The sequence below is a fragment of the Microbacterium sp. RU1D genome, assembly GCF_900156435.1.
GTDB lineage: Bacteria > Actinomycetota > Actinomycetes > Actinomycetales > Microbacteriaceae > Microbacterium.
The window spans coordinates 451728-563520 of record NZ_FTPQ01000003.1 but is presented as its reverse complement, the minus strand read 5'-3'; the positions used below and the strand labels follow the sequence as shown (position 1 = coordinate 563520).

Genomic DNA, 111793 nt, shown 5'->3' with positions numbered 1-111793 from the left:
CCCGAAGTTGGCCGTCCCCACGAACGGCGCCCGACCGGTGATGAAGGTGCCCGTCGTGAAGTTCGTCGTGCTCATGAACACGCCGTACCCGAGCGGGAAGAGGAAGAAGACGACGAAGAAGACCGTGGCGGGCGCGAGGAAGCCCCACAGCTCGCCGCGTCGGCGCGCGGCCAGAGAACGCCGGAACCGGCCGGGGGAGGCGTCCCCCGGCCGGCCGGTCGTCGTCGTGGCCGTCGTCACTGGCCGCCGGCCTGCTCCAGCGCGGCCTGGGCCGTCTGTCCGCCGACGGTCGCCGCCTGGATGGCGTCGACGTACTGCTGCTGCAGCGTGTTCCATTCGGTGCCCAGCTGCGCGGAGTTGTATGCGCCGTCGACGGCGTCCACGAAGGGAGCCGCGGCCGGCACCTGCTCGACGAAGGCGTCCTGCGCGCTCTGGAGCGCCGGGATGTACCCGCCCTGGACGGCCGTGTCGATCTGGTTCTCCTCCGAAGCGCGGCACTTCACCAACTCCGCGGCGGCCGCTTCCTTCTTCGCATCCGCGTTGGCCGCGACGCCGTAGGCGTAGCCGAGCAGATTGACCTGCGGCGTTTCGCCGCTCGTGGCGGTGGGGAAGGGGAAGGTGCCGTACTCGAACGGGATCGAGGTGTCGACGAGGTTCCACGGGCCGGACACCGTCAGCGCCGCGGCGCCCGACGTCCACTGGTCGATCGACTCCCAGCCCCAGTTCACGAACTCGGAGGAGAGCGAGCCGTCGTCGACGAGCTTCTTGTAGAGGTCGACCGCCTCGACCGCGCCGGTGCCGGTCGGCTCGGCGGGGTCGCCGCCCGCGGAGAGGAGGAACGGCAGGAAGTACACCGGCGTTGAGCCGTCGCCGCCGATGCCGGGCAGGACGATGCCCTTCTGCGTGTCGGTGGTCAGCGACTTCGCCAGCGCCTCCAGGTCGGCGAAGGTCTTCGGCGCGGTCTCGGGGACGCCGGCCGCGGCGAACGCGGCCTTGTTGTAGAAGATCGCGTAGTCCTCGACCTGAACGGGCAGGCCGTAGAGCGTTCCGTCGTAGCGGCCGAGGTCGGCAGCGCTGTCGGCGAGGCCGTCGGTCGAGACGTCGTACGAGCCCAGGTCGGCGAGCACGCCCTGCGAGGCCAACTGCGGCAGCTGCGTGTCGGTCGAGAGCAGGGCGACGTCGGGGAGGGCTCTGGCGCCCGCGGCCTGGAGGAGCTTGGTGGTGTAGTCGCCCGACTGGGTCTGGACGTCGACCGTGATGCCCAGGTCGGCCGCGCACGACTCGAAGTACTGCTTCTGCAGCCCCTGGTAGGGCTCGAAGTCGATGTTGTTCCACACGGTCAGCGAGACGCCCTCGAAGCCGTCGCCGGACGAGGTGGCCGTCTGGCCGCCGGAGCAGGCGGTGAGGGCGAGGGCGGCGGCGATGCCCACCGCGGGCAGCGCGACGCGTCGCAGCCGCTGAGACGAAGAAGCCATGCTGTGTCCGTTCCCGACGACGCCGACGGCGCCGATCGACCTGTGCTGTGAGGACGCGGGTCGGGGCCGCCCACGTCATCCCTCACTCTGGGCTCTGAACGTGACGAACAGACAACAGGCGTGTCACGTGATGTAACACCACGCCGTGTCGCCGGACGCGACGGGGCAGGGTGAGAGCATGGCATCCCCTTCCTCGCCCGTCGTCCGCCGCGTCCTCGTGGACACCGACACCGGTCTCGACGACGCGCACTCCCTGATGTACCTGCTGGCCCAGCCCGACGTCGAGATCGAGGCGATCACGACCATCTACGGCAACACGCCCGTGGAGGACTCCGCGCGCAACGTCCGAACGGTGCTGCGGCTCGCCGGACGCGAGGACATCCCGCTGCACCTCGGCGAGGCGGCGCCGATCGAGGGAGCTGCGTCGATCGCCGACTTCGTGCACGGCACCGACGGACTCGGCGACCGCTTCGACCGTGCCGAGCTGCGCGTCGAGGACGAGAGCGCGGTGGATGCCATCGTGCGCATCGCCGCGGAGAACCCCGGCGAGGTCGATCTGCACCCGCTCGGACCGCTCACCAACATCGCCCGCGCGCTCGAGCGCGATCCCGACCTGTTCCTCAAGTACCGCTCGGTCGTGATCATGGGCGGGGCGGGCCCGTACCCGGCTCCGGGCGGGGCGACCCTGACCGACGCCAACACGGCGAACGACCGTCGCGCGGCCGAGATCGTGTTCGGCGCACGCAACAGCGGCAATGTCGTGATGGTCGGCGTCAACGTCACCGCCCAGGCGATCCTCGACGAGCACGTCCTCGCGGTGCTGCGGGGGACCGGCACGCCGTGGGCGACGTTCGCCGGCGAGGTGCTAGACGCCTACAACGACTTCTACCAGTACAAGTGGGGCCGCCGGATCTCGTCGGCCCACGATGGTCTCGCCACCGTCGTGCTGCACCGGCCCGAGATCGTCACCGGCTGGATCGAGGGACCGGTGGACTACACCCCCTACGCGGACTCGCTCGCGACCCGCATCGCGCTGACGAACGACGGACTGCCGCTGGCGTGGGGCACCCCGGAGGGGCCGACGATCCGGGCGGTCACCTCGTTCGACAAGACGGAGTTCCTGCGCCGCTTCGTGCAGGCGCTGTCGACGGGCCCGGCGCCTCGGGGCTGATTCGGCGCCCGGCCCGCCTCTCCCTTTCGGGCGGCCCTCAGACCGGCGCGGTCGTCCCCTCGTAGGCGGGGGCGGCCGCCCAGCGGACGCGTCCGCCGACGACGGTGAGGGAGGCTTCGGCGGGCCCTGTCTCCACAAGTTCGGCGAGGACGTCGCGGGGAGTCGCGCTCGCCGCGGGGAAGACCGCCAGATCGGCGCGCGCGCCCGGACGCAGCGCGCCGGTGTCGTCGAGGCCCAAGGCATGCGCGCCCCCGGCGGTCGCGGCGGCGAAGAGACGCTCGTGCAGGTCGCCGTCGGCATAGCCCTGGGCGCGGGCGATGTCGTGCAGCGCCGCGACGTCGTGCCAGGGCGAGAGGCTCGGCGAGGACGAGAGCGAGTCCGTGCCCACCGCGATCGCATTGCCCTCGCGCAGGTAGGCCGCGACCGGCGGCGGTTCCAGGCCGATCACGCCGTTGGACCGCGGGCACAGCGCCACGCTTACGCCGCGCGCGCGCAGCAGCGCCCGGTCGTCGGCATCCACGTAGATGCCGTGCGCGAGGTGCGTGGACGGGGTCAGGGCGCCGAGACCGTCGAGGTAGCGGATGACGCCCGTGCCGACGCCCCCGTCGGACAGGAGCGCGAACTCGCCGCGACCGTTGGCGCGCCACCTCTCGGCGAGGTCGCCCGTGCCGGTGCGCACGTAGGCGTCCTCCCAGGCGGACTCGGCGGCGTGGATGTGCTGACGGACGCCGAGGTCTCGCGCGAGACGCGACAAGTCGCGGATGACTCCGGTGTCGAGGGAGTACACGGCGTGGGGCGAGAGGCCGGTCGCGGGGACCGAGGGCAGAGCGGCGAGCTGAGCGCGGACGCGCTGCTCCCCGCCGTCGGCCCAGGTGCGGTCGGTGTAGCCGAGTACCTCCCAGAACGCGATGCCGTAGAGCCCCGCATCGTGCACGGCGCTTCCGGCTGCGGCATCCGTGACGATCTCCGCGACGGCCGTGGTGCCCGAGCGCAGCGCGAGAGCTGCTCCCGCGGCGGCCGAGGCGCTCCAGTCGCGGGGGAGGGGGTACAGCGCCATGAACGCGCTCATCCAGGCTTCGAAGCCGCTGTGCTGCGCGGTGCCCACCTCGGCCATGTCGCTGTACTGCAGGTGGGTGTGGGCGTTCACGAGCCCGGGGGTGAGGACTCCGCGGTGCTCGTGGACGACGGTCGCCGCCGGGTCGAGCCCGGACAGGACGGTGTCGGCCGGCCCAACGGCGGTGATCAGGCCGTCGGCGACGGCGACCGCGCCATCGGCGAGGGCCTCCCGGCCGGCCGACAGCACGACGGGGGCGCGGTGGACGACGACGCTCACTCGTCGGCCTCCTCGGTGTTCCAGGCGGCGAGGAAGGCCCGCTGGGCCGCCGAGGGGACGTCGAGCGCACCGCCGAAGGAGGCGAGGGCGATCGCCGCGACCTCGTCGTCGGCGGCCCGTGGGAGCTCGTGAACGCCCGGGGCGAGGTCGCGTTCGGTGAGCAGGTGCGCGACCGAGGCGAGCTGGACGCCGAATGACAGGTCCATGATCTCGACGGGGTTGCCCTCCGCGGCGCTGACGTTGAGGCAGTTGCCGTCGTCGAGCACGCGCACCTCGGTGCCGCTCGGCATCCGCAGGACCGACACGGCCCCGTCGCGCGAGACCTCGACCGCGCCGGCGGCCTGGGCTGCGTCGAGCGCGATCTCCTGCCCGACGCCCCCGCCGACGGCGACGATCGCCCCGTGGGGGAGGGCGTCGAGGTGGGCGACGTCGATCGTGTGCCGGATGCCGGTGGCCGAGATGACGACGTCGGCGGCGCGGACGGCCTCGGCGAGCGGACGCACCTCGTAACCGGCGAAGGCGGCCTGGAGCGCCGCGACCGCGTCGGTCTCGGTGACGACGACGCGCGCGCCGAGCGCCGCGCAGTGCTGCGCGATACCGGTCCCGACGCGACCGAAACCCACCACGACGACGGTCGCGCCGCGCAGGGATCGATCGGCCACGTCGGCGACGGCGAAGACCACCGACTGGCCCGTACCGTGCATGTTGTCGAACAGCGACTTGGAACGGGCATCGTTCGCGGCGACGACCGGGATGCGCAGGGCGCCGTCGGCTTCCATCCGGCGCAGCGGACGCACTCCGGAGGTGGTCTGCTCCGTCGCGCCGTACATCTCGGCCACCACGTCGGGACGCGCGAGGTGGGCGAGGCGGATCGTGGAGGCGCCGTCGTCGACGATCACCTGAGGTCGATGCGCGAGGAGGGCCAGCGCGTTGTCGCGGTCCTCGACGCGATCGGCCGCTTCGCGGGCGTAGACGGGGATGCCCGCGTGCGCGAGGGCCGCTGCGACCGCGTCGTCGGTGTTGCGCCCCGCGGAGGTGACGACCACCTCGGCCCCGGCCTCGGCGAGCACGAGGGCGACGGTCGCGGTCTTCGGCTCGAGCACGTCGGAGACCCCGACTCTGATGCCGTCGACCGTCCCCTCCCGGCGGAGTCGCGCGCCGAGCTCCGCGGTGACCGGCATGTGGGCCCGCGCCCAGTCGATGCGGTCGAGCCCCGCGCGCCATAGCCCCGCATCGGCGATGCGGCCGCTCACGGGGTCACCGCCTCGGCGAAGACGCCGCGCGCGTCGTCGGGTCCGCCGTCGACGATCAGAGCGGCCACGAGCGCGTCGAGCAGACGGCGCTGCGCGCTCGTCGGCGCCTCGGTGTCGGTGGGCAGCGGGGAGGGCATCTCCACGAGCGATCCTTTCGCGATCGAGCGCACGTGCGGGCGCGGGGACGGAGCGTCCGCGGCATCCACGGGGCGGGGCGAGGCGTCGGCGACCAGGCCCTCGAGCGCGGTGGCGACGAGCCCATCGTGGCCGAGGCCCGTCAAGAGCGTGGCGTGGACGAGTGCGCGGGGGGCGTCGGTCCGCTCGACCCGCAGCCCGTCGAGGACCGCCTCGAGGCGTTCGACGGGGTCGTCCGTGGCGCGAACGACCCCCGCTCCGAGGCGGCGCAGCAGCGCGGTCAGCGCGCCGGCGAGCGGCCCGTCGCCGACGACGCGCACGGTGCTCCCCGCGAGTGTCAGATTCGTGCGCGCCGAGAGGGCCCGCACCACCTGCTCGGCGCGGAGTCGGCTGTACAGGATGCCGAACACCCGCGACGCGAGCGGATCGGGCGCCCCCGGATCGTGCACGACGTCGGCGCCCAGCTCGGCGGCGATCGCCGCGCGCCAGGTCGGGGCGAGGGCGGGGAGAGCTCCACCGTAGGGGAGGGCCCGGGCATCGAGCGTGCGGGCGCCGAGCAGGCGTCTCGTCAGGGGGAGGGCGTCGACGAGCGGGGAGGCGGGGGTGGGCTGTGAGGACGACACGGCACGAACGTAGGGCGCGAAGGCGGCGCGGCGCCAATCCGGGACGCGGCCTCCCTAAGATGGCGCTCGTGACGTTCTCCCTCCCCCCGGAGTCGTTCCGGACGCTGCGGCCGGAACCGCGCTCGCGCGCGGCACGGCCCTGGGACGTCGCGCTCACGGTCGTGCTCCTCGTGCTGCTGCCCCTGCTGGCATTGGCCGCGACGTACGCGGGGGTGCTGCTGGCCTTCGCCGCCGACGCGTGCGGGTCGCAGACGTGCGACACGGGTCTGATGAACCTCGGGTACTGGATCGCCGTCATCGCGCCGTGGGTGATCCTCGCGATCGGCGTGGTCGTCGCGATCGTCCGTCTCGTGCGTCATCGTCTGGCGTTCTGGGTGCCCCTCGTCGCGATCGTGTCGATGGTCGCCGCGTGGTTCGTCGCCGCGGCTTTCGTCGGCGCCGGGGTCTCGGCATCCTGAACCGCTCGGGGGCAACCCCCAGGAACGGCGCCTGACCGGGCCGTAGCCTGACTCGTGGGCGCCCGCACGGGCGGCCGATCACCGAGCGCGAAGGCACCCGATGACCGACGTCACCCTCTCCCTCTCCCCGCTGCGCGCCGGTTCCGGCTCGACGGAGGGCCAGTCCTGGCTCACCTCGCTCGCCGACTGGACCGTGTCGCTCATGGAGGTCATCGGGCCGGTGGGCGCCGGTGTCGCGATCGCCCTCGAGAACCTGTTCCCGCCTCTGCCCAGCGAGGTCGTGCTGCCGATGGCCGGGCTCACCGCCAGTCGCGGCTCGTTCACGCTCTTCGAGGCGCTGCTGTGGACGACGCTCGGCTCGATCGTCGGAGCCTTCGCGCTCTACGGACTCGGCCGCTGGCTCGGCGCCGCGCGCCTGCGCGCCTTCGCCGCGAAGATGCCGCTGCTGCACCCCGAAGACGTCGACCGCACGGTCGCGTGGTTCGAGCGGCACGGGGGCAAGGCCGTGTTCTTCGGGCGCATGATCCCGATCTTCCGCAGCCTCATCAGCATCCCCGCGGGCGTCGCGAAGATGCCGCTCTGGCGCTTCGGGCTCCTCACCGGCGCAGGCAGCCTCATCTGGAACACGATCTTCGTGCTCGCCGGGTACCTGCTCGGCGAGAACTGGCACATCGTCGAGGAGTACGCCTCGATCCTCCAGTACATCGTGATCGCCGCGGTCGGCATCGGGGTGGCGTGGTTCCTGTACTCGCGCGTGCGCTCGCTGCTCGCTGCGCGCAAAGACGCCTGACCCGGCGGGATATCTCCACGTCGAGGCAACCGGCATCCGGACTCAGTCAGACCACAGAACCCGCGCCTAGACTGGGATCGTGCCCGCCGATCGCCTTCATCTCGTGCGCCACGGAGAGGTGTACAACCCCCGTCGCGTGCTCTACGGTCGGCTCCCCGGGTTCGGCCTGAGCGTCGACGGTCGGCGCATGGCGCGGCAGGCGGCCGAGTACGTCCAGAGCCTCGAGCGGCCGGTGAGCGCCCTCGTGGTCTCGCCGTTGCAGCGCACGCGCGAGTCGGCCGAACCCTTCGTCGAGCTGTTCGGCGCCGGGCCGTTCATCGACGACCGGGTGATCGAGCCCACCAACGTCTTCGAGGGGCGCCGCATGAAGCAGGCGCTCGCCAACCCCCTCAACTGGCGTCACCTGAGCCGCCCCGCCGTCCCCAGCTGGGGCGAACCGTACGAGCGCATCGTCGCCCGCATGGTGGCGGCGATGGATGACGCCTGGAACCGCGTGCCCTCGGGCGACGTCGTCGTCGTCTCGCACCAGCTCCCCATCTGGGTGACCCACCTCGCCCTGTCCCACCAGCCCACCCGCCACGACCCGCGCAAGCGACGCTGCGAACTGTCGAGCGTGACGAGCTTCGAACGGCGCGAGGGCGCCGGTGGTCCGCGGTTCGTCGAGGTGGCGTACGCAACGCCGGCATCCACCGCCGGCGCCGTCGACGTAGGAGCCGTGTGATGCGCCGAATCCTCTCCGCGGCCGGGGCCGTCCTCGCCTCCGCTGCGCTCATCGCGGGTCTCGCAGCCTGCAGCGCCGACCCGCTCGCCGACCAGTACCGCGCCGGCGACAACAAGGGCTACATCGCCGCGAACGGCTTCCAGACCAAGGAGATCGCCGCCGACCAGCGCGGCGAGCCCGTGGAGTTCTCCGGCACGCTGGACAACGGCTCCGCCGTGTCCGACGCCGACTTCGACGGCAAGGTGCTCGTCGTGAACTTCTGGTACGCCACCTGCGGGCCCTGCATCATCGAGGCCCCCCGCCTCGAGCAGGCCTACCAGAGCTTCGAGGGGCAGGACGTTGCCTTCCTCGGCATCAACACCTACGACCAGCCGGCGACGGCCCTGTCGTTCGCGCGCGACCACGAGGTGTCGTACTCCAGCGCGATGGCCGTCGACGACGCCCAGCTCAAGCTCGCGTTCAGCAAGGCGACCCCGCTGAACGCCACGCCCACCACCCTCGTGCTCGACAAGCAGGGCCGCGTCGCCGCCCGCATCGTCGGGGAGCTGCCCGAAGCCTCGATCCTCGAGGCGATCGTGCGCACGCTCGTGGCGGAGAGCGTGTGAACCCCGGCGCCCTCGTCTTCGACGGCGCGCTGTGGGTGGCCGTCCCCATCGCGCTCGCGGCCGGTCTCATCTCGTTCCTCTCTCCGTGTGTGCTGCCTCTCGTGCCCGGCTACCTCGGGTACATCGGCGGTGCCGTCGCGCCGCGCGGGGGCTCGGCATCCGGGCCCGGTCGCGGGAGACTGCTCGGCGGCACCCTGCTGTTCATCGCGGGGTTCACCGTCGTGTTCATGGCCGTGAACGTGCTCGGCGGCACCCTCGGGCGCTTCTTCCTCGAGTACGCCGACGTCATCACGCGCGTCATGGGCGTGGTCATCATCCTGATGGGCCTGGTGTTCATCGGGCTGTTCGGGCTCGCGCAGCGATCGGTGCGGATGCAGTCGCGCGGCAACCTGGGGCTGATCGGCGCTCCGCTGCTGGGCATCGCCCTCGGCATCGGCTGGACGCCCTGCATCGGGCCCACGCTCGCGGCGATCATCTCGGTGTCGTACAACCTCGGAGACCCTGGCCGGGCGGCGCTGCTCGGGCTGATGTACTCGCTGGGCCTCGGCATCCCCTTCCTGCTTCTCGCCCTCGGATTCGGGTGGGCGACGAAGTCCGTGGCGTTCGTGCGAAAGCACATCCGCGTCGTGAACCTCATCGGGGGAGCGCTGCTGATCGTCCTCGGCCTGCTGATGGTCACGGGGCTCTGGGGTCAGTGGATGTCGGCCCTGCAAGGGGTGATGGGCAATGTCCAACTCCCGCTCTGATCAAGGGAACACGATGACCGACCCGCTGCGTCCGTCCGACCACGCCGACTCCGCGTCCGACGAGGTCACCCAGCCGCGCCTCGGCATCGTGGGATGGCTGCGGTGGGGATGGCGGCAGCTGACCAGCATGCGCACGGCCCTCGTGCTGCTGCTCCTGCTGGCGATCGCCGCCGTACCGGGCTCGCTCGTGCCGCAGCGCAGTGCCGACCCCAACGGCGTCACCCAGTACTTCACCGACAACCCCGACCTCGCGCCGGTGCTCGACAAGCTCAGCCTGTTCGACGTGTACACCTCGCCCTGGTTCTCGGCGATCTACCTGCTGCTGTTCATCTCGTTGATCGGCTGCGTGCTGCCGCGCACGAAGCACCACTGGAAGGCACTGCGTTCGCAGCCGCCGCGCACGCCCGCACGCCTGTCGCGCCTGGACGACCACCGCACCCGCACGATCGCGGTCGACGCGGAGGCGGATGCGGATGCCGTGGCAGCGGCCGCCGTCGAGAGCGCGGCCGCGCAGCTGCGCAGGAGCGGCTACCGGGTGGCGCGCTACGACGGACGCGGGTCGTTCTCGGTGTCGGCGGAACGCGGGTACCTCCGCGAGACCGGCAACCTGCTGTTCCACGGTGCGCTGGTCGGCGTGCTGATCGCCGTCGGCGTCGGTGGGGGCTTCACCTACACCGGCCAGCGGGTGCTCGTCGAGGGCCAGGCCTTCGCCAACAGCCTGCTCGACTACTCCTCGTTCAATCCGGGTCGTTTCGTCGGCGGCGACACCCTCACGCCGTACTCGATGACGCTCGACAAGTTCGACGTCACCTACGTCCCCCCCGGGCAGCCGGGCTCGGGCCAGGCCGGCGACTTCGTGGCCCACGTCACGACGCAGGCCCCCGGAGGCGACGCGCAGGACGGCGAGGTGCGCGTGAACCACCCGCTCGATGTGCAGGGCGACCGCGTCTACCTGCTCGGCAACGGCTACGCCCCGACCGTCACGATCCGCGACGCCGACGGCAACGAGGTCTTCCACGACTCGGTCGCCTTCCTCCCGCAGGATGCCAACATGACCTCGCTCGGCGTCATCAAGGTCGCCGACGGACTTCCCGAGCAGCTCGGCCTGCTCGGCTTCTTCTACCCGACGATGGACGTGCTGCCCTCGGGCGCCCTCACCTCCACGTACGGCGCGCTCGAGTACCCGACCCTGACGCTGCGCGTGTATGAGGGCGACCTGGGGATCGACGACGGCACGCCCCGCTCGGTCTACACGCTCGACCCGTCGGGCATGACGCAGATCGCCGGCGGCGACAGCGGCACCCCCGCCATCCAGCTCATGCCCGGGCAGACCGAGGATTTGCCCAACGGCCTCGGCACCATCACGTTCGAGAACGAGGCGCCCGCCGGAGCCGTCGGCTACGAAGGGTCGGTCAAGCGCTTCGCCTCGTTGTCGATCCACCGCGACCTCGCCGGACCCTGGGTGCTCGCTTTCGCCCTGCTGGCGCTGCTCGGCCTTCTCGCCGCGCTGTTCGTCCCGCGCCGACGCATGTGGGTCAAGGCCACGGCGCAGGGCGGGACCGTTCTCGTCGAGTACGCCGGACTCGCCCGTGGCGAAGATCCGACGCTCGCCGTGGCCGTCGACCAGCTCGCCGAGAAGCATGGCGGGTCGCTGCCCGGCGCGGCCGGTTCCGCTGCGGCATCCGCGCGGCCGGTGGGCGCTGCCGCAGACGACTCCGCCGCGGCATCCACGCGGCCGGTGGGCGGTGCCGGCGACGACTCCGCCGCGGGCGCGGCACCCACGACCCCTCCCCAGAGCCACCCCGACACCGGAAAAGTAGACTGACACCATGCCCGGAACCGACCCGCTTCTCCTCGACGAGATCTCCCTCCTCCTGGTGTGGACGGCGGTCGCCATCTACGTGCTGGCGTTCATCGCCTACGCCATCGACCTCGCGCGCCGCTCCGACCTCGCGCTGAAGGCGAAAGACGAGGTCGTCGCGCGCGAGCTCGTGACCGCGGGCGGCGGGGGAGTGATCTCCTCGGGCGCCGGGTCGTCGGCATCCGGACCCTCCACCGCCAAGCCCCGCTACCTGTGGGCCCGTCTCGGCACGGTGCTGACGGCGCTCGGGTTCGTCTTCCACCTCGTGGCGACCGTCCTGCGCGGGATCGCGGCCGAGCGCGTGCCGTGGTCGAACATGTACGAGTTCGCGATGACCGGCCTGCTGCTCATCATCGCGGTCTACCTCGCCGTGCTCACGCGCTACGACCTGCGCTTCCTCGGCTCGCTCATGACCGGCCTCGCCGTCCTGCTGCTCGGTGGCGCGACGCTGGCGTTCCACGTCGAGGTCGTGCCGCTGGCCGACCCGCTGAAGTCGGTCTGGCTCGTCGTGCACGTGTTCGTCGCGAGCCTGGCGACGGCGTTGTTCGCCCTCGCCTTCGGACTCTCGGTCGTGCAGCTGATCCAGACGCGTCGCGAGCGCAAGCTCGCCGAAGCCCCGGTGGATGCCGAACCGAAGCGCAGCTTCCTCCGCACGGTTCCGAACGCCGACGCCCTGGAGTCGCTGGCCTACCGCTTCGCGATCGTCGGGTTCATCTTCTGGACTTTCACCTTGATCGCCGGTTCCATCTGGGCGAATGACGCATGGGGCCGCTTCTGGGGCTTCGACACCAAGGAAGTCTGGACGTTCGTCATCTGGGTGCTCTACGCCGGATATATCCACGCTCGCGCGACCCGCGGCTGGCGCGGCACCCGCTCGGCGTGGCTGTCGATCATCGGCTTCACCGCGGTGCTGTTCAACTTCACCATCGTCAACGTGTTCTTCAAGGGCCTGCACGCCTACAGCGGCCTGACCACGTAAGGCGTGGCGCTGCGCAAGGGCCCGTCCGGCTGTCGCCGGGCGGGCCCTTCGCGTGGGTGGGCGGTGCGTGGGGGTGCCGCGGCGCGGGTGTGAGGTCTTCGATGCCCGGCGGGGCGTGATGCCCGGTGGCGAGTGGCGCGTGGCGCGTGGCGTCCGGCGCTGCGCGACGCCCCGCCCGGCGCGTGGCGCCCCGTCCGCGAGCGACGTTCGAGTGTCCAAGACATCCGGTCGATTGTGAAATTCGTCCGGGTGTTCTGGACACTCGAACGCGCTACGGGCGCCACCCGCGGGAGCGGAGGGCGCGAGCGACGGGGTCCACGACACCACTGACGGCATCGTGAAGGTGGTGGTCGACGACCCTGACCAGAAGCCATCCTTGTGCGGCGATGGCCGGCCAGCGGTCGGCATCCCGTCGAAATTGCGCTCGCTCCGCGTGCTGCCTCCCGTCGTACTCCACGGCCACCCGGTACTCGGGATAGGCGAGATCCAGGCGGGCGACGAAGCGTCCGTCCTCGTCACGAAGGTCGCGGTTCAGCTCGGGCTCCGGCAGACCGCCTCGAAGGAGGATGAGGCGAACAATCGTCTCCCTGGGCGACTCCGCCCCCGCCCGGAGGAGGGGCAGCGCTTCGCGTAGATCACGCACTCCGCGTCGGGCGAGGCGCCGGACCGCCTCTTCGAGGTCGGCGTTCTCGGCCAGCTCCCGCGTGAGGATGGCGTCGCCGACGGCGACCAGGTCATCGACGCGGTGCAGCGCACCCAGCTGTGCCCAGGTCTCGGCCGGGGTCGGTACGGGGAGACCGTGGCGAAGCGTCAGGTACTCGAGCGGTAGATCGAGGCGGTGCCCCCTCACTCCGCGTGTCCGAGGTTCTCGCGCCGGTGGACGAGCCGAGACGTGCAGGCTCGCCGAGGCGGGAGCGGGCAGAGGGAGGTCCCACAGGGCCGCCGCCGTCGTGTGGCTGAAGAACTGTGCTGAGGTCAGGCGGGGCTCATACGCACGGCACCGTGCCAGGACGTCTTCCGTCGCCGCATGCGCGCGAACTCGAACCCCGTGAAACGCGGCGCGAAGGTCTTGCGCGGTGAGGCGATCTCGGGGCACGTCCAGGCGGCGTGCTTCCTCCACGGTGAACGCGGGCCCCAGTTCTTCCGGGAGAGGCTGCCTTTTCATAGGTCGACCCCAGCGCACCGGGGTCGGCGGTGGCGTCGCCTTCACGGCATCCGTGGATCAGCTGCTCGATGACGGTGCTGGGGAAGAGCCCCTCAGCTCTGCCCGTTCCGGTGTCGCCCGCTGTGACGCCGGATCCAGTGTCCGAAACACACGGACGCTCGTGAAAATGTCCGGGTGTTTTGGACACTCGATGGTGGGGTGGCCGGCCCATGCGGCCGCGGCGCCGTGACGCCACGGCCCCGCGCTACCGCGGCCCCGCGCTACCGTGGCGCCACGGCCCCGCGCTACCGTGGCGCCACGGCCCGCGCTGTCGCGCTGCATGTCGGCCGTGAGTCGCGGGCGCGGCACCCCGCGGTTACGCCGGCTGGGCCGCGGCCTTCGCGGAGGTCGTGCGGCGACGTACCACGATCAACGTCGTCGCGATGAGCGACAGCACGGCCCAGACGACGAACCCGGCGACACCGGCCCCCACTCCGCCGGCCGACGACAGGGCGCCGAGCATCGCGTCGTAGGCGGGAGCCGTGGGCAGCAGGGATGCCGCGGCGGCCAGTGCGGGTGGCACGGTCGAGACGATGCTCGCGCCGAGCGCGAGCGCGCCGATCACCGCCGCGATCCACCGGCCCGCCCCGCCGAACACCGCGACCAGGGCCTGGTGCACGGCGGCGAAGGCGATGCTGGCTGCGACGCAGACGAGGGCGAAGAGCGCCCAGTCGCCCCAGTCGTAGTTCGACGCGATCTGCACGACGGCGGCCACCAGCAGTCCCTGGACGGCGCCGACGAGCGCCGCGGGGGCGAAGCCGCGCAGCGCGACGAGCGCCGAGGGACGCCGGCTGGTGAGCGCGCGGGCCGACACCGCCTGGAACGCCACGAACGACGCGAGCCCGCCGAACCACAGCACGGCCATGGCCAGCAGCGGCACCGCCGCGAGACCGAACAGCGAGTCGTCGGCTCCCGTCGCCGACACGGGGTCGGCCACGACGTCGGCGAGCGTGGTCGCCTGGCTGTCGGTGTAGGTCGGCAGCTGCGCGACGGCGGTGCCGAGTCCGTCGGCGAGCGACGAGGTGCCGGTCGCGACCTGGTCGACGCCGGTGGCCAGCTGCGCGGCCCCGTCTTCGGCTCCCGTCGCTCCGGATGCGAGCTGCGCGGCGCCGGAGCTGAGGGCGGCGGCCCCCGTGCCGAACTGCTTCGCGCCGTCCGCCAGCTGTGTCGCGCCTCCGGCGACGCCGTCGATTCCGCCCGCGATCGTGTCGATGCCCGTCGCGGCTTCGCGGGCACCACCGGCGAGGCCGGCGGCGCCGTCGGCGAGCTGCTGGTTGGCGTCGGCGATGGCGCGGATGCCGGCGGGAAGCTGCGCGGCTTGTCCGGCGAGGTCGCCGATGCGGGTGACGGTCTGCGTCGCCTGGGGCAGCGCGTCGTTCGCGGCGACCGCGGCGTCGCGTAGCGCCTGGCACTGCTCCTCAGTGCCGGTGCAGTCCTCGGCCGCCGTCTGCAGCGCCGCCGCGGCGTCGACGAGGGCCGTGTTGACCTGGGGCGCGGCATCCGCCAGCTTCTGGGCGTCGTCGGCGAAGCCCGGGGGGATCTGATCGGCGAGACCGTTGATCTGCGTCGCGAGCTGCTGATTCCCCGACGCGATGCCGTCGGCACCGGTCGCGAGCTTGTTCACACCCGCCGCGGCATCCCGTGTTCCGTTCGCCAGCGCCGTCGAGCCCGACGCGAGTTGGGTGGCGCCGTCGGCGAGCGGACCCGCGCCGGCCGCGAGCTGCGACGCCCCGTCGGCGAGGCTCGAGGCTCCGCTCGAGAGCTGCCCGAGGCCGTCGCGCAGGTCGCCCGCACCGGACGCGGCCTGCGACGCGCCGTCCGCCAGCTGGTGGGCGCCGCTCGCGGCGGAGCCGAGCTGGTCGCTCAGCGTCGTGAAGCCGAGGAAGACGTTCTTCAGATACTGCGATGACAGCTCGCCGCCGTAGACGCTGGTCGCGGTGGTGGCCAGCGCGGAGGTGATCGCCCCGTCGACGACGCGCGCATCGGGAGCCGTCTGCACGCCGATCGTCGCCTTGACGGGGGTTTCGCCCGGCCGGGTCGAGAGGGACGCGGCGGTGAAATTCTCGGGGATGGTCACGACGGCCGTGTACGTGCCGTCGGCGAGGCCGGCCGCCGCATCGTCATCGTTCGAGATGACCCAGTCGATGTTGCTCGGCTGATCGTCGGCGCCCTCGACGAGGCCGCCGGTGAGCTGCCGACCGAGGGGGACCAGCTGGCCGTTCAGCTCGACGGCCTTGTCGTCGTTGACGATCGCGGCCGTGATGTTCTCGAGCCGGTCGGTGGGGTTGTACAGCGCGCCCACCAGGATGCCGCCGATCACGGCGGGCAGCAGGAGCACGCCGATGAGGGTCAGCCAGGTGACGGGGCGGCGCGAGCGGGAGCGCTCGACGGGGAGAGTCATGCGAACACCTCGGAGAGATCGGCGAAGGTTTCGGGTGCGGAGCGGTGTCGACGCGGCGTCGGCAGTGGCAGGGATGCCACGTCCGGTCGGTGCGCTTCGGACAGCAGGGCGAGAGCGCGGCGTTCGTCGCGGGCCGAGACGACGAGCGTGAACGGCGACGCGGCGTCGCCCGACCGCTCACGCGCTTCGAGGGCCGCGCGGCGGAGCACCTGCGCGACGTCGTCGCGGGCGTCGTCGTCGAGGCGGTCGATGTCGGAGACGACGACGATGCGCGTCCCGCGCGCGGCGGCCTGCGCCACGTCGGCCTCTGCCGTCGACGGGTCGTCGAGCAGGGCGACACCGACGCGGGCGCGCACGGCGCCGGCGCGTTCGGGCACCAGCAGGCCGTCGACGCGCAGCTTGCCCTCGATCTTCGACAGGCGACCGGCCAGGGCGAGCAGGAGGGTGCGCGTGGTGCGGGTCTCGCCGGTCACGAGCAGCGTCCCGCCGTAGCCGAGGCGCAGCGAGACGTCGCGGAACAGCGGCTCGTCGGCATCCGAGGAAACGGAGGTCCGCAGGTCGTCGGCGGCGATCGCCATCGCGGGTTCCGCGGGCCAATCGGTGAGGTGCACCTCGCGCTCGACGGCCTCGCCCTCGACGTCGAGCTTGGGCAGGATGCGGTCGAGCCAGTGCGGCATCCACCAGGCCTTCGCCCCCAGGAGGGCGAGGATAGCCGGGACGAGGGTCATGCGCACGAGGAACGCATCGACCGCGACGCCGACCGCGAGGCCCAGGGCGATGGGCTTGAGGCTCGAGTCGCCCTCGGGCACGAACGCCACGAAGACGGCGAACATGATCACCGCGGCCGCCACGACGACACGGGCGGATGCCGAGAAGCCGCTGCGCACGGCACCGAGTGCCACGTCGCGGGGGGTGCGGCCGTCGCGCTTCGCGTGCACGTAGTCCTCGCGCATGCGCGAGACGAGGAAGACCTGGTAGTCCATGGCGAGGCCGAACAGCACGCCCATCACGACGATCGGCATGAAGCTGATGATCGGGCCGACCTTGGCCACGTGCAGGGCGTCGGCGAACCAGCCCCACTCGAACACCGCCGCGACGACGCCGAACGACGCGGCGACCGACAGCAGGTAGCCGCCCGCGGCGGTGAGGGGAACCCAGATGGAGCGGAAGACGATCATCAGCAGCACGAGTGAGAGGCCGACGACGAAGAGGCCGAAGGGAAGGAGCGCCGCTCCCAGCTGGTCGGAGATGTCGATCGTGACGGCGGTGTAGCCGGTGACGAGCAGGCGCACGCCGAATTCGTCGTAGAGACGGTCCTCCTGCGCGCGGAGTTCGCGCACGAGGTCGGCCGTGCGCGGGTCGTCGGGGGCGGTCTCGGGCACGATCTGCACGATGCCGGTGTCGGCGGTCTCGTTGGGGGTCGCCAGGGCCACTTCGGCGACCCCGGGGATCTTCGCGATCTCGTCGCCGATGTCGGTCATGAGGTTCAGCGGATCGTTCGAGGTCACGATCGTGCCGGTCATGATGAGCGGACCGTTCGCACCCGGCCCGAAGTACTCGTCGGTCAGCTCGTAGGCGACGCGCGCCTCATCGCCCTCGGGCAACTGGCCCGCGTTCGGCAGGGTCAGGGCCAGCGAGGCGGCGGGCACGGCGGTCACGCCGAGCAGCCCGATCACCGCGATGGTCGTGATCACCGGATGCCGGGTGACCAGGCCCACCCAGCGCTTGGCGGGGCCGTTCCGCTGGGCGCGCACGGCCGCCGTATCGGCTCGTCGCACACTCTCGGCGGCGGCCTCTTCGGCGGCGGCGGCGTCGTCTTCGGCCGTGGCCGTGCGGGAGCGCTTCTTCGGACGCTTGTACCCCCAGCCGACCACGCGATCACCGGCGAAGCCGAGGAAGGCCGGTGTGAGGGTCAGCCCGACGCACACCGCGATGGCGACCGCCACGGACGCGGCGATGCCCATGGTCGTCAGGAACGGGATGCCGGCGAAGCCCAGCCCGATGAGGGCGATCAGCACCGTGATCCCGGCGAACACCACGGCCGAGCCGGCGGTGCCGACCGCGCGGGCCGTGGACTCCTCGGGGTCCATGCCGGCCCTGGTCTGATCCTGATGTCGCGACACGATGAAGAGCGCGTAGTCGATGCCGACCGCCAGTCCCAGCATCACCGCCAGCAGAGGGGTCGTCGAGGACACCGTGGCGAAACCGGTTGCGATGAAGATGAGCGCGATCGAGAGCGCGACGCCCAGGATCGCCGTGGCCAACGGCATCCCGGCCACCAGGAACGAGCGGAACGTGACCATCAGCACGAGCGCCGCGATGAGCACGCCGAGGGCTTCGGTGAGGGAGGCGCCGGGGATCTCGGTGGCGAAGAGCTGCCCGCCGAGCACGGCCTGCGACCCCGAGGGAAGGGCCTCGCCGAGCGCGCTCGCGGCCTCGCGCAGGCCGTCTTCGGTGGCCTGCGGCACCTCGGTGGCCTCGCCCGAGAACTGGATGCGGACGATGGCTGCTCGTTCGTCGTCGGAGATGCCGCCCGAGATGCGGGTGTCGTAGGGGTCGGTCACGGCTTCGACGAAGTCGAGGTCGCCGATGTTGGTCGAGGTCTTCTGCACCGCATCCTGATACGCCGGGTCGGTGACCTTCGCTCCGTCGGCGGACACCACGATGATCTCGGCGCTCGCGCCGCTCACCTGCGGGAAGGTGCGCCCGAGCATCTCGAGACCCGCCTGCGACTCCGTGCCGGGGATGGTGAAGGTGTTGTCGGTGCCTTTGGCGAAGAGGGCGACACCACCACCGGCGAGCACGAGGACGAGCAGCCAGGCCGTGAGGACGCGCCACGGGTGGCGGAACGACCAACGCCCGAGGGTGTACAGGAATGTCGACACGGTGACTCCCACGATCGGTGAACGGGTCGATACATCACCGTATCGGATACATCAATGTATCGTAGTCCGGGAAGGCGGCATCGAACCTGGATTTCGCCCGAGAACGAGAGGCCCCGGATGACCGATTCCGCGCCCGCGACGACGCGCCGTCGCGAGAACACGCGCATCCGTCTCATGGATGCCGCTGCCGAGATGTTCGCCGAGGTTGGCATCGACGCCGCGTCCGTCGAGGCCGTCTGCGAGCGCGCGGGCTTCACCCGCGGGGCCTTCTACTCCAACTTCGGATCGAAGGAGGAACTCTTCCTCGCCCTGTGCGCACGATCCGCGGAGACCACGATCGCGGCCGTACGCGAGCGCGTCACCTCGATCGAGAGCCGCGGCCTCGAAGACGCCGGAGACGTGCTGCAGCTCGTGCAGGAGGTGCTCGAGGCCACCGGCGAGGATCGACTGGACGTCCTCCTGGGTGCGGAGACCCGCTTGCAGGCCCTGCGCAATCCGGGTTTCGCCGAGGCCTACCTCGCGCTCAACCAGGGGCTCGGCGAGAGCGTGACCCAGCTCGTCCGCGACATCGCCGACGCCCGAGGGCTCGCCCTGAGAGTGCCCGCCGACGTCGCGACCGATCTGCTCCTGTCGGTGTGGATCACGACGTCCGAGACGGCGCTGCTCACCCGTCAGGCGCCGTCGGAGTCGCGGTCCGGCCTCGCCGAGAGGCTGTCGCAGGTGGTCGGCCTCATCCTCGAGTGAGCAGGTCGTAGCAGCGGCCGAGGCGCGCCAGCCACCAGTCGCGCCGCTCATCGTCGGCGGTCACGCGGTCGAGGTCGGCGCCGGTCGGATGCGGCCGCTCGAGAGACAGCACGCCGCCTCGGGCCACGAGGGGGGATGCCACGACGTCGGTCGTGAACAGCGATGCGGTGCCGAGTCCGCAGTCGTAAGGCAGCTCGGGGAGGGATGCCGCGAGGGCGGCGCCCATCGACAGGCCGATCGATGTGTCGAGGGCACTGGAGACGACGACGGGGAGACCCGCCTGGCGCACGATCTCGCGCGCCGCGTGCACGCCGCCGAGGGGCTGCGCCTTGATGACGAGAAGGTCGGCGGCGCCGCTGCGCGCGACCAGGAGCGGATCAGCGGCCTTGCGGACGCTCTCGTCGGCGGCGATCGGGATGTCGAGGTAGGCGATGCGCTCCCGCAGCTGCGCGAGCTCGTCGATCTCGGCGCAGGGCTGCTCGACGTACTCCAGGTCGAACGCGGCGAGGGCGTGCACGGCCCGCTCGGCCTCGTCGACGTTCCACGCCGCATTGGCGTCGATGCGCACACGCCCCTCGGGCCCCATGCTCTCGCGCACCGCCCGCACCCGCGCGACGTCGTCGGCGAGGGTCTGCCCCGCCTCGGCGACCTTGACCTTGACCGTGCGGCATCCGTCGAACCGTTCCAGGATGCCGGGCACCTCACCGGCCGCGACGGCGGGCATCGTCGCGTTGACTCCGACGCCCTCGCGGACGGGAACCGGGGACGGCGACCACCCGTAGTCGACGGCTGCGGCGAGCCAGGTCGCGGCCTCGGCGTCGTCGTACTCCACGAAGGGCGAGAACTCCGTCCAGCCCTCCGGACCCTCGAACACGACCGCTTCGCGGACCAGGATGCCGCGGAACCGGGCGGCGAGAGGGAGCGAGACCACCCGCGCGGTGTTGAGGATGTCGGCGAGCGAGGGGAGGGCGACGGTGCTCATGGCCCTCATCATCGCGCTCAGCGGTGATTCGGGGCCGGCGGCCCGCCGGGCAGGAACTTCTGCCGCTCGTCACTGTAGGACGACGACAGATCGCGCTGGTGGTCGAGGGACTCCATCGCCCCCTCGAACTCCGCGCGCGTGCGGCGTGGGCCGAACAGGTAGTCGCGCAGTCGCGCGAGCGTCGATATCTTCTTCGTCATGATGACTCCGATCGTCGGGAACCCGCCACGCTACGTGCCGTCGGCCCTGCGGTCCACCCGTCCCCCCGTCCGGGCGCGGGCATAGGCTGACGCCATGCTCTTCGACACCCCCGTCCGGCTCGGCGTCCAGATCCAGCCGCAGCACGTGCAGTATTCCGACATCCGCGACGCCGTCCTCCGCCTGGAGGAGATGGGTGTCGACGTCCTCTTCAACTGGGACCACTTCTTCCCGCTCTACGGCGACGCCGACGGCGAGCACTTCGAGGCGTGGACGATGCTCGCCGCCTGGGCCGAGCAGACCGAGCGCGTCGAGTTCGGCGCCCTGGTGAACTGCAACAGCTACCGCAACGCCGATCTGCAGGCCGACATGGCGCGCACCGTCGATCACATCAGCAAGAAGGGCGGCGACACCGGCCGCTTCATCTTCGGCACCGGCTCCGGCTGGTTCCAGCGCGACTACGACGAGTACGGCTACGAATTCGGCACCGCGGGCTCGCGCCTCAACGCTCTCGCGAGCGACCTCGACCGCATCGCCGACCGGTGGGGCAAGCTCAACCCCGCGCCCACCCGCGAGATCCCCGTCATGATCGGCGGCAAGGGCGAACAGAAGACGTTGCGCATGGTCGCCCGCCACGCCCACATCTGGCACAGCTTCGTCACGCCTGACGAGCTGCCGCACAAGTTCGAGGTCATCGGAAAATGGGCCGAGACCGAGCAGCGCGACCTGTCGGATCTCGTCGTGTCGAACGAGTTGAAGGATCGCGACGAGGACGTCGCCGACGCGCTGTTCGACGCGGGCACGCGTCTGTTCACGCTCGGCTTCTCGGGCCCGGAGTGGGATTACTCGCTCGTCGAGCGCTGGCTGCGCTGGCGCGACGCGAAGAACGCGTGAGAGAGGGCGTCCCGGTTCGAACGGGGCGCCTCGAACGCCGCAGCGGCGCCCCGGATCCCCGGTGCGCCGCTGCGGCGTTCACGGCGTGAACTGCGCGCCGCCGGAGGTCCCCGTCCAGTTCTTCACGGCTGTGCCGGCGTAAAACGCCGTCTCGCTCTGATGGTTCATCGAACGCCGCGCGTCCTCGGACGCCTCGTGCGAGGGCGCGCCCAGGAAGTACTCCCGGATGCGGCCCGGTATCGACACCTTCTTCGTCATGATGACTCCGATCGTCGGGGTGCCCAGGCTACGGCGCTTCCCCGGGGCCGTCCACAGGCTGGTGTCCACCGGCCGCTGCGGGGGCCCCGCGCGTAGGCTGAACGGGTGACCGTCTCCGAGCTGTTCGACCCCGCGGAATGGACCCCGGCGCCCGGCGCCGAGGACTACACCGACATCACCTCCCACGTCACGCACGACGGTCGCGTCGCGCGCATCGCGTTCGACCGCCCCGAGGTGCGCAACGCCTTCCGCCCGCACACCGTCGACGAGTTGTACCGCGCCCTCGACATCGCGCGTCAGGATCACCGCATCGGTGTGGTGCTCCTCACCGGCAACGGCCCGAGTGCCAAGGACGGCGGCTGGGCCTTCTGCTCGGGCGGTGACCAGCGCATCCGCGGGCGCGACGGCTACAAGTACTCGCACGAGGAGCACGTCGTGCACGACCCGGGTCGTGCCGGCCGTCTGCACATCCTCGAGGTGCAGCGTCTCATCCGCTTCATGCCCAAGGTCGTCATCGCGGTGGTGCCCGGATGGGCGGCCGGCGGCGGCCACTCGCTCAACGTCGTCTGCGACCTGTCGATCGCGAGTGCCGAGCACGCCCGCTTCAAGCAGACGGATGCCGATGTGGGCTCGTTCGACGCCGGTTACGGGTCGGCCTACTTCGCGCGCCAGATCGGACAGAAGTTCGCGCGCGAGATCTTCTTCCTCGCCGAGGAGTACTCCGCCCAGCGCGCCTACGAGATGGGGGCGGTCAACCGGGTCGTCCCGCACGCCGAGCTCGAGCGCGAGGCGCTGTCGATGGCCCGCACGATCCTCACGAAGTCGCCCACCGCGATTCGCATGCTCAAGTACGCGTTCAACGCGGTCGACGACGGGCTTGTGGGTCAGCAGCTGTTCGCGGGCGAGGCGACGCGTCTCGCGTACGGCACCGACGAGGCCGTCGAGGGCCGCGACTCGTTCCTCGAGAAGCGCGCCCCCGACTGGTCCGACGTGCCGTGGCACTACTGATCGCCGGGACCCGCGCGTGAGACTGGAGCCGCCGGCATCCACGGATCCGCGCGACGTGCTGCGCGCGCTGCGCGCGGCGGTCGTCGGGGCGGGTCCGGCCGTCGCCCTCGGCGGGGGAGACTTGCCCGGCGAGGTGCCGCCCGGAACCGCCGTCGTCGTGACGACGTCGGGATCGACCGGCGTGCCGAAGTCGGTCGTGATCAGTCGTAACGCCCTCATCGCGAGCGCTTACGCCACGGCCGCGCGCATCGGGGAGGGGGCGTGGTTGCTCGCGGTGCCGGCGACCTACGTCGCGGGGGTGCAGGTGCTCGTGCGCGCCCTGCTGGCCGATCGCGAGCCCGCGGTCGTCGCCGGGCCCTTCCGCCCCGAGCCGTTCGCGGCGGCGGCGCGCGGGATGGCGTCGCACGAGAACGGCTCCCGGGTTCCGACGTACACGTCACTCGTGCCTGCGCAGCTCCAGCGACTGTTGGATGCCGCGGACGCCGATGCGACCGTGGCCGAGGCGCTGCGCTCGTTCGAAGCGATCCTGATCGGCGGCCAGGCGCTCGCCCCGTCGGTGGCCGCGCGAGCGGAGACGCTCGGCGCCCGCATCGTCCGCACGTACGGGTCGAGCGAGACGAGCGGGGGCTGCGTCTACGACGGCGTGCCGCTCGACGGGGTCGGGATGGCGATCGTCGACGGCGAGGTGCGCCTGTCCGGGCCCACCCTCGCGGAGGGGTATCTCGGCGACCCCGAGCGGACGGCATCCGTCTTCCCGGTCGACGCCCACGGAACCCGCTGGTACCGCACGGGAGACGGCGGCGAGCTTGTCGACGGTGTGCTGCGCGTGACCGGGCGCCTCGACAACGTCATCGTCTCGGGTGGGGTGAATGTCTCGCTCGATCGGGTGGAAGCCGCCGTGCGGGGCATCGCCGGTCTGGAGTCGGCCGTGGTCGTGCCGATCCCGGATGCCGACTGGGGGCAGGGGTCAGCCGTCGTCGTGCCCGGGCGTCGTTCGACCGACGAGCCCGCCCTGCTCGAGCGCGTCCGCGCGGAAGTCGGCGCCGCCGTGGGGTCTCCCGCTCGGCCGGCGCGGGTGGTCGCCGTCGACGACGTCCCGACGCTGTCGTCCGGCAAGCCCGACCGTGCGGCTCTGCGCGCACTGCTCGCGCACGACCCGCGGGCATAGGATTGCCCTCCGTGGCAGCACCCTCCCGCAAGCGTTCGCACCCCGCCCAGAAGCGTCGTCCCGGCGGCAACCCGCAGAAGACGAAAGCCGGCGCCCCGCAGGCCGTCGCCCCGGCGACCGCGAGCGACTGGATCGCGGCCGCTCGCCTGCGCACGCTGCCGTTGGCGATCACCCCCGTGCTCATCGGAACGGGAGCGGCGACGCTCGTCGACGAGCAGCTCCACGGGGTGATGGCGCTCGCCTGCCTCGCGGTGGCGTTCGCCCTGCAGATCGGCGTCAATTACGCCAACGACTACTCCGACGGCATCCGCGGGACCGACGACGTGCGCGTCGGCCCGGGGCGCCTCACGGGTGGGCGCAAGGCGAAGCCGCGCACGGTGCTCATCGTCGCCCTCGCGTTCTTCGCTCTCGCCGCGGTGATCGGCCTCGCGCTGGTCGTTCGCACGGGGCAGTGGTGGCTCCTCGCCGTCGGCGCGGTCTGCATCGTCGCCGCGTGGTTCTACACCGGAGGGAAGCGTCCCTACGGCTACAACGCCATGGGCGAGGTGTTCGTCTTCGTGTTCTTCGGTCTGGTAGCGACGCTCGGCACGACGTGGCTGCAGGTGCAGGCGCTGCCGCAGGAGGCGTGGTTCGGCGCGGTGGCCGCGGGTCTGCTCGCCTGCGCCGTGCTCCTGGCCAACAACCTGCGCGACATCGACCAGGACCGCCTCGCGGGCAAGCGCACGCTGTCGGTGCTGATCGGTCGGCGCTCCACCCAGGTGCTGTTCACGCTCTTCGTGCTCGTGCCGTTCGCCATCGCCGTGTTCCTGGCATTCGTCTACCCGATCGCATGGCTCACCCTGATCGCGCTGCTCGGAGGCCTGGCCGCGATCCTCATCGTGTGGACGTACCGGACGCCCCGCGAGCTCATCACGGCGCTGCAGGTGACGAGCTTCACGTCCGTGGCGTACGGCGCGCTGCTGTTCTGGGCCTTCGCGGGCTGAGGCCACGCCGGCTCGGAGTCGAACGCCGGTGAGCGGAGGAAACGGATCCCGAGGTCGACGCCCGCGATCCGCTTCCCTGCACCGCCCGTCGGGGCGGCTCCGCCCCGACGGGTTCACGAGGTGGTGGTGACCAGGAACATCGTGTAGGAAGACTGGCTGCTCTCCGCCAGCCGAGCGACGGTTCTCCCGGCCGGAAGGCTGATCGCCTTGGGGGTGAGCTGCGAGGTCGTCGTCCCGTCGCCGAGCTGACCGTAGGCGTTCCATCCCCACCCGCGGACGGAACCGTCCGACAGGAGGGCGAATCCGGAGGAATTGAGCGCCGTGATGGCCGAAACGCCCGACGTCAGACTGGAAACGGCGACGAGGGACGGGTTCGCCGACGGCGACGTGGTGCCGTTGCCCATCTCGCCGTCGGCGTCGTTCCAGCCGCAGCTGAGGACGGAGCCATCCGACCGCAGAACGATGAGGTTGACCGCCTGTGTGACGACCTGCGTGGCGGAGCCGGTCAGGCTGTTCACCAGGACGTCGGTCTCCCGTTCCGTCGTCGTCCCGTCTCCGAGCTGACCGAAGGCGTTCCATCCCCAGGCGCGAACGGTGCCGTCGGTCATCCGGGCGTAGCCCGAGTAGAGCCCGCCGACGACGTCCGCCACCCCGGAGGTGAGCCCGCCGACCTGACGGGGTGTCGTCCCCGGCCACGAGGACGACGGCTCCCCGGTCCCGGCCACGTGATTCTGGTTCGACCCCCACACCTTCACCGATCCGTCACCGAGGACGGCGAACCCCGCCGTGTTCGATCGGGCGATGCGGATGACGCCGGACAGGCCGGCCTGCTGTTTCGGCGAGCTGGTGGTGTCGTACGGATCGGAACCCCATCTCATCACCGTTCCGTCGCTTCGCAACGCTGCGACGGACTGATCGCCGACGACGATCTGGGTCACGCCCGACAGTCCCGGGACCTGCGCCCACGTCGCGCGATCGGTCGTGGTGCCGTCGCCGAGCTGCCCCTGGCTGTTCGATCCCTTCGTCCACACGGTCCCGTTCTCGAGCAGCGCGGCGGCGAACACCGCGCTGTCCGTCGAGCCGCCGCTGATCTGCGCCACGGGGGACGGGAACACGAGCTCCGCCTGGGTGGGGGTGGAGGAGTAACCCCGGCCGAACGCGAGCACGTTCGCTCCGAGGACGGTGAAGGCCTTCGACTGGGTGAGACCGACCGTGGAAGCCGTGATGGTCGTCGCGGAGCCGGGGGTGGCCCACGTGTCGTTCAGATCGACCGTCGTGGTGGCGACGCCCCCCGCGTTCGTCGTCGCCGTGGCGGGGGTGAACGTCGCCGTCGACGAGCCCGAGAAGCTCACGGCTTGACCGACGATCGGCGACCCGTTGGCGTCGACGAGGGTCGCGCTCACCTGCGCACCGCCGGCGGCCGGCAACTGATCGTTCTGAGACGAGAGACTCAGTACACGGGTGGCGGAGGCAGCGAAAGCGGGCGTCGCGACGCTCATCGTCACGGCCGGTACGGACCAGGCGGCCGTGGTCATGAGGGTACGGCGCCGAACGGCGCCGGGGGTGTGCGGGGCGGGATCGGAGGGACGAGGCACAGCGGAGGAGTCCATGAGAGGTCCGTTCTTGATGCGAGGGCCGGGAACATGCATGCTCTCGCCGAGAGGACGCACAACCCGAGGGGAACACCGCATGACACACAGGCCCGGCCGGTGGTCCGGCGCACCTTATGGGTGAAAGACGGAGGGCGGGGTGCGCGAAGGCACATGGGAGCGCGCGCATCGCGAGGAATGTTTACGTGTCACCTGGGGTCTCACCCGAGGAAGAGACCGGCTCACCACGACAACGCTCATGCCGCGCCCGGCGGCGCGGCGGGTCAGCCCGCGGAGGGGCGCTGGTCGCGGTCGACGTCTGCGCGTGTGGCATCCACCACCGCGTCTTCGGCGTCGGCGTCGGAGTCCGCGCCCGAACGGCGGCCGGCGTCGGCGCGCTGTGCGCGGCGTTCGGCGAGGCCGCCCGTGACGTTCTCGAGGGGCCGGCGCAGGAAGAGCAGCGACAGGCTGAAGCCGATGAGGGCCGCGAAGATCGCCGCGAGCCACGGCAGTTCCTGGAACACCGGGAACAGCAGCAGGATGCCGAGGGGCACGAGGAAGGCGAGCAATCGCAGCACCGTGTAGACGAGGGCCGAACGTGCACGCATTGCTTCATTCTACGGCGGTGCCCCTCCGGCCGATCCCGGGTCGTTCGACAGTGGGGCATGAGGACGGCGGCTCCGGGCCCTCGTCCAGCCGACGCACGTAGAATCGGTCCATGGCACGGCTGCTTCTCATCCTGGCGCTCGTGGCGGTCCTGTTCTGGGTCTACACGATCGTCGACTGCGCTGTGCAACCCCCGTCCCGGCATCGCGGGGTGAGCAAACCGGCCTGGATGGCCATCGTCATCCTTCTGCCGGTGCTCGGCGGCATCCTGTGGTTCGCGATCGGTCGCGGCCGTGCGAGCCAGACCGTCGTGCGTCGTGCCCCCGACGACGACCCCGAGTTCCTCGGGCGCATGACCGCCTCGGCGCGCGCCGAGCAGGACGAGCGCATCCGTCGTCTCGAGGAAGAGCTTGCTCGCCTCGACTCCGACGCCGACGATCCGCGCCCGCCGAAGAAGACCGCGGATCCCGGGGCCACCCCGGGCGACGCCGCACCCGGCAAGGGCGCACCCGGCACGGGCGCACCCGGCACGGGCGACGACGACACGCGCGGTCAGCGCGGCGCCGTCGGCTGAGCCGCCGTGACCTCGCCCAACGCGCGGGCCGCTGCGCCCGCCACCGACGCTGCCGCCGCCCTGCTCGCGGGCCTCGTGTCCCGCGGGGTGCGCCACATCGTGGTCAGCCCGGGCTCGCGCTCGCAGGCCCTCGCCCTCGTCGCCGCCGAGCTCGAGCGCGCGGGTCTCGTCGAGTTGCACGTGCGCATCGACGAACGCGTGGCCGGCTTCACCGCCCTCGGCATCGCGCGGGAGACCGGGATGCCGGCGGTCGTCGTCTGCACCTCGGGCACGGCCGTGGCCAATCTCGTGCCCGCGGCCCTCGAAGCGCACCACGCCGGAGTGCCGCTGCTGCTGCTGACGGCGGATCGTCCGCCGGAGCTGCGCGGGGTCGGTGCGAACCAGACGACGCGGCAGCCGGGCCTGTTCCGCTCGGCGACCCGGTACGAAGCCGATCTCGCGGTTCCCGAGGCCGTCGATGACACCGGCGCGGGGGAGCAGTCCGCGGCCCTCGACCTCGTCGCAGCCGAAGCTCTGGCGGCCTCCCTCGGCGAGGGCGCCCGGGCGGCCGGTCCCGTGCATCTGAACGTCCCCTTCCGCGAGCCCCTCGCGGGCGCCGCACCGTCTTGGCTCGCCGCCCGGGCGGCATCCCGGGCCGTCGAAGCAACCGCGGCCGACGACGCCGACGTGTCGGGAGCGCTGTACCAGGGCGGCGGGGGCATCGGCGTCGCCGACGTCGCCCCTGACACCGAAGCGGCGCACGTCGTGACCTGTGGTCCGCGCACGATCGTCGTGGCCGGAGCCGACGCCGGCCCCGCCGCGGAGCAGTTCGCCCACGACGGCGGATTCCCGCTGGTGGCCGAGATCGTCAGCGGCGCACGCTTCGGGCGGCAGGTGGTCCACGGTTACCGGGCCCTGCTGAACGACCCCGCCCTCGGCGGTCGCATCGAGCGGGTCGTCGTCTTCGGCCGCCCCACCCTCAGCCGCGAGGTCACCCGACTGCTCATGCGCGACGACGTCGAGGTGCTCGCGGTGCGCGGGCCGGGCGAGCCGGTGAATCTGAACGGTGCGACGGTCGCCGTCGACGCCGTGCGGTCGACGGGCGCCGCCGACCGGGCTTGGCTCGGCGAGTGGATGCGCGCGTCCCGCGATGCCGCGGTCGACCTGTCGCCGCCCGCCCCCGACGCGGACGGATTGGCATCCGCTGTTCCGCACGAACGGCTCGGCGCGATCAACGCCGAGGTCGGCGTGATGCGCGCCCCCGTCGACCGCGCCGCCCTCGTCGACGCGCTGTGGCGGGCGACCTGGCCGCACGACCGCCTGGTGTTCGGATCGTCGCGCATCGTCCGGGTGGCCGATGAACTGCTCGGCGGCAAAAAGGTGCGCGTGCACTCCAACCGCGGACTCGCCGGCATCGACGGCACGATCGCGACCGCCACGGGCGTCGCGCTGGCCAGCCAGGTCGACGAACGTCCGGGCGTCACGCGGTTGCTGCTGGGCGACCTCGCCTTCCTGCACGACATGGGCGCGCTGCTCCTCCCACCCGGGGAGCCGGAACCGCGCCTGCAGGTCGTCGTCGGCAACGACGGCGGTGGCACGATCTTCGACGGCCTCGAGGTGGCATCCGTCGCCGGCGATGACGCCATGACCCGTGTGCAATACACCCCGCAGGCGGCGCGGCTCGAGCAGCTCGCTCTCGCCTTCGGCTGGGAGTACCACCGCTGCACCACCCGCGTCGCGCTCGACCAGGTTCTCACGGCGTCGACGGGCGGTCGGCAGTTGATCGAGGTGCCCCTCCCGCGGTGAGCGACCGGTCGCGGTACACCCGCGTTTGTGGGAACCCGAGGGCGCCGCGAGCCGTCACTAGCTCGGCGCGAGCGGACGACGAACAGGGCTGAGCGCAGGGGATGGCCCGGTGGCCGCCGCTTCCACGGAAACGTGTGCGGCGACCGCGCCGAGCGGAGGCGCCAAGGCCGCGCGACACCCCAGCCCGATTCCCCCGTGGAGCGCCGTCCTCGAGATGCGATGACCCACGGGAACGGGCGACGCGAAGGGTGAATGCTTGATTCTCCGGGTTGTGCAGCCCCGAGCGGGGTGCCGTCCTCCGGTTGTTCTGTTTCCCCCACGGCGCCTACCAAAACCTATAGATGTGCCCCTTCGGTACTGCCCGCGGGAAGATCACCCGCACACGAGGTTCCTTTCCGCTTGGAGTCGGCCGGGCCGATCCGCACTTGACTGCGACCCGGAGTGCCTCGCGAGAACGACCGTCGAGCGCTTCTCACGCTCCAAGCCGTCAGCGAAAGGGAAAATTTTGGACGCCTCCGGAACTCCATACCGGGTGATCGATCGACGCACCATGCTCGTGGGAGCGGCGTGGGCGGTGCCGGCCGTTTCGCTCACTGTCGCCACCCCCGCCTTCGCGACGTCGAATGAGCCCCTGACGCTGTCCAGTGCGACGGGTCGGGTTCCTGCGGCCGGCGCGAGCACTCTGACCGCCACGGTGAGGGACACCAGTGGTGCGCCAGCGGCCGGTCGGGCGGTATCTTTCGCGGGGCCTGCGAACTCGTCGTTCTCTCCCGCGTCGGCCACCACCGACGGAGCGGGAACGGCCCAGACCGCTTTCGACCTCCGCAACACCTGGGCGACACCCGGGTCGTCCGTGACCGTGTCGGCGTTGTCGGATACGCAGAATGCCTCGCTCGCTCTCACTGTGCTCGGTGCCAACGCGGTCGCCTTCGGGATGAATTACACATCGACCCCGGCCCAGGCTCCCTTGGTCTTCCCGTCACCCATCGTCGCCATGGCAGCCGGCGACGAAGCCCCGGGTAGGACGCCCGCGGTGGCGTTCTCCGTGGCACTCCTCGCGGATGGCACGGTGTGGACGACGGGCACGAACGTCTACGGCGAGCTAGGCGACGGATCGCCGACCAGCCGCTCGACCTGGGCGATGGTCCCCGGACTCGCCCAGGTGACGCAGATCGCCGTCGGCTATGGGTTCGTCCTCGCGCTCCGCGGTGACGGCACGGTCGTCGCCTGGGGCCTCAATCACCGAGGCCAACTCGGAGACGGAACAACCGCCGATCAGCCCTTGCCCCGCATCGTGGGCGGCGTGCCGTCGACGGTCGTTTCGATCGCAGCGAGCGTCGGTAGCGGCTTCGCCGTGCTGAGCGATGGCGATGTGATGGCGTGGGGGAGCAACGTCAAGGGCGAGCTCGGCATCGGAACGATCTCGAGCACCCCATCGACTCCGGTTCGCGTGCTCGGTCTCTCCGCGCCGGTCCGACGCTTCTCCGTCGGATGGCGGACCCCGTACGCCATCCTGACAGACGGCACCCTCTGGGCGTGGGGAGAGAACCAATACGGCCAGGTCGGCGACGGAACCAGCACCGACCGAAGTCTCCCGACTCGTGTCGTCGGCTTGGCGGCCAACGTCGTTCAGGCCGCAGGTGGGGTCAGCGACGGGTACGCGCTCCTCACGGACGGAACGGTGAAGCATTGGACCACGTGGAGCGGGGGGAGCGGCAGGCCCACCCAGGTGGCGGGTCTCGCGTCGGGGGTGAGCAGCATCCATGCGACCGCCAACGACCTCTACGCCGTCTTCCACGACGGGAGTGTCAAAGCGTGGGGTGAGAACCGAAGCGGTGAACGAGGAGACGGGACGACCGGGTGGGATCCGCAGGCCACGCAGGTTCTCCTTCCCGCGGGAAAGGCTGCCCTCCCTTCTCAAATGAACTCCCCCTCGGGCTCCGCCGCGTATGTCGTTCTGCCGCAATCGAATGAGCCTCTGACTCTCTCCAGCGCGACGGGTCAGGTTCCCGCGGCCGGGGCGAGCACTCTTACCGCCACGGTGAGCGACGCCAGCGGTGCGGCGGCCGCCGGCCGTACGGTGTCTTTCGCGGGTCCGGCGAACTCGTCGTTCTCTCCTGCATCAGCTACCACCGACGCAGCGGGGGTGGCCCCGACGTCTTTCGACCTCGGCGCCCCCTGGGCAACACCCGGGTCGACCGTCGTGGTGTCGGCGGTATCGGACGCGAAGAACGCCCCGCTGGCTCTCACGGTGCTCGGTGCCAATGCGGTCGCCTTCGGCAAGCACTTCACCTCGACCCCGACGCAGGTTCCCCTGGTGTTCCCGTCTCCCATCGTCGCCATGGCATCCGGCGACGATCCCTCGGGCACCAACAACGAGTTCTTCACCGTCGCGCTTCTTCGGGATGGCACGGTGTGGACGACGGGCGCTAACGGATACGGCCAGCTCGGAGATGGTTCGACGACAGCACGCTCTACCTGGGCCATGGTTCCGGGCGTGGACCGGATCGCTCAGATCGCCGTTCATTACGGCGTCGTCCTCGCACGGCGTTCGGATGGAGCCGTGTTCGGATGGGGACTGAACGATCAAGGGCAGCTGGGTGATGGCAGCACCACGAACAGCCCCATCCCGGTCGCCGTAGCGGGACTCTCCTCGAACGTCACCTCGATCGCCACGTGCGGCTCTGCGAACTACGCGCTTCTCAGCACGGGCGACATCATGGCGTGGGGAGGCAACGCGAACGGGCAGCTCGGTATCGGCAGCACCACCTCCAGCGCCACGCCCGTCAAGGTCCAAGGGCTGTCGTCGCCCGCCCGTGGCCTCTCAACAGGCTTGACGACGGTCTACGCAGTCCTCTCGGACGGCTCGCTCTGGGCCTGGGGATGGAATGGTTACGGTCAGGTCGGTGACGGCACCAGCAGCGACAGGAGTCTTCCGACTCCCGTCACCGGCCTGACGTCCGACGTGGTTCAGGCCTCCGGGGGTGTGAGCAACGGCTACGCCCTGCTGAAGGATGGCTCTGTTCGGCAGTGGAGCCTGTGGAACGGTGGAAACGGAACACCCGTCGGGGTTCCCGGGCTGACATCGGGGGTGAGCAGGATCCACACGATTTCGGACACGGTTTTCGCTGTCTTCTCCGACGGCAGCGTCCAGGCGTGGGGTGGGAACGAGAACGGGGCGAGGGGCGATGGAAGCACAGTGTGGAGTTCGCTGCCCACGCAGGTGCTTCTCCCGGCGGGGAGGACCGCGGTGACCTCGCAACTGAGTTCTCCGTCCTCCTCGACGATGTACATCGTGACAGCATCCTGAGGAGCTCGAACGCTCTCGCCGCTCGAGCACCGGTCACGATCCCGTCAACCTCTGGCGTCGATCCCGGATGCCACTCCATCATGTCGGGATGAGCACGAGCAGCCGCTGGTCCATGCCCGCCGCCGACGCCCTGCGCGTCGACCCGGGGTTCCGCCTCGCCGACATCGACACGCGGTCGACACCCGGCTACGACGGCGACAAGGACGACGGCAAGGCCGACCTCGAGGCCGGTCGTGAGCCGCTGGAGGGTCTGCAGGAGCGGCTCTTCGCCCAGAGCGTGGCGGGGACGGCGACCGGATCGGTGCTGTTGGTGCTGCAGGCGATGGACACCGCGGGCAAGGGCGGCATCGTGCGACACGTCGTCGGTGCGGTCGACCCGCAGGGCGTCGAACTCGCGTCGTTCAAGAAGCCGACGAGCGAGGAGCTCACGCACGACTTCCTGTGGCGCATCGAGAAGCGCCTGCCGGATGCCGGCCGTCTCGGCGTCTTCGACCGCTCGCACTACGAGGACGTGCTGATCGGGCGCGTGCGCTCCCTCGCGCCGGCCGAGGAGATCGAGCGCCGGTACGGGGCGATCGTGGCGTTCGAGGCGCAGGCCGCCGAGATGGGCATCCGGGTGGTCAAGGTCATGCTGCACATCTCGAAGGACGAGCAGCGGGAGCGTCTTGCGGAGCGGCTCGATCGTCCCGATAAGCATTGGAAGTACAACCCGGGCGACGTCGACGAGCGCGAGCTCTGGGACGACTACATGGACGCCTACCAGATCGCGATCGAGCGCACCTCGACGCCGGTCGCGCCGTGGCACGTCGTCCCCGCCGACCGCAAGTGGTACGCGCGTCTGGCCGTGCAGCAGCTGCTCATCGACGCCCTGACGGACATCGACCCGCAGTGGCCGGCGGCCGATTACGACGTCGAGGAGGAGAAGCGCCGACTCGCGGCATCCTGATCCGACTCCGACAGGATGCCGGCCCGCGGAACCCGACTGAGAGCCGGCCGCTACGCGAGGGCCTCGACGATGGGGCGGAACTTCACGCGCGTCTCCAGCAGCTCCGACTCCGGGACGCTGTCGGCCACGATGCCCGCGCCCGCGTAGGCGGTGATCGGCGCGGTCGGGGATGACGGGGCCGCGCGGTCGATCTGCGCGCAGCGCAGCGCGATCGCCCACTCGCCGTCGCCCGACGCCCCGGTCCAGCCGACGGCTCCGGCGTACCGGCCGCGGTCGAACGGCTCGAGCCGACGGATGACCTCCATGGCCGCGGCCGTCGGCGTCCCCGCCACGGCCGCGGTCGGGTGCAGCACCGACAGCAGGTCGAGCGACGAGGCGTCTTCGCTCAGCACGCCCTCGACGTCGGTGGCGAGGTGCCACACATTCGGAAGCTTGAGCGTGAAGGGCTGCGACTCGGCCGCGAGCGACGAGGTGTGGGGCCCGAGGGCCTTCAGCACGCTCTGCACGGCGAAGCGGTGCTCGTCTTGATCCTTGGTGCTCTCGGTGAGGGCGATGGATGCCGCGACGTCGGCGTCGGCGTCCCCGCCGCGCGCGACGGTGCCGGCGAGCACGCGCGCGGTCACGGTGCCGTTCGACACGGTGACGAGCGTCTCCGGACTCGCGCCGATGAGGCCGTCGACGGCGAACACCCAGCAGTCGGGGTAGCCCTCGAGCAGGGACCGCACCAGGCGGCGCAGGTCGGATCCCGCGGGCACCGTGCCCACGATGTCGCGAGCGAGCACCACCTTGGCCACCTCGCGAGCGCCGATGGCCTCGATGGCCCGGCGGACGGCATCCTGGTACTTCTCGGCCGTCTGCTGCCCGGGGCCCAGGGTCGCCGACCAGTGCGGGCCGAAGGGGGAGCGCGGCGGCAGCTCGGGTTCGGGCTCGTCGGGGGTGTCGTCGAAGGCCAATCGCGTGACCCACGCGCGGCCGCTGTGGCGTCCGACGATCATGCCGGGCACGCGCAGCACGTTCTCCCGCTCGGAGCGGGGGTCGAAGACGAACGACCCGAAGGCGACGAGGCCCGTTCCCGGCAGCTGCACGGGGTCGTCGACCTCGGCGGCCGCCGCGATCGCCCGCCACCGCTCGGAGATGGTCGCGTCCCCCGGCTGCTCGCCGGCGTACCGCAGCGTCAGAAGGTCGCCGAAGGCGGCGAGCGACTCGCCGCGGCGGCTCCAGAACAGCGGATCGTACGGCGTCGTGTACGCCAGTACGTCGTCCATGGGGGCCAGCTCTCGTGTCACCACGCGCAGGCGCGGCACGACGTCATCCGCGGGTTCGAGCACGTCTTTCAGCGTAGACCCGCCCTCGGCGAGCGAGACGCGCCCGGCATCCGTGGCCGACTTAGACTCCGGAACATGGATAACCGTCCCGCTCCCGGCACCCGCCTGCTCTTCGAATGGCGCAAGTGGGACGGCTCGCCGCACTGGGTGCAGGACAGCGTCTACCTCGGCTCGGACGAGTGGGGCGAGTGGTTCGGCCAGCAGGTGGGCTGGCGCAGCGCCCGCCCCGGCGCGGAATTCGTGTGCCGTCAGCCGAACGTCACGCTCGTGCCGGCCAGCGGCGACTGGGCCTTCACGCACAACGCGGATCCCCACCCGGTCGCCGTCTACATCGACCTCGCGTGGGACGTGCGCTGGCACGACGACGGCGTGCCCCGCGGCATCGACATGGACCTCGACGTGGTCCGCCGCACCGACGAGCGCGGCACGTGGATCGACGACCGCGACGAGTGGGACGAGCACCGCGTGCGCTACGGCTATCCGCTCGACATCGTGGAGCACCTGGATGCCACGGCCACCGACCTCGAGCGTCGCGTGCGCGAACGCGAGGCGCCGTTCTCCGACGACGTCACCGGCCCCTGGTTGGCGCGCCTGGCGGCGCTGGCAACCCCCGGCGACGACGGCTCGGCACCCGCCTAGAATCGACGGGTGAGCAGCGACCCCAACCGCGCCGACCTCGGCAAAGACCCGCAGCGCGTCAGCGGAATGTTCGATCAGGTCGCGGCCGCCTACGACCGCACCAACTCCGTGCTGAGCCTGGGCAACGATCGCCTCTGGCGAACCGCGACCCTGCGCGCGGTGGCACCGCAGCGGGGCGAGCGCATCCTCGACCTCGCCGCCGGTACCGGCACCTCGTCGATGGCCTTCGTGCCCAGCGGCGCCCACGTCGTCGCCGCCGACTTCTCGAAGGGGATGATCGCCGAGGGCCGCCGTCGCCACGGCGACGTGCCCAACCTCGAGTTCGTGCAGGCCGACGCGACCGACCTGCCCTTCGCCGACGGCGAATTCGACGCGGTCACGATGTCGTTCGGTCTGCGCAACGTCAACGACCCCCGCCGGGCCCTGCGGGAGCTGCGCCGCGTCACCCGCCCCGGCGGACGCATCGTCGTGTGCGAGTTCTCGCACCCGCCGTCCCGTGCCTTCAACGGTCTGTACCGCTTCTACAACGACCGGGTCCTCCCGGTCGTGGCGAAGGCCGTGAGCAGCAACGCCGAGGCGTACGACTACCTCAACGAGTCGATCCGCGACTGGCCCGACCAGCCGACGCTGGCCCGCTGGATGCGGGATTCGGGATGGGATGACGTGGCGTACCGCAACCTGTCGTTCGGCATCGTGGCGCTGCACCGTGGCATCCGCCCGACCGCCTAGGTCCCTGTCAACCGTCGAGATACCCGCGGCGGCCCCGGGCCACGCCAGGATAGGCTGAAATCGTGACCCCGAGACCGTCTGCGGCCAGCACCCGCCTGTCGGGAAAGCTGGGCCTGAGCGACCGCATCTTCGCCGGCCTGCGTTCTCGCACCCTCCTCTCCACCGTCGAGGCGGGTCTCGCGCGCGTCGAGGACGAGCTCGAGGGCGAGGTGCGCAGCGCCGACAAGCTCGCCGACGTGACCGCCCGCTACCTCTACGAGGCCGGCGGCAAGCGCGTGCGCCCGATGCTCGCGATCCTCACGGCGCAGCTCGGACAGGGCACGACGAAAGAGGTCGTCGAGGTCGCCACCGCGCTCGAGCTGACCCATCTCGGCTCGCTGTACCACGACGACGTCATGGACGGCGCCGACAAGCGCCGCGGCGTGCCCAGCGCGCAGACGGTGTGGGGCAACAACATCGCCATCCTCACTGGCGACCTGCTGTTCGCCCGCGCAAGCCAGCTCATGGCGCGGCGTGGGGAGCGCGCGATTCAGCTGCAGGCCGACACGTTCGAGCGCCTTGTGCTGGGGCAGATGCACGAGACCGTGGGCCCGGCGGAGGGCGACGAGCCCGTCGACTTCTACCTGCGGGTGCTCGCCGACAAGACGGGGTCGCTCATCGCGGCCGCCGCCCAGTCGGGCGTCATCTACTCGGGTGCCCCCGAGGAGTTCGAGCAGCCGATGGTCGTCTTCGGCGAGAAGGCGGGCGTCGCCTTCCAACTGCTCGACGATGTCATCGACCTCTCGCCCGACCCGTCCGAGACGGGCAAGGTGCCCGGCACCGACCTGCGCGCAGGCGTGCCGACGATGCCGTATCTGCTGCTCGGCCACCGATCGGATGCCGCCTCCGCCGACCTGCGCGCGCGCATCGACGAGGGGCAGGAGCGCATCGCCGCCGGCGCCGACCCGTCGATCCTCGACGGAGCCCTCGCCGAACTGCGTGATCACGAGACCACGCACGAGACCCTGGCTCTCGCGCACCGCTGGTCGCAGGAGGCCATCGACGCTCTCGCGCCGCTGCCCGACGGCGCCGTGCGCGAGGCGCTGACGCGCTTCGCCCGCGCGGTGGCCGACCGCTCGGCCTGAATCTTTTCCACCACCCCCCCCGATCGCGATCGAGAGGAACCCATGACGAAGCTGCGCCTCGCCATCGTCGGAGCCGGCCCCGCCGGCATCTACGCCGCCGACATCCTGCTGAAAGCCGAGCGTCAGTTCGACGTCTCCATCGACCTGTTCGAGCAGCTTCCCGCGCCCTACGGCCTGGTCCGCTACGGCGTGGCGCCCGACCACCCGCGCATCAAGGGCGTCATCACGGCGCTGCGCGAGGTGCTCGACCGCGGCGACATCCGTATCTTCGGCAACGTCCGCTTCGGCGAGGACATCACCCTCGACGACCTCAAAAAGCACTACAACGCCGTCATCTTCTCGACCGGCGCGATCCGCGACGCCGACCTCGACATCCCGGGCATCGACGCGGAGGGTTCCTACGGCGCCGCCGACTTCGTCAGCTGGTTCGACGGGCACCCCGACGTGCCGCGCACCTGGCCGCTGGAGGCCGAGTCGGTCGCAGTCATCGGCAACGGCAACGTGGCCCTCGACATCACGCGCATGCTCGCGAAGCACGCCGACGACCTGCTGCCCACCGAGGTGCCCGACAACGTCTATCAGGGGCTCAAGGCCTCGCCCGTCACCGACGTGCACGTCTTCGGCCGCCGCGGCCCCGCGCAGGTGAAGTTCACCCCGCTCGAGCTGCGTGAACTGGGCGAGCTGCGCGACGTCGACATGGTCGTCTACGACGAGGACTTCGACTACGACGAGGCCTCGAAGGCCGCGATCGAGACGAACAAGCAGGTCAAGGTCATCGACCGCGTGCTGCAGCAGTGGCGCACCCGCCCGGGCGTCAACAACGCCGGAGGGGAGGCGTCGCGCCGCCTCCACCTGCACTTCTGGGCGAAGCCCCTCGAGGTCGTGAAGGACGCCGACGGCCGCGTCGCGGCGCTCCGCTACGAGCGGACGAAGCCCGACGCCGAGGGCGGCGTCGTCGGCACCGGCGAGATCCGCGAGGTGCCGATCCAGGCGCTGTACCGTGCGGTCGGCTACTTCGGCTCGCCCCTGAAAGACATCCCCTTCGACGAGCGTCACGGCGTCATCCCCAACCACGAGGGCCAGGTGCTCTCGGCCGAGTCGAACTCGCGGATGCCGGGACTGTACGCCACCGGGTGGATCAAGCGCGGCCCGGTCGGCCTCATCGGACACACGAAGTCGGATGCCATGGAGACCGTGCGCCACGTCATCAACGACCAGGGCGAGTGGTGGAACCCCGAGCACCCCGAGGAGGAGGCCATCCCGGCCCTGCTCGCGGAGCGCGGCGTGCGCTGGACCGACCTCGAGGGCTGGCACCGCCTCGACGAGCACGAGATGGCCCTCGGTGCCCCGCACGAGCGCGCGCGCATCAAGGTCGTACCGCGCGACGAGATGATCGCGATCTCGCGAGGCGAGTAAGCCGTCCTTGAACCGCCCCGTCTCCGGACGGGGCGGTTCGTCGTTCGCGCGAGTACCACCCCGTCCGCGGCGGGGGCAAGCCTCGCGACCGGAACCGACCCGGCCAGGCAGGATGAACCCCACGACGAGGGGGCCGTCAGGTCTCCGCACCGAGGCGAGGGGGCCGGATGCGAAACCTGAGACGAATCGTGGCCGGAGCCTCGGCGCTGGCCCTCGCGGGCACGCTCGGCGCCTGCTCAGCGGGTGACGGGGTACCCACCCTCACCTGGTACATCAACCCCGACGACGGCGGTCAGGCCGAGATCGCGGCATCCTGTACCGAAGCCGCCGACGGGGCGTACCGCATCGAGACCTCGCTGCTGCCCCGCGACGCGGCGTCGCAGCGCGAGCAGCTCGCTCGACGCCTGGCCGCCAGTGACCGCTCGCTCGACATCATGAGCCTCGACCCGCCGTTCATCCCCGAGCTCGCCGAACCCGGCTTCCTCGCGCCCGTGCCCGACGACCTGCAGAGCACCGACGGCATCGTCGAGGGCGCGGTGCAGTCGGCCAGTTGGAACGGCGAACTCGTCACGGTACCGTTCTGGGCCAATACGCAGCTGCTCTGGTACCGCAAGTCGGTCGCCGAGGCCGCGGGGCTCGACATGACGCAGCCGGTGACCTGGGACCAGATCATCCAGGCCGCCGAGGACCAGGGCAAGCAGCTGGGTGTGCAGGGCGCGCTCGCCGAGTCGCTCACGGTGTGGATCAACGCGCTCGTGGCATCCGGGGGCGGGCGAATCCTGGAAGACCCCGAGGCGAAGCCCGACGACATGCAGCTGGGTCTGGAATCGGATGCCGGCAAGAAGGCCGCCGACATCATCGGGCGAATCGGCTCGTCGGGGCTCGGCGGTCCGGGCCTGCCGACCGCCGATGAGAACGCCAGCATGAATCTCTTCCAGGGCGACAACGGCTCGTTCATGGTCAACTGGCCCTTCGTCTACCCGGCGATGCAGGGCGCCGCGCCCGAGGTCGTCGACGACCTCGGCTGGGCCGTCTACCCCCGGGTGGACGCCGAGACCCCGGCCGCTCCTCCCGTCGGGGGCATCAACCTCGGTGTCGGCGCGTACAGCGAGAACGTCGACCTCGCGTGGCAGGCCGTGGCGTGCATCGTCAGCCCGGAGAATCAGGCGCAGTACTTCGTCACCAACGGCAACCCGCCCTCCAACCTCGCGGCGTACGACGACGCCGAGGTGAAGGAGAAGTTCCCGATGGCGTCCACGATCGCGGAGTCGCTGCAACTGGGCGCCCCCCGGCCGCAGACGCCGTATTACAACGAGATCTCCATCGGACTGCAGCGCACGTGGCATCCGCCCACCGCGGTGAACCCCGATACGACGCCGGAGACCTCGACCGACTTCATCCTCGCGGTGCTCAGAGGGGAGCGACTGCTATGACTGCCGAGATCGCCGCCACCGGGAAGGTCCGGGCGGAGCAGAAGAGTCCGGATGCCGCGACGAAGCCGAAAGCGCGAAAGTCCGATCGCGCGCGTGCCGAGGCGCGCCTCGGGTGGATGCTCGCCGGCCCGGCCTTCGGGATCATGCTGCTGGTCACCCTGTACCCGATCGTGCAGGCGCTGTGGGACTCTCTGTTCAGCCTTCGCCTCACCGCGCCGGACGACCGCGAGTTCATCTGGTTCCGCAACTACCAGGTGATCCTCGGAGACCCGGCCTTCTGGCAGTCCATGGGCGTGACGCTGTTCATCACCGTCGTCACCGTGCTGCTCGAGCTCATCATCGGTTTCGGGTTCGCGCTGGTGATGCACCGGGCGATCAAGAAGCTCCGCGGCTTCGCCCGCACCGCGATCCTCGTGCCGTACGGCATCATCACCGTCGTCTCGGCCTTCGCGTTCTTCTACGCCTTCGACATCAACTCCGGCGGCTACGTCAACGGGTGGTTGTCGTGGATCCCCGGGTTCGACGAGAACCTCAACTGGTTCGCCTCGCAGAGCACGTCGCTCACCGTCATCATCCTCAGCGAGGTGTGGAAGACCACGCCGTTCATCTCACTTCTTCTGCTGTCGGGCCTCGCCCAGGTTCCCGGAGATCTCGAGGAGGCGGCGAAGGTCGACGGGGCGACGTCGTGGGAGGTGCTGCGCCGCGTCATCCTGCCGAACATGAAGGCCGCGATCATGGTCGCGGTGCTGTTCCGCACGCTCGAGGCGTTCCGCATCTTCGACAACATCTTCATCATGACCGCCGGCGCCAATGACACCGAGGCGCTGTCGCTGCTGGCCTACAACACCTCGATCGGACGCCTCGAGATCGGGCTCGGCTCCGCCATCTCGGTCCTGCTGTTCCTCAGCGTGCTGGTCATCGCCGGCATCTTCATCAAGGGCTTCAAAGTGGACCTGTCGGCGGGGAGGAACTCCTGATGCGCGCAATGACCTGGCCCCAGCGGATCATGTGGCTCGTGATCATCGCCGCCGTGCTCGTGTGGTCGCTGTTCCCGGTGTTCTCGATCCTCATGACGTCGTTCAAGACGCAGGCGGGACTGTTCTCGGGCACGCTGCTACCCACCGAGTGGACGCTCGACAACTACGCCACGATCCTCGCCCCCGGCGGCAGCGCGCAGGACCTCTTTCTTCCCGCGCTGCGCAACTCGATCGGCATCTCGCTCATCGCGACCTTCATCGCCGTGGTGCTCGCGACCCTCTGCGCGTACGCGATCGCTCGCCTGGACTTCCCGGGCAAGCGGATCATCCTCACCACGGCGCTCGCGGTCTCGGTCTTCCCGATCGTGTCGATCGTGACGCCCCTGTTCAACCTGTGGCGCGTCGTGGGGCTCTACGACACCTGGCTCGGCCTGATCATCCCCTACCTGTCGCTGACGCTTCCGATCTCGATCTGGACGCTCGCGGCGTTCTTCCGCCAGATCCCGTGGGAGCTCGAGCAAGCAGCCCAGGTCGACGGCGCGACCCCGTTCGAGGCGTTCCGGAAGACGGTCGTCCCGCTCGCGGCGCCCGGGGTCTTCACCACCGCGATCATCGCGTTCTTCATCGCGTGGAACGACTTCGTCTACGGCATCTCGCTGACCTCGACGGATGCCGCCCGCCCGGTGCCCGCGGCCCTGTCGTTCTTCACCGGTGCGTCGCAGTTCGAGGAACCCACCGGCGCCATCTCGGCCGCCGCCATCGTGGTGACGATCCCCATCGTGATCGTCGTCGTCATCTTCCAGCGCCGGATCGTCTCGGGGCTGACGCAGGGCGCCGTCAAAGGATAGAAGGACCCGCAATGGCACCCGCAGCGCGCAAGAGAACCGCCTTCGACGGCGTCGAAGACTGAAGGGAAAAGCTCATGGCATCCATCACCCTGAACAGGATCGTCAAGACCTACGACGACGGTTTCACCGCGGTCAAGGGCGTCGACCTCGACATCGCCGACGGCGAGTTCGTGATCCTCGTCGGGCCGTCGGGCTGCGGCAAGTCCACGCTGCTGCGCATGATCGTGGGGCTCGAGGACATCTCCGACGGCGAGCTGAAGATCGCAGACGAGGTCGTCAACGACAAGGCGCCGAAAGACCGCAACCTCGCGATGGTCTTCCAGAACTACGCCCTGTACCCGCATCTCACCGTGTACGAGAACATCGCCTTCCCGATGCGGTTGAAGTCCAGCGACCTCGACGACAAGGAGATCGACGAGCGCGTGCGCCGTGCCTCGAAGTTGCTCGAGCTCGACGAGCACCTCGAACGCAAGCCGGCGAACCTCTCCGGCGGTCAGCGGCAGCGCGTCGCGATGGGGCGCGCGATCGTGCGCAATGCCAGCGCGTTCCTCTTCGACGAGCCGCTGTCGAACCTCGACGCGAAGCTGCGCGGTCAGATGCGCACCGAGATCGCGCGCCTGCAGCGCTCGCTCGGCATCACCACCGTCTACGTCACGCACGATCAGACCGAGGCCATGACCCTCGGCGACCGCGTCGCGGTGCTGCGCCGTGGCGAACTGCAGCAGGTCGCGAGCCCGCGGGGGCTGTACGACCAGCCGGTGAACCTCTTCGTCGCCGGGTTCATCGGCTCGCCTCCGATGAACTTCCTGAGCGGCACGGTCGACGGCGACATGTTGCGCCTGCCCATCGCCGACGTGCCTCTGGACGACCGCCTGCGCAAAGCGGTCGAGGGTCGCGACCTCGTGATCGTCGGCGTCCGCCCCGACGCCTTCGAAGACGCGGATGCCACCGAGCGCGACCTCACCGGAGGCATCACCGCCGAGCTCGACATCGAAATGACGGAGTGGCTCGGCGAAGTGCTCTACGCCTACGTGCCGTATGAGACCGACGCCACCGTGAAGGACAAGCTGTCGGAGCTCGACCGCGACCTCGACGGCGAGAGCCTGCGCACCGAGCTCGTGGTGGCCCTGGATGCCATGAGTTCGATCCGCGCCGGGGATGCGGCGCGCCTGTGGTTCTCGCCGGACTCCCTGCACCTGTTCGACCCCGAGACGGGCGTGAACCTCACGCGCGATGAGGCCAAGGCCGAGAAGCTCGAGGAAGACGCCCGGGCGGCACGCACGCGCGCGCTGGAGCGGGCGAAGGAGCGCGCGTCGCGCGAGGAGCCGTCGGCGGCGCGCTGATGCCCCCGCCGTAAGCTGTGGCGATGGGGGAGTGGCATCCGGACATCCTCGGCGAGGGCTTCGAGCAGCGCACGCTTCCGCTTCGCCCTGACGACGAGGGCGAGGTCGTCGCGACACTCGTGAGGGCTCGGCCGCACCCCGGCGCGCGCCTGTTCGGCGAGTGGCGCGACGTCGACGTGCTGTACGTGCACGGGTGGTCGGACTACTTCTTCCAGACCGACCTCGCCCGATTCTTCACCGATCGCGGCGCGCGGTTCCACGCCCTCGACCTGCGCAAGTACGGACGCAGCCTGCGCCCCGGACAGACGCCCGGCTACACCGTGGCGCTCGACGTCTACGACGCCGACATCGCCGCGGCCGTGGACGCCATGGGCACCGCGGACGAGGGGCGACGCCTCGTGCTGCTCGGGCACAGCACGGGCGGCCTCACGCTCACGCTGTGGGCGGCGCGGCATCCCGGTGTCGCGGACCTGCTCGTGCTGAACAGCCCGTGGCTCGAGCTGCAGCTCGGCCCGCTCGGACGACAGGCGCTCGCGCCGATCGTCAACGTCCGCGCCCGTCTCGATCCCCTCGGCACGCATCCGGCGGTCGACCTCGGGTTCTACACCCGCGCGCAGCGGGAGGTGGGGACCCTCCCCGACGCCCCCGAGGGGTGGCGGCCGGCGCGGGGCTTCCCGACCCACCCCGGCTGGCTCGCGGCGATCATCGCAGGGCACGCGCGGGTGGCATCCGGGATCGACGTCGGGTGCCCGGCCCTCGTGCTGCTGTCGAAGCGATCGACGTCGGCCCTCAGCTGGAGCGACGCGATGCTCTCGAGCGACTCGGTGCTCGTCGTGGACGACATCGCCCGCGCCGCGACCCGCATCTCGGCGACCGTCACCCTCGCGCGCATCGACGGGGCGCTGCACGACGTGTTCCTGTCGGCGCCCGAGGCGCGGGACGCCGCGTTCGCGGCGCTGCGAAGGGGGATGACGGGTCTAGCGTAGAACGCGATCGAAGGAGCACCATGATCCCCACCGACGCGTCCGCAACCGAGCGCTATCGCGCCGCCCGAGACGAACTCCTCGCCGCCCGCACCGACGCCGCGCGCGCGGCCGCCTTCGAGTGGCCCCGCTTCGAGGGGCCGTTCAACTGGGCGATCGACTGGTTCGACCCGATGGCGCGCGGCAACGACGCGACGGCGCTCATCGTCGTCGACGACGACGAGACGCATCACGAGCGCACCTTCGACGAGCTCGCCCGCCGCTCCGACCAGGTGGCGGCGTGGCTGTCGTCGCAGGGCGTCGCACGGGGAGACGCCGTGCTGCTCATGCTCGACAACCAGGTCGAGCTGTGGGAGGCGATGCTCGCCATCATGAAGATCGGCGGGGTCATCGCCCCCACCACCACGGCCCTCGGCCGCGTCGACCTGGGTGATCGCATCGCGCGCGCCGACATCCGCCACGTCGTGGTCGGGGCGGCCGACGCCGACAAGTTCGACGACCTGCCCGAGGGCCTCGGCCGCGTCGTCGTGGGCGGAACGCACCCGGGTTGGGTCTCGTACGACGACGCCTTCGCCCAGGATGCCGAGCCGGCACGGCATCCGGGAACCACCGCCGACGAGCGCCTGCTGCTGTACTTCACCTCGGGCACCACGTCGAAGCCGAAGCTCGTCGAGCACACGCACGCGTCGTACCCGGTCGGACACCTCAGCACGATGTACTGGCTCGGTCTGCAGCCCGGCGACGTGCACCTCGCGATCAGCTCGCCGGGGTGGGCCAAGCACGCGTGGAGCCTGTTCTTCGCGCCGTGGATCGCGGGAGCGACCGTGCTGGCGCTCAACTACTCGCGGTTCTCCGCCGAGCGCCTGCTGGCCGAGCTCGAGCGCGACCGCGTCTCCACGTTCTGCGCCCCGCCCACCGTCTGGCGCATGCTCATCCAAGCCGACCTCACCGGCCGCCGCGGGGCCCTGCGCGAGGTCGTGTCGGCGGGGGAGCCGCTCAACCCCGAGGTGATCGCCTCGGTGCAGAGCGCGTGGGGCCTCGACATCCGCGACGGCTACGGGCAGACCGAGATGACCGCCGTCGTGGCGAACACCCCCGGCGCCGACCTCGTTCCGGGGTCGATGGGGCGCCCCCTCCCGGGATGCCCGGTCGTGCTCGTCGACCCCGTGACCGGCGAGCGCGCCGACGAGGGCGAGATCTGCATCGACCTGTCCGACCGCCCCGTCAATCTCATGACGGGGTACGTGGGGGATGCCGACCGCAACGCCGAGGCGTTCGCCGACGGTCTCTTCCACACCGGCGACGTCGCCCGGCGCGACGAGACCGGCAGCATCACCTACATCGGGCGCACGGATGACGTCTTCAAGGCGTCGGACTATAAGATCAGCCCGTTCGAGCTCGAGAGCGTGCTCATCGAGCATCCCGCCGTGGTCGAGGCGGCGGTGGTCCCGGCGCCCGACGACCTGCGCCTGGCCGTCCCGAAGGCGTACATCGTGCTCGCCGGCGGACACGACGAGAGCGAGGAGATCGCCCTCGACATCCTGCGCTTCGCGCGCGAACGGCTCGCCCCGTTCCAGCGCGTGCGGCGGGTCGAGTTCTTCGATCTGCCCAAGACCATCTCGGGCAAGATCCGTCGCGTCGAACTGCGCCAGCGCGAGGAGGCCGTGTTCCGCGGCGAGATCACGTGCGTCGAATGGCGCGACGATTCGCTCCGCGGATGACGCGGACCGCAACCCCTCGCGCCGCGCGCGCCGGCATGTGAGCATCGGAACATGGACCACGAGAAGAAGCAGCCCTTCGAGAACCCCTCCGTCGACGACGAGAGCGACATGCCCTCGCTGCAGGAGGAACGCGCCGTGGGACGCGACACCGAGCGCGAGATCACCCAGATGATCAACGGCATCGAGGGCTGAGCTCCTCGGTGCCTCCCCGAGCGGCCTGGGCGGTCGCGATCAGCGTCGTCGCGGTCGCGGCCGTCATCGGTGTCGCCGCCGTGACGATCTCCGCGACGCGGGACGCACCGAAGGCAGCGCCCGCGGTATCTGCGGCACCCCGGCCCAGCGCCTCGGCGACCCGGACGCCCACCCCGACGCCGACACCGACACCCACTCCGACGCCCGCGGCGCGGCCCGGAACCGTGCTCGTCGAACGGAAGAGCGACGACAGCGTCCGCATGCTCGTGGCCGGGGACTCCCTCACAGCCGGGTTCTTTGCGACGACGAAGGATCGGGGTTTCATCCGTCTCGTCGCAGACGACATCGGATCGGTCGACATCACGGGCGCCGCGCAGGCGCAGCAGACGTTGTCCACGGTGGCCGCGGTGACGGACGTCCCGGCCGACGTGGGGGTCGCCGTGGTCGAACTCGGCACAAACGATGTCGGTGTGCCGACGCCGCTCGCCGACTTCGAACAGCAGTACGCGAACCTGCTCGACCGCATCCGCTCGACCTCGCCCGGCGCCGGGCTGGTCTGCCTCGGCACCTGGACCGCCGACGGTGCGGCCTACGACGAGGTCGTCGCCCGGACGTGCGCGGCGCGTGCGGGCGTGTACGTGTCGCTCGCCGGTTTGTTCGCGAACGCGGACTTCCACGGGCCCGCGGGGCGCGAGACCTTCGCCGGGGCCGGCGACGAGTTCCACCCGAACGACGCCGGGCACCGGGCGATCGCGGATGCCGTCCTCGCGGCGTTGACGTACTGAGGCGCGCTCGCCGCGGCGAGATGGGAAACTGCCGGAATGGATGACGCCCTCGACCCCGGCCCGTTCTTCCACGGCACGAAGGCAGTGCTTCGCGTGGGCGACCTCCTCACCCCCGGATTCCGGTCGAACTACCGCCCCGAGATCGTGATGAACCACGTCTACTTCACGGCGCTGCTCGACGGGGCCGGCATGGCGGCGGAGATCATTCCCGGAGACGGACCGCCCCGTGTCTACGAGGTCGAACCGCTCGGACCCTTCGAGAACGATCCGAACGTCACCGACAAGAAGTTCCCGGGCAATCCGACCCGGTCGTTCCGCACCGCGGCATCCCTCCGGATCGTCGCGGAACGCGACGACTGGACGCGTCTCGCGCCCGAGACTCTGGCGCTCTGGCGCGAGCGGTTGGCGAAGATGCGCGACGAGAACGCCGAGATCATCAACTGACGGACGGCTCGAACGGGCGGTGCGACCCCGCCGCAGGCCGGCTCAGACCGGCTCGGTCGTGCGGATGAGGCCGCAGTTGACGCACGACCAGGCGACGAGGAAGCGCTCGTCGTCGAGGATCTCGAAGCGCAGCGGGTCGCCGCACGTCGGGCAGGTCAGGGGGTCGAGCGGCCGCGTCATCGCGCGAACGTCACGTGCACCACGCCGCTGTCCGCGACCTCGGAGGTGACGGTGTAGCCGGTGTCGAGGCCGGGCAGGTGGTCCCAGAGGCGCCCCCCGCGACCGAGGACGACGGGGCGTACGGCGACGTGCAGGCGATCGACGAGACCGGCGGAGAGGGCCGCGCGCACGGTGGAGAGCCCGCCACCCACGCGGACGTCGGCGCCGGCAGCGAGGCTCTGGGCCCGCGTCACGGCATCCTCTATGCCCTCGGAGGAGAACTCGAACCGCGTGCCGTTGTCGAAGGCGATCGGCGCGCGCTCACGATGGGTCAGCACGATCACCGGGACGCGGAAGGGCGGCTCGTCGCCCCACCAGCCGCGCCACTCGGGGTCGTCGGGGAAGGAATGGAGGCCGAACATCGCGGCCCCCATGACCTCCGCGCCGATGCCGTCGAAGTACGCCGCCGCGTAGCGGTCGTCCATCCCCGTCGTCCCGGCGCCCGAGGTGTCGCCGAAGACGCGCGCGCGGAACGTGCGTGTCGCCATGTAGTCCTCGACGAGCCGGCCCCAGTCCGCACCCATGGGGTTCTCGGGCGTCGGATCGGCGGGCGCGGCCACGCCATCGAGGGAGATGTTCAGATCGACGCGGACGGCCATGGGCTGATCCTCCCGGAGGTGCGCTCAGCGGTAGTTCGTGAACTGCAGGTCGACGTCGAGGTCGGCGGCCTTGAGCAGGCGCTGCACTTCCTGCAGGTCGTCGCGCGACTTCGACTGCACGCGCAGCTCGTCGCCCTGGATCTGCGACTTCACGCCCTTGGGGCCCTCGTCGCGGATGATCTTGCCGATCTTCTTCGCGTTCTCCTGGGAGATGCCCTCCTTCAGCGTGGAGGTGATGCGATACTCCTTGCCGCTCTGCACGGGCTCGCCGCTCTCGAGGCTCTTGAGCGAGATGCCGCGCTTGATGAGCTTGGTCTGGAAGACGTCGAGGACGGCGTTCGCGCGCTCCTCGGAGTTCGCCTTGATGACGATCGATTCGCCGCTCCAGGCGATCGAGGCGTCGGTGCCCTTGAAGTCGTAGCGCTGCTCGACTTCTTTGTGCGCCTGGTTGAGGGCGTTGTCGGCCTCTTGCCGGTCGATCTTGGAGACGATGTCGAATGATGAGTCAGCCATGATCCAAAGGTACCGGGGGTCGCGGCCGGCGTCCCGGGGGTGGACGTCGTGTCCTGTTCGCGCACGAGGCCTCGACACCTCGCGCGGTCCTGCTTAGCGTCGAAGGATGGCCGTGCGCAGGAAGCCCATCGCTCCGACCGTTCTCGCCGCCGCGGTGCTCGCCACCGCGGGGTGCGCGCCCGAAGCCGCGCCTTCGACGCCACCACCCACGGCTCCGACCCCGCCGGCGACTGTTGAGACGTCCACGCCCTACGCGGTGCCCTCTGCCGCGCCGGACGAAATCGCCCGCGCCGTGTTCGAGGTCGTCGACGGGGTGAACACCACCGACACGGTGCTCTCGGATGCCTTCGACGCCGGAGACGCGTTGACGATCGAGGGGCAGTGCGAGGGCGGGGAGTGGATGACGTACGCGCTGCGCGATTCGACGCCGGACGGAGACGGCGCCGTGCTGACGAGCGGAACGTTCCGGTGCGACTCGTCGGCCCCGCAGGGCAACACCTACGGGGCTGGGCTGTCGGGCACCGTGCAGGTCGTGCTCACGGTGGACCAGGAGACGGAGCGCGCGTGGGTGACGGTGAAGAAGTGAGCCGCCGCCGCGCCACGACGCCCTCGCGCTCGTAGACTCGGATGCCATGCGTGCACTCACCGAAGACGAGGTCAGGGACGCGTTCGTCAACGCCACCCCCGACGAGCTGCGGATCATCGCCCTGCCCCACGATTTCCTCCTGGCGGACTGGGACCACCTCGACTTCCTGGCCTGGCGCGACCCGCGCACGCGCGGGCGCGGTTACGTGCTGACGGAGCACGACGGCGAGCCGACGGCGGTGGTGCTGCGGGCCGCCGAGGGGCAGTCCCGCGCACGGTCGGCGATGTGCAACCTGTGCCACACGATGCAGCCCGGCGACCAGGTGTCGCTGTTCACGGCGCGCAAGGCGGGGGAGGCGGGGGAGCACGGCGACACCGTCGGCACCTACATCTGCGCCGACCTGTCCTGTCACGAGACCGTGCGCCTCGCGGTGCCCCTCGCGCCCAGCGAGATCCGCGCGAGCGTCGACCGGAAGATCGACGGCACCAAGCGCCGCACCGAGGAGTTCGTCGCGCGCGTGCTCGACGCCGCCGAGGTCGCCCGATGACCGGACGCGTGGTCGTCATCGGCGACGCCCTCATCGACGAGCTGCGCGACGAGACGGGCGTGCGCGAGTTCGTCGGCGGTGCCGGGCTGAACGTGGCCGTGGGGCTGTCGCGGCTCGGGGTGCCGGCATCCCTCATCGCCATGGTCGGGGTCGACGAGGCGGGAGAGCAGATCCGCCGCTACCTCGAGGAGTACGACGTCGAGCTCCTGGCGAGCCCGTCGGCGCACGGGACCTCGCGCGCGGTCAGCACGCGCTCGCCGGGCGGCGAGCCCGAGTACGTCTTCAACGACGCCGCCCAGAACCGCCGCGTGGCGTACGGCGACGCCGAGCACGCCGCCATCGCCGCGGCCCCGATGGTCGTCGTCAGCTGCTTCCCGTTCGACGATCGCGAGCAGACTGATCTGCTCGTGGATGCCACGGCCTCCCCGTCGACGCCCCTCGCGATCGATCCGAATCCCCGCAGCGGCATGCTGCACGACCGCGCCGAGTTCGTCCGCGGCTTCGAGAAGGCGGCATCCGGAGCCCTGCTCGTGAAGGTCGGCGAAGACGACGCGCACCTGCTCTACGACGCGCCGCTCGAGCAGCTCCGAGAGAGGCTGGTCGACCTGGGCGTCGGTGCGGTGCTGGCCACCTACGGCGCCGGGGGAGCGGCGATCGACGCCGGCGGCACCTCGGTGTCGCGCGGGATCTCCGAGCTTCCGGGCCGCATCGTCGACACGATGGGCGGGGGCGACGCCGTGCTCGCCACGACCGCGGCGCTCGTTCGCGATCGCCTTCCCGCCACGGCCGAGGAGTGGGATGCCGTGCTCTCGCGCGCCATGGACGTCGCCGCGGCGACCTGCCGGCACGAGGGAGCGCTGCTGCGCACCCCCGAGTGAGGGCGCCGTGGTTTGAGGCACCCCCCTCGGGATAGTAGAGTGGTTTCTCGCGCCTCTGGTCGACTGAGAAAGCCGGGCGGGTGCGCACTTGGCGAGTTACCCAAGCGGCCAAAGGGATCTGACTGTAAATCAGACTGCATTGCATTCGGGGGTTCGAATCCCTCACTCGCCACCGGAACAAGAAAGCCCCTCCTCGCGGAGGGGCTTTTCTTTTCCCGTACGGTGGCACCGCGCCCGGACATCGCGCGGCGTCAGCAGGCGGCGAGCAGCGCCTTCGACTTCGTCTCGAGGAACGCCACGAGCGCGCCGAGGACGTTGACCTCGTTGCCGAGGTTGACCAGTTCGACGGCGCCCAGCTCGATCGTGGCGTCGCGCGCCTCCATCGTCGCCTTCCAGCTGCCGTCGCCGCCGGCGATGGGCTGCAGGTAGGTGATGGTCTTGGCGTTGCTCAGGTCGACGACGATCAGGCCGATGTCGGCGTCGGCGTCGGTGTCGTCATCCTGTTCGAGGACGCGGATGTCGCTGCCCGTCAGGTAACCGAGGCCACGGAACTCGGTCAGCCACGCCTCAAGGAGCACCTTGTCGAGCAGCTTTCGTACCGGCATCCGTCACCTCGATTCATGCGCATGAACGTCATACGCCCCCCACATTATGGAGGGCGTATGGGGCGGATGAATCCGCGCGAGGAAGCGTGGTATCAGGCGGCTCGCACCGGGCGGCCGGCAGCCACGCGGACAGCGCGAGCCGGTTCGCGTGAGGCTGCCTCGGCGCTCTCCCACGTGCGCGCGTGGATCACGAGGCCGGAGGCGGCATTCGCCTGGTCGGCGAGGGCGCGGAGGTAGTCGCCGACGAGCTGCTCGGGCTCGGGGGATTCGAAGACGAAACGCAGGGGGATGGCCGGCTGCAGCCAGATGGTGGAGCGTCCGCTCTCTTCTTCTGTGCCGGTCCAGGTCAGGGTGAAGGACTCCCCACGACGCAGCTTCGTCGACGCGATCACCTTGATGTAGCCCATCAGGCGATCGGGGAGGGAGATGGGGGCGGTGTCGGAACCGTAGAACAGCGTGGCCATGATGATCTCCTTCGTCGATTGGGGGGGTCGAGTTGATTTCTAACGTAGCACGTATTTCACGTCGTTAATTATCTTCACGAAATATTCAGTTTCCTCACTAGAGTGGGGTCAAGCGATCGGCCGGATCGCAATCGGAAGGGGGCCGACATGTCGCTCCCCTCCGTCCTGCTCGCGGCGCTCGACGACTATGTCGCCGCCCGCGACGAGGCCATCGCCCGCGCCCGCCGCGACCTGAATGTCAGTGAGCTCGAGGCGGCCGCTCTCTCGCGCATCGGCGAAGAGCCCGGCATCCGTCCCTCCAACCTCCGCGCTCACCTCGGGGTCACCGCCGCCGGTGTCACGACGCTGGTGGACCGCCTGATCGGGCGAGGTCTGCTGCGTCGGGAGCTCGACGCCGAGGACCGTCGGGTCAACCACATCTACCTCGAGATCGGCCTCGACGACGAGCCGTGGGTGGCGCTGCAGCGGTTCCCGCGCGAGGTCGAGGAGGCCGTGCGTTCGGAACCCGCCGACGTCGCCGCGGCTGCTGCGGAGATGCTCGCGCGCATCACCGAGCGCGTTCGCGCTCGGAACTGACGCTCTCCACTTCGTTGCGCGTCACGCGACCGTCGGTCAGCTCGACGATGTGATCGGCTGCGGCGATGAGCCGCTGGTCGTGGCTGACGCACACCACCGTGGCGCCGCGTCCGATCTCGTCCGCGATGGCCGCGCGGTTCAGGTGCGCACTCGCCGCATCGAGCCCGGTCGTCGGCTCATCGAGCAGAAGCACGTCGGCGCGGCGGGCGAGTCCCTGCGCGAGAAGAGCGCGCTGGCGCTGACCGCCGGACAGGACGCCGAAGGGGCGCCGCGCGAGGGTCGCGATGTCGAGACGCTGCAGGGCCTCGTCGACGGCGGCCCGGTCCGCCGCGCGCAGAGGGCGGAAGGCGCCCGCCCGACCCCAGGCGCCGACCGAGACGACGTCGCGGACGGTCAGGGGGAGATGCTCGCTGATGGCGGCGCGCTGCGGGACGAACGACCGCGCGAGTCCGTGAGCGTCGACGCGCCCGGCTGACGGCTCCCGGGCTCCCGCGAGGGCCTCGAGAAGGGTCGATTTGCCGGCCCCGTTGGGGCCGACGATCACGGTGAGGGCGCTACGCGGCACGTCGAGGTCGACCTCGTCGAGGGCGGTCGTTCCGCCGAACGTCACGCGGAGGGCGCGCGCGCTCAGGGCGGTGACGTTGGGGAAGGGGAGGGGCACGGTATCCACTATATGAGTTTGAGAATCGTTCTCACTTAACGCTACGGTCGGTCATCGTGTCCTGGCTCACCGATCCCTTCTCGCTCGAATTCGTGCAGCGCGCCCTGTGGGGCGGCGTCCTCGTGGCGGCGCTGTGCGCGGTGGCGGGGACCTGGGTGATCGTGCGCGGGATGGCGTTCCTCGGCGAGGCGCTCGCGCACGGCATGCTCCCGGGCGTCGCTCTCGCGACGGTGACGGGACTGCCGGTTCTGCTCGGCGCAGCCGCGAGTGCCGTCGTGATGAGCCTCGGAATCGGTGCGCTGCAGCGCCGCGCGAAGCTGTCGTACGACACGAGCATCGGGTTGCTGTTCGTCGGCATGCTCGCCCTCGGCGTGATCGTCATCTCGCACGCCGGGAGTTTCGCGACGGATGCCACGGCGATCCTGTTCGGCGACATCCTCGCGGTCGGGGCGGGCGACCTCGTCGTGCTCGCCGTGGCGGCGATGATCGGCGTGACAGCGGCGGCGCTGTCTCACCGCGCGCTGGTGGCGGCCGCGATCGACGAACGCGTCTCCCGCGTGCTCGGCCTCCGCCCGCGGCTCGCGCAGACCGTGCTCGTGGGCCTGGTCACCCTCGCCGTGGTGGCGTCGTACCAGGCCGTCGGCTCGCTGCTCGTGGTCGGTCTGCTCGTCGCCCCCGCCGTGGCGGCACGGCAATGGACCGTCCGCATCCCCTCGACCATGATGCTCGCCGCTGTGGTGGGCGCGGCCGCCGTCGCCGTGGGGCTGCTCGTCTCGTGGCACGCCGCCACTGCCGCGGGCGCCACGATCGCCGCGACCGCCATCGCCGGTGCCGGGCTGTCGTGGGCGCTCCGCGCCGCGATCGACGCCGTCGGCCGCCGCGCGGCATCCCCCGTTCCTCTTCCCGTCTGACCCGAAGGCCCCTCATGCTCTCCGCCCCGCGCCGTTCCGCCCTTCTGGGCGCGCTCGGTCTCTTCGCTCTCGCCGGCTGCGCCGCTCCCGCCGCGCCCGCGCCGCAACCCTCCGCCGACACCCACGGCGCCGTCGACGGTGCCGCCGAGCTCGCCGAACCCGCTCTCGGTCTCACCTCGATCGACGCCGAGGGGCACGTCTCGCACCTCGACCTGCTCGAGGAGACGACCGTCGAGGTCGGCACCGTGCGCGCCCCCGCCTCGATGCACTCCGACGGGCGGTACCTCTTCGCCGCCGACGACGAGGGCGTCTCGATCGTCGACAGCGGCGTATGGACCTGGGACCACGTCGATCACTTCCACTACTACCGAGCCGAGGCGCGCGTCCTCGGAGACGTCGAGGGGCGGGGGATCGCGACCGTGGCGACGTCGAACTCCTCGACGACGGGCGGCACCGGGCTCTTCTTCCCCGCATCGGGGGAGGCTGTGCTGCTCGACACGGAGGCGCTGTCGAAGGGCGAGATCGTCGAGCGGTTCCGCCTCGAGAAGGCGGCCGGCGCGGGACTCGTCGTGCCGGTGGGGTCGTTCGCGGCCGTCGCCTCGGCCGGGGAGGTGGCCCTGCACGGCGCCGACGGCACCGAGACGGGGACGCCGATGCCGTGCGTCGACCCGGCCGGCACCCTCACCACGCGCGTCGGGGCGGTGATCGGATGCCGCGACGGAGCCCTGCTCGTCACCGTCGACGAGGAGCGACCCGTCGTGGAGCAGATCCCCTACCCCGCGGGGACGACCGCCCCGCGCGCGACGGTCTTCGCCAATCGGGAGGGCCGTCCCACGGCCGCCGCCCCCGCCGGCGCGGAGGGCGTATGGATGCTCGACACGCGCGAGCGGACCTGGACGCTCCTGCCCACCCCCGAGCCGATCGTGCAGGCCACCGCCGTCGACGACAAGGACTCCCACCTGCTCGCCCTGACCCCCGACGGACGCGTGCTCGTGCTCGACGGCGACACCGGCGATCTGCGTGCGGCATCCGTGCCCCTGGTCGGCGCGAGCCTCGCGGCGGGGCAGCCGGTCACCCTCATCGCCGATCAGCAGCGGGCGTACCTGAACGGTCCCGCCGAGGGGCGCCTCTGGGAGCTCGACTTCGCCGACGGGGCGCGCGTGGCCCGCGACTTCGCCCCCGAGCGGACGCCGCTCTTCACCGCGGAGACGGGACGATGACCGTGCGCCGGCTGCTCGCCACGACCCTGACCGCGGCCGTGCTCGCCCTCACCGGCTGCGCCGGGGGCGCGGCATCCGACCGCCCGCTCGTCGTGGTGACGACGAACATCCTCGGCGACGTCGTCTCGCACCTCGTGGGCGACCAGGCGGAGGTGCTCACCCTCATGCGCCCCGGCGCCGACCCGCACTCGTTCGAAATCTCGGCCGCCGAGGCCGCCCGGGTGCGTTCGGCCGACCTGCTCGTCGCCAACGGCCTCGGCCTCGAAGAAGGACTGCAGCAGCATCTCGACGCGGCGGCGGCCGACGGCGTGAAGACGTTCGTCGCCGGCGACGCCGTCGAGGTGCTGCCCTACACCTCGACGGACGCCGAGGGGGCGGACGACCCGCACTTCTGGACGGACCCCGCGCAGATGATCGCCGTGGTGGACGCGTTGACGCCGGAGCTCGAGGGCCTCGCGGGTCCCGCGGTCGCCGACCATGCCGCCGCCTACCGTGCCGCGCTCGAGGACCTGGATGCCGACATGACGGCCGCCTTCGCCGCGATCCCCGTCGAGCGCCGCGCGCTGGTGACGAACCATCATGTGTTCGGCTACCTCGCCGAGCGGTTCGGGTTCCGCGTGGTCGGCGCCGTCATCCCCGGCGGCACGACCCTCGCGGCCCCCAGCGCCAGCGACCTCGCCGACCTGGTGTCGGCGATCGACGAGGCGGGAGTGCCGACCGTCTTCGCGGAGTCGTCGTCGCCCGATCGGCTCGTGCGTGCACTCGCCGACGAAGCCGACCGGCGGGTCGAGGTGACCGAGCTGTTCACCGAGTCGCTCACGGACGCGGCGGGCGACGCCCCCGACTACCTGACCATGATGCGCGTCAACGCGGAGCGCATCGCCACCGGCCTGTCGCCCTGAGCGCCGGGCCTCCACCAAGAAAGAGAAATCACATGCGCAATCCCTCCCTCCGCCGCGCGGGCCTGCTCGCGCTCGCGGTCGGCGCGACCGTCGGCCTTTCGGCCTGCGCGGGCGGTGCCGGTTCGGCCGCTCCCGCGTCCAGTGCCCCCGCCGACGCGGCCACCCGGGTCGCCCTCTCGTACCCCGGCGGCATCGTCGTGCTCGACGGCGACACCCTCGAGACCCTCGGCGACGTCTCGAGCGAGGAGTTCACCCGCCTGAACGCCGCGGGCGACGGCCGGCACGTCATGGTCACCACGAGCGCCGGTTTCCAGGTGCTGGATGCCGGCACGGCCGATGCGGCACCGGAGCTCACCGACCTCGTGTTCCCGGCATCCAAGCCCGGGCACGTCGTCACGCACGGCGGCACCACGGTGCTCTACGCCGACGGCACGAGCGACTCGACGATCTTCGACACCGATGCGCTGCTGGCATCCACCGACGAGCTTCCGGCCGTCGAGACGGTTCCGGGCGTCGAGGCGCACCACGGCGTGTCGATCGTGCTGGAGGACGGCACCTTCCTCACCACGGTCGGAAACGCCGATGGCCGTAACGGCGTCGTCGCGAAGGATGCCTCGGGTGCCACCGTCGCCGAGAGCGCCGACTGCCCCGGCGTGCACGGCGAGGGCACCGCGAAGGACGAGGTCGTGGTCTTCGGCTGCGAGAACGGCGCGCTCGTGTACGACGACGGCGCTTTCACCAAGCTCACCGCCCCCGACCAGCCCTACGGACGCATGGGCAACGCCTACGTGAGCGAGAACAGCGCCCTGATCGTCGGCGACTACAAAGACGACCGGGATGCCGAGGGCTACCTGCTGCACCGTCTCGCGCTGATCGACACCGACGCCAAGACGCAGCGCGTGATCGACATGCCCGCGGGCGCGGAGTACACCTTCCGCGACGTCGCGCGCGGCCCCGGCGACCTCGCCTACGTGCTCGCCTCGGACGGGGCGATCCACGTGCTCGACCCCACGACGGGCGCCTTCGTCGACGCGTTCGACGTCATCGACGCGTGGGAGGGGCCGGCCGAGTGGCAGGATGCCCACCCCGCGATCAAGGTCTCGGGCGACATCGCCTACGTGACCGAGCCCGCGAAGAACGCGGTGCACGCCGTCGACCTCACCACCGGCGAGGTCGTGAAGAGCGTCACGCTCGAGCAGACGCCCAATGAGATCGCACTGACGAAGTAAGGCGGGCGCGTCTCCCCTCGCGGGTGCCCGCGATACGCGAGGGGAACGCCCTATCGACCGCCCCGGTCGTACGCCACCTGCAGTGCTTCGCGCACGGCGCGTACGCCGGGGCGGTCGGCCGTTCCACGGCGCACCGCCGTGAACACCTCGCGTCGGGGCTCGCCCGGCAGACCCACGAGCCGCACGGGCGGCGACTCGCCCGCGAAGACGAGATCGGGGATCATACCGACGGCGTGACCGGATGCCACGAGCCGCACGTGCGCGGTGAGGTCGGCCATCTCGAACCTGACGTCGGGCTCGAATCCGGCCGCACGGCATTGCTGGGTCGCCCACTGCCGAGCGGCCGTGCCGACCGGTTCCATGACCCACGCCCGGTCGTGGAGGTCTTCGAGCTGGCGCGCCGCGTCGTCCGGCGCCACGGCGAGGCGGATGGCATCCCGGCCGAGGAGTCCGCGCTCCAGGCCCTCGCGGTGCTCGCGCGTGTGACCGGGGTACTGCTCGGCGACAGCGAGGTCGAAGCCGCGGGCGGCGACCTCGAACAATCCCTCCTCGGGAGCGAGCTCGGCCACCTCGATGCGCAGCTGCGGCTCGCTCTCGGCAAGGGCGTCGAGCGCGCGGGGGAGCAGCCCGTGCGCCGCGGACTGCATCACGGCCACGCGGACCGGCGCGAGCGAGGGGCGCATGCGCTCGAGCTCGGCACGGGCGGCCTCGTCGGCGGCGAGCATGCGCGCGGCGTGCGCGGCCAGGGCGGCTCCCTGCGCGGTGAGACGCACCCGCCGTCCGTCGGGCTCGAGCAGCGCGACCCCCGCCTCCTTCTCGAGCAGGGCGAGCTGCTGCGAGATGGTCGAGGGGCTGTATGACAGGGCCTCGGCGACGGCCGCGAGCGTGCCGCGCACCGAGAGCTCGTGCAGCAGGCGGAGACGGCGCAGATCGAACACGGCATCCTTTCGGTTCTGTCGAACAGTATGCGTCAGGAATGATCGCTTTTGCCGAACGGACGAGAGCTCCACACTGAAGGCATCCGAGGAAGGATCGCCATGTCGCTCACCGATACCCCCCGCACGACGTCGGGTACCCCGTCCGGCACCACCCCCGCTTCGCCGTCTCCTGCGGAGCTCGTGTCACCCGCTGAACTCGCCGACGAGGCGATCGCCCTCGTGCGCCGCTGGCTCGCCGAGAGTCGCGACGAGCCCGTCGACGCCGCCGCCCAGCGCCTCGCGGGGGTGCTCCGCGACCCCCACGGCCTCGACTTCACCGTCGGCTTCGTCGACGGCGTCGTGCGGCCCGAAGACGTCCGCGTCGCCGCGCGCAACCTCGCGGCGCTCACCCCGCTCATCCCGGGCTTCCTCCCGCTGCACCTCAAGGCCGCGATCCGCCTCGGCGCCTTCGCGGCGCCGATCCTGCCGCAGGTCGTCGTGCCGGCTGCCCGCACGGCGCTGCGCTCGATGGTGCGCCACCTCATCGTGGACGCCAGCGACCGCAAGCTCGGCGACGCCATCACCTCGATCCGGGGCCGGGGAGACGGCATCCGTCTCAACGTGAACCTTCTCGGCGAGGCGATCCTCGGCAAGAAGGAGGCCGCGCGCCGCCTCGCCGGCACGCGCAAGCTCCTCTCGCGCGATGACGTCGACTACGTCTCGATCAAGGTCTCCTCGACCGTCGCCCCGCACACGCCGTGGGCGTTCGACGCCGCTGTCGACGACGCGGTCGCCGCACTCCGCCCCCTGTACCGGGTCGCGAAGGAGACGGGCACGTTCCTGAACCTCGACATGGAGGAGTTCAAGGACCTCGACCTCACCCTCGCCGTCTTCGAGACGCTGCTGGGCGAGGCCGAATTCCACGGAGTCGAGGCCGGCATCGTGCTGCAGGCGTACCTCCCCGACGCGCTCGCCGCCATGATCCGCCTGCAGGAGTGGACTGCCGCGCGGGTGGCATCCGGGGGAGCCCACATCAAGGTGCGCGTCGTGAAGGGCGCGAACCTGCCGATGGAGCGCGTGGATGCCGACGTGCACGACTGGCCGCTGGCCACCTGGCCGTCGAAGCAGGCGACCGACGCCTCGTACAAGGCCGTGCTCGACTACGCGCTGCGCCCCGAGCACACGGCGAACGTGCGGATCGGCGTGGCCGGACACAACCTGTTCGACGTGGCCCTCGCGTGGCTCCTCGCCGAGCGTCGCGGGGTGACCGGTGGGATCGACGTCGAGATGCTCCTCGGCATGGCCACCGCGCAGCAGGCGGTCGTGCGCCGCACGGTCGGCTCGATCCTGCTGTACACCCCCGTCGTGCACCCGCAGGAATTCGACGTCGCGATCGCCTACCTCATCCGCCGCCTCGAAGAGGGCGCGTCGAGCGAGAACTTCATGTCGGCGGTGTTCGACCTCGACACCCACGCGGCCCTGTTCGCCCGCGAGCGCGACCGTTTCCTGGCATCCCTCGCCGACATGCCCGAGGGGGTGCCGCCGTCGAACCGCGTGCAGGACCGCACCGCGCCCGCCGCGCCCGCGCCGAGGCACGGCTTCCGCAACACCCCCGACTCCGACCCCGCGATCTCCGCGAACCGCGACTGGTCGCGGGCGATCGTGGCGCGGATGGAGGGCTCCGACCTCGGCCGCGACACCATCGCCGCGCACACCCTGACCGACGAGGCGGCGCTGAACGCCGTCATCCAGGATGCCGCGGGCGCCGCGACCTCGTGGCGCGCGCTCGGGGCCGCCGGTCGCGCGGAGATCCTGCACCGCGCGGGAGACGCCCTCGAGAAGCGCCGCGCCGACCTGCTCGAGGTCATGGGCGCCGAGTGCGGCAAGGTCATCGAGCAGAGCGACCCCGAGGTGTCGGAGGCGATCGATTTCGCGCACTACTACGCCGAGCAGGCGCGCACCCTCGAGACCGTCGACGGCGCCACCTTCACCCCGGTCGGCGTGACGGTGGTGACCCCGCCGTGGAACTTCCCGGTCGCGATCCCCGCCGGCTCCACCCTCGCCGCGCTCGCCGCGGGCTCCGCCGTGGTCATCAAGCCCGCGGGCCTCGCCGAGCGCTCGGGCGCCGTCATGGTGGAGGCGCTGTGGGAGGCCGGCGTGCCGCGCGAGGTGCTGAAGCTCGTGCAGGTGTCCGAGAACGACCTCGGCCGCCAGCTGCTCACCCACCCCGCCGTCGAGCGCGTCGTGCTCACCGGCGCCTACGAGACGGCGGAGCTCTTCCGCTCCTTCCGCCCCGACCTGCCGCTGCTCGCCGAGACGAGCGGCAAGAACGCCGTCATCGTCACCCCCAGCGCCGACCTCGACCTCGCGGCCAAGGACGTTGCGATGTCGGCCTTCGGCCACGCGGGGCAGAAGTGCTCGGCGGCATCCCTCGTCGTGCTCGTCGGCTCCGTCGCGCGCTCGCGCCGGTTCCGCGACCAGCTCGTCGACGCGGTCACCTCGCTCGAGGTCGGGATGCCGTGGGACGAGGCCTCCCGCGTCGGACCGCTCATCGAGCCGGCGCAGGGCAAGCTCCTGCAGGCCCTCACGACTCTCGAGCCCGGACAGCGCTGGGTGGTCGAGCCGAAGAGGCTCGACGACAGCGGGTCGCTGTGGCGTCCCGGCATCCGCGAGGGCGTCCAGCCCGGCAGCGCCTTCCACCGCACCGAGTACTTCGGGCCCGTGCTCGGCATCATGACCGCCGAGACGTTGGAGGAGGCGATCGAGATCGTCAACGCCATCGAGTACGGATTGACCTCCGGGCTCCACGCCCTCGACGAGACCGAGATCCAGCAGTGGCTCGCGCACATCGAGGCCGGCAACGTCTACGTCAACCGCGGCACCACCGGCGCGATCGTGCAGCGTCAGCCCTTCGGCGGATGGAAGAAGTCGGCCGTCGGCGCGGGCACCAAGGCCGGCGGACCCCATTACCTGCACGGCTTCGGGACGTGGACGGATGCCGAGACCTCGGCGCCCCGCACGCCCGACGCCCTCGCCGCCCCGGCGCTGGCCGCCGTGCCCGCCGCCGAGCGCGAGTGGCTCGCCGAGGCGCTGGCGAGCGACGCCGCCGCGTGGGCGGAGGAGTTCTCGCTCGCTCGCGACGTGACCGGCCTCGAGTCGGAGCAGAACGTGCTGCGCTACGCCGCCGTGCCCGTGACGGTGCGCGTCGAGGACGCGTCGGCGTCCGCTCTCGTGCGCGTGGTCGCGGCCGGCGTGCGGGCCGGCTCCCTGGTCACCGTGAGCACGGCCGCCGAGCTGTCGCCCGCCGTGCGCGCGTGGCTCGAGGGCGTGGGCGTTCGGGCATCGGTCGAGGACGCCGCGGACTGGGGCCGTCGTGCCGGGCGTCTGGCGCGCACCGGTGGCCGCGTGCGGCTCCTCGGCGGGTCGACATCCGCCGTCGCCGAGGCCACCGGCGGCTCGCCGTCGGTCGCGGTCTACGCGGGCGAGGTCACCCGCGCCGGTCACGTCGAGCTGCTGCCGTTCCTGCGCGAGCAGGCCGTGTCGATCACCGCGCACCGCTTCGGCACCCCGCGCCGGTACGAGGTGCCGCCGCTGGCTCGCTGAGTTCGCGGGAGGGCGGGGCCGTCATCGGGCGGCCCCGCCCTTCGTCGCTCCGCCGCCGCGCGTGCGCGACTCCGGCAGGATCACGCGGGTGCGAGCAGTAACCGCCCCGCGCGGGCCGACGTGCAGGAGTCGTGTCGCCGTCGGCGGCCGCCCTCCGCGCCTGGCCCGCGTGCGGCAGCGGTGGGGCCGGCGCGCACGGAATCGGGCACTCGGGGTCCGTGCGCCACTTCCTCGCGGTGGATCTGCAGGAGCCGTGCCGCAAGACCCGCGCGGTCAGGCCGTGCCCGACGCCGCGATGCGGCGCGCGGCCCGACGGACCGACTCCGGCACCGACGTGCCCGCCACCGTCTGCGGCGAGGTGACCGGGTCGCCGGCGACGACCCGCAGCGGCAGCATCCCCGCCCACACGGCTCGATCCTCGCCGTCGTCGTCCACCTCGACGAGCGACCCGGCGTTGTCCTTCACACTGGCCTCGGCGAGGGGGATGCGCAGCACCATCGTCGCGGCGAGCTCGCGCGGGGTCATCGGGCGCACGTCGGCGCTCCGTCCGGGCATGAGGTGTTCCGACAGGGCGAGGAGAGCCGTCTCCTTGTCCTCCGGCGGGACGACGGATGCCACGCCGTGCACGACCGCGCACCGGTACCGCATCGAGCTGTCGAAGAGCGACCGCGCGTACTTCACGCCCATCAGGTGCGTCACGGTCACGCAGACCGGGACGCCGGCGGCGATGCGGCGGAAGAAGTCGCTGCCGGTCGACCCGTGCACGAGCAGGTCGTCGCCGTCGCGGCCGATGCCGACCGGCAGCGCGACCGGGCGGTCGTCGCGCACGATCGCGAGGGTGGCGGACAGGGCCCCGTCGATCACCTCGTACAGGGCGGCGCGGTCGGTGCGCTGATGGTGGGGGAGACGGCGGACGCGGGTGAGGGTGGTCAAGGGAAGATCGCTCATGGATCGATTCCAGACGTTCGCCTGGACCAGCGCCTAGTCCGGTTTCACGAGGTTCTGATGGACCAGTGGCAGAATCGACGCGTGATGGACGTCGGCATCCTGGATCGCGCCGCGGCCGTGCCGCTGCACGAGCAGCTCGCGCACGGCCTCCGATCGGCGATCCTGAGCGGGCGCGTCGCCGGCGGTGAACCGGTCCCGTCCACGCGCGCGCTCGCCGCGGATCTGGGGCTCGCCCGCGGCACGGTCGTGTCGGCGTACGAGATCCTCACGGGGGAGGGATACCTGCTCACCCGGCCCGGAGGCGGCACCGTCGTGGCCGAGGTCGCCCGCTCGACGCTGCCGCCGATACCGGGGGGCGGGGGGAACGCGACATCGGCCGTCGCCCCCGTCGTCGACCTGCGCCCAGGACGCCCCGGCACGACCGGCATCGCGGATGCCGCCTGGCGTTCGGCGTGGCGACGCGCGAGCGCGCGCGAGGTGGCGGCCGACATCGCCGACGTCCGCGGTGAGCCCGCCTTGCGCGTCGCGATCGCGGCCCACCTCGGCCGCACGCGCGGCCTCGACGTCGCCCCCGATGACGTGATCGTCACGGCGGGGACGAGCGACGCGATGCTGCTCACTCTGCTCGCCCTCGCTTCCCGCGGCGACCGCCTGCGCGTAGGGATCGAGAACCCCGGCTACCCGCGGGTGCGCCGGCTGCTCGCGCGCCTCGGCGCGGAGGCGGTGCCCCTCCCGGTGCGGCTCGGTTCGGGTTTCGACCTCGACGCCTTCGATGCGCACGACGACCTCGACGCCGTGATCGTGACGCCGCACCATCACTATCCGCTCGGCAGCCGACTGGATGCCGCTGCCCGCTCGCGTCTGCTGGAGGGCGCGGCGCGCACCGGCACCGTCGTCATCGAAGACGACTACGACAGCGAGTTCCCGCACGGGCGGGTCCCGCTTCCGCCGCTGCACCTGCTCGCCCCCGCGACCGTGGTGTCGATCGGCACCCTGTCGAAGGTGCTGAGTCCGGCGCTGCGCTGCGGATGGATCGTGGCGACCGGCGCCCTGCGCGACCGGATCGTCGAGGCGCGCACCGACCTCGACCCGACCGTCTCGCAGGTGCAGCAGCACGCCCTCGCCCTGTATCTCGCCGAGGGCGCGCTCGCGCGCCACACCGCGCGCCGCCGCCGCGACTACCGGCACCGACGCCGTCTCCTGCTCGATGCGTTCGAACACGCCGAGGGGATGACGCTGACAGCGACCGACGGTGGACTCCACGCGGTGGTGCTTCTCGAAGACGCCGCCCCCGAGACCGAGGCCGTCCTGGTCGACGCGCTCGCAGCCCGCGGCATCCTGGTGTCGCCCCTGTCGGGTTACGCGATGCCGGACACCGCTGTCGACCTGCCCGCGGGGATCGTGTTCGGCTACGCCGAGCCGTCGACCCCGGCGCTGATGGACGCCGTCGCCCAGGTCATCGCGTTCGTGCGCGGTCTCTAGCCCTCCAGGATCTCCAGCGCCGCCATCGCCGCGTTCTGCCCGCCGATGCCGCTGACGGCGCCCCCGCGCTGCGCGCTGGATCCGCACAGCAGGACGCGCGCGTGCGTCGTCGCCACGCCCCACCGCTCGGCCGGGGTGGATGCCGGAGCGGTCAGCCACGGCCACGACAGCCCGCCGTGGAAGATGTCGCCGCCGACCATGTTGAGCGACTCCTCGAGGTCGCGGGTCGTCCGCGCCTCGATGCACAGGCGTCCGTCCGGCGCCCGCTGGATGCAGTCGCGCAGCGGCTCGGCGATGACGGATTCGAGCGACGCCTGCGCCACCGCCAGCAGCTTGGCGCCGGCGGCGACGGGGTCCATGTCGGCGATCAGGCGGTGGGGCACCTGGAGCCCGAACATCGTCAGCGTCTGGGCGCCGTCGGCGACCAGATGATCGCCCAGGATCGACGGGTCGGTCAGCGAGTGGCAGTAGATCTCGACGGGGAGCGGCTCGGGGATGAGCCCTCCGGATGCCGCCGCGTACGCGGCATCCAGCTGGGTCATCGTCTCATTGACGTGGAAGGTGCCCGAGAACGCGGCCTCGGGGCTCACCGACTCGTCGCGTAGCCGGGGGAGGCGGGACAGGAGCATGTTCACCTTCACCTGCGCCCCCTCGGGGGTCTCGGCGCCGGTCGCCGTGCTGCCGCCCGCCGAGAGCAGGTCGTCGAGCACGGCGCGGCCCACGCCGCTGAGCACGAGTTCGCCGTGGAACACCTCGGAGCGGTCGGTCATCGTGTGCACGTCGCCGTCGGGCGAGATGGAGATGACCTCGACGCCGGTGAAGATCTCGGCACCCGCCTCGAGGGCGACCCGTTCGAGTTCCTTCGTGACCGCGCCCATGCCGCCCACCGGCACGTCCCAATCCCCGGTGCCACCGCCGATCACGTGATAGAGGAAGCAGCGGTTCTGCGCGAGGGAGGGATCGTCGGATGCCGCGAAGGTGCCGATGAGTCCGTCGGTGAGGGCGATACCGCGCACGAGGTCGCTGTCGAACGAACGTCGCAGCAGACCTCCCAGGGGGCGGGTCGTGAGCGCGTCCCACAGCTCGTCGTCGCCGACGCGTCCGCGCAGCTCGTCGGCCGTCGGCAGGGGCTCCGTCATGGTCGGGAACACCGCCTTCGCCAGCGGCGCGAGACGCTCCCCGAACGCCGCGAACCGCTCCGCTTCGGCGGCGCCGTCGTCGCCCAGGGTGCGCGTGAACGACGCGGCCGTGGCCTTGGCATCCTGGGTGTCGATGAGGATCCCGCGCGAGGGATCGCTCGGATCGGGCGTGTAGGAGGAGTAGCGACGTCGCTTCAGGGTGATGCGCAGGCCGAGATCGTCGATGACGCGTTGGGGCAGCAGGCTCACCAGGTACGAATAGCGCGACAGGCGCGCGTCGACGCCGAACCACGGACGTTCCGACACGGCCGCTCCGCCCACGACGTCGGCTCTCTCGATCACCGCCACTCGGCGCCCTGCTCGGGCGAGGTAGGCCGCGGCGACGAGGGCGTTGTGCCCGCCCCCCACGATGACGACGTCGTACCGGCGAGATTCCGAAGCGGTCATGACCCCACGCTAACGAGGACGACGAATTCTGCGCGGGGGGTGGCGCAGTAGCGTGGATGCCATGACCCTCCCCGCAGAACTGCTCGACATCGCCGCGCGCATCGCCCGCGAAGCCGGCGAGCTCGCTCACCGTCGTCGTCGGGAGGGGGTGACGGTGGCCGCGACCAAGTCGGCCGCCGCCGACATCGTCACCGCCGCCGATCGCGAGGTGGAGGCGTTCATCCGCGCGGAGCTCAGGCGCGAACGGCCCGACGACGGGTTCTTCGGCGAGGAGTCCGGAGCCGAGGAGGGCACGAGCGGCATCACCTGGGTCGTCGACCCGATCGACGGCACCGTCAATTACGCCTACGGCATCCCCGCCTGGGCGGTCAGCATCGCGGCGGTCGAGGGGACGGCCGACACGGCCGCCTGGACCGCGCTCGCCGGCGCCGTCTACAACCCCGTCACGGGCGAGCTGTTCCGGGCCTCGCAGGGCGGCGGCGCCTGGCTCGGCGACCAGCGCCTCGCGGTGAGCGAGGTGGGCCCGGCCGGCGGGCTCGTGGCCACCGGGTTCGGCTACAACCCCGAGACGCACGGTCCGGCGCTGGCCCAGCTCTCGCGCGTGATGCCGATCGCGCGCGACGTGCGCCGCATCGGCGCGGCCTCGCTCGACCTGGCCTCCGTGGCCGCCGGTCGTGTCGACGCGTACTACGAGCGCGGCACGCAGCCGTGGGACCACGCGGCCGGATCGCTGCTCGTGCAGGAGGCCGGCGGCACCGTCGGCGGAGCTCCCGGTGGGCGACCCGGCAACGGCATGGTCATCGCCGCGGGCCCCGCGTTCTTCGCGCGCCTGGAGCCCCTGCTCGATTACGACAGGTGAAAAGGCGGGGCGTTCATGGCATTCCCAGACCGCCCGGGGTAGGGTGTTTACCAGTTCGTTATTTTTCGTGACCCGAATCCACGGAAAACGGCCAAGCCCCCAAAGCCCGAAGCCGTCGCGCCTGCGACACGACACGAGAGCCCCCGCGCGTTGCCGTCAGAAGCCCCCGAGACTGAGCCCGCCCCGACCCGGCGGTCTCGTCGCCCCCTCGCCACGTCTGCCATCGAGCCCGCCCCGCGATTGACCCGCGCCGAAATGCGCCGTCTCGCCGCGAGCGAGACGCCCACCGCGGTCGTCGACGAGGCCGCCCCGAAGCCCGCCGACCCGGCGCCCGTCGACGCCGAGTCCGCGTCGCAGCCCGAACTCATCGAGAACGTCGCGATGGCCGTCATGGAGACCGTCATCGCCGCGACGATCGAGCCGACACTGCCGGCCCGCGAGCCGGCCGCCGATGCGTCGTCCGTCGACGATGCGTCCGACGCCCTCGAGGTCACCGTCGTCGAGGAGCGCCGCTCCGACGAGGTCGCCGTCATCCTGCAGAGCGCCGACAGCGACGTGGCCACGACCCCCGTTTCGCTGCCCACCTCGCCCATCACGCTTCCGGTCTCGCGCCGCTCGCGCCGGCGCCCGGCGGCATCCGTGATCATCGACTCCGCCGTCGTCGACGCGGTCACCGCCGAGCCGGTCGACGAGACCTCGGATGCCGCGCTCCCCGCGCCTGCGGCATCCGTCGTCGCCGACGAGCCCGTCGCTGCCGCGGAGCCCGTCGACGCCGCCGCTGACGACGCCGACGAGTTCGCCACCGCCGCGCGCCTCTTCTCCTTCACGGGGGAGACCGCGATCCAGACGCCGGTCGTCGCTCCCCGCGAGCCCGTCGCCGAGGGGCTGCCCGCCGCTGCTGCGGCCGCACCCCGCACCCGCCGCAACGTCCGTCGCATCGCGGCCACGTCGTTCTCGGTGGGCGTCATGGGCGTCGTCGGTCTGCTGACCGTCGGCATGACCATGCCCGTCAGCGCCCTCGCCTCGGCGAGCGGCACCGACAGCGTCACCGCCCCCGAGGCCGCGACCACCCGCCTCGCCGTGGGCGGCAGCGATGTCGCCGCGGGCGACGGTGAGATCCAGGCCTACGTCGCCCCCGCGCAGGCGCAGGCCGGTGTCGTCGACCGCGCCGATGACGGCTACAGCGCCACGACCTACGCGAAGATGGCGCTCGACTCGGGCATCACCCGCCCGTCCGACTTCTACGTCAACGACCCGACGGCCCCGATCCAGTGGCCCTTCGCCGTGGGCGTGTCGATCTCGTACGGCTTCGGCATGCGCGACGGCGGCTTCCACGAGGGCGCCGACTTCGTGCCCGGCGAGGGTTCGCCCGTGCAGGCCATCGCCGACGGCACCGTGCGCATCGCGACCGAGCAAGGCGGCGCCTTCGGTGTGACCGTGCTGATCGACCACGAGATCGACGGACAGCTGGTTTCGAGCCGTTACGGCCACATGCAGTACGGCTCGCTGCAGGTCACCCAGGGTGAGAAGGTGCACGTGGGCCAGTTCCTCGGCCGCACCGGAAACACGGGTCGCTCGTTCGGCGCCCACACCCACGTCGAGATCCTCCAGAACGGCACGACGCCGATCGATCCGATCGCCTGGTTGCGCCAGCACGCCGGCGGGTGAGCCTCGATTCGTAAGAGAGTGTCTCGGTCTGATATTCTCTTCTAGTTGCCCGGAGCGATCCGGGTACGCCCCGATAGCTCAGTGGCAGAGCACTTCCATGGTAAGGAAGGGGTCGTCAGTTCAATCCTGACTCGGGGCTCAAGCATCCGGTTTCCGGATGCCACGCGGCGGGGTAGCTCAGTTGGTGAGAGCGCACGACTCATAATCGTGAGGTCGCGGGTTCAAGCCCCGCTCCCGCTACTTCTGGGGTATGACGATGGTCTTACTAGAACAATTTTTTCGAGCGCTGGCCGAGCCCAAGGTGGCTCCAGAGAGTGCGGAGACTCTGCTCTTCTAGCGATGCAAGTCATGGGCGACATGGTCGAGCCCCTGACGCAGCTGTTGTCCGCTCCCGCTTAGTTGCCCCTGAACGTAGTGTCGAACGGGCGGGCAAACGATCGGTGGCGCAGGGATCGAAGCGACCGCTCGGAGGCGATCAACTGTTCGGTACTTGTACGCCGGTGGTGGGGACGCCCCCTGGGCGATATTGCCACTAGCAGGCACCGCCACCCGAACAGTAGCGCTCCCCGGCGGAGTCAGCGTTAATGCGTCAGATGCAGGAGCGGGCACATGGTCGTACCCTTCGCTTCAGGGGCACACCTTGACCACCAGTGACGGGAATGCAACGACAGGCATCCGACTCTACGACCCATTTGGACAGCCCCTGGCTAACGGCAACCGCGCTTTGGGCACTGTCGAGGCAGACGACTTTGGGAACGTTGGCAGCGTTGCGGGGTGGCATGATTCTGCGAAGAAGCTCGTAGAAACTGCGGGATCCAGCCTTCTCATAGAGATGGGCGCACGTCTCTACGTGCCGGCCCTGGGCCGGTTCCTCCAGGTCGATTCCGTGGGGGGTGGCGTGGACAACGACTACGTCTGGCCCACCGACCCCATCGGAAAAAACGACCTTAGCGGCAAGATGAGCGCAGACTCCCTGGAGAGATACGCAAAAAAAGGGTATTTCATCGTATCTCCCAGCGTTTTGTTTGCGCCGATTGCGAGCAAGAAGTATGAAATGACCGCACGCGTCGGGGGCAGGACAATGACAGCTTCGCTGTCGTACGTCGATACCACAGAAAAGTGGAAGTTTAGTTTCAAACCAGATCAACTGTTGTTCAAGGCTACGCCGCCAGCTATTGGGCGACTCCCCTTCCCGACCTTCGCTGGCGCATTTAGTCCAACCCTCGTCACCAATTCCATGCTTCAACAATGGGACTGCCATGAGGCGGGGGCCCTTCCCGAGTCGATCGTCGGTAACGGAACCTGGGATCTCGAAACTGGTAGAGGGGACAATCCCACGTGGTTGGCTAGTGCGCCTGGAAGGATTTTTTCGACCTTTCCTCCGGCTGCGGGGGCGGCGTGTTCGTGGTGAGGCAGGACCGATTGCGAATCGGATGGATGCTTGGCGTGGGCTTTTTCACGCTTCTTCTTCTGCTCGCAGCTGCGGTGTTCAGCGGCCCGGCGTCATACGGGCTGACTTTCATTGAAGGGCTGGACGAACTGGGCTTTCGGCCCGTTTGGGTTATTTCGGGTTGGGTGATTTATAGCCTCCTCGCCATGGGGCTCATACTGGTTCTCGCCTTGCGAAATCGCGGGTACGTAGCGCGGGGGCGGTACGTGCGGATTCTGGGCGAGTCGCTGTGGGTGTGCGGCGCTGTCGGTGCGCCGTGGTTCATGGTCGTCAACGGCGCATGGGGGCCGCTCTACGAGGATCATCACGGAGTGGGTCATTACGGCATCACGCTTTACGTGGGTGCGCTCGCCTCTTATTGGTGGCTTCTCTCAGTAGCGTGTCTCCCCGCGGCGGGAGTTGTTGCAAGAATCGTTCATTCTAGAGCTATTGCTTCGACCTCGGAAGATTCGATCTAGATTCCTGGTTTGTTTCTCCACTCGATAGGTGCGAGGAATAGATCGTGGTGCCCTCAAGGCCTATTCTTTCGATTTTTGTGTTGGCGCCACCGAAGAACGCAGAGAACAATTGCGACAACAGGCTGGAGAGGATTTTAAGGCCGCCTAGGTTCGACTTCCACCGCGAGGCCGGCGCTGAATACCTGCCCGAACGAGGGCTTGGCGCACGCCGTTGTAGCTGACGCCGAAGTGGTCGGCAATTGCTGCGAGCGACTTGCCGTTGCTATAGAGTGCGGTGGCTTCGCGGACCTGCACGTCGGTGAGCGGCTGGCAGCGAAGCTGGGCGCCTTCGTCGCGGAGTAGCTCCAGCAGGCCACCCTTCGATAGGGAGTACTCGGTGCAGAGGGATGGCGTCGTCGCGCCGGACTGATACTTCTCCAGGATCTCAGCGACGAGTGTGTGACTGAGCCGACGGCGCAGGAGCCGAGCCGGATGCTCTGAGGGCGAGTTTCCGGCTACCGAATTTGGGGATAGTCCAGCCAATTTTTGCAGTTCCACCAGTGATGGCGGCAGAAGTGCCGATTTGTTCGAGTTGCGGTGTACTGGGCCTACTTCAGGGATAGGACTCCGGTCTTACTCGAACAATCTGTTTGACTCGCCGTCGTTATTTTCGATGTCCATGGCTCGCTGTATTGTGATCCCCGCCGCGATAGGCGGAAGAACATGCGAGGACGCACGTGAGCATCGAGGACAAGCCGCCCGTTGACAACCCAATCAAGTCGTCCGCTGAGGACGTACTCGGCCGGGCGGAGGTTGCCCATGGTTTCGCTAGGAGCCTTCGTCGGCTGGACCTTTCGGAAGGCGCCGTGGTCGGGGTCATGGGCGCTTGGGGGTCAGGCAAGAGCTCGTTCGTCAATCTGATGCGTGAACAGTTCCAGCGGGATCCCGGACTCGCCGTGGTCGACTTCAACCCGTGGATGTTCTCTGGGGCGCAGCAACTCGTCGACGTCTTTTTCAAGGAGATCGCGTCGGAACTGCGGCTGGCGGACAGGTCGCGGTTTGGAGGGATCGCCGAGGCACTCGACGAGTACGGCGACGTCCTCAGTCCGATCGCCATTCTGCCCGTCGTCGGCGGATGGTTCGACCGCGCGCACAAGTCGTACAAATCCGCCCGGCGGTGGTGGAAAGAACGCGGAGCCAAACCCCTTCGTCAGAAGGTCTCGGATGCTCTGGCCGGGCTCGATCAGCCCGTCGTGGTCGTCGTCGATGACATCGACCGCCTGTCGACCGAGGAGATCCGCGACATCTTCAAGCTCGTACGGTTGACGGCGAGCTTCCCCAACGTGGTCTACGTGCTGGCCTTCGATCGGCTCCGCGTTGAGAGAGCGCTGGACGAGACGAACGTTCCCGGCCGCGCCTACCTCGAGAAGATTGTTCAGCTCAGCTTCGACTTGCCGCAGATCCCCCGCGAGATGCTGCGACGGCAGATCTTCGAGAAGCTCAGCGCGGTCCTCGACGGGGTGGAGAATCTCCGCTTCAGCCAGAGCGAGTGGTCGTCGGTGTACTTCGAGATCATCGAGCCGCTGATCGGCAGTCTGCGCGACGTCACCCGCCTGACCCTGTCGGCACGGTCGACGATCGAAGCGCTGGGCAGTGAGATAGAGGTCGTCGACATACTCGCGCTCGAAGCCGTCCGCGTCTTCCGGCCCGAACTTTTCCAGCAGGTTCGGGACCTGAGACAGACGCTCACCCAAGAACCGAAGACATACGGCAACCGCGATGCGAAGCCGCAGCAAGCCGAGATCGACAGCTTCATTAAGGTCGCGGGCGACGACGCGGACGTCGTCCGAGCGCTGATCCACCAAGTTTTTCCGATGGCGCGGCGGTACACGGACAACACGCACTATGGATCCGGTTTTGGCGCCCAGGCGAAGCAGGGCCATCGGCTGGCCGACATCAACCACCTAGACCTCTATCTGGAGCGAACGGCCCCGAGCGGACTGGTCTCGTTCCGTCGTGCGGAGAAGGCACAGACCGTGCTCTCGGACCGGAAGTCTCTCGGGGAGTATCTGGACAGCCTGCAGCCCGAGGATCTCGAAGACACCATCTCCGGCTTGGAGGTGTATCAGGACAGCTACCCGATCGAAGCCGTTGTGCCGGCGTCGATCGTGCTCATCAACCGCATCAAAGATATCCCCGAGCGAGATTCGCGCGGTGTTCTCGACATGATGCGTCCTGATCTCATCGTCGGACGGGTCGTGCTGCGGCTGATGCGGCGTATAGAAAACGAGGCCGACCGCGAAAGGGCCGTGCGGGAGATCCTGCCAGAACTGGCCTCCTACTCGTCGCAGTTTCAGCTTTTGAAGACCGTAGGCCACATGGAGAACGCGGGGCACAAGCTCATCAGCAAAGAGCTGGCGGACGAGCTTGAGGCCGAACTGCTGGATCGGGTCAGCCGTAACCACTCGGCGGTACCCGCTGAGGAATGGGATCTGTTGAGGGTCTTTTGGCAGACCGCAGAGGACCTGGGCGAGGCATACGTCCCACTGGACTTCGCGAACCCAGACGAGATCCGGTCGCTGATCAAATCCGGGCGGTCGGTTTCTACGAGCCAATTCCTCGGATCCGCGAACGTCCGAACCGAGGTGCGTCTTTGGTGGGACGGATTGTTAAGAGTTTTCGGTAGCGAGGAGTCGCTCAGCGCCGCGATCGGCGCGTTGCGCCAAGCAGACGGTGACAGCCCGCTCGTGCAACTCGCGGAAAAGTATCGCGACGGCTGGAGGCCGAAGGACTTCGAGTAGCCTCGGCAGAGAGCGAGCCGCGCGGGCTTCGCTAGGGGAGTCCTAATCTCCCGCATGGGTTCTGACTGCTGACAATGGACGAGGGGCTTCGCGAGCCGCTACCTCGCGTCGAGCTCCTTTCAGCGGGCGCACCCAGAGGTGCCGCCAGACAACGAGCTGCGGCGACAAGCCGGGGGCAACTCGAAGGCCGCCTAGGCTCGCTTCCCTCCGCGAGGTCGACGCTCTACACCTGCCCGAACGAAGGCTTGTCGGACGCCGTTGTAGCTCACGTTGAAGTGCGCAGCGATAACTACGATCGACTTGCCGCTCTTATAGAGCACAGCGGCTTCACGGACCTGGTGGTCATTGAGCGGCTGGCAACGGAGTTGGACACCCTCATCGCGGAGCAGCTTCAGCAGGCCACCCTTCGAGAGGGTGTACTCCACGCAGAGGGACGGGGTCGTTGCGCCGGACTGGTACTTCGCGACGATCTCAGCGACGAGAGTTGGATCGAGGCGACGGCGCAAGAGTCGAGGCGACGGCTCTGAGGATGAGTTGGAGCCAGAAGGATTCGGTACTAGACCAGCCAATTTCTGCAACTCCACTAGGGGTGGCGGCAAGAGCGCCGATTTATTCGAGTAGTGGTGTACTGGCTCTACAGATGTCGAGAAAGCCCCGGTTCCCCGGGGCTTTTCTCATGTCAGGACGGGTCTCGCGTCCTGAGCTGCCGCCGCGTCTCCGGGGCAGCCGTCGCCGTCCGCCGACGCCCCCGCCCCGCCGGGCTTATGCTCGCCCCATGCGAGGTCGATCACGGCGTCCACCCGGTTCCGGACGCCGTGGACCCCAGCGTCGCCGCCACCGTCCTCGACCTGCGCACGTCGAGCTGAAGCGCGGCGCCCGGTGACGGCATCCGCCCCCGCTCCAGACCCGCGCCGGTGGCGCGCCCTGTCGGTCATGCTCCTGGGGCAGTTCGCCGCGCTCCTCGATGTCAGCGTGACGAATGTCGCCCTGCCCTCCATCGGGCGCTCGACCGGCGCCGACGCGAGCGAGCTGCAATGGATCGTCACCGGGTACGTCCTCGCCTTCGCCCTCGTGCCGGTCATCGGCGGCCGCCTGGGCGACGGGTGGGGACGGCGCCGCGTCTTCACGATCGCGGTGCTCGGCTTCGTCACGGCCAGCGCCGCTGCGGGCCTCGCCCCGAACGCGGGCCTGCTGATCGCGGCGCGGGTGGTGCAGGGGCTGTTCGGGGGGATGATGGGGCCGCAGGTCTCGGGCTTCATCCAGAACGCCTTCCCCGCGTGGGAGCGGGGGCGCGCGTTCGGGCGGCTGGGGCTCACCGTCGGTGCGGGGACCGCTCTCGGACCCGTCATCGCAGGGCTCCTCATCGCCGCGGGCGGGCCGGAGCTCGGGTGGCGGTCGGTGTTCTTCATCAACGTGCCCGTCGGGGTGGCTGCGGCCCTGCTCGCACGCCGGTGGGTCCCCGCCGACGAGCCGTCGCCATCGGCATCCGGTCGACGTGTCGACGTGCTGGGCGCGGTGCTGCTCGGTGTCGGCCTGCTGTGCGTGCTGTTCCCGATCGTCGAGACCGGCCAGGGCGGTGGACCGGTGATGCTGCTGCTCCTCGTGCCGGCGGCCGCGTTCCTGTTCGCGTTCGTGCGGCACGAGGCCCGATTGACGCGGGCGGATGCCGGACCCCTGATGGATCTGCGCCTGTTCCGCGTCCGCTCGTTCGTCACGGGCGTCGTGTTCGCCGTCGTCTTCTTCTGCAGCAACACCGGGATCCCTCTCGTGCTCGCGCTGTACTACCAGAACGGTCTCGGCTTCACCGCGCTGCAGTCGGGCCTGGGCGTCACGGCCTACGCGATCGGCTCCGTCGTGGGGGCGCCGGTCGCGGGACGCTTCGTCTCGCGCGTCGGACGTCCGTTGCTCGTCGCGGCGGTCGCGGTGTTCACCACGATGACGATCGTGCTCGGGGTCATCGTGCATGTGGGGGCCGACGCCACCGACCCCGTCGGCGTCATCCTCCGGCTGTGCGTGCCGCTCTTCGTGCTCGGCGTCGCCGGAGGTGCGATCGTCACTCCCAATCAGACGCTGACCCTCGCCGACGTCGACCCGCGCCGCGGCGGGGTCGCTGGCGGCATCGTGCAGACGGCCCAGCGGGTCGGGTCGTCGATCGGTCAGACGGTCCTCGGCACGACGTTCGTGCTCGCAGCGGCGGGGGTGGCCGGGGCGGCCGGCACGGGGGCACCCGCGGCCGATCACGCGACCTTCGCGGGGGCGCTCACCCTGGCGCTCGGAGTGTCGGTGGTGTTCTCCGGTGCGGCAATCCTGCTCGGCGCCGTCGAGGTGTCCCGGAACCGCGGTGCGCGCGGCGGATGAGTTCCGACCCCCGCGTCGGTAGCACGACGGCGGGAGGTGTCGCCGACACGCCGAGGCGGGGGCGGCTGGGACGGCGTGTCGCGGACGATCCCCGCTGTTGTGCACGGATGCCGCCGGGGGCGAGGCCCGTGGGCGCGAACCGGCGGGCGTCGTGTGGGCGGTCCGTTGTGCACGGCCCGGGCCGCGGCATCCGTCAGATCATCGTGTCGAGGATTCCCACGAGGTCGTCGAAGGTCGTGCGGGGGTTGAGGATCGCGAAGCGCGCGTTCACCCGGCCGGCGTGGCTCGACGGGGTCACGAAGGCGTGCTGCGCGTCGAGCAGGTGAGACGACCAACGGTCGTAGTCGGCCTTCGACCAGCCGACGCGCTCGAACACGACGACCCCGAGCTGCGGGCGACGCACGAGGGTCAGCTCGGGTCGGCGCTCGATGTCCTCGGCGATGCGCTGCGCGAGATCGATGGCGGAGGTGATGGCCTCGCGGTAGACCGCCGCACCGTAGGTGGCGAGCGAGAACCACAGCGGCAGTCCGCGCGCGCGGCGCGTGAGGTGCGCGGCGAAGTCCGAGGGGCTCCAGTCGCTCGTCTCGGTGAGCGTGTCGAGGTACTCGGCGTGCTGCGTGTGGGCGCGACGACCCAGCTCGGGGTCGCGGTAGATGAGCGCGCAGGCATCGAACGGCGCGAACAGCCACTTGTGCGGGTCGACGACGAGGGAGTCGGCGTGCTCGACACCCGCGAACAGGGGCCGGGTGCGCGGCGAGAGCATGCCCGTCAGCCCGTAGGCGCCGTCGACATGGAGCCAGACGCCCGAGCCGGCGACAGCGCGGGCGATGTCGGCGATGTCGTCGACGATGCCGAAGTTGGTCGATCCGGCCGTGGCGACGACGGCGAAGACGCTGTGGCCATGCTCTTCGAGCGCGGCGCGCACGGCGTCGCCGCGCAGCACGCCGTCCTCGCCCACGGGGACCCCGACGACCTCGACGTCCATCACGCGCGCCGCCGATGCGATGGAGGAGTGCGCCTCGACGCTGCAGACCACGCGCCAAGCGTCGGGGCGGGGCGTGCCGGCATCCGCCAGGCGATCCCTCGCCGCCTCGCGCGCGGCGACCAGGGCGGAGAGGTTGCCGAGCGTTCCGCCCTGCACGAAGACGCCGCCGGCCCCCTCGGGCAGGCCGAACTCGGCGGCGAGCCAGCGCAGCACCTCGTTCTCGGCGTGCACGGCGCCCGCGCCCTCGAGCCACGAACCGCCGTAGAGCGCGCTGGCCGAGACGACGAGGTCGAAGGCCGCCGCCGCCTTGGTCGGCGCGCTCGGGATGAACGAGAGGTAGCGCGGGTCGTCCGTCGTGATGCACGCGGGGGCCAGCACGTGCTCGAAGACGCCGAGCGCCTTGCGCGCGCCGATGCCCTTCTCGTCGATGGTTCGGCCCGCGAGGCGCCGCAGTTCGGCCGCGGGCAGCGGCTTGTCGAGCGGGGTGTCCTCCGACGTCAGCCGGCCCCGGGAGTACTCGAGCACCATGTCGACGATGGCGCGCGTCTCGTCGCTGACCTCGTGCATGCGCGCGGCGGGGGAGTGGGTCATCGCGACCTCCGGTTCGGGATGCCATCTGCGGCCGCGACGGGAGGACGGCGTCGGCATCGACAGGGGTGGGGGAGCGCGGGCGGCGGCCGGCGCGCTGAGACGTAGCCTAATCGCCGCGGCGGTGGACGGCACGGGCTCCGCGCGCGCGACCGGTCGTCCGCGCCGGCGGACCATCTGGTCGAAGGCGCCCTAGGCCGCGGTCAGCTGCGGGGCGACGCGCGCGATGCGCGAACGCAGCTCGCTCACCGTTCGGTCGAACGCCTCGACGCTCCCCGTCTGCGCGGGGTCGCGGATCGACCAGTGCACGTCGTCGCCCCCGGCCAGCAGCTCGTGGGCGTGGTCGCACACGCTGATGACGAAGTCGCCGGGACGGGCGACCTCGGCGAGCGATCGGGGATGAGCGTCGTCGTCGATGCGCAGGCCGTGCCGGGCCGCGGCGGCGACGGCGCCGGCGTTGACGCGCTTGCCGGGATGCGTTCCCGCCGACTCGGCCGGGATCTCGCTGTGCGTGCGCCAGATGGCCCGGGCCAGCTGCGACCGCGCGGAATTCGCCGTGCAGACGAAGAGCACGCGACCCTCGACCTTGCGCGGGGCGAGAGTGAGGTCGGAGAACGCCTCCGGGATGAGCTGCAGGTAGCTGCGTCGTCCGTCCGACTCCGACCGCACCCGCCGCGCGATGCCGCGATCTTCGAGGACGTTGGCGTGGAAGGCCACGAGGTTCGACTTCATCCCCAGCACGGAGGCGATCTCACTGGAGGACATGTCGCCCATGGCGAGCAGATCGACGATCTGCAGACGGCCGGGATCACCGAGAGCGGCGAACGCCTCAGCGCGTCGTTGAAGGTCGCTCATTATGCCCCCGTCCGCTCGTCGTGTCATCCGCATGCGGAAATGACTTTTGCTCAGTAAACTTTGAGCGACCGCAACGGGCGGGCGCCCCCCAATAGTGCGCCCGTTGCGGTCTCTTACGCTCCGGGCTAGAGGAGTTTCTCATGAGGCAGCGGCTCACCGGGCGGCGGATCACGCCGCGTGTCGGACGCGCCTCATGACCACCGCCGCCCCCGGCGAGGGTGGGCGCCGTGCGCTCCGTGCGCAGCGCGAACAGGATGCCGCGGCGGCACCGCCGGCCGACCTCGGCACAGTCTTCGCGGGTCGCTATCGCCTGGCGGGGCCCCTCGCCCGCCGCGGGGTCGACGGGCACGTCTTCCGCGCGCGGGACGACATCCTCGCTCGCAACGTCGTCGTGAAGATCTTCCCCATCGACCCGGTCATCGCGGGCGATGCGCCGCGCCGGCTCGAGGGGGCCCGGATCCTCGCCGCCCTCGACCACCCGTCGCTGATCACGCTGTACGACGCCCATCTCGCCCGCGACGGTCGGGGGTATCTGGTGACGGAGTTCATCAACGGGCCGTCGCTGCGCGAGCGCCTCGACGACGAGGGACCGCTGTCGCCGCCCCTGGTGGCGGCGCTGCTCGAAGACCTGGCCCGCGGACTCGCTGCGCTCCACGAGGCGGGCATCGTCCACCACCACCTCACGTCGACGCACATCCTGCTGCGCCCCGTCCGCATCCCGCAGCGGCCGTTCGTCGCCGTGCTCGCCGACTTCGGCGTGGCCCACCTCCTCTCCGGCGGCGCGGAGCCGATGGTCGGCGACCCGTCCGACGACGACGAGGACTACCTGCCTCCCGAGCAGCTGCGCGGAGAGGCGCCCGGCGCAGCCGCCGACGTCTACGCCCTCGGCCTGCTGGCCGTGGAGGCGCTAACCGGGGAGAGCCCGGTGCTCGGGGGAGCGGCGCAGGAGGTGCTGCTGGCACCCCTCGATTTCGACCCCGACATCCCCTCGCGCTTCGGCTACGGGTGGGAGGTACTCCTCACCGCCATGACCGACCCCGACCCCGGCCGCCGGCCCACCGCTGCGGAGGTCGTCGCCGTCGCCGCCGAACTCCGGCAGGGGGGCGACGATACGCACGCTGTTCTCGCTGCCGACGCCGCCGACGTCGCGCCGCCCGAGCTCGCGTCCGAGCCGGTGCCTGCCCTACGCGCCGTCGCCCAGTCGCGCGAGGCGTCGGTCCGGCGACGTCGCCAGCCCATCTGGGCCTGGGTCACGCACGCTCGATGAGGCCGCGGGAGCGGCCGCACCTGGCAATCACCTGACCTTCTGGGGTCATCGGAGGGGTCCGACCGCGTCTTTCCGCGGTATCCCCGCGGCGCACATGCGCCGAGGCGCATATGCGCGACGTAACGTCGGGCACAAGTCCTCGGCATCCGCCCATGGCTTCCGGGCCGACGCGGTCACCCCGAACCGAGGAGCAGGTCATGGCTTCCCCCACCATCGAGTCCCGCTTGGGACCCATCCGCCAGACGTACAAGGGAACGACGGAGTTCCCGCCGATGGCGAAGGCCTACACGGAGCTGTCGCAGGTGATCCGCGAGACGGGGCTGCTCACCCGTGCCCGCCGCTTCTACGCGCTCGTCGGCGTGGCGCTCGCGGTCGCATTCGGCGGGGCCGTGACGGGCTTCGTGCTCCTGGGGGACAGCTGGTTCCAGCTCCTCATCGCGGCGGCCTTCGGCATCCTGTTCACCCAGGTCGCTTTCCTCGCGCACGAGGCAGCACACAAGCAGATCTTCGCGTCGGGCCGAGCGAACGACCGCCTCGCGCTCTGGCTGGCCGCGGGGGTCGTGGGCATCAGCCTGTCGTGGTGGACGTCGAAGCACACCCGCCACCACGCGAACCCGAACCGCGTCGGCAAGGACCCCGACATCGAGGTCGACACGATCTCGTTCGTCGAGGAGGATGCCGCGACCGCGCGCGGTCTGCGTCGCTGGATCACCCGTCGCCAGGGGTGGCTGTTCTTCCCCCTCCTCGCCTTCGAGGGCGCCAATCTGCACGCGCACGCCTTCCGGCACCTGTTCTCGCGCGGCGAGGTGAAGGGCCGGTGGAGCGAGCTGGGCATCATCGCGCTGCGCTTCGCGGTGTTCGTGGCGCCGGTGTTCGTGTTCCTCCCCCTCGGGATGGCCTTCGCTTTCCTCGGGGTGCAGCTCGCCGTGTTCGGCGTGTACATGGGCGCGTCGTTCGCCCCGAACCACAAGGGCATGGCCGTCATCGCGCCGGATGCCAAGCTCGACTTCTTCAGCAAGCAGGTGCGCACCTCGCGCAACATCACCGGCGGCTGGTGGGCCACCTGGCTCATGGGCGGGCTGAACTACCAGATCGAGCACCACCTGTTCCCGAACATGCCGCGCCCGCACCTCAGTCGCGCCCGCGCGATCGTCCGGGAGCACAGCAAGACGCTGAACGTGCCCTACGTCGAGACCACGCTGCTGCAGTCGTACGGCATCGTCATCCGGTACCTCAACCGCGTGGGCCTCGCCGCCCGCGACCCGTTCGAGTGCCCGATGACCTCGGCAGCCGCGCGGGCCTGACGGGGTCGACGCGGGGCGGTCGGTCCCGGTCCTCGGCGCCGTGGCATCCCCGGGGCGCGCACCGGTGCCGGCGCGCACCGGCTCGGCGCCGCCCGGGTCAGATCGACACCGACTCCGGCCAGTGCACCGAAACGGGCAGACGACGCCGTTCGCCGGCATCCTCTCCCGACGTGAGGAGTCCGACGAGGGCGGTCATGGCCTCGCGCCCGAGCTGCTCGCCGTCGACGTCGATCGCGGGGACCTCGTCGGCACCGATCGCCTCGGCCACCAGTCGTTCCGCACTCACGACGACCTCGCCGGGGGAGGCCACGCCCCGCGCACGCAGGGCGAAGACGAGGCCGAGCCCGATGGAGGTCGCGTAGGGGACCACCGCGGTCGCGCCGGAGGCGATGACGGCATCGGTCGCCGCGACCCCCGCGGCGAAGGTCGCGGGGTAGGGGCCGAGCGCCGTCAACTCGGCGCGGTCGGCGACGGCGCGGGCGATGGCGGCGCTGCGTTGGGCGTCCTGCCACGAGCCCTCCGGCCCGCCCAGGTAGGCGATCGCGCGGTGACCGGTGTCGGCGAAGCGCGCGGCGAGGTCGGCGAAGGCGCTCGCCGTGTCGGCGACGATCGAGGTCATGCCGGGGATCTCGCGGTCGACGAGCACGGTGGGCCCGAGCGTCGCGGTCGCGCGCACGATCTCGTCGGGCCCGCGCGGAGCGACCAGGATGCAGCCGTCGACCTGACGCGCGAGGCGCTCGAGTTCGACGAGGTCATCGGCGTCGTCGAGGCGGTGCACGGCCACCGTGAGTTGAAGGTCGGACTCGCGTGCACGGGCCTGCGCCCCCGCGACGATGGGGGTGAAGAAGGAGTTGTCGAGGGTCGGGACGACGAGCGCCACGATGCCGCTGCTCCCGCGGGCGAGGTGACTGGCGGCGCGATTCGGGACGAACCCGAGCTCGAGGGCGGCAGCGCGCACGCGCGCCACCGTGTCGGGAGCGACGAGGTCCGGGCGGCCGAGCGCGCGGGAGGCGGTCGACTTGGCCACCCCGGCGAGGGCGGCGACATCGGCCAGCGTGGTCACTGCGCCCCCTTCCGACAGGCGCGAGCACCGCGCGCAGTCCGTTCATCCTACTGAGCGGCCACAACCGGTTGCGTCGGTATTTTACACGCTGTTTACACGGACGGTCGCGAGAGGAGGGGTTCGGCCCGTACGGTGGACACAACCGGTTGCGCAACCGGTTGCAACCTCCCCTTCCTCACGATCGGAGTCGGCCCGTGCTCTCACGCCGCACCGGACTGCTGGCCCTCCCCGGGCTGGCGCTGCTGCTGGCGGGCTTCCTCATCCCCTCGGTGGCGATGCTCTTCGCCCCGCCGGGGGTGAGCCCGCTCGACATCGTCGACCGCCTCGGCCGCATGCTCACCGACCCGTACGACCTCGCGATCATCGGTCGCACAGTGGGCCTCGGCCTCATCGTCACCGTGGTGTGCATCGTGCTCGGCTTCCCGATCGCCTACCTGCTGGCACGCTCGACCTCGCGGTGGGCCGGGGTGCTGCTCGCCCTCGCGATCTTCCCCCTTCTGCTCAGCAACGTCGTGCGCACGTTCGGCTGGCTGGTCCTGCTCGGCTCGAACGGGGCCATCGGGCAGTTGCTGGTCGGCCTCGGCCTCGTCGAGAGGGCGCCCCAGCTGCTCTACACCGAACTCGCGATCGTGCTCGGTCTCACGCAGTTGTTCCTGCCGCTGGCGGTCATCTCGTGCTACTCCGCCGTCGCGCAGGTCGACCCCGGTCTCGACGACGCGGCGCGCGGCCTCGGCGCGGGGCGCACGCGCACGTTCTGGGGGATCGTCGTGCCCCTGTCCGCCCCCGGCATGGTCGTGGCCGCGACCCTGGTCTTCGCCGGCAGCGTCACCGCGTACACGACGCCCTACCTGCTGGGAGGCTCGAGCCAGCGCATGCTGTCGACGCAGCTCTACTCGTACTCCAGCGTGACGATCGACTGGGCCGCAGCCAGTGCCACCGCCCTCATCATGACGGTCCTCGTCTTCGCCGTGTCGGGCCTGTCGGCGTTCGTCGGACGACGGGGGGCCACCTCGTGAAGACCTCGCGTCCCGTCGCGGCATCCCTCGCCGTCGCCGGATACATCGTCATGATCGTGCCGATCCTGTTCGTCGTGGCCACCGCCTTCACGGGCGGACGCACCCTGCGATTCCCGCCCGAGGGCTTCTCGCTGCGCTGGTTCGGCGCCGCCTTCGCCTACAAGCCCTTCACCTCGGCCCTGGTGTCGAGCCTCGAGCTCGCGCTGCTGGCCACGATCCTCGCGCTCGTGATCGGCGTGCCGGTGACCCTGGCGATCCACCGCGGACGTCTGCCCGGCAAGGGCATCGTCGAGGGACTGTTCCTTTCGCCGCTCATCGTCCCCGAGCTCGTCGTCGGCCTCGCGCTGTACCAGCAGCTCATCATCGGGCTGCGTCTGGACAACTTCCCGGTGCTGCTCATCGGCCACACGGTACTGATGCTCCCGTACGCGGTGCGGGTCACGGGTGCCTCGCTCGCGCTCGCCGATCCCAGCGTCGAAGAGGCCGCTCGCGGCCTCGGCGCCTCGCCCCTTCGGGCGTTCTTCACGGTGACGCTGCCGCTGCTGCGTCCCGGCATCTTCTCGGCCGGGCTGCTGAGCTTCGTCACCTCGTTCAACAACGTGCCGCTGTCGCTGCTCCTGCAGAGCCGCGACTTCCGCACCCTGCCCGTCACGATGCTCGACTACGTGCAGCAGAGCTACGACCCCATGGTCGCGGCCACGAGCACCATCATCCTCGCCGGCACCGTCGTCGTGGCCGTCATCGCCGAGCGCACGGTCGGCTTCGCCCGCATCTTTGGAGGGATCAACCGATGACCACTGCAGCAGAATTCGTCGGGGTCACCCAGCGGTTCGGGGACTTCACGGCCGTCGACGGGATCGACCTCGCGATCCCGACGGGGCAGCTCACGACCCTGCTCGGGCCGAGCGGCTGCGGCAAGACCACGTCGCTGCGAATGCTCGCCGGATACACGCAGCCCACCTCGGGGCGCATCATGATCGCCGGGACGGATGCCACGCGCACCCCGCCCGAGCGACGGGGACTCGGCATGGTGTTCCAGTCGTACGCGCTGTTCCCCCACATGAGCGTCGCGGAGAACGTCGGCTACGGTCTCAAGCTGCGCAAGGTCCCCGGGGCCGAACGGACCCGCCGGGTGGCCGAGGCGCTGGACCTCGTCGGTCTCGGGCACCTCGCCGCCAGCCGTCCCAAGAAGCTCTCGGGCGGTCAGCAGCAGCGCGTCGCCCTCGCCCGCGCGATCGCGATCCGCCCCACCCTCCTGCTCCTCGACGAGCCGCTGTCCAACCTCGATGCGCGTCTGCGCGTGCAGATGCGCGCCGAGATCCGTCGCATTCAGGCGGAGACCGGACTCACGGTCGTGCTGGTGACGCACGACCAGGACGAAGCGCTGGAGATGTCGGATCGCATGGTGCTCATGCGCGAGGGACGCATCATGCAAGAAGGGGCGCCCACCGAGGTGTTCACCGCTCCGGCGAACCGTTTCGTGGCGGAGTTCCTCGGGTACGAGAACTTCCTCACCCTGCCCGACGGCGCACTCGCGACGATCCGCCCCGAACACCTCGCGATCGACCGCTCCGGTGCCGCCACCTCCGCCGGTCTCACCCTCGACGGCACCGTCGTCGACGTCGCCTACCGCGGCGTCGACCGCCTCGTGACCGTCGACACGGTCGACGCGCAGGGCACCGCTGTGCGCCTGATGGCCGACGTCCGTGATGAGGCGGTTCCGGCCCGCGCCGGCGACCGGGTGAGCGTCTCGGCGGCCGCCTCGCGCCTGATCCGCCTCGCGGCCTGACCGCGCGGCGGCGAGCAACCCCACCCCGAACAGCACCACCCCGAACAGCACCACCCCGAACAGCACCACCCCGTCCCGCCCCACCCGCACATGCCCGCACCGCAGCGGCGGCCCCGCCGCCGCACGAGAGGAACCCGAATGACCCGCCCCACTCGCCGCCTCCTCGCGGCCTCGTCCGTCTTCGTCGCCACCGCCCTGGTCGCCACCGGATGCTCCGGCTCGAGCGACGAGGCCGGCTCCGGCGACACCATCGTCGTGAGCACGTTCCCCTTCGGCGTCGAGCAGTTCCAGGAGGCGATCATCGATCCCTTCACCGAGAAGACCGGCATCACCGTCGAGGTCGAGACCGGCAGCAACGCCGATCGTCTCTCGCAGCTGCAGCTCGCCGCGGGCGAACCCGGCATCGATGTGATGCTGATCTCCGACACCTTCGCCGCCTCCGGGCAGGAGCAGGACCTCTTCCAGGACTTCGACGAGTCCGACGTGCCGAACCTGGCGAACATCGCGGACTTCGCCGTCGAGGAGGGGTTCGACGGCCCCGCCTACAGCTACCAGCTGAACGGGACGCTCTACAACACCGAGCAGGTCACCGCCGCGCAGGCCGCGGACTGGTCGCTCTACGCCGACCCCGCCTTCGCCGGCCGCCTCGCCTTCCCCGACATCTCGGTCACGGCCGGGCAGCTCGCCGTCTCGGGTGTCGCCTCGGTCTACGGATCCGGACCGTACGACGTCGACTCGGCCTACACGACGCTCGGCGAGTGGGCCCCCGGCATCCTGCAGTTCTACACCTCGTCCACCGAGGTGACGAACCTGCTCACCCAGGGCGAGATCGTCGCCGCCGACTCGCTGAGCGGGTTCGCGACCACCTTGATCGCCTCGGGCGAGCCGGTCGCGTGGACCGCGCCGAGCGAGGGGCGCTACATGGCGACCAACCGCGCCATGATCCCCGCGGGGGCTCCCAACCTCGAGGGCGCGTACGCGTTCATCGACTACCTGCTGTCGGTCGAGGCGCAGAGCGCGTCGGCGAAGATCGTCGGCGACCTGCCGGTCGCGCTCGACGCGGAGATCCCCGAGGAGATCACCGCGGTCGTGGGCGACATCGCGGCCGACCCGGTGGCCGCCGGGTACTCGACCCTCGACCCCGCCGAGGTGCTGCCGAACCGTGCCCAGTGGGTGGAGCGTTTCGCCCGCGAGGTCACGTCGCGCTGACCCCAGACCGGCCGTCGGGGTTCCCCCCACCCCGGCGGCCGCCCGCCCATCGCGGCCCCACCGCGATGGGCGGGACCCCTCCGCTCCTCGACGCTCGAACGGCTCCATGAACTCCGCATCGCCCCTCCCCGCCGACTACCTCCGCCGCCTGCCCAAGGCCGACCTGCACTGCCACCTCATCGGTACCGTGCGCCCCGCGACCTTCGCGGAGCTCGCGCGGCGGGAGTCGCTGGCGTTGCCGGACGAGCCGGAGCGCATCTTCGCCGACATCAATTCGCTGCCGCCCGACCCTGCTCTGTACGAGAACACGCGGATCCCGGTGCCCCAGGAACGCGGGGCCGACGAGCCGGAGGTGTCGTACTCGCTCTTCCAGGTGTCGAACTGGGTGGTCGAGGTGCTCCGCGGCGCCGACGACCTCACGCGCATCGTCTACGAGGCGTTCGAGGACGCCCACCAGCGCAGCGGCACGCGCCACCTCGAGCTGTTCTTCGACGCGCTCCCGCCGCACCTGTCCTCTCTCGGGTACACCGGGGCCGTCGAGGCGTACGCGGAGGGCATCCGTCGCGCCGAGCGCGACTTCGGGATGACGGGACGGATGATCCAGGGCATCGACCGCAGTCGCAGCGGTGAGGAGGCCCTCGAGGTCGTCCGCCGCGTGGTCGACAACCCGCACGAGTACGTCGCGGGCATCGGCCTCGACAACCTCGAGACGGCCGGTCCCCCCGAGCGCTTCGCCGACGCCTACCGGCTGGCCGGCGAGGCGGGCCTGCGCCGGACGGCGCACTCGTCCGAGCACGCGCCCACCGCCGTCAACACCCTCACCTGCCTCGACGTGCTCGGCTGCGATCGCATCGACCACGGCTACTACGTCCTCGAGGACGACGCGGTCGTCGCCCGCCTCCACGAGCAGCAGGTCGCCTTCACCGTCGCGTCGACGACCTCGCGACGGTCGTGGCGGCCGTGGCGACGTGCGTCGATCGCGGCCATGATCGACGCGGGGCTCAACGTCATCCCGTGCTCCGACGACCCCGGCATGTTCCCGACCACGCTCGCCCAGGAGTACGCGATCGTGTCCGAGCAGATCGGCGCCTCGCACGCCGAGGTGCGGCGCATGGCGCTGGCCTCCGCGGAGGCGTCGTGGCTGCCGGGCGAGGAGCACGCGCGGCTCGTGGCGTCGTTCGCCGCCGAGATCGCCGCCCTCGACGAGGAGTTCGGGTTCGCCCCCGACGCGGCGCGCCGCTGATCGCGACCGCGGCGCCGCGTCAGTCCCAGCGGGTGTCGCGGTCGTCGTCGGCGTCGATGTCGGTGTCATCGCGCCCGGGCCACTCGACGCGGTAGCCGCACTCGCGGCATTCGTCGGCGCGGAGCCCCTCGTCGAGCAGCGGATGCATCGTCACCCCGCACGCGGGGCAGATGGGCTGCCGGTCGTCGGCGAAGGGGTTCGCGTACGTCATGGTCCTCCGTCCGGCTGAGGGATGCCACGGCCCGGTGCGCACGCGATCATCGCCACGTCCATTGTGCGGGCGTTCGCGCCGGGGCGGCCGCTCCGCGGCTAGCGTCGGAGCATGAGCGTCCCCGTCCCCGTCCCCCTCGGTCTCGGTCTCGCCGCCGTCGGCCGCCCCGCCTACATCACCACCGCGCGCGACACCGACCTGGGCGACCCGGCCGAGCGGTCGATCGACGCCCTGCGCACGCGGGCGCACGAGCTGCTCGACGAGGCGTGGGGACTCGGCATCCGGTACGTCGATGCGGCGCGGTCGTACGGCTCCGCCGAGGAGTTCCTCGGGTCGTGGCTCACCGCCCATCCCGAGCGCCGCGCGCACCTCACGATCGGCTCGAAGTGGGGTTACGCATACGTCGGCGACTGGAGAATGGATGCCACGGTCCATGAGCGCAAGGAGCACTCGGCCGCGATGTTCGATCGGCAGTGGCCCGAGACGCTCGCGGCTCTCGGGACGACCCCCGATCTGTACCTGATCCATTCCGTCACCCCCGAGAGTCCGGCTCTCACGGATGCCGCCGTGCTCGAGCGGATGCGCCGGTTGCGCGACGAGGGGGTGCGCGTCGGGCTGTCGACGAGCGGGCCGCACCAAGCCGAGGTGCTGCGGGCGGCGACGGCGCTCGCGGACACGCCGTTCTCCGCCGTGCAAGCGACCTGGAACCTCCGCGAGGCGTCCGCCGGTGAGGCGCTCGCCGCGGCGCACGACGCGGGCTGGACGGTGGTTCTCAAGGAGGTGCTCGCCAACGGCGCCCTCGCCGCGGCCGAACCGGGCGGCGGCCTCGAGCGGGCGGCATCCGGGCTCGATCCCGACGTCTTCGCGATCGGCGTCGCCCGCGCCCAGGCGTTCGCCGACGTCGTGCTGGTCGGCGCGACCACGCGCGCGCACCTGCGCCGCGGTGCCGGGGCGCAGGCGCGGTCGATCGAGGGCCCCGAGCTCGACGCGCTGGCGGTCGACCCCGCGGTCTACTGGGAGGAGCGCTCCGCGCGTCCCTGGCGGTGAGACGGGGCGCCGGCGCGGTTCACCGGGGAGCGTCCTCGCGATCCTGCACGTCCCACAGGGCGTACTCGGTCAGCGACCCGGCGGGCAGGTCGAGCTCGGTGTTCGCCTCGATCAACGCCGACTCGAACCCGACGATGCGCCCGGTCGCCGTCGACAGCAGGAGCGTCACGTCGGTGTTCTCGCTCGCGGAGGGGATGCCGGCGAGGCCCACGACCTCGCGACCCACCCGATCCTCGGTCGTTCCGAGCACCCGCAGGCCGGGGGCGTCGGCGACGACGTCCAGCAGAGCGGACTGCTGGGCGTCGTCGAGCGTCCACTCGCCCTGGAGCGTCCGCACGCCCACCAGCGCATCGCCGGCGTCCAGGGCGTCGGTGACACCCGTCGCGGTGGTCAGCAGGGCGCGCATGGCGTCTGCCGACGGGGCCGGGGGTGCCGGCGACAGCGGGCGGAACTGGTTGCGCACGTAGCGGAGCTCTCCGACGACGGTGCCCGGAGCGGGGTCGACGTTCGGCACGGTGTCGCCGTCGGCGTTCGTGGCCTCGGCCGCGGTGGTCACCACCGACCCCGAGAAGTCCTCGTTCCAGCGCAGGTCGACCCACTCGCGTCGGAACACGGTCGCCTCGGCGCCGTCGGGCGATGCGCTGAAGTACCAGCCGAGCGACAGGGCCCGGCGCCCGGCGGCGATCCCGCTGTCTCCGTTCGCGAGCCGCGCCTGCGCCTCCGCGATCACCTCGGCGGCATCGGTCCCGCTGGGGAGGGCGGTGTAGACGAGGGGCTTGGGAGTGAGAGCGGATGCCGGAGATCCCGGCATCCACAGCACTCCGGTGACGATCGTCAGGATCAGCACGACGACGGCGGCGGCCGACATCCACGCCACGGCGGGGCGGCGACGCCGGAGGGGCGGACGGTCGAGGATCTGCCGCAGGCGGCGCTCGGCGTCGAGGGGGAGGGGAGCGTCGAGCGGGGTCTCAGCGGGGTCGAGCCGGCGCAGCGCGCGCGCGAGGTCATCGTCGGTCATCGCTCACCCCTTCCGCATGCACGACGGCGGACTCCAGCAGCGGTCGCAGTCGCGCTCTCGCGCGGTTGAGCCGCGTCCACACCGCACCCGGGTTCATCTCCATGACGAGGGCGACCTCGGCGGCCGACAACTGCTCCCAATACGTCAGCCAGAGGATCTCGCGCTCGCGTTCGGGCAGGCCCCGGATGGCGTCGACCAGGCGTTGCGCCATCGCGGGCTCGGCTTCGCTCGCGAGAGTTCGCACGTGGTCCTCGATGTGCGTCCACAATGTCCCCTCCCGGTCGCGCCGCCGGTATTCGTTCGCGATGAGGTTCCGCGCCGTGCGGTACAGCCACGGCAATCCGAACGGGTCCCGCGGATCGCGCTTGCGCCACGCGATCTCGAAGCAGTCCATCGTGAGGTCGGCGGCGGCCTCGCGATCCGAGACCCGTCGCTCGATGAATCGCCGAACGGCGTTGTGGTGCTCGCGGAAGAGCGCCACGAATTCCGTCTCGTCGATCACGGGCGCACGTCTCCGTGCGTTCGAGAGGGCTGTGTCCGGCCGCCGGGAATCCTCACGCGACGACGGGCACGGAAAGAATTCCGGGCCCGTGTAAGGAATGCGGCCCTGACGACACCGCATTGATGGGGGTGGGTGTCGTCTCCGGCTTCGAGACGACACCCATACGCCCGTCGACAGATGTTCGGGACTGAGGTCGACGGGCGAGGGAGTGCACTGCATGGGGGCTGTGCACTCCCTCGGATCCCCGTCATGTGCTCCAGGATGCCAGAGCCCGCCGCTCAGTCCGGATCGACGAGCAGGTTCGTGATGCGGGCCGTCGCGACGAGTCGGCCCTCGTCGTCGGTCACGCGTACGTCGTAGGTCGCGACGCGACGCCCGCGGTGGGCAGGGGTGGCGACGGCGTGGATGCGGCCGTCGCGGGCGCCGCGGTGGTGCGTGATGTTGAGGTCGACGCCGACGCAGACCTTGCCGAGGGTCGAGGCGTGGATCATCGCCGCCCACGATCCGACCGCCTCGGAGAGGGCCGCGGTCGCGCCGCCGTGCAGCCGCCCGAGCGACTGCGTGTTGCCGTCGACGGGCATCGACGCGCTGACGCCGTCGGTGGATTGGGCCGTCACGACGATGCCGAGGCGTTCGTCGAGGGCGCCGGGGACGATGGTCCAGGGTGTCATGCCGGCTCCTTCCGCCGTCCTCTTGTCGGACGGGCGCGCCTCTGACACTATTACTGAACGCTCGGTCGGTAACAGGTGCCGCCGAGATTCCCCGCCCACAGAACGACGGAGTTCTCATGGCCTCGCAGACAGCGGCATCCACCCGTGCCACCACGACCGGCATCTCGCGAGAGGAACGGCGCGTGCTCGCCGGAACCCTCGTGGGCACCTCGATCGAGTGGTACGACTTCTTCATCTACGCCCAGGCGGCCGGCCTCGTGCTCGCGCCTCTGTTCCTCGCCCCTCTCGCCCAGACCGACCCGGCCATCGCGCAGGTGCTGTCGTTCGCGACGATCGGCATTTCTTTCCTCTTCCGCCCGCTCGGCGCGATCGTGGCCGGCTACCTGGGCGACCGCCTCGGGCGCAAGAAGATGCTCGTGCTCACCCTCATCATGATGGGCGTGTCGACGGCGCTGATCGGCGTGCTGCCGACCTACGCCGCGATCGGTGTGGCCGCCCCCGTCCTGCTCATCCTGCTTCGCGTGCTGCAGGGCTTCTCGGCCGGTGGCGAGTGGGGTGGGGCGGCGTTGCTCTCGGTCGAGCACGCCCCCGTCAACCGCCGCGGCTATTTCGGCGCCTATCCCCAGATCGGCGTGCCGGTCGGCATGATCCTCGCCACCGCGACGCTGTGGATCCTCACCTCGTCGATGTCGGCCGAGGCCTTCCTCGCGTGGGGCTGGCGCGTGCCCTTCCTGTTCTCGATCGTGCTCATCGTCGTCGGCTACGTCATCCGCCGCGCGGTCGAGGAGAGCCCCGTCTTCGAAGACCTCGTGCGCCGACGCAAGGAGTCGTCGGCTCCTCTGGGCCAGCTGTTCCGCAAGAACTGGCGTCAGGTCGTGCTGACCGCTCTGGTGTTCATCGGCAACAACGCCGCCGGCTACCTGCTCATCGCGTTCTTCGCCACCTACACGGTCACCGTCCTCGGGCTCGAACGCCCCACCGTGCTGCTCGCCACGACCCTGGCATCCTTCGGGTGGCTCGGCTTCACCCTCTGGGGCGGTCGGCTCTCTGACACCCTGGGCCGCGTGCGCACCTTCCAGCTCGGATACCTGCTGCTCGCGATCTGGGCCGTGCCGATGTGGTTCCTCATCGACACCGGCAACATCGTCTGGTACTTCGTCGCCCTGTTCGTCATGACCCTCGGCCTCGGCCTGTCGTACGGTCCCCAGGCGGCGCTGTACGCCGAGATGTTTCCCGCGAACGTACGGTACTCCGGCGTCTCGATCGGCTACGCCCTCGGCGCGATCCTGGGCGGCGCGTTCGCCCCGATGATCGCCGAGGCGCTGCTGCGCTCCACCGGTGCGTCGTGGACGATCGGCGCCTACATCGCGGTCGCCGCGCTGGTGTCGCTGGTCGCGGTCTCCCTCATCAAGGAGCCGAAGGGCGTCGATCTGCACGCCTGATCCCGGATGCCACGACGGGGCCCTGCGCGACGGCGCGGGGCCCCGTTCCGCTGTCGGGTCGGCGCATTCGTACGATGGCGCGGCCGGGCGAGCGCGCCGCGGCGCCGGCGCCGGGCCGCCGCCCGGCAGGGGCCGGATGCCGAAGCCGCGCGAGCTGACGTACGGCACCTCCGCCGTCGCCGGTTCGGGGCGGGATCGTCCGCTCGGGGCGTGCTTCTTCCGCCCCAAGCGGAGAATCCCGCCCCAAACCGCGCCGGGGCGCCGTCGCCGGGGACGCCCGATGCCGCGAGGACTGCCCGGTCAGGACGTGCGCAGACCCTCGAGGGCGATGCGCACGATGTCGGCACCGAGGCGGTCGCCGTCGACGCCGCCCCCGGGGCGGTACCACTCCACGACGGAGTTGATCATGCCGAACAGCAGGCGAGCGGCGACCGCGGCGTCGACGTCGTCGCGCACGTCGCCCTCGGCCTGGGCCTCCGCGACGAGGGCGGTGACGCGGTGGTCGAAGACGCGGCGACGCTCGAGGGCCGCCTGCTCGGTCGGACCGTTGCCGCGCACGCGCAGCAGCAGGGTCACCGCCGGCAACTGCGCCACGAGCACGTCGGTCGCACCGGTGAGCACGTACCGCAGGCGATCGGATGCCGCGCCGTCGACCGCGCGAGGATCGTCGAGCACCGCTTCGAGACCGCCGAGGGCCGTTTCGAGGGCGACCGAGAGCAGTTCCTCCTTCGAGGAGAAGTGGTGGTAGAGCGCCGACTTCGCCAACCCCAGGCGGCGCGCGAGGTCGGACACGCTCGTGGCGTCGTATCCCTGCTCGTTGAACACCTGCACCGCGACGGCGAGGATCCCCTCGCGGTCGTAACCGGGTCGTCCGCGGCGGGCGGGAGCGTCGGCGGCGGAGGTCGTGGCGGGATTCGCGGCGGTCACGGTGTCAGTGTGTCACTCCAGCAGCGCCGGAGCGTCGGCGTGCAGCAGAGCGCGCGCCGCGTTCCCGATCACGGCGCTGTAGGTGGGGTAGGCGAAGCGGACGCCCGCGAGGGTCGACACGTCGATACCGGCAGCCATCGCGGTCGTGACCGACTGGATCACCTCGACCGCGTTCTCGCCGACCGCATGCGCACCGAGCACGAGCTCGTGGCGGCGGTCGGCGATGAGCATGAGGAACCCGTTCTCGCGGTCGTCGATGACGGCCCGGTCGAGGTCGGCGAAACGCACGGTGGCCACCACGCACGACGGGTCGCGGTCGCGCGCCTGCTCCTCGGTCAGGCCGACGCCGGCGTAGTCGGGGTCGGTGAACCCGCCCGCGGGCAGCAGGTGGTGCGGCGTGCGGCGATTCGCCCCGAGCACGGCGTTCTCGGCGGCGGCCTCACCCTCGAACTGCGCCGCCTGCACGAGCATGTCGCGCCCGTTCGCGTCGCCGACGGCGAGGATGTGCGGCACGATCGTGCGGAAGTAGCGGTCGACCGGGATGGCCGAGCGCTCGACCTCGACGCCGGCGTTCGACAGGCCGAGGTCCTCGACGTCGGCCGGCCACCCGGTCGCCATGACGACGACGTCGACGTCGACCGTGCGGCTGTCGCCGTCCTCGCGCCAGGTCAGGCGGATCGCCCCGTCGTCCCGGCGGTCCAGGCGCTCCACCGTCTCGATCCCCGTGCGCACGTCGACGCCGTTCGCGCTGAGAGAGTCCGCGATCACGCGCGAGATCGCGGCATCCGACGCCATGAGCACGCGCGGTGCGACGTCGAGCAGCGTCACCTCGGAGCCGAATGATCGGAACACCGTCACCAGCTGCGCCCCGGTGTTGCCCGCGCCGATCACGGCGACACGGTCCGGCAGTTCGGTGAGCGAGAGCACGTCCTCGGGGACGGTGGCGAGCTCGGCGCCGGGGATGGGCAGGCGCCGCGAGTGCCCGCCCACGCATACCAGGATCGATTCGGCCCGCACGCGGCGGCCGCTGTCGAGCACGAGCGTGTGCTCGTCCTCGAAGCGCGCGCGGCCCTCGTGCACCAGGTCGACCCCGGCCGCGGCGAAGCGCTCGGCCTCCCGCTTGATCGAGCGCACGGCATCCACGCGCTCGTGCACACGGGAGACGACCGCCTGCCAGTCCACGCGCGGCTCATCGACGACGATGCCGTAATCGTCGGCGGACCGGGTCTCGCGCATGAGCCGAGCGGCCTTCGCGAGCACGCGCGTGGGAACGCACCCCGTGTTCACGCACGTGCCGCCGACGCGCCCGGCCTCGAGGACCACGACGCGCGCGCCCAGCTCGGCGGCGCGCAGGGCGGCGGCCGTGCCGGCGGGCCCGGCGCCGATCACGGCCACGTCGTACCGGTCGGTCCCGCCGGGAGCCTCGTCGGGCGCGGTGGCGGAGTGTGCGGTGTCGCTCACGATGGTCCTCCCGAAGGTCGAGGACCCCAGTCAATCCGTCTCGCGTCGGCCGGCACCGGGGGTTGTGCTCGCAATCAGAACCGGTCGTACAGGTCGGTCGCGGTCAGACCCGTGCCTCCGATGGCGTGCACGCCCGGGGCGGGGTGCAGGGCGAAAGTGGCGCCGTCGTGCAGGAGCGTTGCGGTGTAATCACCGCGGGTGTCGAGCTTCACCTCGAAGCGCCCCGTGTCGATGAGACGCAGCGTGACGACCGCCCCGCTGCGCGCGAGGAACTTCGTCTCCTTCTCCCGAGCCGTCGGCAGCGGGATCACCGGCTCGTCAGCGGCGGGCGCGGGCGGTGCCGGTGGGGGCGTGGTCGGGGATTCATCGGCATCCATCCGCTGAGTCTGACACGCCCCCACGGGCCGCGGGTCAGCGCCCGTCGCGCCAGGAGTGCTGCGGGTCGTAACCGAGCAGTCGGCGGGCCTTGTCGATCGAGAGCAGGGTCGTGTTCTCGCCCAGCTCGCGCGTCTCGACTCCCGGGAACACCTCCGCGACGAGCTCGGCGTTCGGGCGCGTCATGACGGTGTCGGCCGCGGCGATGATGAACGTCTCGAATCCCGCCGGGGCGACCTGGAGGGCACGCTCGATCGCCTGGGCGCCGTCGCGGGCGTCGATGTAGCCCCAGAGGTTCCACTTGCGGGTGCGGGCGTCGGAGTCGAAGGGGAATTCGGCGTAGTCCGCGGGCACCATGACGTTCGAGAAGCGCAGCGCCGTGACCGACACGTCGGGGTTCCAGCGCACGAGCTCGACGGCCATGCGCTCCTCGAGCGTCTTGACGAGCGAGTAGACCGACTCCGGTCGCGGCGCGTACTCCTCGTCGACGGGGATGTAGGGCGGCGGCACGTCGAAGGGCAGGCCCAGCACCGTCTCGCTCGAGGCGTAGACGATCTTCCGGATGCCGAGCCGCACGGCCGCCCAGAACACGTTGAACGTGCTCGTCATGTTGTTGTGGAAGGTGGCGACGTCGGAGCGGATGCCGGGGGCGGGGATCGCGCCCAGGTGCACGAGCGCGTCGACGCCCTCGTGCTGATCATTCACGCCGGCGAGGGCGTCGATGACCTGTCCGTAGTCGGTGAGATCGACCTGGACGAAGCCGGGTCCGCGCTCGCCGCGGACGTCGAGACCGATCACGTCGTGTCCGGCCGCGCGCAGTTCGCGGGCGACGACGGTGCCGAGTTTGCCGGACGAGCCGGTGAGGGCGATGCGCATGGAACTCCTGGGGTGTGGGGAGGGGTGTGGCCGACGATAGCGGTGGGGTCCGACATCGGGGCGTCGCTTGACGTCGGCCGTCGGCCGGCCTGCTCCGCCGCGCAGCCATGCTGATCCGTCCCGCCGGGCGGTGCCGCCGTGCGGGCAGCTGGGCCGCGGCGCCGGGCAGGAGAAAGGCCCGCGAGCATCGTGCTCGCGGGCCCGGGACATAACGTCAGTGGACGCTCCTCCTCCTGCTCGTCGTCGTCGCCGGGGATGTAGACGTCGACCACGGTCACGTTGATCTCGACGGCCGTCATGCCGACGATCTCGGTGATCGCGCGGGCACGGCCGAGCGGACGTCGTCCGCGACGCGCTCGATGCGCTCGGGGTAGTCGACCTGGATCGCGATGTCGGCCGCGACCTCGGTCTCGCCGACCTCGACGCTCACGCCCTGGGCGTAGTCCTGGGCGCCCACTGCCTGGCGGATGTTGCCGATCACACGCGCGGCACCGCCACCGAGGGCGTGGACGCCGGGGACCTCGGCCGCGGCGATGCCGGCGACCTTGGCTACCACCGGGTCGACGATGACGGTCGTGCCGCCGCCGGTGCGGGCATCGGCGGAGAGGGAGGAGTTCTGTGCCATGAGGAGCGTCCTTTCGTCAAGATCCCCGTCCCTGGACGGTGCGGGGTGTTTCGCTATGTGGACGAACCCGGTTCGTGAAACGTCAGGACCCGGGGCTGAAATCCGCTGACAGGAACCACGATGCCCTCTTTGTCCACCGCGACCGACGCGTTCCTCGCGTCGCGCGCGGCCGACGGCGACCAGATGGCGTTCGGTGTCCTGGTGCGGCGTCATGCGCCGTTCCTCGTCGCCTTCGCCACGCGCCTCACCGGGTCGCGTGCGGACGCCGACGACTGCGTGCAGGAGGCCTTGATCACGGCGTGGCGGCGCCTCCCCGATCTCACCGACCCCGAGAAGGTGCGAAGCTGGCTGACGACCATCGTGTCGCGCAAGGCGACGGACCGGCTCCGCTTGCGGAAGATCTCCGATCAGATCGACGAGGAGATGGTCTCGGCGGCCGACGATCCGGAGCGTTCGGCCGTGGCGTCGTCGCAGATGGACGCGCTGAAGAAGGTGCTCGCGGAGATGCCCGAGGAACAGCGCGTGGTCTGGGTGCTGCGCGAGATCGGCGGGCACAGCTACGACGAGATCGCCGTCGAGGTGGGGGAGTCGGCCGCGACCGTCCGCGGCCGCCTGGCCCGGGCGCGCAAGACCGTGTTGGAACGCATGCAGGAGTGGAGGTGACCGGAATGAGCGAGATCGACGACGACATCGGCGGCTCCGGCTACTCGCTGGAAGACCTCTCCGCCTATCTCGACCGCGGACGCACCCCGCGCATCCCCGCGATCGAGCGCAATGCCGAGTGCCAGGCGATCCTCGCCTCGATGGAGCGCATGGGGCGCCTGTCCCGCGAGATCGTCGAGGAGCAGGCGGTGGAGCCTCTCGCCGACTCCTGGTACGACAGCATCATGCGGGAGGTGATGCGCGAGTTCCGCTCCGGACGTGACATCCCCCTGGCACGCACCGAGGACGGCACCGAGATCGTGGTAACCGAGGGTGCGCTCTACGAGCTCATCCGCACGGTGGGCGACGGGATCGAAGGCGTGCTCGTCGGGCGCGTGCGGTTGAACCAGCCCGAACCCGACGCGCCGCTCGACGTGCGCGTCACGGTGAGCGTGCGCTTCGGGCGCGCGATGAACGCCGCCGTCGACGAGATGCGCGACGGCATCCGTTCGGCGATCGAGCGCCACGGCGACCTGAAGGTGGGCCGCGTCGACGTCACCGTCGGCGACGTGCATCTCGACGAGGGGGAAGACGAATGACCCGCATCACCGCAGCCGAGTTGGCACCGCGCATCGACCTGGCCGTCACCGCGGTCGAGGGCGTGCGTGAGTGCTACTCCGCGCGTCCGGTCGTCGCCCGTGCCTTCGAGCACGTCACCGACGTCGAGGGATCGCTGTCCGCCGTGGACGACGCGCCGGGCGCCCGTGCCATCACGGTGTGCATCGGGGTCTCGGCCGACGACGACAGCGCCGCCGTCGCGAAGGCGGTGGCTGTCGCCGCTCGCGGCGCGGGCATCGACGACGAACCGGCGACGGTCCGCGTGCGCGTGGCCCGCCTCGTCGCGCCGGCGACCTGAGCACTCGCTGGACTAACGTCCATCACTGAGGCGTTTCCCGGCCCTGGGTGTGCGAGGCGGAATACGCTGGAGGCACCGCTCACACGCCCCGGAGGCCGTATGTCCACGCCGCCCGTCATCGCCGTCACCGGATCCACCGGCGCCGTGGGAGGCCGCGTCGCCCGCGACCTCGCCGCCCGCGGCATCCCCCAGCGTCTTCTCGTGCGCGATGCCTCGCGGGCGCCGCGTCTGGACGCCGCGGAAGTGCATGTGGCGCGGTATTCCGACGCGGATGCCGCCCGCGCGGCGCTCAAGGGAGTCGAGACGCTGCTCATGGTCTCGGCATCCGAGACCGCCGACCGCGTGGAGCACCACCGCACGTTCGTCGAGGCCGCGGCCGCGGCCGGAGTGCGCTCGATCGTCTACACGTCGTTCCTCGCCGCCGCTCCCGACGCGGTCTTCACGCTGGGGCGCGACCACGCCGCGACCGAGGACATCATCCGCGCGTCGGGCATGGACTTCACCTTTCTGCGCGACAACTTCTACATGGACATGATGGAGCTCTTCGCCGGCGACGACGGGGTCATTCGCGGCCCCGCGGGCGAGGGGCGCTGCTCCCTCGTCTCGCGCTCCGACGTCGCGGCCACGGCCGTCGCGGTGCTGCGCGATCCGGCCGCCCACGCCGGCGTCGCGTACGACCTGACCGGCCCCGAGGCGTTGACCATGGCGGAGGTGGCCGAGAAGATCTCGGCGGTGCGGGGGCATCCCGTGCGCTTCCTCGACGAGACCGTCGATGAGGCCTACGCATCGCGCGCGGCGTTCGGCGCGCCCCGGTGGCAGGTCGACGCGTGGGTGAGCACGTACACCGCCATCGCGAGCGGCGACCTCGCGGCGGTGTCCGCCGACGTCGAGCGCGTCACGGGTCGTCCCGCGCAGAGTTTCGAGGAGTTCCTCGGCGCGGTCGCGTGAGTCCGGCCGCTCGGTCGATCCCGCCGGGTGCGGGCCGGCGTCACGGCTTCCTCCCGGTTCGGGTATGCTGACCGCGTGCTGACCTGTCGCTGTTGTCGCTGAACGCCCCCGCGTTCTCTTTCGACGACCCCGTCAGCCGCGTCCACCCGGGCGCACCCGACCCCTCAGGATGCCATCGTGCGTTACGCCCAGAGCGTCGCCGACCTCGTCGGCAACACCCCCCTCGTCCGTCTCACCCGCGTCACCGGCGGCATCGCCGCCACGGTGCTCGCGAAGATCGAGTACTTCAACCCCGGCGGCTCGGCCAAGGACCGCATCGCCGCGAACATCGTGGATGCCGCCGAGCGCGACGGTCTGCTGCAGCCGGGCGGAGTGATCGTCGAGCCCACCAGCGGCAACACCGGTGTCGGTCTCGCGCTCGTCGCCCAGCAGCGCGGCTATCGCTGCGTCTTCGTCGTCCCCGACAAGGTCGCGGAGGACAAACGCGCGGTGCTTCGCGCCTACGGGGCCGAGGTCGTGGTCACACCCACGAACGTCGAGCCCGACGATCCGGACTCGTACTACAGCGTGTCCGATCGCCTGGTGCGCGAGATCCCGGGTGCGTTCAAGCCCAACCAGTACGCCAACCCGAACGGCCCGCGCAGCCATTACGAGACCACCGGTCCAGAGATCTGGCGCGACACCGACGGGCAGCTGACGCACTTCGTCGCGGGCGTCGGCACGGGCGGCACGATCAGCGGCACCGGCCGATACCTCCGCGAGGTCGCGGGCTCCGCCGTGCGGATCATCGGCGTCGACCCCGTCGGTTCGATCTACTCGGGCGACGACATCCACGGTTACGACGTCGAGGGCGTCGGCGAGGACTTCTGGCCGCCGGCGTTCGACCCCACGCTCGTCGACGCCTACGAGCGCGTCTCCGACGCCGAGTCGTTCGCGATGACCCGCCGCCTCGCCCGCGAGGAGGGGCTGCTCGTCGGCGGCTCGAGCGGTATGGCCGTCGTGGGTGCGCTGCGCGTGGCGCGCGACCTCCCCGCCGACGCGGTGGTGGTCGTGGTGCTGCCCGACCACGGTCGCGGCTACCTCAGCAAGATCTTCGACGACGACTGGATGATCCAGCGGGGCTACGACGTTGCACCCGTGGCATCCGTCATCCCCCCGAGCACCCAGGAGCACTCCGCATGAGCACCCACGACGCCGCCCGCGGCTTCGACAGCCTCGCCGTCCACGCGGGCCAGGCCCCCGACGAGACGACCGGCGCGGTCATCCCGCCCATCCACGTCTCGACGACCTACGCGCAGGACGGCATCGGCGGACTCCGCGGCGGCTACGAGTACGGCCGCAGCGGCAACCCCACGCGCACGGCGCTCGAGACGCAGATCGCCGCACTCGAGGGCGGCGCTCGTGCGCTGTCGTTCGCGTCGGGTCTCGCCGGCGAGGACGCCCTGCTGCGGGCCGCGCTCGTCCCCGGCGACGAGGTGCTGCTCGGCAACGACGTCTATGGCGGCACCTATCGCCTCCTCGCCCGCGTCCTCGGTCCCTGGGGCGTGAAGCTGCGCGTGGTCGACATGAGCGACCTGGATGCCGTGGCATCCGCCATCGCGGAGCGCGCGCCGAAGATGGTCTGGGTCGAGACGCCCAGCAACCCCATGCTGCGCATCACCGATATCGCCGGTCTCGCCCGACTCGGGCACGACGCCGGCGCCCTCGTCGTCGTCGACAACACCTTCGCTTCGCCCGCCCTGCAGCGTCCGCTCTCGCTCGGTGCCGACGTCGTCGTGCACTCGGCGACGAAATACCTCGGCGGCCACAGCGACGTGGTGGGCGGCGCCCTCGCGTTCGCCGACGCCGACCTCGCTGAGAAGGTCCAGTTCCTGCAGTTCGCCGCGGGCGCGGTGTCGGGTCCGTTCGACGCGTACCTGACCACGCGCGGCATCAAGACCCTCGCCGTGCGGATGCAGCGGCACAGCTCGAACGCGCAGGCCGTCGCCGACCACCTGCTCGCGCACGACCGCGTCGCGCAGGTCTACTACCCCGGTCTTCCGTCGCACCCCGGCCACGAGCTGGCCGCACGGCAGATGAGCGGCTTCGGCGGCATCGTCTCGCTCGAGCTCGCCGACGGCGCCGCCGCCCGCCGCTTCGCGGAGTCGACGCGCCTGTTCACCCTCGCCGAGTCGCTCGGCGGCGTCGAGTCGCTGGTCAACTACCCGGATGCCATGACCCACGCGTCCGTGCGCGGGACCGAGCTCGCGGTGCCCGAGACGATCGTGCGCCTGTCGGTCGGCATCGAGTCGGTCGACGACCTCGTCGCCGACGTCGATCAGGCTCTCGCCGCCCTCTGACCGAACGGCGAACCCGGCGACCCGCAAATGCGGGCGCCGGGTTCGTCTTTCCGCGTGAGGCGCCAATTTCTGTCGCCTACGGCTGCCCCGAAGCGACAGAAATCGGCACCTCACGCGGGAGAGGGGGAGGGTCAGCGCTCGGCGCGAGCCAGGTTCTGCTCGAGCTCGGCGCGGGTCTGGCGCACGACGTACGCGGGCTGATCGCGCTCGACGCGCCAGCTCTCGCTGAGGGGTCCGACGTTGACGGTGTCGAAGCCGAACTCGTCGTAGATGCGGGTGACGAGGGCGACGGCCTCGTCGGAGTGGCTCGAGGTGGCCAGGGCGCGGCGGTCGTCGGCGCCCGCGGGTGAGCCGTCCGTGAGGATGTCGGCGGCGGGGATGTGGTTGAACGCCTTGACGACGACCGACTCGGGGAGATGCTCCTGCAGCATCTGCGAGGTGGTCGTCTTCTTGTCGTCGAGGTCGGCGATGTGGCCGTCGCGCTCGAAGTAGTAGTTGTTCGTGTCCAGCACGGTCTTGCCGGTGAGGGGGGCGACGGGGATGGCGCCGATGGCCTTGAGCGGCACGGTCACCACCACGATGTCACCGGCTTCCGCGGCTTCCTGAGCGGTCGCGGCGCGAGCGCGCTCTCCGACCGAGGCGACCAGGTCGCCGAGGGTCTCGGGGCCGCGCGAGTTGGCGATGACCACGTCGTATCCGTGATCCGCGAAGCCCTGCGCGAGAGCCGAACCGATGTTTCCTGCGCCGATGATTCCTACGGTTGTCATGCACGACGCCAACAGCACGAGGGGCGGGGCCATTCCCGGGAGCGGTACCGAGAGATCAGTCGGCTAAATAATTAGCAGTTCTAGATATCAGTGTCAACCGGTGCGGCCGCGGGGAGTGGGGTGTCTATCGTCATTTCTGTCGCACCCTCACGCGAGTGGTCGCAGTCCGGTGTTCGGGTCACCGTCCTGCTGGACCTGTGAGGGCGACGGCCCCCGGTGGACGCGGCTTCGGACCACCGGGGGCCGCTTTCTTTTTCCCGGCGGCCGCGGTCTCCGAGCGGTCGGCAGGGGCGGGGAGGGTGGGAGACTGGAGCCCGTGCCCCCCGAGAACACCCCGGCCGTGATCGGCCGTCCGCCCCGCACCGCCCGCCTCTTCCTCGTCTGCGTCGGGGTCGGACTGCTCGCGGGTCTGATGTCGGGCCTGTTCGGGGTCGGGGGCGGCACGGTCATCGTCCCGCTGCTCGTGCTGCTGCTGGGCTTCGATCAGCGTCTCGCGGCCGGCACCTCGCTCGCGGCGATCGTGCCCACGGCATCCGTCGGGGTCATCACCTACGCCGTCGACGGCCATGTCGCGTGGCTGCCCGCGCTGATCCTCGCCGCGGGCGCCGTCGGCGGGGCGCAGATCGGCACGTGGCTGCTGCCGAAGCTGTCGCAGACGGCGCTGCGGTGGGCGTTCGTGGCCTTCCTCGTCGCGGTCATCGTGAGTCTGTACTTCGTCATCCCCTCGCGCGACGCCGATCTCGTGCTCACCTGGATCACCGGTCCGGGACTCGCGGTGCTCGGCGTGATCACCGGCATCCTGGCGGGGCTGCTCGGGGTCGGCGGTGGCATCATCGTGGTGCCCGCGCTCCTGCTGCTGTTCGGCACGAGTGACCTCGTCGCCAAGGGCACCTCGCTGCTGATGATGATCCCCACGGCCGTGTCGGGAACGGTCGGCAACCTCCGCCGCAAGAACGTCGATCTCGTCGCGGCGGCGTGCGTCGGCGTGGCCGCCTGCGCCACGACCGCTCTGGGTGCGCAGATCGCAAAGGCCGTCGATCCGTTCGTCGCCAACGTGCTGTTCTCGGTCTTCCTCGTCTTCATCGCCTCGCAGATCGCCGTCAAGGCCGTGCGCGGTCGCCACCAGCGCTGAGCGTCCGACACCCCGCCGGCCACGGGCGGTGAGCGTCTGAGAACCGCCGTCGCGCGCCGGCGGTGGGCGTCGCGGTGCGCCGTCGCTCGCGGGCGATGAGGAGCGCGTCCGCGCCGGGAGCGCGGCCGGGCCGGGAGGGCGCGACCACCCGTCGGTAGACTGATCCGGTGCCCGTGAACCCCGAACTGGTCGGCCGAGTCTTCCCGCCGACCGCGCCGTACCTCGTCGGTCGAGAAAAGGTGCGCGAGTTCGCCCGCGCCGTCTTCGCCGACGCCCCGCAGCATTCCGACCCCGAAGCCGCGCGCGCCCTCGGCTACGACGACGTCGTGGCCCCGCCGACCTTCGCGATGGTGGTGCAGGATCTCACGCTCCAGCAGCTGCTGGGCGACCCCGAGTCCGGCATCGAGCTGTCCAGGCTCGTGCACGCGGAACAGCGTTTCCGCTACACCCGCCCGATCGTCGCAGGCGACGAGCTGGTCGCGACGCTGTCGGTCACCGGCATCCGGTCGATGGGCGGCAACGCGATGATCACCAGCGAAGCGGAGATCGTGGATGCCACCGGCGCCCACGTCGTGACGACGACGAGCGTCCTGCTCGCGGGGGAGGCCGGCGCATGAGCGCGTTCACCGTGGGCGAGGTCGTCGCCGAGCGTTCCGTGCATCTCACGCGCGAGTCGCTCGTGCGCTACGCGGGGGCGTCGGGAGACTTCAACCCCATCCACTACCGCGACGATGTCGCGGCGGCCGTCGGCCTCCCGGGCGTCCTCGCGCACGGCATGCTCACGATGGGCATCGCCGTCGGCACGCTCGCCGAGGCGCTGGGCGACAGCGGACGCATCGCCGAGTACGGCGTGCGCTTCACACGCCCGGTCGTCGTCGACCCCGAGACCGGGGCCGACCTGCACGTGAGCGCGAAGGTCGGAGCGGTCGATGACGACATCGCGCGTATCGACCTCACCGTGACGTTCGCCGAGACCACCGTCCTCGGCAAGGCCCAGGTGCGGGTGCGGCTGCACTGATGCCCGAGGTCGCTCCGGTCCCGCTGTCGCAGCTCACCACGCTGCGCACCGGCGGCGAACCCGCCCGTCTCGTCGAGGCGCACACCGCCGACGAGCTGATCTCGGCTCTGCGCGAGGCATGGTCCGTCGGCGAGCCGTGGTTCGTGCTCGGCGGCGGATCCAACCTGTTCGTCGGCGACGAGCCGTTCGACGGTACGGTCATCCGCGTGCGCACGTCCGGCATCGAGGAACTCCCCGGCTCGCGTTCCGAGACCGTCCGGCTGCGGGTGCAGGCAGGGCACGACTGGGACGCCCTCGTCGCCGAGACGGTCGCACGGGGGTACGCCGGCATCGAGGCGATGTCCGGCATCCCGGGCACCGTCGGCGCGGCGCCCGTGCAGAACGTCGGCGCGTACGGGCAGGAGATCGTCCAGACGCTCGTCGAGGTCGAGGTGATCGACGAGGCCACCGGCGAGGTGTCGACCGTCCCGGCGCCCGAGTTGGGCCTGGGCTTCCGCACCTCGGTGCTCAAGCAGCACTACGGCTCGGTGCCCGAGCGCTCCGCTGTCATCCTGTCGGTCACCCTCGAACTCGAGCGCGTCGGCACCGACGAGCGGCCGATCGCGGGGGAGCAGCTGCGCGGCGCCCTCGGACTCGAAGCCGACCAGGCCGTGTCGCTGCGATGGATCCGCGACCACGTCCTCGCCACGCGCGCTCGCAAGGGCATGGTCCTCGACGCCGAAGACCCCGACACCTGGAGCGCCGGTTCGTTCTTCCAGAACGCCATCGTCTCCGAGGCGTTCGCGCGCACCCTCCCCGAGGCGTGCCCGAAGTGGCCGATGGGACCGGCCCTCGATGCGGTGACAGTGATCCCGCTCGCCGCGTTCGACGGCATCCTGCCCCCGCCGCCGGTCGAGAACCGCCAGGTCAAGGTGAGCGCCGCGTGGCTGATCGAGAACGCCGGGCTGTCGCGCGGGTTCCGCTTCCCGCGCTCGCGCGCCGGCCTCTCGACCAAGCACACGCTGGCCCTGACCAACCGCGGCGAGGCGACGGCTGCCGAGATCGCCCAGCTCGCCCGTTTCGTGCAGCAGCGCGTGCAGTCCGAGTTCGGTCTGCTGCTGCAGCCCGAGCCGGTGCTGGTGAACGTCGAGTTGTAGCCCGTCCCCTTCCGCGCGAGTCGCCAGAATCTGTCGCCTGAACGTCCTCCGAAGCGACAAGGTTTGGCATCTCACGCGGATGCGGCGAGCAAACGTCGGATGCGCGCACTGAGCATCGTCGGGTCGTCGAAATCTCGGCGCGTCACGATCGTCGTGCGGTATCCGAGGGGTTCCAGCTCTGCGCGGCGCACCCGGTCGCGGCTCCATTGGTCCGGATCGCGATGGTGATCACCGTCGTATTCGATGATCTGCCGCGCGAACCGATAGAGGAGATCCACCCGTGCGGAGGAGTGCGGCCCGGCGTTCTCGGTCCGACGCGTCGCGACTGGTCGGGATGCCGTGGTGGGGGCCGACCACGTCTTCGAGCGCAACGCGCTCGGTGTGAGCCCGTGCGCCGCGGCCTCGGCGACGGTGAACGCGGCAGTGGGTCCTTCAGGTCGCGCGTGCGCCGGCATCCGTCGATCTTGCCCCACAGCCCGCATCCCGACGCGGACTTATCCCCAGCCGCCTCGCCGGATACGCGCGAGTTGCCAGAAGTTGTCGCTCCGGAGGGCTCGAAGGCGACGAAATCTGGCGACTCGCGCCGGGCTCAGCCGAACAGGCGCTGCAGGCGCTGCACGCCCTCGAGGAGCTGGTCGTCGCCGAGGGCGTACGACAGCCGCAGGTAGCCGCTCGGGCCGAACGCCTCGCCGGGGACCACGGCCACCTCGGCCTGCTCGAGGATCAGGTCGGCGAGCTCGAGCGAGGTGGTCGGCGTGACGCCGCCCCACGAGCGGTTCAGCAGGCCCTGCACGTCGGGGTACACGTAGAACGCGCCGAGCGGGTTGGGCACCTGCACGCCGTCGATCTTCGACAGCTCCGAGACGATCAGCTGCCGGCGGCGGTCGAAGGCGAGGCGGAACTGCTCGGCCTCGTCCTGCGGTCCGGTGAGGGCCTCGGCGGCGGCGATCTGCGCGACGTTGTTGACGTTGCTCGTCAGGTGCGACTGGAGGTTGCCGGCGAGCTTCATGGCATCCGCCGGGCCCACCATCCAGCCCACGCGCCATCCGGTCATGGCGTAGGTCTTCGCGACGCCGTTGACGAGGATGGTCTGCTCGGCGAGCTCGGGCACGGCCTCGACGATCGAGACGGCGCGCACGCCCTCGTAGGTGAGGTTCTGGTAGATCTCGTCGGTGATGACCCAGATGCCGTGCTCGAGCGCCCACCGGCCGATCTCGGCGGTCTCCTCGGCGGTGTAGACCGAGCCGGTCGGGTTCGACGGCGACACGAACACCAGCACGGTGGTCTTCTCGGTGCGCGCGGCCTCGAGCTGGGCGACCGTGACCTTGTAGTCCTGGTCGGCCCCGGCGAACACCTCGACGGGCGTGCCGTCGGCGAGGGCGATGGCCTCGGGGTACGTGGTCCAGTACGGCGCGGGCAGCAGCACCTCGTCGCCGGGGTTCACCACGGTCTGGAACGCCTGGTACACCGACTGCTTGCCGCCGTTTGTCACGATGACCTGCGAGGGCGAGACCTCCAGGCCCGAGTCGCGCAGCGTCTTGGCGGCGATCGCCTCGCGCAGCACCGGCAGGCCGGCGGCGGGGGTGTAGCGGTAGTTCTTGCGATCCTGCAGCGCCTTCGCCGCGGCATCCACGATGAACGACGGGGTCGCGAAGTCGGGCTCGCCGGCCGCGTACGAGATGACGGGACGGCCGGCGGCCTGGAGGGCCTTGGCCTTCGCGTCGACCTTCAGGGTCGCGGACTCGGCGATGGCGGAGAGCTTGCGGGAGAGCGGGGCGCGGGAAGTCACGAGTCAGAGCCTAGTGTTTCCGCGCTTCGGCCCCCAGGGTCATGACGGCCAGGGACCCCACACCAGCGCCGCCGGGACGAGCATCAGGATGCCGAGCACCAGCGCCGCGATCGACCACTCCCGCCGACCCGCACGGCGTGCGGCGACGATCAGACCGACCACGGCGAGCAGGAGGACGACGACGGCGTCGAGCACGAGGAGCGGGAGCAGCACGATGCCCAGCCACCAGATCGCGTTCATCGCGGGGATGAGGCCGACCAGGAACACCGCGATCGTCGGCAGGAGCACGACGGCCGACACGCACACGGCGATGATGCCGAGCACATCGGCGGGGCGGCGGACGGCGACCGGCGGGGGCGTCATGCGGTCAGGCTACCGTCGGTCGGAACACGAAACACGGGTCGATTAGCGTGGCGTGGTGACCGCTCAGACCGCCACGCCCCTGCGCTCCCGTCGACGCGGATTCGCGACCCTCGCGCGACTGGGGATCGCGACCCTCATCGTCGGCGTGACCACGGGTCTCGCGGTGCTCCTGCTCGTGTGGATCGTGCACAGCCTCGAGCACCTCGTGTGGGGCGACGAGGAGGGGCCGTTCCTCGACGGCCTCGCCTACCCCGGGACCTGGTGGCTGCCGATCGTCACGGTCGGCGGCGCGGGCGTGATCGCCGCCGTCGGCTGGTACCTGCTGCGCCGCTTCGGGCGCAAGCTCGCCACGGTCGAGCAGGGCGTCGACGGAGCCCGGATGCCGTGGTGGGAGACGCTCGCCGACACCGTCATCCAGGTGGGCTCGGTCGCCATGGGGGCGTCCATCGGCAAAGAGGTCGCCCCCCGCGAGCTGTCGGCGATGGCGAGCTCCAAGGTCGTGCGGTGGTTCGGCCTCGACGCGCGGTGGTGCCGCATCCTCATCGCCTCGGCCGCGGGGGCGGGTCTCGCCGCCGTCTACAACGTGCCGCTGGCGGGCGCCCTCTTCGCCGTGGAGATCCTGCTCGCGCAGCTCAGCGTGGGCGCGGCGGTCGTGGCGCTGACGGTCAGCACCATCGCGACCCTCGTCGCACGGCCGCTCGTGGGAGACGGTTCGCTCTACTCGGTGGGCTCGGTCGAGGTGAACGCGTCGCTCATCGTCGCCGCGATCCTCATCGGGCCGCTCATGGGGTGGGGGGCGACGAGCTTCGCCGCGGTGACGAAGAAGCTCGCCCGCTTCCGTCCCGAGGGGTGGAAGCTGCTCGTCGCTCTGCCCGTGACCTTCACCGCCGTGGGCGCGCTCGGGGCGGCCTTCCCGCTCATCCTCGGCAACGGGCGCGCCCTCGCCACCGCCGGCTTCGACCTGTCGCAGCCCGCGCTGCTGCTCATCGCGCTCGCCGTGCTCAAGTACGTCGCGACCGCAGTGTCGCTGGGATCGGGCGCGATCGGCGGCACGCTGCAGCCCTCGGTCGCGATCGGCGCGGCCCTCGGGGCCGCGGCGGCGGCCGGGTGGGCGTTCGTGTGGCCCGGTGCCGACGGCACGGCGCTCGCGATCGTCGCGGCGGCGGCGTTCCTGGCCTCCAACATGCGGGCTCCGTTCACCGCGATCGCCCTCATCATCGAGTTCACGAACACCGGCTTCGACCTGCTGCTGCCGATCTTCCTCGCCGTCGCGGGGTCGCTCGCAGCGTCCAAGCTCACGTCGCGCGAGAGCCTGCGCCCGTTCGCGCCGATCGACCCGGCGCGGCCCTGACGGCGGGGCCGCGGCAGGGGGAGGCGCGCGGGGGTCGAGTCGTCAGCTGACGCGCGGCGGGCGAGCGGCACTCGCGCGCGTCCCCGATGGCGGGAGCCACCGGCCGCGGCAGGCCCCGCGGACACGGGTGAGGGGCCGAGGCTCGTGGCCCCGGCCCCTCGGCATCCGGTCAGTCCAGGTACTTCGCGTACGCGGGCAGGGTCAGGAACGCCGGGAACTCCTCGCGCAGCGCGACCTCGCGGAACACCGCGGCGGCGTCGTCGAACCGGTCGCCGTCTGCGCGGGGCGCGTCGGCGAGCACGTCCTGCACCAGCGCCTCCACGTAGTCACGGGTGATCGGCGTGCCCTCGGCGGTGGCGTGGTCCTGGTGGATCCACTGCCAGATCTGCGAGCGCGAGATCTCGGCCGTGGCGGCGTCCTCCATGAGGTCGTCGATCGCGACCGCGCCCAGGCCCCGCAGCCACGCCTCGATGTATCGGATCGCCACCGACACGTTGCCGCGCACGCCCGCGGCGGTCGCGGGGCGTCCGATACGCACGTCGAGCAGGTCGGCCGGTTCGACCGACACCTCCTCGTGGGTCCGAGCGAGCTGGTTGGGCTCCTCGCCGAGCACCGCGTCGAACTCGGCGCGCGCCACGGGGATGAGGTCGGGATGAGCCACCCAGGTGCCGTCGAAGCCGTCACGGGCCTCGCGCCGCTTGTCGGCGGCGACCTTCTCGAAGGCGGCCTCGGTCACGTCCGGGCGGCGCCGGTTGGGGATGAAGGCGCTCATGCCGCCGATCGCGTAGGCGCCCCGCTTGTGACAGGTCTGCACGAGCAGTTCGGTGTAGGCCCGCATGAACGGCACCGTCATCGTGACCTCGCTGCGGTCGGGGAGGACGAACCGCGCCCCGCGCCCCCGGTAGGTCTTGATGATCGAGAAGATGTAGTCCCAGCGCCCGGCGTTCAGGCCCGCGCAGTGGTCGCGGAGGGCGAAGAGGATCTCTTCCATCTCGAACGCCGCCGGCAGCGTCTCGATGAGCACGGTCGCGCGAATCGTGCCGTGCGTCAGGCCCAGGCGCTCCTCGGTGAACGAGAACACGTCGTCCCACAACCGCGCCTCCTCGGCCGACTCGATCTTCGGCAGGTAGAAGTACGGCCCCCGGCCCGCGGTGATCAGAGCGTGCGCGTTGTGGAACACGTAGAGCCCGTAGTCGACGAGCGATCCGGATGCCGGCAGCTCCCGGCCCGCACGATCGACGAACGTCACGTGCTTCTCGGGCAGGTGCCAGCCGCGGGGGCGCATCACGATCGTCGGGGTGCGATCGGCGGTGACCTCGTAGCGCTTGCCCTCGGGGCTCGTGAACGACAGCTGCCCGCGGATCGCGTCGAACAGCGACAGCTGTCCGCCGATGACGTTGCGCCAGGTGGGGCTCGTGGCGTCCTCCTGGTCGGCCAGCCACACGCGCGCGCCGGAGTTGAGTGCGTTGACCGTCATCTTCGGATCGGTGGGTCCGGTGATCTCGACGCGGCGGTCCTCCAGGCCGGGGCCGGCACCCGCCACGCGCCACGACGGGTCGTCGCGGATGTGAGCGGTGTCGGCGCGGAAGTGCGGGTCGTCGCCCGTGCCGATCTCGAATCGACGACGCAAGCGCGCGGCCAGTCGGTCGTGCCGGCGGCGGGCGAAGCGGTCGTGCAGCTCGGTGAGGAATGCGATCGCCGCGGGTGTGAGGATCTCGGCGTCCCGTCCGTCGAGGGGGCGCTCGAGACGCAGGTGCGGCACGGATGTCGAGGGGCTCGGCATCCGGGACCTGTCGGTATGCGTGCGGGGACCGGTCGTCATGGTCGGCGGGGTCGCGGTGCTGGGTGAGCGAGAGGTGTCGATGAGGGTCATGGTTCTGGCTTTCTGTGCGTTGCTCCCCTTCCGTGCCGTCCGCCGCCCGTTGCGCGAAACGCGACGCGCGGTGCGTGCCGTGCGTGCCGTGCGTGCCGAGCTGAGTGTCCAAGACACCCGGACGGATCCTGAAAGTGTCCGGGTGTTTTGGACACTCAAGCCGGGGCCGGGGCCGGGGCCGGGGCCGGGGCCGGGGCGGGGCGGGGGCGGGGGTGGGGCGGGGGCGGGAGAGCGAGGCGGGAAGGGTCAGTGGAACTGGGCCGTCTCCGTCGAGCCGGCGAGGGCGAGGGTCGCGCTGTCGGGGTTGAGCGCGGTCGAGACGACGTCGAAGTAGCCGGTGCCCGCTTCGCGCTGGTGGCGCGTGGCGGTGTACCCGTCGGCTTCGGCGGCGAACTCGGCCTCCTGCAGCTCGACGTACGCGCTCATGGCGCGCTCTGCGTAGCCGCGGGCGAGTTCGAACATCGAGTGGTTCACGGCGTGGAAGCCGGCCAGCGTGATGAACTGGAAGGCGTAGCCGAGCGCGGCCAGGTCGGCCTGGAACGTGGCGATCTGCCCGTCGTCGAGGTGGCGCTTCCAGTTGAAGCTCGGCGAGCAGTTGTAGGCGAGCTTCTTGCCCGGGTAGCGGGCGTGGATCGCCTCGGCGAAGGCGCGGGCGAGCTCGATGTCGGGCTCGCCGGTCTCCACCCACAGCAGGTCGGCGTAGGGGGCGAAGGCGAGGCCGCGCGCGATGACCGACTCCAGGCCGGGGCGCACGCGGTGGAAGCCCTCGGTCGTGCGCTCGCCGGTGAGGAACCCGGCATCCCTCGGGTCGACGTCGCTGGTGAGCAGGTCGGCGGCCAGCGCATCGGTGCGGGCGATGATCACCGTCGACACCCCCGCGACGTCGGCCGCGAGCCGCGCGGCGTTCAGCGTGCGGATGTGCTGCTGGATCGGCACGAGCACCTTGCCGCCGAGGTGCCCGCACTTCTTCTCGCTCGCGAGCTGATCCTCCCAATGGATGCCGGCTGCCCCCGCCGCGATGAGCGACTGCGCGAGTTCGTAGGCGTTGAGCGGACCGCCGAAACCGGCCTCGGCGTCGGCGACGATCGGCGCGAGCCAGTCGCGGGTGACCTCGCCCTCGGCGTGCTCGATCTGGTCCTGGCGCAGGAGGGCGTTGTTGATGCGGCGGACGACCGCCGGCACGCTGTTGGCCGGGTAGAGGCTCTGGTCGGGGTAGGTCTGGCCCGCGAGGTTGCCGTCGGCGGCGACCTGCCAGCCGCTGAGGTAGATGGCCTTGAGGCCGGCGCGCACCTGCTGCACCGCCTGACCGCCGGTGTAGGCGCCGAGGGCGCGGATGTACTCCTCGGTGTGGAGGAGGTTCCACAGGTTCTCGGCCCCGCGCC

Annotated in this window: 108 protein-coding genes and 3 tRNA genes (2 of these 111 only partly in view); 69 read left to right on the top strand and 42 right to left on the bottom strand. The window is 70.9% G+C overall.

Annotated features, from left to right (window positions below):
• A protein-coding gene (locus B0B15_RS14900; RefSeq protein WP_176776640.1) for a carbohydrate ABC transporter permease crosses the window boundary here: on the bottom strand, positions 1–240 show its 5' end (the start). 705 nt of this gene lie to the left of the window's left edge; the window shows 240 of its 945 coding nt (coding positions 1–240); its start codon is at positions 238–240; the stop codon falls past the left edge of the window.
• A complete protein-coding gene (locus tag B0B15_RS14895; protein WP_076677394.1) occupies positions 237–1475 on the bottom strand; it encodes a sugar ABC transporter substrate-binding protein in 1239 nt (412 codons plus the stop codon). Before B0B15_RS14895 ends, B0B15_RS14900 begins: the two co-directional genes overlap by 4 nt.
• Positions 1476–1653: 178 nt before the next feature.
• Here B0B15_RS14895 and B0B15_RS14890 point away from each other — a divergent pair, with 178 nt between their 5' ends.
• Complete coding sequence (locus B0B15_RS14890; RefSeq protein WP_076677392.1) at positions 1654–2646, top strand: nucleoside hydrolase; 993 nt, start codon at positions 1654–1656, stop codon at positions 2644–2646.
• Positions 2647–2683: 37 nt separating this feature from the next.
• Here the strand turns inward: B0B15_RS14890 and B0B15_RS14885 are convergent, their stop codons facing one another.
• From B0B15_RS14885 to B0B15_RS16575, 3 genes are read right to left on the bottom strand one after another with little or no spacing between them, the layout of a single operon-like run.
• On the bottom strand, positions 2684–3979 hold the full coding sequence (locus tag B0B15_RS14885; protein WP_076677390.1) for an amidohydrolase family protein: 1296 nt from the start codon (positions 3977–3979) through the stop codon (positions 2684–2686).
• A complete protein-coding gene (locus tag B0B15_RS16580; protein ID WP_076677388.1) occupies positions 3976–5232 on the bottom strand; it encodes an adenosylhomocysteinase in 1257 nt (418 codons plus the stop codon). Before B0B15_RS16580 ends, B0B15_RS14885 begins: the two co-directional genes overlap by 4 nt.
• Positions 5229–5990 carry a hypothetical protein gene (locus tag B0B15_RS16575; RefSeq protein WP_076677386.1) on the bottom strand — a complete coding sequence of 254 codons (762 nt, stop codon included), beginning with the start codon at positions 5988–5990 and terminating at the stop codon, positions 5229–5231. Before B0B15_RS16575 ends, B0B15_RS16580 begins: the two co-directional genes overlap by 4 nt.
• A 68-nt stretch (positions 5991–6058) precedes the next feature.
• Between B0B15_RS16575 and B0B15_RS16570 the strand changes: the two genes are divergently transcribed.
• From B0B15_RS16570 to ccsB, 7 genes are all read left to right on the top strand, one after another.
• Complete coding sequence (locus B0B15_RS16570; protein ID WP_176776641.1) at positions 6059–6448, top strand: DUF6264 family protein; 390 nt, start codon at positions 6059–6061, stop codon at positions 6446–6448.
• 100 nt (positions 6449–6548) lie between these two features.
• The gene (locus B0B15_RS14865) at positions 6549–7238 is read left to right on the top strand and encodes a DedA family protein (protein ID WP_083709071.1); all 690 of its coding nucleotides are present in this window, start codon (positions 6549–6551) and stop codon (positions 7236–7238) included.
• A gap of 79 nt (positions 7239–7317) precedes the next feature.
• Positions 7318–7959: a histidine phosphatase family protein gene (locus B0B15_RS14860; RefSeq protein ID WP_076677384.1), complete on the top strand. Its 642-nt coding sequence runs from the start codon at positions 7318–7320 to the stop codon at positions 7957–7959.
• The gene (locus B0B15_RS14855; protein ID WP_076677382.1) at positions 7959–8564 is read left to right on the top strand and encodes a TlpA family protein disulfide reductase; all 606 of its coding nucleotides are present in this window, start codon (positions 7959–7961) and stop codon (positions 8562–8564) included. The genes B0B15_RS14860 and B0B15_RS14855 overlap by 1 nt, the downstream gene beginning before the upstream one ends.
• Positions 8561–9310 (top strand): cytochrome c biogenesis CcdA family protein, encoded by a 750-nt coding sequence (locus B0B15_RS14850; protein WP_076677380.1) that lies wholly within the window; start codon positions 8561–8563, stop codon positions 9308–9310. The genes B0B15_RS14855 and B0B15_RS14850 overlap by 4 nt, the downstream gene beginning before the upstream one ends.
• A gap of 13 nt (positions 9311–9323) precedes the next feature.
• Entirely contained in the window at positions 9324–11135 is a 1812-nt protein-coding gene (locus B0B15_RS14845; protein ID WP_076677378.1) for a cytochrome c biogenesis protein ResB, read from the top strand.
• Positions 11136–11139: 4 nt separating this feature from the next.
• Positions 11140–12150: a c-type cytochrome biogenesis protein CcsB gene (ccsB, locus tag B0B15_RS14840; protein WP_076677376.1), complete on the top strand. Its 1011-nt coding sequence runs from the start codon at positions 11140–11142 to the stop codon at positions 12148–12150.
• 271 nt (positions 12151–12421) lie between these two features.
• Here the strand turns inward: ccsB and B0B15_RS16565 are convergent, their stop codons facing one another.
• The 3 genes from B0B15_RS16565 to B0B15_RS14825 form a co-directional block, all read right to left on the bottom strand.
• Entirely contained in the window at positions 12422–13000 is a 579-nt protein-coding gene (locus B0B15_RS16565) for a DUF559 domain-containing protein (protein ID WP_176776642.1), read from the bottom strand.
• Positions 13001–13670: 670 nt separating this feature from the next.
• A complete protein-coding gene (locus tag B0B15_RS14830) occupies positions 13671–15755 on the bottom strand; it encodes a YhgE/Pip domain-containing protein (protein ID WP_076677374.1) in 2085 nt (694 codons plus the stop codon).
• Positions 15752–18640 carry an MMPL family transporter gene (locus B0B15_RS14825; protein WP_076677736.1) on the bottom strand — a complete coding sequence of 963 codons (2889 nt, stop codon included), beginning with the start codon at positions 18638–18640 and terminating at the stop codon, positions 15752–15754. Before B0B15_RS14825 ends, B0B15_RS14830 begins: the two co-directional genes overlap by 4 nt.
• A gap of 117 nt (positions 18641–18757) precedes the next feature.
• On the opposite strand from B0B15_RS14825, the gene B0B15_RS14820 reads away from it, so the two are divergent.
• A complete protein-coding gene (locus B0B15_RS14820; protein WP_076677372.1) occupies positions 18758–19384 on the top strand; it encodes a TetR/AcrR family transcriptional regulator in 627 nt (208 codons plus the stop codon).
• Here B0B15_RS14820 and B0B15_RS14815 read toward each other — a convergent pair.
• Together B0B15_RS14815 and B0B15_RS14810 are read right to left on the bottom strand one after the other, a co-directional pair.
• Complete coding sequence (locus B0B15_RS14815; RefSeq protein WP_076677370.1) at positions 19371–20366, bottom strand: o-succinylbenzoate synthase; 996 nt, start codon at positions 20364–20366, stop codon at positions 19371–19373. The genes B0B15_RS14820 and B0B15_RS14815 overlap by 14 nt on opposite strands.
• Before the next feature lie 17 nt (positions 20367–20383).
• On the bottom strand, positions 20384–20566 hold the full coding sequence (locus B0B15_RS14810; protein ID WP_076677368.1) for a hypothetical protein: 183 nt from the start codon (positions 20564–20566) through the stop codon (positions 20384–20386).
• Between the two features lie 94 nt (positions 20567–20660).
• Between B0B15_RS14810 and B0B15_RS14805 the strand changes: the two genes are divergently transcribed.
• Positions 20661–21458: an LLM class F420-dependent oxidoreductase gene (locus tag B0B15_RS14805; protein ID WP_076677366.1), complete on the top strand. Its 798-nt coding sequence runs from the start codon at positions 20661–20663 to the stop codon at positions 21456–21458.
• Between the two features lie 78 nt (positions 21459–21536).
• Here the strand turns inward: B0B15_RS14805 and B0B15_RS16320 are convergent, their stop codons facing one another.
• The gene (locus B0B15_RS16320; protein WP_091366504.1) at positions 21537–21716 is read right to left on the bottom strand and encodes a hypothetical protein; all 180 of its coding nucleotides are present in this window, start codon (positions 21714–21716) and stop codon (positions 21537–21539) included.
• A gap of 105 nt (positions 21717–21821) precedes the next feature.
• On the opposite strand from B0B15_RS16320, the gene B0B15_RS14800 reads away from it, so the two are divergent.
• From B0B15_RS14800 to B0B15_RS14790, 3 genes are read left to right on the top strand one after another with little or no spacing between them, the layout of a single operon-like run.
• Positions 21822–22724: a 1,4-dihydroxy-2-naphthoyl-CoA synthase gene (locus B0B15_RS14800; protein ID WP_076677364.1), complete on the top strand. Its 903-nt coding sequence runs from the start codon at positions 21822–21824 to the stop codon at positions 22722–22724.
• Positions 22725–22740: 16 nt separating this feature from the next.
• Positions 22741–23892: an AMP-binding protein gene (locus tag B0B15_RS14795; protein ID WP_076677362.1), complete on the top strand. Its 1152-nt coding sequence runs from the start codon at positions 22741–22743 to the stop codon at positions 23890–23892.
• 11 nt (positions 23893–23903) lie between these two features.
• Entirely contained in the window at positions 23904–24875 is a 972-nt protein-coding gene (locus B0B15_RS14790; RefSeq protein WP_076677360.1) for a 1,4-dihydroxy-2-naphthoate polyprenyltransferase, read from the top strand.
• Between the two features lie 113 nt (positions 24876–24988).
• On the opposite strand, the gene B0B15_RS14785 is transcribed toward B0B15_RS14790, so the two are convergent.
• Entirely contained in the window at positions 24989–26410 is a 1422-nt protein-coding gene (locus B0B15_RS14785; protein WP_076677358.1) for an RCC1 domain-containing protein, read from the bottom strand.
• A gap of 338 nt (positions 26411–26748) precedes the next feature.
• Positions 26749–27072 carry a DUF4229 domain-containing protein gene (locus B0B15_RS14780; protein ID WP_076677356.1) on the bottom strand — a complete coding sequence of 108 codons (324 nt, stop codon included), beginning with the start codon at positions 27070–27072 and terminating at the stop codon, positions 26749–26751.
• 110 nt (positions 27073–27182) lie between these two features.
• Between B0B15_RS14780 and B0B15_RS14775 the strand changes: the two genes are divergently transcribed.
• The 4 genes from B0B15_RS14775 to B0B15_RS14760 all read left to right on the top strand — a co-directional run bounded on the left by B0B15_RS14775 (position 27183) and on the right by B0B15_RS14760 (position 33685).
• Positions 27183–27644, top strand: coding sequence for a PLD nuclease N-terminal domain-containing protein (locus B0B15_RS14775; RefSeq protein ID WP_076677354.1), 462 nt, complete (start codon positions 27183–27185; stop codon positions 27642–27644).
• A 6-nt stretch (positions 27645–27650) separates the two neighbouring features.
• Positions 27651–29429: a 2-succinyl-5-enolpyruvyl-6-hydroxy-3-cyclohexene-1-carboxylic-acid synthase gene (gene menD / locus B0B15_RS14770; RefSeq protein ID WP_076677352.1), complete on the top strand. Its 1779-nt coding sequence runs from the start codon at positions 27651–27653 to the stop codon at positions 29427–29429.
• A gap of 532 nt (positions 29430–29961) precedes the next feature.
• Entirely contained in the window at positions 29962–32739 is a 2778-nt protein-coding gene (locus B0B15_RS14765; RefSeq protein ID WP_076677350.1) for an RCC1 domain-containing protein, read from the top strand.
• A gap of 88 nt (positions 32740–32827) precedes the next feature.
• The gene (locus B0B15_RS14760) at positions 32828–33685 is read left to right on the top strand and encodes a PPK2 family polyphosphate kinase (protein WP_076677348.1); all 858 of its coding nucleotides are present in this window, start codon (positions 32828–32830) and stop codon (positions 33683–33685) included.
• Between the two features lie 50 nt (positions 33686–33735).
• Here B0B15_RS14760 and B0B15_RS14755 read toward each other — a convergent pair whose 3' ends face one another.
• The gene (locus B0B15_RS14755; protein ID WP_076677733.1) at positions 33736–34950 is read right to left on the bottom strand and encodes an isochorismate synthase; all 1215 of its coding nucleotides are present in this window, start codon (positions 34948–34950) and stop codon (positions 33736–33738) included.
• 135 nt (positions 34951–35085) lie between these two features.
• On the opposite strand from B0B15_RS14755, the gene B0B15_RS14750 reads away from it, so the two are divergent.
• The 13 genes from B0B15_RS14750 (at position 35086) to arr (ending at position 47644) form a co-directional block, all read left to right on the top strand.
• Positions 35086–35649 carry a DUF402 domain-containing protein gene (locus tag B0B15_RS14750; RefSeq protein ID WP_076677346.1) on the top strand — a complete coding sequence of 188 codons (564 nt, stop codon included), beginning with the start codon at positions 35086–35088 and terminating at the stop codon, positions 35647–35649.
• A gap of 9 nt (positions 35650–35658) precedes the next feature.
• A complete protein-coding gene (locus B0B15_RS14745) occupies positions 35659–36378 on the top strand; it encodes a demethylmenaquinone methyltransferase (RefSeq protein ID WP_076677344.1) in 720 nt (239 codons plus the stop codon).
• A 62-nt stretch (positions 36379–36440) separates the two neighbouring features.
• Positions 36441–37502, top strand: coding sequence for a polyprenyl synthetase family protein (locus B0B15_RS14740; protein ID WP_076677342.1), 1062 nt, complete (start codon positions 36441–36443; stop codon positions 37500–37502).
• Between the two features lie 42 nt (positions 37503–37544).
• Entirely contained in the window at positions 37545–38918 is a 1374-nt protein-coding gene (locus tag B0B15_RS14735) for an FAD-dependent oxidoreductase (protein ID WP_076677340.1), read from the top strand.
• 167 nt (positions 38919–39085) lie between these two features.
• Positions 39086–40351, top strand: a complete 1266-nt coding sequence (locus B0B15_RS14730) for an extracellular solute-binding protein (protein WP_076677338.1) — start codon at positions 39086–39088, stop codon at positions 40349–40351.
• The gene (locus tag B0B15_RS14725) at positions 40348–41328 is read left to right on the top strand and encodes a carbohydrate ABC transporter permease (RefSeq protein ID WP_256334302.1); all 981 of its coding nucleotides are present in this window, start codon (positions 40348–40350) and stop codon (positions 41326–41328) included. The genes B0B15_RS14730 and B0B15_RS14725 overlap by 4 nt, the downstream gene beginning before the upstream one ends.
• The gene (locus tag B0B15_RS14720) at positions 41328–42176 is read left to right on the top strand and encodes a carbohydrate ABC transporter permease (RefSeq protein ID WP_076677336.1); all 849 of its coding nucleotides are present in this window, start codon (positions 41328–41330) and stop codon (positions 42174–42176) included. The genes B0B15_RS14725 and B0B15_RS14720 overlap by 1 nt, the downstream gene beginning before the upstream one ends.
• A 74-nt stretch (positions 42177–42250) precedes the next feature.
• On the top strand, positions 42251–43519 hold the full coding sequence (locus B0B15_RS14715; protein ID WP_076677334.1) for an ABC transporter ATP-binding protein: 1269 nt from the start codon (positions 42251–42253) through the stop codon (positions 43517–43519).
• A gap of 23 nt (positions 43520–43542) precedes the next feature.
• Positions 43543–44505 carry an alpha/beta hydrolase gene (locus tag B0B15_RS14710; RefSeq protein ID WP_076677332.1) on the top strand — a complete coding sequence of 321 codons (963 nt, stop codon included), beginning with the start codon at positions 43543–43545 and terminating at the stop codon, positions 44503–44505.
• Between the two features lie 20 nt (positions 44506–44525).
• Positions 44526–46223, top strand: a complete 1698-nt coding sequence (locus B0B15_RS14705; protein WP_076677330.1) for an AMP-binding protein — start codon at positions 44526–44528, stop codon at positions 46221–46223.
• Positions 46224–46274: 51 nt separating this feature from the next.
• A complete protein-coding gene (locus B0B15_RS16560) occupies positions 46275–46415 on the top strand; it encodes a hypothetical protein (RefSeq protein ID WP_176776643.1) in 141 nt (46 codons plus the stop codon).
• An 8-nt stretch (positions 46416–46423) separates the two neighbouring features.
• Positions 46424–47200 carry an SGNH/GDSL hydrolase family protein gene (locus B0B15_RS14700; RefSeq protein ID WP_076677328.1) on the top strand — a complete coding sequence of 259 codons (777 nt, stop codon included), beginning with the start codon at positions 46424–46426 and terminating at the stop codon, positions 47198–47200.
• Between the two features lie 36 nt (positions 47201–47236).
• Positions 47237–47644, top strand: a complete 408-nt coding sequence (gene arr / locus B0B15_RS14695; protein ID WP_076677326.1) for an NAD(+)--rifampin ADP-ribosyltransferase — start codon at positions 47237–47239, stop codon at positions 47642–47644.
• Between the two features lie 42 nt (positions 47645–47686).
• Here arr and B0B15_RS16555 read toward each other — a convergent pair whose 3' ends face one another.
• From B0B15_RS16555 to B0B15_RS14685, 3 genes are read right to left on the bottom strand one after another with little or no spacing between them, the layout of a single operon-like run.
• Positions 47687–47824, bottom strand: a complete 138-nt coding sequence (locus B0B15_RS16555; RefSeq protein WP_176776644.1) for a hypothetical protein — start codon at positions 47822–47824, stop codon at positions 47687–47689.
• Positions 47821–48462 carry a dihydrofolate reductase family protein gene (locus B0B15_RS14690; RefSeq protein ID WP_076677324.1) on the bottom strand — a complete coding sequence of 214 codons (642 nt, stop codon included), beginning with the start codon at positions 48460–48462 and terminating at the stop codon, positions 47821–47823. Before B0B15_RS14690 ends, B0B15_RS16555 begins: the two co-directional genes overlap by 4 nt.
• A 24-nt stretch (positions 48463–48486) precedes the next feature.
• The gene (locus tag B0B15_RS14685) at positions 48487–48975 is read right to left on the bottom strand and encodes a YajQ family cyclic di-GMP-binding protein (protein WP_076677322.1); all 489 of its coding nucleotides are present in this window, start codon (positions 48973–48975) and stop codon (positions 48487–48489) included.
• 106 nt (positions 48976–49081) lie between these two features.
• Here B0B15_RS14685 and B0B15_RS16550 point away from each other — a divergent pair, with 106 nt between their 5' ends.
• The 4 genes from B0B15_RS16550 to B0B15_RS14665 all read left to right on the top strand — a co-directional run bounded on the left by B0B15_RS16550 (position 49082) and on the right by B0B15_RS14665 (position 51158).
• A complete protein-coding gene (locus B0B15_RS16550) occupies positions 49082–49561 on the top strand; it encodes a hypothetical protein (RefSeq protein WP_176776645.1) in 480 nt (159 codons plus the stop codon).
• 46 nt (positions 49562–49607) lie between these two features.
• Positions 49608–50108, top strand: coding sequence for an FBP domain-containing protein (locus B0B15_RS14675; RefSeq protein ID WP_076677318.1), 501 nt, complete (start codon positions 49608–49610; stop codon positions 50106–50108).
• A complete protein-coding gene (locus B0B15_RS14670; RefSeq protein WP_076677316.1) occupies positions 50105–50986 on the top strand; it encodes a PfkB family carbohydrate kinase in 882 nt (293 codons plus the stop codon). Before B0B15_RS14675 ends, B0B15_RS14670 begins: the two co-directional genes overlap by 4 nt.
• A gap of 90 nt (positions 50987–51076) precedes the next feature.
• Positions 51077–51158: transfer RNA gene (locus tag B0B15_RS14665), tRNA-Tyr, on the top strand.
• Positions 51159–51237: 79 nt separating this feature from the next.
• On the opposite strand, the gene B0B15_RS14660 is transcribed toward B0B15_RS14665, so the two are convergent.
• Positions 51238–51591, bottom strand: coding sequence for a hypothetical protein (locus B0B15_RS14660; RefSeq protein ID WP_076677314.1), 354 nt, complete (start codon positions 51589–51591; stop codon positions 51238–51240).
• Between the two features lie 92 nt (positions 51592–51683).
• Positions 51684–52055 carry a DUF7882 family protein gene (locus tag B0B15_RS14655; protein ID WP_076677312.1) on the bottom strand — a complete coding sequence of 124 codons (372 nt, stop codon included), beginning with the start codon at positions 52053–52055 and terminating at the stop codon, positions 51684–51686.
• Between the two features lie 147 nt (positions 52056–52202).
• Here B0B15_RS14655 and B0B15_RS14650 point away from each other — a divergent pair, with 147 nt between their 5' ends.
• A complete protein-coding gene (locus B0B15_RS14650) occupies positions 52203–52631 on the top strand; it encodes a MarR family winged helix-turn-helix transcriptional regulator (protein WP_076677310.1) in 429 nt (142 codons plus the stop codon).
• Here B0B15_RS14650 and aztA read toward each other — a convergent pair.
• Positions 52603–53292 (bottom strand): zinc ABC transporter ATP-binding protein AztA, encoded by a 690-nt coding sequence (gene aztA / locus B0B15_RS14645; protein ID WP_083709101.1) that lies wholly within the window; start codon positions 53290–53292, stop codon positions 52603–52605. The genes B0B15_RS14650 and aztA overlap by 29 nt on opposite strands.
• A gap of 56 nt (positions 53293–53348) precedes the next feature.
• Here aztA and aztB point away from each other — a divergent pair, with 56 nt between their 5' ends.
• Genes aztB through aztD form a run of 4 tightly spaced genes read left to right on the top strand, consistent with a single transcriptional unit; the run spans position 53349 to position 57554 of the window.
• On the top strand, positions 53349–54203 hold the full coding sequence (gene aztB / locus B0B15_RS14640; protein WP_076677308.1) for a zinc ABC transporter permease AztB: 855 nt from the start codon (positions 53349–53351) through the stop codon (positions 54201–54203).
• Positions 54204–54217: 14 nt separating this feature from the next.
• A complete protein-coding gene (locus B0B15_RS14635; protein ID WP_076677306.1) occupies positions 54218–55423 on the top strand; it encodes an ABC transporter in 1206 nt (401 codons plus the stop codon).
• Positions 55424–55425: 2 nt separating this feature from the next.
• On the top strand, positions 55426–56325 hold the full coding sequence (gene aztC, locus B0B15_RS14630) for a zinc ABC transporter substrate-binding protein AztC (RefSeq protein ID WP_076677725.1): 900 nt from the start codon (positions 55426–55428) through the stop codon (positions 56323–56325).
• Positions 56326–56357: 32 nt separating this feature from the next.
• On the top strand, positions 56358–57554 hold the full coding sequence (aztD, locus tag B0B15_RS14625; protein ID WP_076677304.1) for a zinc metallochaperone AztD: 1197 nt from the start codon (positions 56358–56360) through the stop codon (positions 57552–57554).
• Between the two features lie 50 nt (positions 57555–57604).
• Here the strand turns inward: aztD and B0B15_RS14620 are convergent, their stop codons facing one another.
• On the bottom strand, positions 57605–58492 hold the full coding sequence (locus tag B0B15_RS14620) for a LysR family transcriptional regulator (protein ID WP_076677302.1): 888 nt from the start codon (positions 58490–58492) through the stop codon (positions 57605–57607).
• A 99-nt stretch (positions 58493–58591) separates the two neighbouring features.
• Between B0B15_RS14620 and B0B15_RS14615 the strand changes: the two genes are divergently transcribed.
• Complete coding sequence (locus B0B15_RS14615; protein WP_076677300.1) at positions 58592–62074, top strand: bifunctional proline dehydrogenase/L-glutamate gamma-semialdehyde dehydrogenase; 3483 nt, start codon at positions 58592–58594, stop codon at positions 62072–62074.
• Between the two features lie 273 nt (positions 62075–62347).
• Here the strand turns inward: B0B15_RS14615 and B0B15_RS14610 are convergent, their stop codons facing one another.
• Positions 62348–63022 carry a pyridoxamine 5'-phosphate oxidase family protein gene (locus B0B15_RS14610; protein ID WP_076677298.1) on the bottom strand — a complete coding sequence of 225 codons (675 nt, stop codon included), beginning with the start codon at positions 63020–63022 and terminating at the stop codon, positions 62348–62350.
• Positions 63023–63079: 57 nt separating this feature from the next.
• On the opposite strand from B0B15_RS14610, the gene B0B15_RS14605 reads away from it, so the two are divergent.
• The gene (locus B0B15_RS14605; protein WP_176776647.1) at positions 63080–64504 is read left to right on the top strand and encodes a MocR-like pyridoxine biosynthesis transcription factor PdxR; all 1425 of its coding nucleotides are present in this window, start codon (positions 63080–63082) and stop codon (positions 64502–64504) included.
• Here the strand turns inward: B0B15_RS14605 and B0B15_RS14600 are convergent.
• Complete coding sequence (locus B0B15_RS14600) at positions 64501–66090, bottom strand: phytoene desaturase family protein (protein ID WP_076677296.1); 1590 nt, start codon at positions 66088–66090, stop codon at positions 64501–64503. The genes B0B15_RS14605 and B0B15_RS14600 overlap by 4 nt on opposite strands.
• Positions 66091–66151: 61 nt before the next feature.
• Here B0B15_RS14600 and B0B15_RS14595 point away from each other — a divergent pair, with 61 nt between their 5' ends.
• The 6 genes from B0B15_RS14595 (at position 66152) to B0B15_RS16305 (ending at position 70525) form a co-directional block, all read left to right on the top strand.
• Complete coding sequence (locus tag B0B15_RS14595) at positions 66152–66949, top strand: inositol monophosphatase family protein (RefSeq protein ID WP_076677294.1); 798 nt, start codon at positions 66152–66154, stop codon at positions 66947–66949.
• A gap of 255 nt (positions 66950–67204) precedes the next feature.
• Complete coding sequence (locus B0B15_RS14590; RefSeq protein WP_083709065.1) at positions 67205–68617, top strand: M23 family metallopeptidase; 1413 nt, start codon at positions 67205–67207, stop codon at positions 68615–68617.
• Between the two features lie 67 nt (positions 68618–68684).
• A tRNA-Thr gene (locus B0B15_RS14585) sits at positions 68685–68756 on the top strand.
• A gap of 27 nt (positions 68757–68783) precedes the next feature.
• Positions 68784–68857, top strand: a tRNA-Met gene (locus B0B15_RS14580).
• A 400-nt stretch (positions 68858–69257) separates the two neighbouring features.
• Positions 69258–70028 (top strand): RHS repeat-associated core domain-containing protein, encoded by a 771-nt coding sequence (locus tag B0B15_RS16310; RefSeq protein ID WP_143016368.1) that lies wholly within the window; start codon positions 69258–69260, stop codon positions 70026–70028.
• A 35-nt stretch (positions 70029–70063) separates the two neighbouring features.
• Complete coding sequence (locus B0B15_RS16305; protein ID WP_143016369.1) at positions 70064–70525, top strand: hypothetical protein; 462 nt, start codon at positions 70064–70066, stop codon at positions 70523–70525.
• 144 nt (positions 70526–70669) lie between these two features.
• Here B0B15_RS16305 and B0B15_RS16935 read toward each other — a convergent pair whose 3' ends face one another.
• Complete coding sequence (locus B0B15_RS16935; protein ID WP_372955769.1) at positions 70670–70819, bottom strand: helix-turn-helix domain-containing protein; 150 nt, start codon at positions 70817–70819, stop codon at positions 70670–70672.
• Between the two features lie 422 nt (positions 70820–71241).
• Here B0B15_RS16935 and B0B15_RS14570 point away from each other — a divergent pair, with 422 nt between their 5' ends.
• Together B0B15_RS14570 and B0B15_RS14560 are read left to right on the top strand one after the other, a co-directional pair.
• The gene (locus tag B0B15_RS14570; protein WP_076677292.1) at positions 71242–73305 is read left to right on the top strand and encodes a KAP family P-loop NTPase fold protein; all 2064 of its coding nucleotides are present in this window, start codon (positions 71242–71244) and stop codon (positions 73303–73305) included.
• A gap of 879 nt (positions 73306–74184) precedes the next feature.
• Complete coding sequence (locus B0B15_RS14560; protein ID WP_076677290.1) at positions 74185–75663, top strand: MFS transporter; 1479 nt, start codon at positions 74185–74187, stop codon at positions 75661–75663.
• 193 nt (positions 75664–75856) lie between these two features.
• Here B0B15_RS14560 and B0B15_RS14555 read toward each other — a convergent pair whose 3' ends face one another.
• The gene (locus tag B0B15_RS14555) at positions 75857–77239 is read right to left on the bottom strand and encodes a pyridoxal phosphate-dependent decarboxylase family protein (RefSeq protein ID WP_076677287.1); all 1383 of its coding nucleotides are present in this window, start codon (positions 77237–77239) and stop codon (positions 75857–75859) included.
• Positions 77240–77428: 189 nt separating this feature from the next.
• Positions 77429–78091 carry an arsenate reductase/protein-tyrosine-phosphatase family protein gene (locus B0B15_RS14550; protein ID WP_076677285.1) on the bottom strand — a complete coding sequence of 221 codons (663 nt, stop codon included), beginning with the start codon at positions 78089–78091 and terminating at the stop codon, positions 77429–77431.
• A 193-nt stretch (positions 78092–78284) separates the two neighbouring features.
• Between B0B15_RS14550 and B0B15_RS14545 the strand changes: the two genes are divergently transcribed.
• Entirely contained in the window at positions 78285–79358 is a 1074-nt protein-coding gene (locus B0B15_RS14545; protein ID WP_076677283.1) for a serine/threonine-protein kinase, read from the top strand.
• A 197-nt stretch (positions 79359–79555) separates the two neighbouring features.
• The gene (locus tag B0B15_RS14540) at positions 79556–80662 is read left to right on the top strand and encodes a fatty acid desaturase family protein (RefSeq protein ID WP_091366510.1); all 1107 of its coding nucleotides are present in this window, start codon (positions 79556–79558) and stop codon (positions 80660–80662) included.
• A 97-nt stretch (positions 80663–80759) separates the two neighbouring features.
• Here B0B15_RS14540 and B0B15_RS14535 read toward each other — a convergent pair whose 3' ends face one another.
• Complete coding sequence (locus B0B15_RS14535; RefSeq protein ID WP_076677279.1) at positions 80760–81725, bottom strand: LacI family DNA-binding transcriptional regulator; 966 nt, start codon at positions 81723–81725, stop codon at positions 80760–80762.
• A gap of 194 nt (positions 81726–81919) precedes the next feature.
• Between B0B15_RS14535 and B0B15_RS14530 the strand changes: the two genes are divergently transcribed.
• The 5 genes from B0B15_RS14530 (at position 81920) to B0B15_RS14510 (ending at position 86982) form a co-directional block, all read left to right on the top strand.
• Positions 81920–82741, top strand: coding sequence for an ABC transporter permease (locus B0B15_RS14530; protein WP_076677277.1), 822 nt, complete (start codon positions 81920–81922; stop codon positions 82739–82741).
• Entirely contained in the window at positions 82738–83535 is a 798-nt protein-coding gene (locus B0B15_RS14525; RefSeq protein WP_091366513.1) for an ABC transporter permease, read from the top strand. Before B0B15_RS14530 ends, B0B15_RS14525 begins: the two co-directional genes overlap by 4 nt.
• The gene (locus B0B15_RS14520) at positions 83532–84530 is read left to right on the top strand and encodes an ABC transporter ATP-binding protein (protein ID WP_076677275.1); all 999 of its coding nucleotides are present in this window, start codon (positions 83532–83534) and stop codon (positions 84528–84530) included. The genes B0B15_RS14525 and B0B15_RS14520 overlap by 4 nt, the downstream gene beginning before the upstream one ends.
• A 138-nt stretch (positions 84531–84668) precedes the next feature.
• The gene (locus B0B15_RS14515) at positions 84669–85739 is read left to right on the top strand and encodes an ABC transporter substrate-binding protein (protein WP_076677273.1); all 1071 of its coding nucleotides are present in this window, start codon (positions 84669–84671) and stop codon (positions 85737–85739) included.
• A 106-nt stretch (positions 85740–85845) separates the two neighbouring features.
• On the top strand, positions 85846–86982 hold the full coding sequence (locus tag B0B15_RS14510) for an adenosine deaminase family protein (RefSeq protein ID WP_256334303.1): 1137 nt from the start codon (positions 85846–85848) through the stop codon (positions 86980–86982).
• A 19-nt stretch (positions 86983–87001) separates the two neighbouring features.
• Here the strand turns inward: B0B15_RS14510 and B0B15_RS14505 are convergent, their stop codons facing one another.
• Positions 87002–87193: a zf-TFIIB domain-containing protein gene (locus B0B15_RS14505; RefSeq protein ID WP_076677271.1), complete on the bottom strand. Its 192-nt coding sequence runs from the start codon at positions 87191–87193 to the stop codon at positions 87002–87004.
• A gap of 111 nt (positions 87194–87304) precedes the next feature.
• Here B0B15_RS14505 and B0B15_RS14500 point away from each other — a divergent pair, with 111 nt between their 5' ends.
• Positions 87305–88240 carry an aldo/keto reductase gene (locus tag B0B15_RS14500; RefSeq protein ID WP_076677269.1) on the top strand — a complete coding sequence of 312 codons (936 nt, stop codon included), beginning with the start codon at positions 87305–87307 and terminating at the stop codon, positions 88238–88240.
• A 19-nt stretch (positions 88241–88259) separates the two neighbouring features.
• Here B0B15_RS14500 and B0B15_RS14495 read toward each other — a convergent pair whose 3' ends face one another.
• From B0B15_RS14495 to B0B15_RS14485, 3 genes are all read right to left on the bottom strand, one after another.
• Positions 88260–89258 carry a hypothetical protein gene (locus tag B0B15_RS14495; protein ID WP_076677267.1) on the bottom strand — a complete coding sequence of 333 codons (999 nt, stop codon included), beginning with the start codon at positions 89256–89258 and terminating at the stop codon, positions 88260–88262.
• Entirely contained in the window at positions 89245–89760 is a 516-nt protein-coding gene (locus tag B0B15_RS14490) for an RNA polymerase sigma factor (RefSeq protein WP_076677265.1), read from the bottom strand. Before B0B15_RS14490 ends, B0B15_RS14495 begins: the two co-directional genes overlap by 14 nt.
• A 278-nt stretch (positions 89761–90038) precedes the next feature.
• The gene (locus B0B15_RS14485; RefSeq protein WP_076677263.1) at positions 90039–90431 is read right to left on the bottom strand and encodes a PaaI family thioesterase; all 393 of its coding nucleotides are present in this window, start codon (positions 90429–90431) and stop codon (positions 90039–90041) included.
• Positions 90432–90547: 116 nt separating this feature from the next.
• On the opposite strand from B0B15_RS14485, the gene B0B15_RS14480 reads away from it, so the two are divergent.
• A complete protein-coding gene (locus tag B0B15_RS14480) occupies positions 90548–91873 on the top strand; it encodes an MFS transporter (protein WP_076677261.1) in 1326 nt (441 codons plus the stop codon).
• Between the two features lie 300 nt (positions 91874–92173).
• On the opposite strand, the gene B0B15_RS14475 is transcribed toward B0B15_RS14480, so the two are convergent.
• The 5 genes from B0B15_RS14475 to B0B15_RS14455 form a co-directional block, all read right to left on the bottom strand.
• The gene (locus B0B15_RS14475; protein ID WP_076677259.1) at positions 92174–92800 is read right to left on the bottom strand and encodes a TetR/AcrR family transcriptional regulator; all 627 of its coding nucleotides are present in this window, start codon (positions 92798–92800) and stop codon (positions 92174–92176) included.
• A 12-nt stretch (positions 92801–92812) separates the two neighbouring features.
• The gene (locus B0B15_RS14470; protein WP_076677257.1) at positions 92813–94261 is read right to left on the bottom strand and encodes a dihydrolipoyl dehydrogenase family protein; all 1449 of its coding nucleotides are present in this window, start codon (positions 94259–94261) and stop codon (positions 92813–92815) included.
• A 74-nt stretch (positions 94262–94335) separates the two neighbouring features.
• Positions 94336–94638 (bottom strand): hypothetical protein, encoded by a 303-nt coding sequence (locus B0B15_RS14465; protein WP_143016371.1) that lies wholly within the window; start codon positions 94636–94638, stop codon positions 94336–94338.
• A 34-nt stretch (positions 94639–94672) separates the two neighbouring features.
• Positions 94673–95512, bottom strand: coding sequence for an NAD-dependent epimerase/dehydratase family protein (locus B0B15_RS14460; protein WP_076677253.1), 840 nt, complete (start codon positions 95510–95512; stop codon positions 94673–94675).
• Between the two features lie 295 nt (positions 95513–95807).
• Positions 95808–96137, bottom strand: coding sequence for an Asp23/Gls24 family envelope stress response protein (locus B0B15_RS14455; RefSeq protein WP_076677252.1), 330 nt, complete (start codon positions 96135–96137; stop codon positions 95808–95810).
• 120 nt (positions 96138–96257) lie between these two features.
• Here B0B15_RS14455 and B0B15_RS14450 point away from each other — a divergent pair, with 120 nt between their 5' ends.
• The 6 genes from B0B15_RS14450 to B0B15_RS14425 all read left to right on the top strand — a co-directional run bounded on the left by B0B15_RS14450 (position 96258) and on the right by B0B15_RS14425 (position 100982).
• Entirely contained in the window at positions 96258–96800 is a 543-nt protein-coding gene (locus B0B15_RS14450) for an RNA polymerase sigma factor (protein WP_076677250.1), read from the top strand.
• A gap of 5 nt (positions 96801–96805) precedes the next feature.
• Complete coding sequence (locus B0B15_RS14445) at positions 96806–97378, top strand: Asp23/Gls24 family envelope stress response protein (RefSeq protein ID WP_143016372.1); 573 nt, start codon at positions 96806–96808, stop codon at positions 97376–97378.
• On the top strand, positions 97375–97695 hold the full coding sequence (locus B0B15_RS16545) for a hypothetical protein (protein ID WP_076677245.1): 321 nt from the start codon (positions 97375–97377) through the stop codon (positions 97693–97695). The genes B0B15_RS14445 and B0B15_RS16545 overlap by 4 nt, the downstream gene beginning before the upstream one ends.
• A gap of 99 nt (positions 97696–97794) precedes the next feature.
• Entirely contained in the window at positions 97795–98643 is an 849-nt protein-coding gene (locus B0B15_RS14435; protein WP_076677243.1) for an SDR family oxidoreductase, read from the top strand.
• 177 nt (positions 98644–98820) lie between these two features.
• Positions 98821–99825 (top strand): pyridoxal-phosphate dependent enzyme, encoded by a 1005-nt coding sequence (locus B0B15_RS14430; protein WP_076677241.1) that lies wholly within the window; start codon positions 98821–98823, stop codon positions 99823–99825.
• Complete coding sequence (locus tag B0B15_RS14425; RefSeq protein ID WP_076677238.1) at positions 99822–100982, top strand: cystathionine gamma-synthase; 1161 nt, start codon at positions 99822–99824, stop codon at positions 100980–100982. The genes B0B15_RS14430 and B0B15_RS14425 overlap by 4 nt, the downstream gene beginning before the upstream one ends.
• A 131-nt stretch (positions 100983–101113) precedes the next feature.
• Here B0B15_RS14425 and B0B15_RS14420 read toward each other — a convergent pair whose 3' ends face one another.
• Entirely contained in the window at positions 101114–101749 is a 636-nt protein-coding gene (locus tag B0B15_RS14420; protein ID WP_076677707.1) for an NADPH-dependent F420 reductase, read from the bottom strand.
• A gap of 316 nt (positions 101750–102065) precedes the next feature.
• On the opposite strand from B0B15_RS14420, the gene B0B15_RS14415 reads away from it, so the two are divergent.
• The 4 genes from B0B15_RS14415 (at position 102066) to B0B15_RS14400 (ending at position 105035) form a co-directional block, all read left to right on the top strand.
• The gene (locus tag B0B15_RS14415; RefSeq protein WP_371113259.1) at positions 102066–102881 is read left to right on the top strand and encodes a sulfite exporter TauE/SafE family protein; all 816 of its coding nucleotides are present in this window, start codon (positions 102066–102068) and stop codon (positions 102879–102881) included.
• A 167-nt stretch (positions 102882–103048) separates the two neighbouring features.
• Positions 103049–103498, top strand: coding sequence for an FAS1-like dehydratase domain-containing protein (locus B0B15_RS14410; RefSeq protein WP_076677236.1), 450 nt, complete (start codon positions 103049–103051; stop codon positions 103496–103498).
• Positions 103495–103899 (top strand): MaoC/PaaZ C-terminal domain-containing protein, encoded by a 405-nt coding sequence (locus B0B15_RS14405; protein WP_076677234.1) that lies wholly within the window; start codon positions 103495–103497, stop codon positions 103897–103899. Before B0B15_RS14410 ends, B0B15_RS14405 begins: the two co-directional genes overlap by 4 nt.
• The gene (locus tag B0B15_RS14400) at positions 103899–105035 is read left to right on the top strand and encodes a UDP-N-acetylmuramate dehydrogenase (RefSeq protein ID WP_076677232.1); all 1137 of its coding nucleotides are present in this window, start codon (positions 103899–103901) and stop codon (positions 105033–105035) included. Before B0B15_RS14405 ends, B0B15_RS14400 begins: the two co-directional genes overlap by 1 nt.
• Positions 105036–105106: 71 nt before the next feature.
• Here the strand turns inward: B0B15_RS14400 and B0B15_RS14395 are convergent, their stop codons facing one another.
• The 3 genes from B0B15_RS14395 to B0B15_RS14385 all read right to left on the bottom strand — a co-directional run bounded on the left by B0B15_RS14395 (position 105107) and on the right by B0B15_RS14385 (position 107187).
• A complete protein-coding gene (locus B0B15_RS14395; protein ID WP_076677230.1) occupies positions 105107–105490 on the bottom strand; it encodes a PDDEXK family nuclease in 384 nt (127 codons plus the stop codon).
• Positions 105491–105624: 134 nt separating this feature from the next.
• Complete coding sequence (locus tag B0B15_RS14390; protein WP_076677228.1) at positions 105625–106824, bottom strand: pyridoxal phosphate-dependent aminotransferase; 1200 nt, start codon at positions 106822–106824, stop codon at positions 105625–105627.
• Between the two features lie 39 nt (positions 106825–106863).
• On the bottom strand, positions 106864–107187 hold the full coding sequence (locus B0B15_RS14385; RefSeq protein WP_076677225.1) for a hypothetical protein: 324 nt from the start codon (positions 107185–107187) through the stop codon (positions 106864–106866).
• Positions 107188–107242: 55 nt separating this feature from the next.
• On the opposite strand from B0B15_RS14385, the gene B0B15_RS14380 reads away from it, so the two are divergent.
• Positions 107243–108538, top strand: a complete 1296-nt coding sequence (locus tag B0B15_RS14380) for a chloride channel protein (protein WP_076677701.1) — start codon at positions 107243–107245, stop codon at positions 108536–108538.
• Between the two features lie 169 nt (positions 108539–108707).
• Here the strand turns inward: B0B15_RS14380 and aceB are convergent, their stop codons facing one another.
• Both aceB and aceA read right to left on the bottom strand, forming a co-directional pair.
• Positions 108708–110321 carry a malate synthase A gene (aceB, locus tag B0B15_RS14375; protein ID WP_076677223.1) on the bottom strand — a complete coding sequence of 538 codons (1614 nt, stop codon included), beginning with the start codon at positions 110319–110321 and terminating at the stop codon, positions 108708–108710.
• A 336-nt stretch (positions 110322–110657) separates the two neighbouring features.
• A protein-coding gene (aceA, locus tag B0B15_RS14370) for an isocitrate lyase (protein ID WP_076677221.1) crosses the window boundary here: on the bottom strand, positions 110658–111793 show its 3' portion. Its footprint extends 181 nt past the window's final position; 1136 of the gene's 1317 nt are visible here — the last part of the coding sequence; its start codon lies off the right edge, out of view; its stop codon occupies positions 110658–110660.

Excerpts from the sequence above, each read along its gene's own strand:
- B0B15_RS14895 (WP_076677394.1), bottom strand. The coding sequence starts at position 1,475 with ATGGCTTCTTCGTCTCAGCGGCTGCGACGCGTCGCGCTGCCCGCGGTG.
- B0B15_RS14890 (WP_076677392.1), top strand. The coding sequence starts at position 1,654 with ATGGCATCCCCTTCCTCGCCCGTCGTCCGCCGCGTCCTCGTGGACACC.
- B0B15_RS14865 (WP_083709071.1), top strand. The coding sequence starts at position 6,549 with ATGACCGACGTCACCCTCTCCCTCTCCCCGCTGCGCGCCGGTTCCGGC.
- B0B15_RS14855 (WP_076677382.1), top strand. The coding sequence starts at position 7,959 with ATGCGCCGAATCCTCTCCGCGGCCGGGGCCGTCCTCGCCTCCGCTGCG.
- B0B15_RS14845 (WP_076677378.1), top strand. The coding sequence starts at position 9,324 with ATGACCGACCCGCTGCGTCCGTCCGACCACGCCGACTCCGCGTCCGAC.
- ccsB (WP_076677376.1), top strand. The coding sequence starts at position 11,140 with ATGCCCGGAACCGACCCGCTTCTCCTCGACGAGATCTCCCTCCTCCTG.
- B0B15_RS14830 (WP_076677374.1), bottom strand. The coding sequence starts at position 15,755 with ATGACTCTCCCCGTCGAGCGCTCCCGCTCGCGCCGCCCCGTCACCTGG.
- B0B15_RS14820 (WP_076677372.1), top strand. The coding sequence starts at position 18,758 with ATGACCGATTCCGCGCCCGCGACGACGCGCCGTCGCGAGAACACGCGC.
- B0B15_RS14815 (WP_076677370.1), bottom strand. The coding sequence starts at position 20,366 with ATGAGCACCGTCGCCCTCCCCTCGCTCGCCGACATCCTCAACACCGCG.
- B0B15_RS14810 (WP_076677368.1), bottom strand. The coding sequence starts at position 20,566 with ATGACGAAGAAGATATCGACGCTCGCGCGACTGCGCGACTACCTGTTC.
- B0B15_RS14805 (WP_076677366.1), top strand. The coding sequence starts at position 20,661 with ATGCTCTTCGACACCCCCGTCCGGCTCGGCGTCCAGATCCAGCCGCAG.
- B0B15_RS16320 (WP_091366504.1), bottom strand. The coding sequence starts at position 21,716 with ATGACGAAGAAGGTGTCGATACCGGGCCGCATCCGGGAGTACTTCCTG.
- B0B15_RS14785 (WP_076677358.1), bottom strand. The coding sequence starts at position 26,410 with ATGACCACGGCCGCCTGGTCCGTACCGGCCGTGACGATGAGCGTCGCG.
- B0B15_RS14780 (WP_076677356.1), bottom strand. The coding sequence starts at position 27,072 with ATGCGTGCACGTTCGGCCCTCGTCTACACGGTGCTGCGATTGCTCGCC.
- B0B15_RS14775 (WP_076677354.1), top strand. The coding sequence starts at position 27,183 with ATGGCACGGCTGCTTCTCATCCTGGCGCTCGTGGCGGTCCTGTTCTGG.
- B0B15_RS14760 (WP_076677348.1), top strand. The coding sequence starts at position 32,828 with ATGAGCACGAGCAGCCGCTGGTCCATGCCCGCCGCCGACGCCCTGCGC.
- B0B15_RS14755 (WP_076677733.1), bottom strand. The coding sequence starts at position 34,950 with ATGGACGACGTACTGGCGTACACGACGCCGTACGATCCGCTGTTCTGG.
- B0B15_RS14750 (WP_076677346.1), top strand. The coding sequence starts at position 35,086 with ATGGATAACCGTCCCGCTCCCGGCACCCGCCTGCTCTTCGAATGGCGC.
- B0B15_RS14735 (WP_076677340.1), top strand. The coding sequence starts at position 37,545 with ATGACGAAGCTGCGCCTCGCCATCGTCGGAGCCGGCCCCGCCGGCATC.
- B0B15_RS14730 (WP_076677338.1), top strand. The coding sequence starts at position 39,086 with ATGCGAAACCTGAGACGAATCGTGGCCGGAGCCTCGGCGCTGGCCCTC.
- B0B15_RS14725 (WP_256334302.1), top strand. The coding sequence starts at position 40,348 with ATGACTGCCGAGATCGCCGCCACCGGGAAGGTCCGGGCGGAGCAGAAG.
- B0B15_RS14720 (WP_076677336.1), top strand. The coding sequence starts at position 41,328 with ATGCGCGCAATGACCTGGCCCCAGCGGATCATGTGGCTCGTGATCATC.
- B0B15_RS14715 (WP_076677334.1), top strand. The coding sequence starts at position 42,251 with ATGGCATCCATCACCCTGAACAGGATCGTCAAGACCTACGACGACGGT.
- B0B15_RS14710 (WP_076677332.1), top strand. The coding sequence starts at position 43,543 with ATGGGGGAGTGGCATCCGGACATCCTCGGCGAGGGCTTCGAGCAGCGC.
- B0B15_RS14705 (WP_076677330.1), top strand. The coding sequence starts at position 44,526 with ATGATCCCCACCGACGCGTCCGCAACCGAGCGCTATCGCGCCGCCCGA.
- B0B15_RS16560 (WP_176776643.1), top strand. The coding sequence starts at position 46,275 with ATGGACCACGAGAAGAAGCAGCCCTTCGAGAACCCCTCCGTCGACGAC.
- arr (WP_076677326.1), top strand. The coding sequence starts at position 47,237 with ATGGATGACGCCCTCGACCCCGGCCCGTTCTTCCACGGCACGAAGGCA.
- B0B15_RS16555 (WP_176776644.1), bottom strand. The coding sequence starts at position 47,824 with ATGACGCGGCCGCTCGACCCCCTGACCTGCCCGACGTGCGGCGACCCG.
- B0B15_RS14690 (WP_076677324.1), bottom strand. The coding sequence starts at position 48,462 with ATGGCCGTCCGCGTCGATCTGAACATCTCCCTCGATGGCGTGGCCGCG.
- B0B15_RS14685 (WP_076677322.1), bottom strand. The coding sequence starts at position 48,975 with ATGGCTGACTCATCATTCGACATCGTCTCCAAGATCGACCGGCAAGAG.
- B0B15_RS16550 (WP_176776645.1), top strand. The coding sequence starts at position 49,082 with ATGGCCGTGCGCAGGAAGCCCATCGCTCCGACCGTTCTCGCCGCCGCG.
- B0B15_RS14675 (WP_076677318.1), top strand. The coding sequence starts at position 49,608 with ATGCGTGCACTCACCGAAGACGAGGTCAGGGACGCGTTCGTCAACGCC.
- B0B15_RS14670 (WP_076677316.1), top strand. The coding sequence starts at position 50,105 with ATGACCGGACGCGTGGTCGTCATCGGCGACGCCCTCATCGACGAGCTG.
- B0B15_RS14660 (WP_076677314.1), bottom strand. The coding sequence starts at position 51,591 with ATGCCGGTACGAAAGCTGCTCGACAAGGTGCTCCTTGAGGCGTGGCTG.
- B0B15_RS14655 (WP_076677312.1), bottom strand. The coding sequence starts at position 52,055 with ATGGCCACGCTGTTCTACGGTTCCGACACCGCCCCCATCTCCCTCCCC.
- B0B15_RS14650 (WP_076677310.1), top strand. The coding sequence starts at position 52,203 with ATGTCGCTCCCCTCCGTCCTGCTCGCGGCGCTCGACGACTATGTCGCC.
- B0B15_RS14635 (WP_076677306.1), top strand. The coding sequence starts at position 54,218 with ATGCTCTCCGCCCCGCGCCGTTCCGCCCTTCTGGGCGCGCTCGGTCTC.
- aztD (WP_076677304.1), top strand. The coding sequence starts at position 56,358 with ATGCGCAATCCCTCCCTCCGCCGCGCGGGCCTGCTCGCGCTCGCGGTC.
- B0B15_RS14615 (WP_076677300.1), top strand. The coding sequence starts at position 58,592 with ATGTCGCTCACCGATACCCCCCGCACGACGTCGGGTACCCCGTCCGGC.
- B0B15_RS14610 (WP_076677298.1), bottom strand. The coding sequence starts at position 63,022 with ATGAGCGATCTTCCCTTGACCACCCTCACCCGCGTCCGCCGTCTCCCC.
- B0B15_RS14605 (WP_176776647.1), top strand. The coding sequence starts at position 63,080 with ATGGACCAGTGGCAGAATCGACGCGTGATGGACGTCGGCATCCTGGAT.
- B0B15_RS14600 (WP_076677296.1), bottom strand. The coding sequence starts at position 66,090 with ATGACCGCTTCGGAATCTCGCCGGTACGACGTCGTCATCGTGGGGGGC.
- B0B15_RS14595 (WP_076677294.1), top strand. The coding sequence starts at position 66,152 with ATGACCCTCCCCGCAGAACTGCTCGACATCGCCGCGCGCATCGCCCGC.
- B0B15_RS14590 (WP_083709065.1), top strand. The coding sequence starts at position 67,205 with ATGCGCCGTCTCGCCGCGAGCGAGACGCCCACCGCGGTCGTCGACGAG.
- B0B15_RS14555 (WP_076677287.1), bottom strand. The coding sequence starts at position 77,239 with ATGACCCACTCCCCCGCCGCGCGCATGCACGAGGTCAGCGACGAGACG.
- B0B15_RS14550 (WP_076677285.1), bottom strand. The coding sequence starts at position 78,091 with ATGAGCGACCTTCAACGACGCGCTGAGGCGTTCGCCGCTCTCGGTGAT.
- B0B15_RS14545 (WP_076677283.1), top strand. The coding sequence starts at position 78,285 with ATGACCACCGCCGCCCCCGGCGAGGGTGGGCGCCGTGCGCTCCGTGCG.
- B0B15_RS14540 (WP_091366510.1), top strand. The coding sequence starts at position 79,556 with ATGGCTTCCCCCACCATCGAGTCCCGCTTGGGACCCATCCGCCAGACG.
- B0B15_RS14520 (WP_076677275.1), top strand. The coding sequence starts at position 83,532 with ATGACCACTGCAGCAGAATTCGTCGGGGTCACCCAGCGGTTCGGGGAC.
- B0B15_RS14515 (WP_076677273.1), top strand. The coding sequence starts at position 84,669 with ATGACCCGCCCCACTCGCCGCCTCCTCGCGGCCTCGTCCGTCTTCGTC.
- B0B15_RS14510 (WP_256334303.1), top strand. The coding sequence starts at position 85,846 with ATGAACTCCGCATCGCCCCTCCCCGCCGACTACCTCCGCCGCCTGCCC.
- B0B15_RS14505 (WP_076677271.1), bottom strand. The coding sequence starts at position 87,193 with ATGACGTACGCGAACCCCTTCGCCGACGACCGGCAGCCCATCTGCCCC.
- B0B15_RS14500 (WP_076677269.1), top strand. The coding sequence starts at position 87,305 with ATGAGCGTCCCCGTCCCCGTCCCCCTCGGTCTCGGTCTCGCCGCCGTC.
- B0B15_RS14495 (WP_076677267.1), bottom strand. The coding sequence starts at position 89,258 with ATGACCGACGATGACCTCGCGCGCGCGCTGCGCCGGCTCGACCCCGCT.
- B0B15_RS14485 (WP_076677263.1), bottom strand. The coding sequence starts at position 90,431 with ATGACACCCTGGACCATCGTCCCCGGCGCCCTCGACGAACGCCTCGGC.
- B0B15_RS14480 (WP_076677261.1), top strand. The coding sequence starts at position 90,548 with ATGGCCTCGCAGACAGCGGCATCCACCCGTGCCACCACGACCGGCATC.
- B0B15_RS14465 (WP_143016371.1), bottom strand. The coding sequence starts at position 94,638 with ATGGATGCCGATGAATCCCCGACCACGCCCCCACCGGCACCGCCCGCG.
- B0B15_RS14460 (WP_076677253.1), bottom strand. The coding sequence starts at position 95,512 with ATGCGCATCGCCCTCACCGGCTCGTCCGGCAAACTCGGCACCGTCGTC.
- B0B15_RS14455 (WP_076677252.1), bottom strand. The coding sequence starts at position 96,137 with ATGGCACAGAACTCCTCCCTCTCCGCCGATGCCCGCACCGGCGGCGGC.
- B0B15_RS14450 (WP_076677250.1), top strand. The coding sequence starts at position 96,258 with ATGCCCTCTTTGTCCACCGCGACCGACGCGTTCCTCGCGTCGCGCGCG.
- B0B15_RS14445 (WP_143016372.1), top strand. The coding sequence starts at position 96,806 with ATGAGCGAGATCGACGACGACATCGGCGGCTCCGGCTACTCGCTGGAA.
- B0B15_RS16545 (WP_076677245.1), top strand. The coding sequence starts at position 97,375 with ATGACCCGCATCACCGCAGCCGAGTTGGCACCGCGCATCGACCTGGCC.
- B0B15_RS14435 (WP_076677243.1), top strand. The coding sequence starts at position 97,795 with ATGTCCACGCCGCCCGTCATCGCCGTCACCGGATCCACCGGCGCCGTG.
- B0B15_RS14425 (WP_076677238.1), top strand. The coding sequence starts at position 99,822 with ATGAGCACCCACGACGCCGCCCGCGGCTTCGACAGCCTCGCCGTCCAC.
- B0B15_RS14420 (WP_076677707.1), bottom strand. The coding sequence starts at position 101,749 with ATGACAACCGTAGGAATCATCGGCGCAGGAAACATCGGTTCGGCTCTC.
- B0B15_RS14405 (WP_076677234.1), top strand. The coding sequence starts at position 103,495 with ATGAGCGCGTTCACCGTGGGCGAGGTCGTCGCCGAGCGTTCCGTGCAT.
- B0B15_RS14400 (WP_076677232.1), top strand. The coding sequence starts at position 103,899 with ATGCCCGAGGTCGCTCCGGTCCCGCTGTCGCAGCTCACCACGCTGCGC.
- B0B15_RS14395 (WP_076677230.1), bottom strand. The coding sequence starts at position 105,490 with ATGCCGGCGCACGCGCGACCTGAAGGACCCACTGCCGCGTTCACCGTC.
- B0B15_RS14385 (WP_076677225.1), bottom strand. The coding sequence starts at position 107,187 with ATGACGCCCCCGCCGGTCGCCGTCCGCCGCCCCGCCGATGTGCTCGGC.
- aceB (WP_076677223.1), bottom strand. The coding sequence starts at position 110,321 with ATGCCGAGCCCCTCGACATCCGTGCCGCACCTGCGTCTCGAGCGCCCC.